110 protein-coding genes, 1 tRNA gene, 1 pseudogene and 1 riboswitch (1 of these 113 only partly in view) are annotated in these 113,946 nt (G+C 58.9%); of the genes and pseudogenes, 59 read left to right on the forward strand and 53 right to left on the reverse strand.

All coding sequences use genetic code 11. From position 1 onward, the window contains the following. Together G0Q00_RS13910 and G0Q00_RS13915 are read left to right on the forward strand one after the other, a co-directional pair. The coding region (locus tag G0Q00_RS13910) for a hypothetical protein (protein WP_163040414.1) at positions 1-188 on the forward strand (188 nt) is incomplete at its 5' end. A gap of 250 nt (positions 189-438) precedes the next feature. Beyond that, the gene (locus G0Q00_RS13915) at positions 439-666 is read left to right on the forward strand and encodes a hypothetical protein (protein WP_163040416.1); all 228 of its coding nucleotides are present in this window, start codon (positions 439-441) and stop codon (positions 664-666) included. A gap of 82 nt (positions 667-748) precedes the next feature. Here the strand turns inward: G0Q00_RS13915 and G0Q00_RS13920 are convergent, their stop codons facing one another. After that, positions 749-1,480, reverse strand: a complete 732-nt coding sequence (locus G0Q00_RS13920; RefSeq protein WP_163040418.1) for a YjbF family lipoprotein — start codon at positions 1,478-1,480, stop codon at positions 749-751. Positions 1,481-1,482: 2 nt separating this feature from the next. Beyond that, positions 1,483-3,606 carry a YjbH domain-containing protein gene (locus tag G0Q00_RS13925; RefSeq protein ID WP_163040420.1) on the reverse strand — a complete coding sequence of 708 codons (2,124 nt, stop codon included), beginning with the start codon at positions 3,604-3,606 and terminating at the stop codon, positions 1,483-1,485. A 213-nt stretch (positions 3,607-3,819) separates the two neighbouring features. Here G0Q00_RS13925 and G0Q00_RS13930 point away from each other — a divergent pair, with 213 nt between their 5' ends. The 4 genes from G0Q00_RS13930 to G0Q00_RS13945 all read left to right on the forward strand — a co-directional run bounded on the left by G0Q00_RS13930 (position 3,820) and on the right by G0Q00_RS13945 (position 7,833). Then, a complete protein-coding gene (locus G0Q00_RS13930) occupies positions 3,820-4,977 on the forward strand; it encodes an acyl-CoA dehydrogenase family protein (RefSeq protein ID WP_203565017.1) in 1,158 nt (385 codons plus the stop codon). A 142-nt stretch (positions 4,978-5,119) separates the two neighbouring features. Continuing rightward, complete coding sequence (locus G0Q00_RS13935) at positions 5,120-6,217, forward strand: CaiB/BaiF CoA-transferase family protein (protein WP_163040422.1); 1,098 nt, start codon at positions 5,120-5,122, stop codon at positions 6,215-6,217. Positions 6,218-6,319: 102 nt separating this feature from the next. Then, positions 6,320-6,396, forward strand: a tRNA-Arg gene (locus G0Q00_RS13940). A gap of 156 nt (positions 6,397-6,552) precedes the next feature. Further along, the gene (locus G0Q00_RS13945) at positions 6,553-7,833 is read left to right on the forward strand and encodes a glycerate kinase (protein WP_163040424.1); all 1,281 of its coding nucleotides are present in this window, start codon (positions 6,553-6,555) and stop codon (positions 7,831-7,833) included. Positions 7,834-7,848: 15 nt separating this feature from the next. Here G0Q00_RS13945 and G0Q00_RS13950 read toward each other — a convergent pair whose 3' ends face one another. The 3 genes from G0Q00_RS13950 to G0Q00_RS13960 all read right to left on the reverse strand — a co-directional run bounded on the left by G0Q00_RS13950 (position 7,849) and on the right by G0Q00_RS13960 (position 10,882). After that, positions 7,849-8,682, reverse strand: coding sequence for an alpha/beta fold hydrolase (locus G0Q00_RS13950; RefSeq protein ID WP_163040426.1), 834 nt, complete (start codon positions 8,680-8,682; stop codon positions 7,849-7,851). Beyond that, positions 8,682-10,307 (reverse strand): alpha/beta hydrolase, encoded by a 1,626-nt coding sequence (locus G0Q00_RS13955; protein WP_163040428.1) that lies wholly within the window; start codon positions 10,305-10,307, stop codon positions 8,682-8,684. The genes G0Q00_RS13950 and G0Q00_RS13955 overlap by 1 nt, the downstream gene beginning before the upstream one ends. A 65-nt stretch (positions 10,308-10,372) precedes the next feature. Next, positions 10,373-10,882 carry a MarR family winged helix-turn-helix transcriptional regulator gene (locus G0Q00_RS13960; RefSeq protein ID WP_163040430.1) on the reverse strand — a complete coding sequence of 170 codons (510 nt, stop codon included), beginning with the start codon at positions 10,880-10,882 and terminating at the stop codon, positions 10,373-10,375. 120 nt (positions 10,883-11,002) lie between these two features. On the opposite strand from G0Q00_RS13960, the gene G0Q00_RS13965 reads away from it, so the two are divergent. Both G0Q00_RS13965 and G0Q00_RS13970 read left to right on the forward strand, forming a co-directional pair. Further along, positions 11,003-11,602 (forward strand): YceI family protein, encoded by a 600-nt coding sequence (locus tag G0Q00_RS13965; RefSeq protein ID WP_163040432.1) that lies wholly within the window; start codon positions 11,003-11,005, stop codon positions 11,600-11,602. A gap of 3 nt (positions 11,603-11,605) precedes the next feature. Continuing rightward, a complete protein-coding gene (locus G0Q00_RS13970; RefSeq protein WP_163040434.1) occupies positions 11,606-12,178 on the forward strand; it encodes a cytochrome b in 573 nt (190 codons plus the stop codon). A 63-nt stretch (positions 12,179-12,241) separates the two neighbouring features. On the opposite strand, the gene G0Q00_RS13975 is transcribed toward G0Q00_RS13970, so the two are convergent. From G0Q00_RS13975 to G0Q00_RS14030, 12 genes are all read right to left on the reverse strand, one after another. Beyond that, positions 12,242-13,513 carry an ABC transporter permease gene (locus G0Q00_RS13975; protein WP_163040436.1) on the reverse strand — a complete coding sequence of 424 codons (1,272 nt, stop codon included), beginning with the start codon at positions 13,511-13,513 and terminating at the stop codon, positions 12,242-12,244. Continuing rightward, positions 13,510-14,430 (reverse strand): ABC transporter permease, encoded by a 921-nt coding sequence (locus G0Q00_RS13980; RefSeq protein ID WP_163040438.1) that lies wholly within the window; start codon positions 14,428-14,430, stop codon positions 13,510-13,512. The genes G0Q00_RS13975 and G0Q00_RS13980 overlap by 4 nt, the downstream gene beginning before the upstream one ends. A gap of 11 nt (positions 14,431-14,441) precedes the next feature. Continuing rightward, complete coding sequence (locus G0Q00_RS13985) at positions 14,442-15,554, reverse strand: ABC transporter ATP-binding protein (protein WP_163040441.1); 1,113 nt, start codon at positions 15,552-15,554, stop codon at positions 14,442-14,444. A 127-nt stretch (positions 15,555-15,681) separates the two neighbouring features. After that, positions 15,682-16,815 carry an extracellular solute-binding protein gene (locus tag G0Q00_RS13990; RefSeq protein WP_163040443.1) on the reverse strand — a complete coding sequence of 378 codons (1,134 nt, stop codon included), beginning with the start codon at positions 16,813-16,815 and terminating at the stop codon, positions 15,682-15,684. A 333-nt stretch (positions 16,816-17,148) separates the two neighbouring features. Further along, the gene (locus G0Q00_RS13995; protein WP_163040445.1) at positions 17,149-17,988 is read right to left on the reverse strand and encodes an EamA family transporter; all 840 of its coding nucleotides are present in this window, start codon (positions 17,986-17,988) and stop codon (positions 17,149-17,151) included. Positions 17,989-17,992: 4 nt separating this feature from the next. After that, positions 17,993-19,138, reverse strand: a complete 1,146-nt coding sequence (locus tag G0Q00_RS14000; protein ID WP_163040447.1) for an iron-containing alcohol dehydrogenase — start codon at positions 19,136-19,138, stop codon at positions 17,993-17,995. Further along, positions 19,135-20,517, reverse strand: a complete 1,383-nt coding sequence (locus G0Q00_RS14005; RefSeq protein ID WP_163040449.1) for an aldehyde dehydrogenase family protein — start codon at positions 20,515-20,517, stop codon at positions 19,135-19,137. The genes G0Q00_RS14000 and G0Q00_RS14005 overlap by 4 nt, the downstream gene beginning before the upstream one ends. An 84-nt stretch (positions 20,518-20,601) precedes the next feature. After that, the gene (locus tag G0Q00_RS14010; protein WP_163040451.1) at positions 20,602-21,951 is read right to left on the reverse strand and encodes a glutamine synthetase family protein; all 1,350 of its coding nucleotides are present in this window, start codon (positions 21,949-21,951) and stop codon (positions 20,602-20,604) included. A 55-nt stretch (positions 21,952-22,006) separates the two neighbouring features. Continuing rightward, positions 22,007-23,041, reverse strand: a complete 1,035-nt coding sequence (locus G0Q00_RS14015) for a TRAP transporter substrate-binding protein (protein WP_163040453.1) — start codon at positions 23,039-23,041, stop codon at positions 22,007-22,009. 33 nt (positions 23,042-23,074) lie between these two features. Continuing rightward, positions 23,075-24,394: a TRAP transporter large permease subunit gene (locus G0Q00_RS14020; protein WP_163040455.1), complete on the reverse strand. Its 1,320-nt coding sequence runs from the start codon at positions 24,392-24,394 to the stop codon at positions 23,075-23,077. After that, positions 24,391-24,963 carry a TRAP transporter small permease subunit gene (locus G0Q00_RS14025; RefSeq protein ID WP_163040694.1) on the reverse strand — a complete coding sequence of 191 codons (573 nt, stop codon included), beginning with the start codon at positions 24,961-24,963 and terminating at the stop codon, positions 24,391-24,393. The genes G0Q00_RS14020 and G0Q00_RS14025 overlap by 4 nt, the downstream gene beginning before the upstream one ends. 8 nt (positions 24,964-24,971) lie before the next feature. Continuing rightward, entirely contained in the window at positions 24,972-25,748 is a 777-nt protein-coding gene (locus G0Q00_RS14030; protein ID WP_163040457.1) for an N-formylglutamate amidohydrolase, read from the reverse strand. A 124-nt stretch (positions 25,749-25,872) separates the two neighbouring features. On the opposite strand from G0Q00_RS14030, the gene G0Q00_RS14035 reads away from it, so the two are divergent. The 13 genes and pseudogenes from G0Q00_RS14035 to G0Q00_RS16025 all read left to right on the forward strand — a co-directional run bounded on the left by G0Q00_RS14035 (position 25,873) and on the right by G0Q00_RS16025 (position 39,962). Then, positions 25,873-26,745: a MurR/RpiR family transcriptional regulator gene (locus tag G0Q00_RS14035; protein WP_370458582.1), complete on the forward strand. Its 873-nt coding sequence runs from the start codon at positions 25,873-25,875 to the stop codon at positions 26,743-26,745. A gap of 182 nt (positions 26,746-26,927) precedes the next feature. After that, complete coding sequence (locus G0Q00_RS14040) at positions 26,928-29,117, forward strand: C1 family peptidase (protein ID WP_163040461.1); 2,190 nt, start codon at positions 26,928-26,930, stop codon at positions 29,115-29,117. Positions 29,118-29,132: 15 nt separating this feature from the next. Continuing rightward, positions 29,133-32,528: a D-Ala-D-Ala carboxypeptidase family metallohydrolase gene (locus G0Q00_RS14045; protein ID WP_163040463.1), complete on the forward strand. Its 3,396-nt coding sequence runs from the start codon at positions 29,133-29,135 to the stop codon at positions 32,526-32,528. 12 nt (positions 32,529-32,540) lie between these two features. Further along, entirely contained in the window at positions 32,541-33,596 is a 1,056-nt protein-coding gene (locus G0Q00_RS14050) for a hypothetical protein (RefSeq protein ID WP_163040465.1), read from the forward strand. 137 nt (positions 33,597-33,733) lie between these two features. Continuing rightward, the gene (locus G0Q00_RS14055) at positions 33,734-34,096 is read left to right on the forward strand and encodes a hypothetical protein (protein ID WP_163040467.1); all 363 of its coding nucleotides are present in this window, start codon (positions 33,734-33,736) and stop codon (positions 34,094-34,096) included. Positions 34,097-34,102: 6 nt separating this feature from the next. After that, on the forward strand, positions 34,103-35,035 hold the full coding sequence (locus G0Q00_RS14060; RefSeq protein WP_163040469.1) for a proline racemase family protein: 933 nt from the start codon (positions 34,103-34,105) through the stop codon (positions 35,033-35,035). Positions 35,036-35,059: 24 nt separating this feature from the next. Beyond that, a complete protein-coding gene (locus G0Q00_RS14065; RefSeq protein WP_163040471.1) occupies positions 35,060-36,298 on the forward strand; it encodes an FAD-binding oxidoreductase in 1,239 nt (412 codons plus the stop codon). 101 nt (positions 36,299-36,399) lie between these two features. Then, the gene (msrB, locus tag G0Q00_RS14070; protein ID WP_163040473.1) at positions 36,400-36,846 is read left to right on the forward strand and encodes a peptide-methionine (R)-S-oxide reductase MsrB; all 447 of its coding nucleotides are present in this window, start codon (positions 36,400-36,402) and stop codon (positions 36,844-36,846) included. Then, positions 36,843-37,346, forward strand: a complete 504-nt coding sequence (gene msrA, locus G0Q00_RS14075) for a peptide-methionine (S)-S-oxide reductase MsrA (RefSeq protein ID WP_163040475.1) — start codon at positions 36,843-36,845, stop codon at positions 37,344-37,346. Before msrB ends, msrA begins: the two co-directional genes overlap by 4 nt. 8 nt (positions 37,347-37,354) lie before the next feature. Next, entirely contained in the window at positions 37,355-38,821 is a 1,467-nt protein-coding gene (locus G0Q00_RS14080) for a YdiU family protein (protein WP_163040477.1), read from the forward strand. Between the two features lie 404 nt (positions 38,822-39,225). Further along, entirely contained in the window at positions 39,226-39,576 is a 351-nt protein-coding gene (locus G0Q00_RS14085; protein ID WP_163040479.1) for an ABC transporter ATP-binding protein, read from the forward strand. 45 nt (positions 39,577-39,621) lie between these two features. After that, a pseudogene (locus G0Q00_RS16020) lies at positions 39,622-39,819 on the forward strand (substrate-binding domain-containing protein); the annotation flags it as partial. Between the two features lie 14 nt (positions 39,820-39,833). Continuing rightward, the gene (locus G0Q00_RS16025; RefSeq protein ID WP_370458583.1) at positions 39,834-39,962 is read left to right on the forward strand and encodes a hypothetical protein; all 129 of its coding nucleotides are present in this window, start codon (positions 39,834-39,836) and stop codon (positions 39,960-39,962) included. A 5-nt stretch (positions 39,963-39,967) separates the two neighbouring features. On the opposite strand, the gene G0Q00_RS14095 is transcribed toward G0Q00_RS16025, so the two are convergent. Then, positions 39,968-40,957, reverse strand: a complete 990-nt coding sequence (locus tag G0Q00_RS14095; protein ID WP_163040481.1) for a type I glyceraldehyde-3-phosphate dehydrogenase — start codon at positions 40,955-40,957, stop codon at positions 39,968-39,970. Between the two features lie 255 nt (positions 40,958-41,212). On the opposite strand from G0Q00_RS14095, the gene G0Q00_RS14100 reads away from it, so the two are divergent. Genes G0Q00_RS14100 through G0Q00_RS14115 form a run of 4 tightly spaced genes read left to right on the forward strand, consistent with a single transcriptional unit; the run spans position 41,213 to position 45,418 of the window. After that, a complete protein-coding gene (locus G0Q00_RS14100) occupies positions 41,213-41,848 on the forward strand; it encodes a CDP-alcohol phosphatidyltransferase family protein (protein WP_163040483.1) in 636 nt (211 codons plus the stop codon). Further along, positions 41,845-43,053 carry an ABC transporter substrate-binding protein gene (locus tag G0Q00_RS14105; RefSeq protein ID WP_163040485.1) on the forward strand — a complete coding sequence of 403 codons (1,209 nt, stop codon included), beginning with the start codon at positions 41,845-41,847 and terminating at the stop codon, positions 43,051-43,053. The genes G0Q00_RS14100 and G0Q00_RS14105 overlap by 4 nt, the downstream gene beginning before the upstream one ends. A 45-nt stretch (positions 43,054-43,098) precedes the next feature. After that, positions 43,099-44,793: an ABC transporter permease gene (locus G0Q00_RS14110; protein ID WP_163040487.1), complete on the forward strand. Its 1,695-nt coding sequence runs from the start codon at positions 43,099-43,101 to the stop codon at positions 44,791-44,793. Next, entirely contained in the window at positions 44,786-45,418 is a 633-nt protein-coding gene (locus tag G0Q00_RS14115; protein ID WP_163040489.1) for an ATP-binding cassette domain-containing protein, read from the forward strand. The genes G0Q00_RS14110 and G0Q00_RS14115 overlap by 8 nt, the downstream gene beginning before the upstream one ends. On the opposite strand, the gene G0Q00_RS14120 is transcribed toward G0Q00_RS14115, so the two are convergent. From G0Q00_RS14120 to uraH, 6 genes are all read right to left on the reverse strand, one after another. Beyond that, positions 45,415-46,065 (reverse strand): energy-coupling factor ABC transporter ATP-binding protein, encoded by a 651-nt coding sequence (locus tag G0Q00_RS14120; RefSeq protein ID WP_163040491.1) that lies wholly within the window; start codon positions 46,063-46,065, stop codon positions 45,415-45,417. The genes G0Q00_RS14115 and G0Q00_RS14120 overlap by 4 nt on opposite strands. Further along, positions 46,052-46,840: a cobalt ECF transporter T component CbiQ gene (gene cbiQ / locus G0Q00_RS14125; protein WP_163040493.1), complete on the reverse strand. Its 789-nt coding sequence runs from the start codon at positions 46,838-46,840 to the stop codon at positions 46,052-46,054. Before cbiQ ends, G0Q00_RS14120 begins: the two co-directional genes overlap by 14 nt. After that, on the reverse strand, positions 46,837-47,418 hold the full coding sequence (locus tag G0Q00_RS14130) for a cobalt ABC transporter permease (RefSeq protein WP_163040495.1): 582 nt from the start codon (positions 47,416-47,418) through the stop codon (positions 46,837-46,839). The genes cbiQ and G0Q00_RS14130 overlap by 4 nt, the downstream gene beginning before the upstream one ends. Continuing rightward, the gene (cbiM, locus tag G0Q00_RS14135; protein WP_163040497.1) at positions 47,415-48,032 is read right to left on the reverse strand and encodes a cobalt transporter CbiM; all 618 of its coding nucleotides are present in this window, start codon (positions 48,030-48,032) and stop codon (positions 47,415-47,417) included. Before cbiM ends, G0Q00_RS14130 begins: the two co-directional genes overlap by 4 nt. A 12-nt stretch (positions 48,033-48,044) precedes the next feature. Continuing rightward, positions 48,045-48,830: a DUF4198 domain-containing protein gene (locus tag G0Q00_RS14140; protein WP_163040499.1), complete on the reverse strand. Its 786-nt coding sequence runs from the start codon at positions 48,828-48,830 to the stop codon at positions 48,045-48,047. A gap of 120 nt (positions 48,831-48,950) precedes the next feature. Next, positions 48,951-49,163, reverse strand: a riboswitch (cobalamin riboswitch). Between the two features lie 103 nt (positions 49,164-49,266). Continuing rightward, positions 49,267-49,620: a hydroxyisourate hydrolase gene (gene uraH, locus G0Q00_RS14145; protein ID WP_163040501.1), complete on the reverse strand. Its 354-nt coding sequence runs from the start codon at positions 49,618-49,620 to the stop codon at positions 49,267-49,269. A gap of 113 nt (positions 49,621-49,733) precedes the next feature. Here uraH and puuE point away from each other — a divergent pair, with 113 nt between their 5' ends. Continuing rightward, positions 49,734-51,155, forward strand: coding sequence for an allantoinase PuuE (gene puuE / locus G0Q00_RS14150; RefSeq protein WP_163040503.1), 1,422 nt, complete (start codon positions 49,734-49,736; stop codon positions 51,153-51,155). Continuing rightward, positions 51,152-51,640, forward strand: a complete 489-nt coding sequence (locus G0Q00_RS14155; RefSeq protein ID WP_163040505.1) for an ureidoglycolate lyase — start codon at positions 51,152-51,154, stop codon at positions 51,638-51,640. Before puuE ends, G0Q00_RS14155 begins: the two co-directional genes overlap by 4 nt. 12 nt (positions 51,641-51,652) lie before the next feature. On the opposite strand, the gene G0Q00_RS14160 is transcribed toward G0Q00_RS14155, so the two are convergent. Together G0Q00_RS14160 and G0Q00_RS14165 are read right to left on the reverse strand one after the other, a co-directional pair. After that, positions 51,653-52,249, reverse strand: coding sequence for an HD domain-containing protein (locus tag G0Q00_RS14160; protein WP_163040507.1), 597 nt, complete (start codon positions 52,247-52,249; stop codon positions 51,653-51,655). Beyond that, positions 52,246-53,391, reverse strand: a complete 1,146-nt coding sequence (locus tag G0Q00_RS14165; protein WP_163040509.1) for a TauD/TfdA family dioxygenase — start codon at positions 53,389-53,391, stop codon at positions 52,246-52,248. Before G0Q00_RS14165 ends, G0Q00_RS14160 begins: the two co-directional genes overlap by 4 nt. Before the next feature lie 99 nt (positions 53,392-53,490). Between G0Q00_RS14165 and G0Q00_RS14170 the strand changes: the two genes are divergently transcribed. The 5 genes from G0Q00_RS14170 to G0Q00_RS14190 all read left to right on the forward strand — a co-directional run bounded on the left by G0Q00_RS14170 (position 53,491) and on the right by G0Q00_RS14190 (position 58,060). Beyond that, positions 53,491-54,351, forward strand: coding sequence for a LysR family transcriptional regulator (locus G0Q00_RS14170; RefSeq protein WP_163040511.1), 861 nt, complete (start codon positions 53,491-53,493; stop codon positions 54,349-54,351). 133 nt (positions 54,352-54,484) lie between these two features. After that, positions 54,485-55,216 carry an energy-coupling factor ABC transporter ATP-binding protein gene (locus tag G0Q00_RS14175; protein ID WP_163040513.1) on the forward strand — a complete coding sequence of 244 codons (732 nt, stop codon included), beginning with the start codon at positions 54,485-54,487 and terminating at the stop codon, positions 55,214-55,216. Then, positions 55,191-55,802, forward strand: a complete 612-nt coding sequence (locus tag G0Q00_RS14180; RefSeq protein WP_163040515.1) for an energy-coupling factor transporter transmembrane protein EcfT — start codon at positions 55,191-55,193, stop codon at positions 55,800-55,802. Before G0Q00_RS14175 ends, G0Q00_RS14180 begins: the two co-directional genes overlap by 26 nt. A 6-nt stretch (positions 55,803-55,808) precedes the next feature. Continuing rightward, on the forward strand, positions 55,809-56,360 hold the full coding sequence (locus G0Q00_RS14185) for a biotin transporter BioY (RefSeq protein WP_163040517.1): 552 nt from the start codon (positions 55,809-55,811) through the stop codon (positions 56,358-56,360). Positions 56,361-56,524: 164 nt separating this feature from the next. Beyond that, positions 56,525-58,060, forward strand: a complete 1,536-nt coding sequence (locus G0Q00_RS14190; protein ID WP_163040519.1) for an alkaline phosphatase family protein — start codon at positions 56,525-56,527, stop codon at positions 58,058-58,060. Here G0Q00_RS14190 and G0Q00_RS14195 read toward each other — a convergent pair. Further along, complete coding sequence (locus tag G0Q00_RS14195) at positions 58,033-58,716, reverse strand: haloacid dehalogenase type II (protein WP_163040521.1); 684 nt, start codon at positions 58,714-58,716, stop codon at positions 58,033-58,035. The genes G0Q00_RS14190 and G0Q00_RS14195 overlap by 28 nt on opposite strands. Before the next feature lie 102 nt (positions 58,717-58,818). Then, the gene (gene ilvD / locus G0Q00_RS14200; protein ID WP_163040523.1) at positions 58,819-60,654 is read right to left on the reverse strand and encodes a dihydroxy-acid dehydratase; all 1,836 of its coding nucleotides are present in this window, start codon (positions 60,652-60,654) and stop codon (positions 58,819-58,821) included. A 187-nt stretch (positions 60,655-60,841) separates the two neighbouring features. Between ilvD and G0Q00_RS14205 the strand changes: the two genes are divergently transcribed. Beyond that, the gene (locus G0Q00_RS14205) at positions 60,842-61,861 is read left to right on the forward strand and encodes an NAD-dependent epimerase/dehydratase family protein (protein WP_163040525.1); all 1,020 of its coding nucleotides are present in this window, start codon (positions 60,842-60,844) and stop codon (positions 61,859-61,861) included. Between the two features lie 78 nt (positions 61,862-61,939). Here G0Q00_RS14205 and G0Q00_RS14210 read toward each other — a convergent pair whose 3' ends face one another. The 10 genes from G0Q00_RS14210 to mutM all read right to left on the reverse strand — a co-directional run bounded on the left by G0Q00_RS14210 (position 61,940) and on the right by mutM (position 72,451). Beyond that, a complete protein-coding gene (locus tag G0Q00_RS14210; RefSeq protein ID WP_163040527.1) occupies positions 61,940-62,206 on the reverse strand; it encodes a hypothetical protein in 267 nt (88 codons plus the stop codon). A 214-nt stretch (positions 62,207-62,420) separates the two neighbouring features. Further along, positions 62,421-64,838, reverse strand: a complete 2,418-nt coding sequence (gene gyrB, locus G0Q00_RS14215) for a DNA topoisomerase (ATP-hydrolyzing) subunit B (protein ID WP_163040529.1) — start codon at positions 64,836-64,838, stop codon at positions 62,421-62,423. A gap of 99 nt (positions 64,839-64,937) precedes the next feature. Continuing rightward, positions 64,938-65,558, reverse strand: a complete 621-nt coding sequence (locus G0Q00_RS14220; protein WP_163040531.1) for a LysE family translocator — start codon at positions 65,556-65,558, stop codon at positions 64,938-64,940. Then, a complete protein-coding gene (locus tag G0Q00_RS14225; protein WP_163040533.1) occupies positions 65,555-65,971 on the reverse strand; it encodes a VOC family protein in 417 nt (138 codons plus the stop codon). Before G0Q00_RS14225 ends, G0Q00_RS14220 begins: the two co-directional genes overlap by 4 nt. Next, positions 65,968-67,077: a DNA replication/repair protein RecF gene (gene recF / locus G0Q00_RS14230; protein WP_203565018.1), complete on the reverse strand. Its 1,110-nt coding sequence runs from the start codon at positions 67,075-67,077 to the stop codon at positions 65,968-65,970. Before recF ends, G0Q00_RS14225 begins: the two co-directional genes overlap by 4 nt. A 36-nt stretch (positions 67,078-67,113) precedes the next feature. Beyond that, positions 67,114-68,232 (reverse strand): DNA polymerase III subunit beta, encoded by a 1,119-nt coding sequence (dnaN, locus tag G0Q00_RS14235; protein ID WP_163040537.1) that lies wholly within the window; start codon positions 68,230-68,232, stop codon positions 67,114-67,116. Between the two features lie 136 nt (positions 68,233-68,368). Continuing rightward, the gene (gene dnaA / locus G0Q00_RS14240; RefSeq protein WP_163040539.1) at positions 68,369-69,733 is read right to left on the reverse strand and encodes a chromosomal replication initiator protein DnaA; all 1,365 of its coding nucleotides are present in this window, start codon (positions 69,731-69,733) and stop codon (positions 68,369-68,371) included. A 604-nt stretch (positions 69,734-70,337) separates the two neighbouring features. Beyond that, the gene (rpsT, locus tag G0Q00_RS14245) at positions 70,338-70,601 is read right to left on the reverse strand and encodes a 30S ribosomal protein S20 (RefSeq protein ID WP_163040541.1); all 264 of its coding nucleotides are present in this window, start codon (positions 70,599-70,601) and stop codon (positions 70,338-70,340) included. 156 nt (positions 70,602-70,757) lie between these two features. Further along, positions 70,758-71,534, reverse strand: coding sequence for an enoyl-CoA hydratase (locus G0Q00_RS14250; protein ID WP_163040543.1), 777 nt, complete (start codon positions 71,532-71,534; stop codon positions 70,758-70,760). A gap of 65 nt (positions 71,535-71,599) precedes the next feature. After that, positions 71,600-72,451, reverse strand: coding sequence for a bifunctional DNA-formamidopyrimidine glycosylase/DNA-(apurinic or apyrimidinic site) lyase (gene mutM, locus G0Q00_RS14255; RefSeq protein WP_163040545.1), 852 nt, complete (start codon positions 72,449-72,451; stop codon positions 71,600-71,602). 74 nt (positions 72,452-72,525) lie between these two features. Here mutM and ubiE point away from each other — a divergent pair, with 74 nt between their 5' ends. Together ubiE and ubiB are read left to right on the forward strand one after the other, a co-directional pair. Beyond that, complete coding sequence (gene ubiE, locus G0Q00_RS14260; protein WP_163040547.1) at positions 72,526-73,278, forward strand: bifunctional demethylmenaquinone methyltransferase/2-methoxy-6-polyprenyl-1,4-benzoquinol methylase UbiE; 753 nt, start codon at positions 72,526-72,528, stop codon at positions 73,276-73,278. A gap of 1 nt (position 73,279) precedes the next feature. Then, entirely contained in the window at positions 73,280-74,809 is a 1,530-nt protein-coding gene (gene ubiB, locus G0Q00_RS14265; protein ID WP_163040549.1) for a 2-polyprenylphenol 6-hydroxylase, read from the forward strand. Here the strand turns inward: ubiB and G0Q00_RS14270 are convergent. From G0Q00_RS14270 to G0Q00_RS14280, 3 genes are read right to left on the reverse strand one after another with little or no spacing between them, the layout of a single operon-like run. Then, positions 74,795-75,706: a phosphotransferase family protein gene (locus tag G0Q00_RS14270; RefSeq protein WP_163040551.1), complete on the reverse strand. Its 912-nt coding sequence runs from the start codon at positions 75,704-75,706 to the stop codon at positions 74,795-74,797. The two genes, ubiB and G0Q00_RS14270, sit on opposite strands and share 15 nt — an antisense overlap. A 36-nt stretch (positions 75,707-75,742) precedes the next feature. Then, the gene (locus G0Q00_RS14275; RefSeq protein WP_239058464.1) at positions 75,743-76,423 is read right to left on the reverse strand and encodes a flagellar hook capping FlgD N-terminal domain-containing protein; all 681 of its coding nucleotides are present in this window, start codon (positions 76,421-76,423) and stop codon (positions 75,743-75,745) included. Between the two features lie 10 nt (positions 76,424-76,433). Then, on the reverse strand, positions 76,434-77,933 hold the full coding sequence (locus tag G0Q00_RS14280) for a flagellar hook-length control protein FliK (RefSeq protein ID WP_163040553.1): 1,500 nt from the start codon (positions 77,931-77,933) through the stop codon (positions 76,434-76,436). Positions 77,934-78,195: 262 nt separating this feature from the next. Here G0Q00_RS14280 and G0Q00_RS14285 point away from each other — a divergent pair, with 262 nt between their 5' ends. The 6 genes from G0Q00_RS14285 to G0Q00_RS14310 all read left to right on the forward strand — a co-directional run bounded on the left by G0Q00_RS14285 (position 78,196) and on the right by G0Q00_RS14310 (position 82,007). After that, complete coding sequence (locus tag G0Q00_RS14285; protein WP_163040555.1) at positions 78,196-78,492, forward strand: rod-binding protein; 297 nt, start codon at positions 78,196-78,198, stop codon at positions 78,490-78,492. Next, positions 78,479-78,814 carry a hypothetical protein gene (locus G0Q00_RS14290; RefSeq protein WP_163040557.1) on the forward strand — a complete coding sequence of 112 codons (336 nt, stop codon included), beginning with the start codon at positions 78,479-78,481 and terminating at the stop codon, positions 78,812-78,814. Before G0Q00_RS14285 ends, G0Q00_RS14290 begins: the two co-directional genes overlap by 14 nt. 206 nt (positions 78,815-79,020) lie before the next feature. Continuing rightward, on the forward strand, positions 79,021-80,358 hold the full coding sequence (locus G0Q00_RS14295; protein WP_163040558.1) for a flagellin: 1,338 nt from the start codon (positions 79,021-79,023) through the stop codon (positions 80,356-80,358). 88 nt (positions 80,359-80,446) lie between these two features. Further along, the gene (flaF, locus tag G0Q00_RS14300; RefSeq protein WP_239058469.1) at positions 80,447-80,815 is read left to right on the forward strand and encodes a flagellar biosynthesis regulator FlaF; all 369 of its coding nucleotides are present in this window, start codon (positions 80,447-80,449) and stop codon (positions 80,813-80,815) included. After that, positions 80,812-81,216, forward strand: coding sequence for a flagellar biosynthesis repressor FlbT (gene flbT / locus G0Q00_RS14305; RefSeq protein ID WP_163040560.1), 405 nt, complete (start codon positions 80,812-80,814; stop codon positions 81,214-81,216). The genes flaF and flbT overlap by 4 nt, the downstream gene beginning before the upstream one ends. Next, complete coding sequence (locus G0Q00_RS14310) at positions 81,213-82,007, forward strand: DUF1217 domain-containing protein (protein WP_163040562.1); 795 nt, start codon at positions 81,213-81,215, stop codon at positions 82,005-82,007. Before flbT ends, G0Q00_RS14310 begins: the two co-directional genes overlap by 4 nt. A gap of 2 nt (positions 82,008-82,009) precedes the next feature. Here G0Q00_RS14310 and G0Q00_RS14315 read toward each other — a convergent pair whose 3' ends face one another. Then, positions 82,010-83,335: a FliI/YscN family ATPase gene (locus tag G0Q00_RS14315; RefSeq protein ID WP_163040564.1), complete on the reverse strand. Its 1,326-nt coding sequence runs from the start codon at positions 83,333-83,335 to the stop codon at positions 82,010-82,012. An 87-nt stretch (positions 83,336-83,422) separates the two neighbouring features. On the opposite strand from G0Q00_RS14315, the gene G0Q00_RS14320 reads away from it, so the two are divergent. The 10 genes from G0Q00_RS14320 (at position 83,423) to G0Q00_RS14365 (ending at position 88,730) form a co-directional block, all read left to right on the forward strand. Then, positions 83,423-83,815 carry a FlgB family protein gene (locus G0Q00_RS14320; protein WP_163040566.1) on the forward strand — a complete coding sequence of 131 codons (393 nt, stop codon included), beginning with the start codon at positions 83,423-83,425 and terminating at the stop codon, positions 83,813-83,815. Between the two features lie 6 nt (positions 83,816-83,821). Beyond that, the gene (gene flgC / locus G0Q00_RS14325; protein ID WP_163040568.1) at positions 83,822-84,214 is read left to right on the forward strand and encodes a flagellar basal body rod protein FlgC; all 393 of its coding nucleotides are present in this window, start codon (positions 83,822-83,824) and stop codon (positions 84,212-84,214) included. A gap of 11 nt (positions 84,215-84,225) precedes the next feature. Continuing rightward, a complete protein-coding gene (gene fliE / locus G0Q00_RS14330) occupies positions 84,226-84,516 on the forward strand; it encodes a flagellar hook-basal body complex protein FliE (protein WP_163040570.1) in 291 nt (96 codons plus the stop codon). Further along, positions 84,513-84,782 (forward strand): flagellar biosynthetic protein FliQ, encoded by a 270-nt coding sequence (locus G0Q00_RS14335; RefSeq protein ID WP_133487000.1) that lies wholly within the window; start codon positions 84,513-84,515, stop codon positions 84,780-84,782. The genes fliE and G0Q00_RS14335 overlap by 4 nt, the downstream gene beginning before the upstream one ends. 1 nt (position 84,783) lies before the next feature. Beyond that, positions 84,784-85,506, forward strand: a complete 723-nt coding sequence (locus G0Q00_RS14340) for a flagellar hook-basal body complex protein (RefSeq protein WP_163040572.1) — start codon at positions 84,784-84,786, stop codon at positions 85,504-85,506. Between the two features lie 9 nt (positions 85,507-85,515). Then, on the forward strand, positions 85,516-86,301 hold the full coding sequence (gene flgG / locus G0Q00_RS14345; RefSeq protein WP_163040574.1) for a flagellar basal-body rod protein FlgG: 786 nt from the start codon (positions 85,516-85,518) through the stop codon (positions 86,299-86,301). Continuing rightward, positions 86,301-86,735: a flagellar basal body P-ring formation chaperone FlgA gene (gene flgA / locus G0Q00_RS14350; RefSeq protein WP_163040577.1), complete on the forward strand. Its 435-nt coding sequence runs from the start codon at positions 86,301-86,303 to the stop codon at positions 86,733-86,735. The genes flgG and flgA overlap by 1 nt, the downstream gene beginning before the upstream one ends. 12 nt (positions 86,736-86,747) lie before the next feature. Beyond that, positions 86,748-87,476, forward strand: coding sequence for a flagellar basal body L-ring protein FlgH (flgH, locus tag G0Q00_RS14355; RefSeq protein WP_163040579.1), 729 nt, complete (start codon positions 86,748-86,750; stop codon positions 87,474-87,476). Positions 87,477-87,487: 11 nt separating this feature from the next. Further along, positions 87,488-87,979 carry a flagellar basal body-associated FliL family protein gene (locus G0Q00_RS14360; protein ID WP_163040581.1) on the forward strand — a complete coding sequence of 164 codons (492 nt, stop codon included), beginning with the start codon at positions 87,488-87,490 and terminating at the stop codon, positions 87,977-87,979. 97 nt (positions 87,980-88,076) lie between these two features. Beyond that, a complete protein-coding gene (locus tag G0Q00_RS14365) occupies positions 88,077-88,730 on the forward strand; it encodes a GntR family transcriptional regulator (protein WP_163040583.1) in 654 nt (217 codons plus the stop codon). 19 nt (positions 88,731-88,749) lie between these two features. Here G0Q00_RS14365 and G0Q00_RS14370 read toward each other — a convergent pair whose 3' ends face one another. From G0Q00_RS14370 to G0Q00_RS14410, 9 genes are all read right to left on the reverse strand, one after another. Beyond that, positions 88,750-89,436: a fumarylacetoacetate hydrolase family protein gene (locus tag G0Q00_RS14370; RefSeq protein WP_163040585.1), complete on the reverse strand. Its 687-nt coding sequence runs from the start codon at positions 89,434-89,436 to the stop codon at positions 88,750-88,752. Next, positions 89,433-90,269, reverse strand: a complete 837-nt coding sequence (locus G0Q00_RS14375; RefSeq protein WP_163040587.1) for an alkaline phosphatase family protein — start codon at positions 90,267-90,269, stop codon at positions 89,433-89,435. The genes G0Q00_RS14370 and G0Q00_RS14375 overlap by 4 nt, the downstream gene beginning before the upstream one ends. 159 nt (positions 90,270-90,428) lie before the next feature. Continuing rightward, a complete protein-coding gene (locus tag G0Q00_RS14380) occupies positions 90,429-92,066 on the reverse strand; it encodes an ABC transporter ATP-binding protein (RefSeq protein ID WP_163040589.1) in 1,638 nt (545 codons plus the stop codon). Continuing rightward, positions 92,063-92,878: an ABC transporter permease gene (locus G0Q00_RS14385; protein ID WP_163040591.1), complete on the reverse strand. Its 816-nt coding sequence runs from the start codon at positions 92,876-92,878 to the stop codon at positions 92,063-92,065. The genes G0Q00_RS14380 and G0Q00_RS14385 overlap by 4 nt, the downstream gene beginning before the upstream one ends. Further along, complete coding sequence (locus tag G0Q00_RS14390) at positions 92,875-93,831, reverse strand: ABC transporter permease (RefSeq protein ID WP_163040593.1); 957 nt, start codon at positions 93,829-93,831, stop codon at positions 92,875-92,877. The genes G0Q00_RS14385 and G0Q00_RS14390 overlap by 4 nt, the downstream gene beginning before the upstream one ends. 9 nt (positions 93,832-93,840) lie before the next feature. Continuing rightward, positions 93,841-95,427 (reverse strand): ABC transporter substrate-binding protein, encoded by a 1,587-nt coding sequence (locus tag G0Q00_RS14395; RefSeq protein ID WP_163040595.1) that lies wholly within the window; start codon positions 95,425-95,427, stop codon positions 93,841-93,843. A 251-nt stretch (positions 95,428-95,678) separates the two neighbouring features. Then, positions 95,679-98,333, reverse strand: coding sequence for a TRAP transporter large permease subunit (locus tag G0Q00_RS14400; RefSeq protein ID WP_163040597.1), 2,655 nt, complete (start codon positions 98,331-98,333; stop codon positions 95,679-95,681). A gap of 11 nt (positions 98,334-98,344) precedes the next feature. Beyond that, on the reverse strand, positions 98,345-99,337 hold the full coding sequence (locus G0Q00_RS14405; protein ID WP_163040599.1) for a TRAP transporter small permease subunit: 993 nt from the start codon (positions 99,335-99,337) through the stop codon (positions 98,345-98,347). A gap of 113 nt (positions 99,338-99,450) precedes the next feature. Continuing rightward, positions 99,451-100,539: a TRAP transporter substrate-binding protein gene (locus tag G0Q00_RS14410; RefSeq protein WP_163040601.1), complete on the reverse strand. Its 1,089-nt coding sequence runs from the start codon at positions 100,537-100,539 to the stop codon at positions 99,451-99,453. Between the two features lie 360 nt (positions 100,540-100,899). On the opposite strand from G0Q00_RS14410, the gene G0Q00_RS14415 reads away from it, so the two are divergent. The 3 genes from G0Q00_RS14415 to G0Q00_RS14425 are packed head-to-tail and all read left to right on the forward strand — an operon-like array spanning position 100,900 to position 105,491. After that, a complete protein-coding gene (locus tag G0Q00_RS14415) occupies positions 100,900-101,358 on the forward strand; it encodes a MarR family winged helix-turn-helix transcriptional regulator (protein ID WP_163040603.1) in 459 nt (152 codons plus the stop codon). 9 nt (positions 101,359-101,367) lie between these two features. Beyond that, the gene (locus G0Q00_RS14420; RefSeq protein WP_163040605.1) at positions 101,368-102,435 is read left to right on the forward strand and encodes an efflux RND transporter periplasmic adaptor subunit; all 1,068 of its coding nucleotides are present in this window, start codon (positions 101,368-101,370) and stop codon (positions 102,433-102,435) included. Between the two features lie 11 nt (positions 102,436-102,446). After that, complete coding sequence (locus tag G0Q00_RS14425; protein ID WP_163040700.1) at positions 102,447-105,491, forward strand: efflux RND transporter permease subunit; 3,045 nt, start codon at positions 102,447-102,449, stop codon at positions 105,489-105,491. Positions 105,492-105,654: 163 nt separating this feature from the next. On the opposite strand, the gene G0Q00_RS14430 is transcribed toward G0Q00_RS14425, so the two are convergent. Continuing rightward, positions 105,655-107,562: a CAP domain-containing protein gene (locus G0Q00_RS14430; RefSeq protein ID WP_163040607.1), complete on the reverse strand. Its 1,908-nt coding sequence runs from the start codon at positions 107,560-107,562 to the stop codon at positions 105,655-105,657. Between the two features lie 595 nt (positions 107,563-108,157). On the opposite strand from G0Q00_RS14430, the gene G0Q00_RS14435 reads away from it, so the two are divergent. Both G0Q00_RS14435 and G0Q00_RS14440 read left to right on the forward strand, forming a co-directional pair. Then, positions 108,158-109,144 carry a polysaccharide biosynthesis/export family protein gene (locus G0Q00_RS14435; protein WP_163040609.1) on the forward strand — a complete coding sequence of 329 codons (987 nt, stop codon included), beginning with the start codon at positions 108,158-108,160 and terminating at the stop codon, positions 109,142-109,144. 10 nt (positions 109,145-109,154) lie between these two features. Further along, entirely contained in the window at positions 109,155-110,390 is a 1,236-nt protein-coding gene (locus G0Q00_RS14440) for a glycosyltransferase family 1 protein (protein ID WP_163040611.1), read from the forward strand. On the opposite strand, the gene G0Q00_RS14445 is transcribed toward G0Q00_RS14440, so the two are convergent. Beyond that, positions 110,383-111,210: an ABC transporter permease gene (locus G0Q00_RS14445; RefSeq protein WP_163040612.1), complete on the reverse strand. Its 828-nt coding sequence runs from the start codon at positions 111,208-111,210 to the stop codon at positions 110,383-110,385. The genes G0Q00_RS14440 and G0Q00_RS14445 overlap by 8 nt on opposite strands. Positions 111,211-111,347: 137 nt before the next feature. Between G0Q00_RS14445 and G0Q00_RS14450 the strand changes: the two genes are divergently transcribed. The 3 genes in view from G0Q00_RS14450 to G0Q00_RS14460 are tightly spaced (at most 38 nt apart) and all read left to right on the forward strand, a layout consistent with a single transcriptional unit that may run on beyond the window. Further along, positions 111,348-112,619 (forward strand): hypothetical protein, encoded by a 1,272-nt coding sequence (locus G0Q00_RS14450; protein WP_163040615.1) that lies wholly within the window; start codon positions 111,348-111,350, stop codon positions 112,617-112,619. After that, positions 112,609-113,319 carry an ABC transporter ATP-binding protein gene (locus G0Q00_RS14455; RefSeq protein WP_203565019.1) on the forward strand — a complete coding sequence of 237 codons (711 nt, stop codon included), beginning with the start codon at positions 112,609-112,611 and terminating at the stop codon, positions 113,317-113,319. The genes G0Q00_RS14450 and G0Q00_RS14455 overlap by 11 nt, the downstream gene beginning before the upstream one ends. 38 nt (positions 113,320-113,357) lie before the next feature. Further along, a protein-coding gene (locus G0Q00_RS14460) for a hypothetical protein (RefSeq protein WP_163040617.1) crosses the window boundary here: on the forward strand, positions 113,358-113,946 show its 5' portion. 533 nt of this gene lie beyond the right edge of the window; 589 of the gene's 1,122 nt are visible here — the first part of the coding sequence; the start codon lies at positions 113,358-113,360; its stop codon lies off the right edge, out of view.

The following is a 113,946-nucleotide window of genomic DNA, read 5'->3' on the forward strand; positions in this document are numbered from 1 at the left end:
TGTCCGCCCCCGCTTTTGCTGGCGGCTACAGCGACCCGATCGTTGAAGACGTTGTTGTGGTTGAAGAAGCTGCAAGCTCGATCGGCAACACCGGTCTGGCACTGCTGGGCCTGGCCCTGATCGCCGGCATCATCATTGCGTCGGACTCGGGCGAAGAATCAGATCCGGTTCAAACAGCACCCCAATAAATTGTTTCCCACGAAGCATTCGAACGAAACGGCAAGCCTTCGGGCTTGCCGTTTTGCGTTTGGGGATGGCCCAACTGCTGACATGCTTAAGTCGAAGGTGAATTCGAATGGAAGACATATGGTATATATAAGCAACACTGCCCATATGCCGCCCAAACTTCATTCTTCCAAAACCACCTGTTCTGTGTAAAGTGCGAGGGGACGGCGCGCTAAAATAGCGACGCCCGTGCACTATTATGGAGTATGTAACATGAAAAAAGTCATGACCCTTGCCGCTGCTGGCATGATCGCTCTGTCCGCCCCCGCTTTTGCTGGCGGCTACAGCGACCCGATCGTTGAAGACGTTGTTGTGGTTGAAGAAGCTGCAAGCTCGATCGGCAACACCGGTCTGGCACTGCTGGGCCTGGCCCTGATCGCCGGCATCATCATTGCGTCGGACTCGGGTGAAGAATCGGAGCCGGTTCTTTCGCAACCCTAATAACTTGTTTCCCACGAAGCATTCGAACGAAACGGCAAGCCTTCGGGCTTGCCGTTTTGCATTCCAGAGGCCTGAATAAAGGTTACAAGCGCAGGTTTTGAATGGCCAAGCTGCCGATACGCTGCCCAATCCATTGGCTGGATTTCAGCACCCGGCCCGCATCATCAACCCAATAGACATTGCTGAACGCGATCTGGTCCCGACGGCAGGTTTCCTTCAGGATGACGGCACCCTCATCGATCTCACCCAAGGTGACCTTTTCAGTTCCCCCGCGACGCAGCGTACAGTTCAGCCGCAGCTCAGTCGTCTGGCCCAGATCCCCTAGATAATAGTGAAACCGTGTGTACTCGGCATCGCTGCGCGAGGTGATCGCTGCCACGGCGGCATCAATGCGTGACGACATCAGGTCATCGCCCAAACCACGCGTGTTGGTCACGACACCACGGTTATAGGTGATCCCCTGCCCCGGCGCACTTCCCCAAGTGACGTAATCGCCATTGGTGCCCACCGGGTTCATCGCCAGCACCGCCTTGGTGTCCAGACGAACGACGATGGCAATCGGGCCATCTGTGGCAGCCAAGGCCCTAGTGATCAGCGCACCGGGATCCGCGGCGGCTGCCGGAGCAGCGCCCGCGTTGGACTTACCCCCACCAAACTTCGAGGTCAGCTTACTGGTTGTCTGTTTCAGAACATCCAGCGCAACATTGGACATTTCGGTTTCCTGCGTATTCGACCCGCAGGCCACCAGACCAGCAACCGCGCACAGCGCAAGACCTGCCGCACGCAGCGGCTTTGTCAGATGAAATCCCAGCACGGTTACCTCCAGAATCTGCCCCAGCGACCAGCATAGGCACCACCGTGACCCTGATCGACCCAATCAAACAAGCGACCTTCGACGCTCAGACGCGCGCCATCATCGCGACTAAGCGATCGCAGCTGGGCAACGGATGCGCTTTTTGTCGGACTACCAAGCGCCCACTCCAGCGGAATCGAGATGCGGATCCCTTTGTCAAATGAGCCATTCCCGGAACCGTTTTCCGATGCATTGGTCTTGGTGAAATACCCACCAATCTTCCAGCCATTGTCAAAGCTTCGATCCACCGAGACCGTCGCGCCATAGTCCCCTGCCAGATAACGGCCTGCGTCGATGCGAGTCGAGAAACCGTTGCCGAAATCGTAATAGGCCGAGACGTGGCCAGTCACGACATCATAATCCTGAAAGCCGAAAAGCTGGTCATAGTCGCGCTGTTTGACCCATGCGACCTCGGCCCCGAGGGCAAGCCGGCTGTCCACGGGTTTCCACAGAAGCTCTGCCGACACACCGCCAAACATCTGTTCCAGATAACCAACGGTGACGCGGCTATACAGGTTTTTGCCGGGTCGCTCGTACCAGGATGCGGTCAGATGCGCGATCGCAGGGTCGCCTTGTTGCGCATAGAGTGCGCTATCTGTGCGAACATGGGGCAGTGTCGAGGTATTCGGACCTGAATCATCGCCGAGATTCCCCCAGATGCTTTTCTGAAGCGCGCCCGACAGGACGAAATTCGGAGCGACCTGGTAACTCGCGCTCAAACGCAGCCCGGAATCCCCTTGGATCGGCTTGGTCGGATCAAAGAAACTGAGTTTCAGATACGGTGCCAATGCCCAGGTGAAGCGCGTGTCATGGTTCGCCAGCTCAGAGTTCTTCACTGCAACGGGTGTGGCTTCGTCAATGGTGACGCGTGCGTACATGTCGTTGGCGGGCGCGTGCTCCAATCGCTCGACATCGCTGCGGCGCATAGACACCGTCGACAACGGGATGCCATTCGCGACTACGGTCACGTCAAATGTCTCGACCGAGGGCGGCGTGGCATGGGTCAGAATGCGTACGGTGCGACCTACGGCCTGCGCCAGCGAGTTATAGCGATTGTTCTCAATCTTCACTTCGGCCCGCGTGGCCGTCAGCGCCAAGGCCTTCAGTTGAATGCCTTCTTTCCCAAGCGCGTCCGAGGCAACCCTCTTGATGCCAGCATGATCTTCCGGATTGCTCACCCACTCCGTACTCCACGCAACCGAGTCAGCACGCGACGGGCGCGGTTTCACCGGCAGCGGGGCCTTTTCGCTTCCCGAATATACCGGGGGCTTGCGGGGGTTCATGGTGAACGTCAGACCCGCACCGAACATGCTACCTGCGACATAGGCAGCGTTCAGATGCGCAGAGGGCGAAATCTGATAGTCGATGCCAAAGTTGAAAGGAGAGTTATACTCGACCAATCCGCGCTGGGTTTCCTCTACAAACGCGTCTGATGAGTATTCCGCCTTAAATGTTAGCCTGTCATTAACCTTGTAACTCAGCCCACCAAAGGGGGCGAAATCACCACGGAACCATTGATCTGCGTTCAGAGAGCTACCTTGGTTCGGATCCCACGGCGCACGAGTTCCTCCGGTCGAGCCGATTGGGTTGTGTGACCCCAAACGCCCCCAACCCAAGCCGCCGTGTACGCGCAACCGGTCACCGAAGCTTTTCGTCGCAACAATGTATTCTCCAGCGTTGGCACCCTTACTGACAAAATCCCGCAAACCAACCGAGACGGCCGGCAGGTAATCAGATTCATTCAGGATACGATATTGCAGGTCGAAACTGCCGTCATTGAAACTTTGACCGGCCTGAGGGCCACTGGTCCAAAAGCTATCAATGCTCGTGTAACGGAAGGTGCCCGACAAACGGGGAAGGATTTGAAAGGTCAGTACGCCATTGGTATTTGGACCAAAATGCGAATACGTAATCGCCAGCTCACTGTCTGCCGCGACCTCGGCTGTGGGCATCAGGATCAGACCCGGCGTCCCGAACATCGTATAGCTTGAGGTCTCGGTCCCGACTTGCGCCTGTACAGGCGTTGCCGCCGTGGCCAGCAAGCCAAACGCTGCGTACTTGATGAAATCCACCCGTGCAGTAGTCACCGCAGTCTCCGTCTAATATCTTTTCAATCTCATTACGTGATCCGTGCGTTCAACGCACGCAAAACATCCCTGCTGGGGCGGTTTGCGGTGGATTGTCGCGCAATTGCACAAGTTCCCTTGCGTCGGCCTAGCGCGTGTAACGTCACGTTACCAGTCCGATTGCAAATCACGCGGCCTATAGTTTGAAAAACAACGTCAAATCGGAGCCCACCCATGAGCCTGTTTTCGCCCTCGGCCAGCTGGATCAGCGACGAACATCGCATGTTCGCGGACATGACCAACCGCTTCTTTGCGGACGAACTTTCCCCCAATATCGAACGCTGGGTCGATCAGGGCATTGTCGACCGTGAGTTCTGGCACACGGCTGGGCAGGCGGGGATCATGGGCGGCGCAATCCCCGAGGAACATGGCGGCGCGGGCGGCGACATGGGGTTTGAAAGCGTCGTGATCTACGAACAGACCCGCACCGGCGATTGTGGCTGGGGATACGGTATTCAGTCGATCGTCACCCACTACATCACCGCCTATGGCACCGACGAGCAAAAGGCACGTTGGCTGCCCGGCCTTGCCTCGGGCGAGATCGTGGGCGCGATTGCCATGACCGAGCCGGGCACCGGATCCGATCTTCAGGCCGTGAAAACGCGAGCCGAGAGGGATGGAAACCAATACAAGATCAATGGCTCGAAGATCTTCATCACCAACGGTCAGGCCGCTGATCTGATCATTACCGTGTGCAAGACGGATCCAAGCGCGGGCGGAAAAGGTGTGTCGCTGATCGTGGTCGAGCCCGGCCAGTGCGAGGGCTTCCAGCGTGGCAAGAACCTGAAGAAGCTGGGCATGAAAGCCAATGATACGTCCGAGCTGTTCTATGAAGACGTGAAGGTACCGCTGACCAACCTGCTGGGCTCGGAAGAGGGTCAGGGCTTTTACCAGCTGATGCGCCAGCTTCCGTGGGAGCGTCTGCTGATCGCGATCCAAGCGCTTGGAGCGATTGATTTCGCGTTGGAGCAGACCGTTGCCTATACGCAGGAACGCAAAGCTTTTGGGCAGCGCGTGATGGACTTCCAGAACACCCGCTTCAAACTGGCCGAATGCAAAACCAAGGCCGAGGTGCTGCGCAGTTTCGTCAATGACTGCATCGCGCAGTTGATCGCGGGGACGCTGGATGCGCCCACCGCCTCGATGGCGAAATACTGGGGCACCGAAGTACAGAACGAAATCATGCATGAATGCCTGCAGCTGTTCGGCGGTTATGGCTACATGATGGAGTACCCCATCGCGCGGCTTTATGCGGATGCGCGGGTGCAGATGATCTATGGCGGAACGAACGAGATCATGAAGGAATTGATCGCACGGTCGATTGACGTGTAAGCACAGGGCGCCCGCCGCGTTGCGCTGGGCGCGCTTTTGGTGGCTCACGGTGTGAGCCTGAAGGGGCTCTGCCCCTCGCCCATGCCGGGCTCACCCCGGGATATTTACAGCAAGGAAATGCAGTCATGCGAAGGAGCAGGGCATGAGCACAGGGAAACCACTTTCAGGGCTAAAGGTTGTTGAAATCCAAGGACTTGGTCCGACGCCTTTCGCCGCCATGTGGCTTGCAGATATGGGGGCAGATGTTGTGCGCATTCAGCGTCCGAATCTGAAGCCATTGATCCCGCAGAAGGTGGATGTACTGAACCGTGGACGCGGCTTTGTCGAGCTGGATCTGAAGTCCGACACTGACCGGACCACTGCGCGCGAGATGATCAATCACGCTGACATGTTGATTGAAGGGATGCGCCCCGGAGTGATGGAGCGTTTGGATCTTGGCCCGGATGATTTCCCGGACAATCCAGCGCTGGTTTATGGCCGCATGACGGGCTGGGGCCAAAGCGGTCCGCTGGCCCATGCGGCGGGGCATGACATCAACTATATCGCCATCTCGGGCGCGCTGCATGCGATTGGCGGCGCGCATCCCGTGCCGCCTTTGAACCTATTAGGAGATTTCGGCGGCGGCGGTATGTATCTGGTGGCCGGGATGCTGGCTGCCCTGCATGCCGCAAAGACCACTGGCCGTGGGCAGGTGGTGGATGCGGCGATCACCGACGGCACAGCGCACCTGATGGCGATGATCTATTCGCTCTACGGGTCTGGCATCTGGGCCGATCAGCGCGAGGCCAATCTGCTGGACGGCGGCGCGCCGTTCTATGCGGTCTATGAATGCGCCTGTGGCGGGCACATGACAGTGGGCGCGCTGGAAGCCAAATTCTATGCCGAGTTTCTAGAGCGGATGGGGCTTGCCGACGCAGGCCTGCCCGCCCAGCACGACGTCGAGGGATGGCCCCAACAGCGCGTAGCCTTTGCCAAGCGCTTCAAGGAAAAGACCCGCGACGCGTGGGCCGAACTGCTGGAAGGCACCGACGCCTGCTGCGCCCCGGTCCTGTCTCTGGCCGAGGCCCCCAACCATCCCCACAACACCGCCCGCGGCAGCTTTGCCACGATCGACGGGGTGGCGCAGCCAAGCCCGGCGCCGCAGATGTCTGGCAGCACACTGAAAGCCGAAGCCGGAGAGGAACAGCGCCCGCAAGACGTCGCCGCGGTTCTGTCCCGCTGGGCAGGGTTAGCAAAATAAGGGGCGGTGCAGAAGTTGGGCGCGCTTCTGCGAAAAAGTCGAAAAAACTTCGACTTTCGCCCTTGCAAACCCCCAGCGGTCCAGTTAATTCCCCCCTACCGCGCTCTGGTAGCTCAGCTGGATAGAGTACCTGACTACGAATCAGGGGGTCGGGGGTTCGAATCCTCCCCAGAGCGCCATTTTCTACTCCCAGCCAAGACTAAAGTCCGTTCCGATAGGTCGGTTGCTCTGTTCGTAGCCTTTGATCGCCCGCCAAGCTGCGCTATAGCTAACGCTATGAACGTACAACCTCCTCGGCACAGCATATCTTTGAGCGGCTCTGACGCGAGCGGCACATGACACCCCTTTGCATCGACACAATCCGCAACGCGACTCGTCAGATCTTCCAGAAAGCAGTCGAGGCTGCAGATCCCGCGCTTGCGGTGCGAAAGTCGCTTGACCAGTCGCCGTTTCCGACACCCGGACCAAACGGTCAAAGCTATTTGGTCAGCATTGGCAAAGCGGCCCCTGCGATGATGCGCGAGGCGTTGCGGCACATTGACGGTGCGCACCACGCGCTGTGCATCACCCACCCCGAGAATGCGGAACAAGTCGAAGGTGCCAGCCTTTTGCACGGCGCGCATCCAGTACCGAACGAAGACAGTCTTGCGGCGGGGCAGGCCGTGAAGGACCTGCTGGCGCAAGCTGGCGAAAATGACCAAGTGATCACCCTGATTTCGGGCGGAGGGTCCGCACTGATGGCGCTGCCTGCAGACGGCATCTCGATTGAGGACAAAGGGAAGGTCAGCGCGCTTTTGCTTGGGGCGGGCATCGACATCACCCAAATGAACCTTGTGCGCCAACAACTTAGCCAGCTGAAAGGCGGCGGCCTGTTGCGGGTCGCAGCCCCTGCGCCGGTGACCTCCTATATCCTGTCCGACGTGATCGGAGACGATCTGCGCGCCATTGCCAGCGGCCCCACCGTGGCCCCGATCGGCACGCGGGAAGATGCCCGTGCGATCTGCGAAGCTGCCGGCATTTGGGCGGATCTGCCCGCGTCGGTCCAAGAGCACCTGTCGCAGCCCGGCGCAGCTGGCGACGTGCTGCAAACCGCCCAGAACCACCTGATCGGATCGAACCACCACAGCCTACGCGCGGCCGAGACCAAGGCCAGGAGCATTGGCGCGGTTCAGATCGTCTCGGACATGTTGACCGGAGATGTGAGGGACGCAGCCTCCACCCTGTTGGATGCGGCCGAGGCTGCGCCCGCTGGCACCTTGACCGTGCTTTTAGCGGGCGGAGAAACCACCGTCCAACTGACCGGCACAGGTCGGGGTGGCCGCAATCAGGAACTGGCGCTTCATGTGGCAATGGGCGCTGCCGAGCGCGGGTTGGGCGGTGACTGGGTGTTCCTAAGCGGCGGCACCGACGGGCGTGACGGACCGACCGATGCGGCAGGTGGCATCGTAGATGTGGAAAGCCTAAAGCGGATGCGCGCCGCAGGGGTAGACCCCGCTGCGCTTTTGAACAACAACGACAGCTACGCCGCGCTTGCAGCCTCGGGTGATCTGTTGATGACTGGCGCGACGGGCACCAATGTGGCCGACATCCAGTGCTTCCTGATCGCCAAGCCCTAAACAGGCAATGCTAGGTCAGTCCTTGCCCAAGAAACTCGTGATCTCTGCCCCGACTTCCTGACGCTGGGTGTACATCAGCAGGTGGCCTGCGGGGTACACGTGCAAACTGGCGTTCGGCAGCATGTTGGACAGCAGGATCTGATTGGTGATTGGAATGAGCCCGTCAAACTTGCCTGCAATCACCAACGTCGGCTGGGTCAGCGTGCGCAGCCACGGCAGGCTGGTCCAGCCGCACATCGCCCGCACCTGCTGGAAGTACCCTTCCGGGCTGGGGCGGATGGCGTGTTTCGAGTACTCGCGGAATTCAGCAGGCGCAAAGATCGCCTCGCCGCCATACATCCACGGGCCGATAAAATTGCCATAGGCCTTACTGGTGAAACGCAGCGGGAACATAATTTCGGACAGCGCGACGGGGGTACCCCACCAACTACCGATACCACCTGCCGAACAGATGGCCAGCACAAGTTTCGCCACACGATCCGGCACCATATGGGCGATCTGTTGTGCCAGGGCGCCGCCCCACGAGATGCCGAGAATGTCGAAATTCTCGATCCCGACCTTTTCCAAAACCTGAAGCGTAAACTCGGCATAGTCCGGAATGGTCGAGACCCCATCGATCATATGCGACCGCCCCGTTCCGGGCATGTCGATCGCAATCAGGCAGCGGTCGCTGATTTCGTCCAGCAGGGGCAGAAGCACCTCGATGGACTGGGCAAGACCGTTGCACACCAGCAGCGGCGGCAGGTCCGAGTTCACGACGCGGTGGAGGTAACGGATCTTCGCGCCGTCCACCTCGATCATATGGAACTCGGACTGGTCGATGGTCTCGATCACCTCTTGAACGCCCATTACCCCTCGCCCTCAAGCACGTAGGTGCCGGGCGCGTCGGCCAGACGCTTGTATTTGCGGTTGCCCAACGTCTTGGCCGCCGCACCACGTTCTGCCGGGTTGTTCTGGTCCAGCCATTCCAACCAATGGGGCCACCAGCTGCCTTCGGTCAGCGCGGCACTTTCCTGCCAGCCTTCGGCGCTGGACTGGTCCGAACCGTCCGTCCAGAACTTGCGACGGGTTTTGGCCGGGTGGTTGATCACCGTGCCCGAGACATGGCCGCCGGTGGTCAGCACGAACTCGGTCGGGCCGGACACCAGATCGGTCGCCGTAAACGAGGCTTTCCAAGGCACAATATGGTCGCCATCGGCTGCAAGGAAATAGCACGGCACATCAATGTTGCGCGTATCCACGGGCGTCCCACACAAGGTCAGCGCGCCCGGCTCTTTCAGCTTGTTGGCCATGTACATCTCTTCAACGAAGAAGCTGTACCACTTGGCCGGAAGGTTCTGCGTGTCAGCATTCCAATACAGTACATCGAACGGCGCAGGCGATTTTCCCATCAGATAATTCGAGACCACAAAGCCCCAGATGCTTTCGTTCACGTGCAGCATCGCCATCGCGTTGGCAATATCACGACCCGGCGCCACCCCTTCGGCCTGCAGGCGTTGGTTATAGGCTTCGACCTGCGGCTCGTCGATGAACACCTTCAACTGACCCGGATCCGCGAAATCGATCAGCGACGACAGGAATGTTGCGGTGCCCAGCTTGGACTTCAGATCGTCGGGCATAACGGCCAAAGCGGCGATCAACATCGTGCCGCCATTGCACCAGCCCATGATGTCCACAGCGTCCGATTTCGACACCTCGGACGTCACGCGCAGCGCTTCGAAAATCCCGTCCGAGACATACTCATCCCAACCCAGATCGCCCAGTTCGGCGCTTGGGTTGCGCCACGCCATCATGTAAACGCTCTGCCCTTGTTCAAGCAGATAGCGGATCATGGATTTCTTTTCGTTCAGGTCGAAGATGTAGAACTTGTTCACGCAGGGCGGCACGACCAGGATCGGTGCCTTGCGGGTCTTCGCAGCCATCGGTTTGTACTGGATCAGCTCGATCAGCTCATTGCGATAGATGACCGATCCCGGCGTGGTGCCAATGTTCTTGCCAACCTCGAACGCATCTTCGTCGGTGGTGCTGATATAGCCCTTCTCCAGATCTTCCATCACGTTCTGGAAGCCGTCGATCAGGCTTTGCCCACCGGTTTCCTGTGCCAGCTTCTGCGCTTCAGGGTTGGTGGCAAGGAAGTTCGAGGGCGACATATTGTCGGCAGCAACGCGGGCGTAGAAGCTCAGCTTGTCCTGTTCCTGCTCCGACAGACCGGCCTTGTCAGCCATATCCACCATCGCCTTCGCGGTCAGCTCGTACGAATGGCGCAGCAGCGGGAAGACACCTTCGTTCCATGCATCGCCCCGGAAACGATGATCCTTGGACGGCTCAATCCCTTCGCCAGCTTTCAGCGCGGTGGTCATCCAAAGCTTGGCCATATCTTTCTGATAGGACATCCACGTTTCAGCCCAAGCGCCAAAGGGATTATCCCCGGACTTGTTCATGTCTTCCAGCAGTTTGAAGAATTCTTTGTTCATGTCGCGCGCCTTCTGATTCCGGTGTCTCGCGCCGCAGTATTCCAACGAAATGCTTCACGAGTTTTTCAATACGATCCTTTAGGAGGGTTTATGGCTGTTTCTCGGGCTGTTTTCAGCTTCCCCTCAAGCTTTTCGTCTTTTTCGGGTACCAGAGACGCCAGCCCATCGATCAACCCCGAAAGATGCTCTGCGGGGATTTTGTCTTCGATTTCGGACAGCATCAGACCGCCATAGACCTTCCACATCTGAGAGCGTAGGGCTTTGCCCTCTTCCGTGATCCGCAACTCGCGCCCGCGCCGGTCGTTTGGTGCAGGGCATTGGGTGACCAACCCCTCATCCACCATGCGCTTGAGGGTGCGCGACAGATTGGGTTGATCGAATAGGGATTGGCGCTCCAGCTCGTTCTGGCGCATCCCCTCTTCGGCGCGCTCCAACGCCCACAGGATGTCGTACCACGCGGCTGACGGTAGGCGCGCGCGTTTCAGTTCGGCCTCGAAAGTTTGCGTGACCCGTTTATGAGCAATGTTCAGAAGCACCCAGATCGCAGTGGTCTGGTTATTCGGTTTTCTATCCATCTCACATTCCCGTTACCGGCATATTTGCCGTCTTCCCCTACGCGCCCATAATAGATACATGCACATGCATCTATTATTTTTTCCCACGTTGTCCTGCAACATGACAAAGGAGCCGACACAATGAAACCTCTTCTGACTGCTGCCGCCCTCGGACTGGGCCTTGCTGCCGCCGGAACTGCCACTGCCGAGATCTATAAATTCGATCCCGGCCACACCGAAATCCGCTTCTATTATAATCACGCCGGTCTGTCGGAACAGTCGGGTCAGTGGAAAGTGATCGGTGGCGAAGTTGACTTCGACCCCGCGAATGTCGCGGCCACCAAAGTCACCGTGACGGTGGACCCGGCCAGCGTCGACACCGGCGTCGGCCCGCTGGACGATCACCTGAAAAGCGCTGACTTCTTTGACGTCGAGAACTTCCCCGAGATCACGTTCACCTCGACCGGGGTCGAACAGACCTCGGACAACACCATCACGCTGGTGGGCGACCTGACCATCAAGGACAACACCAAGCCGATCACCATGAACTTCACGCTGAACCACAACGGCCCGCACCCGTTGGGCGAGTTCTTCGACTATTACCAAGGTGAATGGATCGGCGTTCAGGGTACGGCTGACATGCTGCGCTCGGACTATGGCGTGGGTATGTTTGCGCCTGTGACGTCCGACGAAGTACGTCTGGAAATCTCGGCCGAGATGCGCGCAGGCGGCTGGGAATAACCCATGCGTCTGACGAACACGACCCAAAGCTGGGGGGCGCTGACGCGCCTCCTGCACTGGGCGATTGCAGGGATCATCCTGTATCAGTTGGGGCTAGGTGTCTGGATGACCCAGTTCGTGACGGATGCTTTGGCACAATTCCCGCTGGTGCAGACCCACAAAAGCTGGGGCTTTGTGGTGTTCGTTCTGGCCGTCATTCGGGTCGTCTGGCGCCTGCTGAATCGCAACGCACCAGAGCTGCCCGACCACATGCCCCCGCTGGAAAAGCTGGCGGCAAAGCTGGGGCATTTGGGCCTTTATGCCCTGATGTTCATCATGCCGCTGTCTGGCTGGCTGATGTCTTCGGCCTCGCCCTTGCAGGATCGGTTCGGTGTGAAGAACAAAGTCTTCAATTGGTTCGAGATGTACGACCCTTTCGTGCCCGGAAGCCAAGCCCTGACGGACTTCTTCGCGCAGGTGCATTTCCTGTCGGCCATCGCCCTTGGCCTTCTGCTGCTGGGCCACGCCGGGGCAGCCATCTGGCACCATGTCCATCATAAGGACGATGTGCTGAAACGTATGACTTGGGGTAAGTGATCCCCAGAATGTAAAAAGGCCCGGCGCAGTGCCGGGCCTTTTCGTTTTCAAGCAACAAAACGATCAGTTGTCGTCATTCCCGATCGCGTTGGGATCGAACACGTTTCCGAAACCAGAGTTGTTCGACGATCCCGCGGCACCCTCATCCGAAGCGCCCTCATCTTCGTTCTGCAGCGTGTTCGGAGCGAACACCCCGCCGAAGCCCGAGTTGTTAGACGGCTTAGGCGCCGACTGGATTGCCCCACCTTCCGCACCTTCGGCGGCAGCTTTGTCAGCCGCTTCCTTGGCACGACGGTCGCGCAGTTCCTGAATGCGCTTCTCGGTCTCAAGGCGCTTCTGTTCCTGCACATCGGCGATGCACTGATCCGGGCTATAGGTCATGGCAGACGCCGTCACCGTCGCCACGCCGATCACCAACACGATCACGGCAATCGCGGCCGGGTTACGACTTACCAAACCAGGCACTTCGATCTTACCCGCCAGCTCACCGACAGTGGCGTCCTTACGGGCCTCGGCAATCATCTTCTTACGCTTGATGTTCGCTTCGTTGATCAGTGCGAAGAAGACCGTCAGGGCCACGATCATGAAGGCCAAGGCCGAGATCGCCGGAGTGATCCCGTAACGCACCTTCTGCGCCAGTTCGATCGTCAGGGTCGGGTATTCGCCAAAGGTGAAGGTCGTGGTGTTGTAGTTCTCGAACGAGGCGAGGAACGCCAGCACCGACGCCGACAGGATCGCGGGCATCATGAAGGGCATCAGCACCTTCCGGAACGCCTGTGCGTGGGTTGCACCCAAGTCCAAAGCGGCTTCGGTCAGCGCCATATCATAGCGCTGAAGGCGGGCCACCAGCACCAGCATGCAGTAGCTGGCGATAAAGGTGGACTGACCGATGATGGTCAGGAACAACCCGTTTGACAGGAAGCTATCTGCACCCAGACCCAACATCCGGTTGATCCGGTCCCAGAACACCAGCGTCGAGATACCAATCACAACGCCCGGAATTAGGATCGGGGCAATGATGATCGTGTAATAGGTTGCCCGAAGTTTCGGCCAGATCTGCGTCAGCATCAAAGCCCCCGCCAACCCCATCGAAACGGACATGATCACCGTACCGAACCCAACAAGGATCGAGTTCCAGATCCCGTTCAGGATACGTTCGTCCCTAAACAGCTCGCCGAACCAGTTGAAGGTCAGACACTCCCACGGCGTCATGCGGGGGAAGCTGGGCGAGTTGAACGCCGTTACCGACATGATGATCAGCGGGCCAAGCAGGTAGGCAAAGAAGATGCCCAGATAGACCCAGATGGATACGCGAATGATTTTATCAGTCGTCATTTGCCAATATCCCCCATGTTCACTTTGAACACACGCATCAGAGCAAGCACCAGCAGGATACAGGTGACAAGCAGAACGATCGCGTAGGCTGCACCTTGCGGCCAGTCAGAGTTGTCGTTGAACTGCTGATAGATCAGCTGCGTGAACCACAGGCTGGACGGTCCCCCAAGGATTTGGGGTGCAGCCAGAGCACCGGCAGACAGCATGAACACCATTGTACAGCCCGAGCTGATACCCGGTTTGGCATAGGGAATGACCACCCGCTTGTGGATCCGCCACCACGGCGCACCAAGGTCACGCGCGGCCTCGATCTGGTTGTGATCAAGGCTTTCGATCACGTTGTAGATCGGGAAGATCATCAGAAGGATGTACGCATAGCCCAGACCCGCGTAGAGCGCGATGTCGTTGCGGATGAAGTCAAAGGGCGTATCGAAAATCCCCGAGCCGACAAGCAGCGTGTTGATGACCCCACTTTCGCCAAAGATGATCCGAAGCGCAAAGGCGCGCAGGATCTCGTTGATCCAGTAGGGGATGATCAGCATCAGCGCGAAGACGCGGATGTGGTTGCCCTTGTTTTGACCCAGATAATAGGCAATCGGATAGCACAGGATCAGATTGAAGATGGTCACACAGACAGCGGCCACCAGCGTACGGAAGAACACCCGAAGGTCCACCGCGTTATAATCCTGTGATCCGCCCTCGGGGCCAAAGATCAGGTATTTGTAGTTCTCAAGCGTATAAATATCCTTCGGCCCACCGATTTCGGGCGGGGGAAGGTTCGGACGGAACGAGAAGTCGAGCATCGACAGCTGCGGAAGAATGATCAGGCCAACGGTCCAGAAAAGGACCAGACCCAACATCAGGGATCCCATCAGCGTGCCGTTCCGGTTGAAGAATTCCTTCAGGAAACTTGGCATCGCTAAACTCCTTATTCCGCGGCCAGTTCGCCGGCGGGGACAGCAACGGCGTTGTTGACCTCGTATTCCAGCGTCATGTCTTGGCCCGAGTGATCCTCGAACGACTGACCATGGTTGGGGATTGCGACCTTCAGCTCTTTACCGCCGTCACCTTCCATAAAGATGTTGAAGGTGTTGCCTTCGAATTCTTCGTGGTTGACCTTTGCGGTGACGAAGTGATCGCCCTGCGTTCCGGTCGGGGCCAGTGAAAGAGCTTCGGGACGGATGAACATCATCGCATCGTCGCCCACATTCATCTTGCCCTTATTGGCTGTCGAAATGCGGGACAGAAGATCACCCGAACGGTTGGTGCGGATCAGAGCTTGGTCACCGCGAACCTCCAGCACCTTCCCGCGGAAGACGTTGTTTTCGCCCACGAAGCTGGCCGCAAAGGCGGTCGCCGGATCGTTATAGATGGTTTTGCCATCCGCGATCTGGTCAATCACACCGGCACGCATCACGGCGATGTCGTCCGACATGGTCAGCGCTTCGCCTTGGTCGTGCGTGATGTAGATGAAGGTAATGCCAACGCGCTTCTGAATTTCGCGAAGCTCGGTCCGCATGTGCTGACGCAGCTTCAAGTCCAGCGCCGACAGCGGTTCGTCCAGCAGCAGCACATCAGGTTCGGCACACAGCGCGCGGGCAATTGCCACACGCTGACGCTGACCGCCCGACAATTCGCTGGGCAGCTTGTCACCCTGACCGGGCAGCGCGATCATGTCCAACAACTCATCCGCACGTTTGCGACGATCACGTGCAGATGCACCCGCGATTTCCATCGAGAAGGTGATGTTTTCCCAGACCTTCATCAAGGGGAACAACGCAAGGTTCTGGAAAATCAGCGCCGTGGGGCGTTTGTTCGGCCCGATGCCCTGCATGTTGTTTCCACCGATCAGCACATTGCCTTCGCTGGGCTCAAGAAAGCCCGAAACGGCGCGCAGGATCGTGGTTTTGCCACAGCCCGACGGTCCAAGGAACGAGAAGAAGTCGCCCCCTTTGATGTGCACATTCGCGTCGCGCACCGCGACGAAATCTCCAAAGCGGATCCAGAGGTTCTCAAGATCGACGCCTACTCCGGCACTCATATGGTCTCTCCCCATAAACGGGTCGCTCACGCGCTGATCTCAGGCGTGCGACCGTGTTTCCAGACGTTTCAGTCAGTTTGGTGTGGCGCCCCCATCCGGTGACGGGGGCGCGCAGATTTCAAGTCGCTTAGGCGCTCTTGAACTTGTTCACGAACTCGGTACGCACATCTGCATACCAGGGCGCTTCAGCAGGCCAGGGGTTCAGGTTGGCAAGGCTGTCACCCGGATACGCTTCCGAGAAGTTCTTCTTGTAGGTGTCACCCGAATATGTGTCGGCACCCAGAACTGGCGAGTTATAGCCGTGGCTGTCAATCGCAACGCCAGCAGGCTGCTGACGGTAGGCGTATTCGATGAAGGCATAGACCTGCTCTTCATTTGCGGCACCTACCGGCATCGACATGCCGTCGACCCAAGCCATCGCACCTTCGACCGGCGCCTGATAGTGCACCGGCTCGCCTGCCGATTTCAGGGCCAGCGGAGGGCCATCCCAAGTCTGACCGACCACGACGCCTTCGTTCAGAAGACCGTTCTTCTGGGTGTCGGCGTCGTTCCAGATCAGCTTGATGCGTGATTTGCGTGCGATACACCAATCAGCAACCTGACCCCATACTTTGCGCATGGTGTCTTCGTCGTTATAAGCCGCCCAGATCGAGCCCGGCTCCATCTCGCCCGAGGCTTCCATGTACAGACCAGCGCCCAGCATCATCGAGTGTGCACGGCCCATGGTCTTGCCAGCGTTTTCTTCCGACCAGACGTCGCCATAGCTGGGTGCATCACCCGCCGGCAGCCATTTGTCGGTGCGGTACGCGATGCCTTCGGTACCCCAGATATGCGGCAGCCAGTGTGCACCGCCACCTGCGAAGTTCCATGCATCAGTGCCGATCTTGGCCATCGCCGGGTTCACGGCGTCGATGTTCACTTTCGCCAGATCGAACGGCTTCAGAAGCTCAAGCGGCTCCCACTGCAGCGAACGGTTGTTGGTTGGCGACACGATGTCAAAGCCCTGACCTTTGGTCGCTTTCATCTTGTTGATGATTTCTTCGTTCGACCCGATGCCGGTGTAGTTCACCTTGATGCCGGTCTCGCCTTCGAAGCCCGCGATGAACTCGGGCGGCAGATAGTCCGACCACATCAGGATGTTGATCTCACCCGAGGACGCCAGCGCGTTCTTCACGTAAAGCGGTGTCGCCAGTGCGGCTGCACCCATCGTGGTCGCGCCTTTCAGCACGGAACGACGGCTGAACTTGTTCTCTGTTGTCATTGTATTCTCCCGTTGGTTTTTTAATTTTTGTATTGCGATAGTTTTTTTCATTATCCAGCACACCAATAGCGCCAGCTTATATCGCATCGTCAGTCCAGTTTTGATGCGCAATGTAGGCTTCTGGACGTGTACTTAGTAGAAATCCCCGCCAATCAGGACCTAGACTTGCATTTCTCCCTTTTCTTTCAAGTCTTTATGCATCAAGCGCAAACTGGATACATTGGCGCGGCATTTTTCGATTTCACTGGACCGACTCCTCGGCCACTTTAAGAAGTGAACGACCTGAAAGGGGTTGGAGTCAACATTTTAAGCATTCCGCGTTTGGATTAGGCATCAGATAGATAGCCCAATAAGCGCGACACCCCCTGCCATCAGAACCGCCGCCAACAGGCGGCGCTGCCAGTTCCCTTCACCCAAAAAGACAAAGCCAATTAGGGCCGCAAAAATGACCGAGGTTTCACGCAAAGCCGACACGGCCCCAAGTGGGGCGAAGTTCTTGGCGTATAAGACCAGGCCATAGGCGGTCATCGACACCATGCCGCCCAGAATGCCAATCATCCACGTCCGGCGTGGCAGGGCCATGATCGCGTTTCCGCGGCGCACAGCCACGAAGCCCGTGATGAAGATATGTAACACCGAATGCCACGCCCAATAGGACAGCGTGTCTCCAGACAAGCGCACGCCGACCCCATCCACAAGCGAGTAGCCCGAGATGCAGAATCCCGTTCCAAGCGCAAAGAACAGTGCCGCTCGACCAACCCCGTGCCGCAGCGCCGCCCAGCTTGAAATCTGGATCGCCACTGCGATCAGCGCGATGCCGAACCATGCCTGCGCGGGAAGGATCTCGCCCACGAACAGCATGGCCCACAGAGACACCAGCGCGGGTACGATACCACGCGCGATCGGGTAAACGACGCTAAGGTCTCCGTGCTTATAGGCCTGCCCCAGCATGTAGAAATAGCCGAAGTGGATCACCGTCGAGGCGATCAGGTAGGGCCAGCTCTCCACGGCTGGCAATGGCAGCACCGCCACCATTGCCAAGCCGGGAATTACATGACCCAGTGCCACCAAACCCAATGTGGCTGTCCGATCCCCCGCCGTTTTCACAATGGTGTTCCATGTGGCGTGCAGCATTGCCGCCGACAGGATGATCAGGACAATGCCCGTGGTCATGGGGTCAGATCACATCTTCAAAGAGCTGGCGCAGGTTTTCACGGGTCAGCTCGACCGGGTTGCCGCCGCAGCTGGGGTCTTTGATCGCGCCTTCGACCAGAGCGTCCATCTGGTCGACGCTCACGCCCATATCGGACAGTTTACGCGGGATCTGGAAGCTGTCGTTGAAGTCTTGCACGAAGTTTTGGAAGCCTTTGAAGCCACCTTCGATGCCCAGATAACCTGCGGCGCGGTCGAAACGATCGGCGATCTCGGCCGCGTTGAATTCGAGCACAGCAGGCATACAGACCGCATTCGTGGTCCCGTGGTGGGTGTTGAAGATCGCACCAACTGGGTGGGACAGCGCGTGAATTGCGCCAAGTCCCTTCTGGAACGCTGTCGCGCCCATCGCGGCGGCAGACATCATATTGGCGCGCGCCTCAAGGTCGGTGCCATCCGCATAGGCGCGCGGCAGATAGTCGATGACCAGACGCATGCCTTCCAGCGCGATACCTTGGCTCATTGGATGGTAGTGCGGGCTCGAGAACGCCTCGACGCAATGTGCAAACGCATCCAAACCGGTGCCTGCGGTGATGAACTTGGGCATGCCCATGGTCAGCTCGGGGTCCGCAATCACAACCGTCGGCAGCACCTTCGGGTGGAAGATGATCTTCTTCTCATGCGTCACCGAGTTCGTGATGATCGAGGCACGGCCGACCTCGGATCCCGTCCCCGCAGTCGTCGGTACCGCGATGATCGGAGCAATCGCATCCGCATCCGCACGGGTCCACCAATCGCCGATATCTTCGAAATCCCAGATCGGGCGGTTCTGACCTGCGAAGAACGCAACCATCTTGCCCAGATCCAGACCCGAGCCGCCACCGAACGCGATCACACCGTCATGACCGCCCGCCTTGTAGGCCTCGACGCCGGCGTGCAGGTTGATCTCGGACGGGTTGGGATCGACCTCGCTGAACATGCCACGGCCCAGACCGGCAGCTTCCATGATGTCCAGCGTCGCCTGCGTGATCGGCAGATCGGCCAGACCTTTGTCGGTCACCAGAAGCGGGCGCTTCATACCTGCCTGAGCACAGGCCTCGGGCAGTTCCTTGATGCGGCCTGCGCCGAATTTCATTGCGGTCGGATAGGACCAGTTTCCAACAAGGCTCATGATGTCACCTTCTTCAGATGGTAGGATTTCGGGCGTGTCAGGTTGTGGAAGCCGATCACGGACAAACCACCCCCACGCCCAGTGTTTTTGCAACCGGTCCAGCACAGGCCGGGATCAAGATAGTCGGCGCGGTTCATGAAAACTGTCCCGGTTTCGACCTGATCGCCCACACGCGCGGCACGATCCACGTCGCTTGTCCATAGGCTGGCGGTCAGACCGAACTCGCTGTCATTCATCAGCGCGATGGCTTCGTCGTCAGAAGACACCTTCATGATCCCCACAACTGGACCAAAGCTTTCATCCCGCATCACGCGCATATCATGCGTAACATTCGTCAGGATCTGCGGCGTCAGATAGGCGCCGCCATCATCCTCGGCAAAGGTGTCGATATGGGCGACGGCCCCATCGGCTAGCGCCTCGGAAATCTGCGCGCGCACCTCGTCCGCAAAACGCACATTCGCCATCGGCCCCAACGTGGTTTCCGGGTCCAGCGGGTTGCCAAGCTTATAGCCCTTCACGATCTCAACCGCCTTGGCGACGAAGTCGTCATAGAGGCTCTCATGCACGTAAATCCGTTCAATCCCGCAGCAACACTGGCCCGCGTTGAACATGGCGCCGTCGATCAACGTATCAACCGCCGCGTCCAGATCCGCGTCTTCCATGACATAGCCGGGGTCTTTCCCGCCCAGCTCGGTGCCCACGCCCGTAAACGTGCCCGCCGCCGCGCGCTCCATCGCCTGACCACCACCGACCGAGCCAGTGAAGTTCACGAAGTCGAACGCATTGTCCGCGATCAGATCATTGGTCACGTCATGCGACAGGAATACATTCTGGAACACATCCGCAGGCACACCGGCCGAGGCAAAGGCCGCAGCCATACGTTCGCCCACCAACAGGGTCTGCGTCGCGTGTTTCAACACCACCGCATTGCCCGCAATCAGCGCAGGTGCAACGGTGTTGATCGCTGTCATGTAAGGGTAGTTCCACGGGGCGACGACAAAAACTACACCGTGCGGCACGCGCTTGATATAGCGCTTGAACGTCTCATCCTCGCCCACTTCGATATCTGCAAGGCTGTCCGCCGCGATCGAGGCCATGTGGCTGGCGCGCTCATTGAACCCACCGAACTCGCCGCCATAACGCACTGGGCGTCCCATCATCTGGGCAAGCTCCGGCACAATCTCGTCATTCATCGCGCCAACGGCTGCGACCCCAGCCATCACCAAATCGACCCGCTCGGCCAACGGACGCGCTGCCCAAGCCGCCTGCGCTGCCCGCCCGCGCGCCACCGCATCCTTGGCGGCCTCCAGCGACAACACCTCGCGTTCAGCATAAACCGATCCATCAATCGGCGAGATACACTTCAATACCTGACCCATGTCAGCTCTCCATTTCCAGAACCGTTCCCCCGCATTTTCTTGCCAAAAATATCCTGGGGGAGCCGTAGGCGGGGGCAAAGCCCCCTATGCCCGCTCAAATCCGCGCGCGACTTCCCAATCGGTCACCACGCGCTCAAATTCCTCGATCTCGACTTCGGCAGCGCGAGTATAGTGGTCGACCACGTCGTCCCCCATCGCAGCCCGCAACATCTTTGACCCATGCAGCGCATCACGCGCGGCAGACAGATTGCCCGGAATCATACCGGTTTCCCCCTGATAGACATCGCCAGTGGTCGGGGCCTGAAGCTCCAACCCTTCTTCAATGCCAGCAATACCCGCCGCTAGCATTCCAGCTATGGCCAGATAGGGGTTCATGTCCGATCCAGGGATGCGGCACTCGACGCGCACCGCTTTGGTGCCATCACCGCACAGGCGGAAGCCTGCCGTGCGGTTGTCCACCGACCAGATGATCCGCGTTGGCGCAAAGGTGCCCTTCATGAACCGTTTGTACGAGTTGATATAGGGCGCCATGAAATAGGTGTAGTCCGGCGCGTATTTCAAAAGCCCCGCCATGTAGGATTTCATCAGATCCGACATGCCCAGCGCGTCGCTCGGATCGAAGAACGCATTCGCGCCATCCTTCCACAGCGACTGGTGCACGTGGCTGGACGAGCCCACCTTGTCGTGATGCCATTTCGGCAGGAATGTCGCCGCATGGCCTTGTTGCCACGCGATTTCCTTCACCGCGTGTTTGGCGATCGAGTGATACTCGGCATTGTCCATGGCGGGGGCGTATTTGATGTTCAGTTCTTCCTGACCGGTCTCGGCCTCGCCCTTTGAGTTCTCAATTGGCAGACCGGCGTTCCACAGGTGATTGCGGATCGGCCGCATCACGTGTTCTTCTTTGGTGGTCTGCAGAATGTGATAATCTTCGTTATAGCCCGAGATCGGGGCCAGATCGCGGAAGCCCTCTTTGCGGATGTCGTCAAAGCTTTTCTCGAACAGGAAGAATTCCAGTTCGGTCGCGGTCATGGCGTCAAAGCCCAACTCGGCCAGTCGCGCCACCTGACGCTTCAGGATCGCGCGCGGGGAATGGGGTACATCCGCATGCGTATGGTGATCCAGCACATCGCACATCACCATCACCGTACCCTCAAGCCACGGCACCGGACGCAGGGTCGACAGGTCGGGCTTCATGACATAGTCGCCATAGCCCCCTTCCCACGAGGTCGAGGCATAGCCATCTGGCGTGCCCATCTCCAGATCCGTTGCCAGCAGATAGTTACAGCAATGGGTTTCTTCATACGCCCCATGTACAAAATGGCCCGCATGGAACCGCTTGCCCATCAGGCGCCCCTGCATATCGACCAGACATACCAGAACCGTATCGATGCTGCCCTCAGCAAATTGTGCTTTCAGATCGTCGAGTGTCATAACTGCCTCTTTCAAGAAAAGCGGGGGCGGCAGGTGGCCGCCCCACGCGGTATCATTAACCGTAGCGGTAAGGCCGTCCAGCCTTCTGCATGTCGTCGTTATACTTGCGGAAGATCTCGACCACTTTGGCTTTGGTCGGGCTTTCGGCCGCGATCTCGTCCCAGAACTTGACGGCCGCCGCTTCTACCTGTGCCCATTCCTCGTCCGGGATGGTGGTCAAGCTCATCTTGTCACCGTTGACGCGCAGGTTGGCTTCGCCGCCCCAATACCACCACTGGCGATAATAGTGCGACTGGTCACAGCAGACGCGGAACAGCGTTTGCAGGTCTTCCGGCAGCTCGTTCCAACGGTCCATATTGGCGAAGAACGACCCGGCCCATGCGCCCGAGATGTTGTTGGTCAGGAAATAGTTGGTCACGTCGGCCCAGCCCACGGTGTAGTCTTCCGTGATGCCCGACCATGCGATCCCGTCCAGCTCGCCGGTTTGCACAGCGACCTCGATGTCTTCCCACGGCAGGGTCACTGGGACCACGCCGAACTGCGACAGGAAGCGGCCTGCAGTTGGGAAGGTGAAGACGCGCTTGCCCTTCAGGTCGGCAAGCGAGTGGATCGGATCCTTGGTGGCAAAGTGGCACGGGTCCCACGACCCGGCGCTGACGTGTTTGATACCAACAGCCGAGTATTCCTCGTCCCAGATCTCATTCAGGCCGTACTGGTTGAACAGCACTGGTACGTCGAGCGAATAGCGCGAGGCAAACGGGAAGTAGCCGCCGAACACGGTCACATCCGTAGGTGACGCCATCGAGTCATCATCCGACTGCACCGCATCAATCGTGCCCTTCTGCATGGCACGGAACAGCTCTCCGGTCGGGACCAGTTGGTCGGCATAGAACAGCTCGATCTGCATGCGGTCGCCTGCGATCTTGTTGAACATCTCGATCGCCGGGTCGATCACGTGGGCGGCCAATGCGGGGCCGGCATAGGTCTGCATGCGCCACTTGATCGTGCCTTGCGCAATCGCGGGCGTCGCCAGCGGAGCCGCGGCCAGACCGGCCCCAGCGGTGGTTAAAAACTTACGTCTTGTCGTCATCTTCTCTCTCCTAGTTGGTTGTTTTTATTATCGTTATCTTCCGTAAACGTAATTGGGCAGCCAAAGAGCGATTTGGGGGAAGGTCATGATGATTGCCAAAGCCATCACCATGATAAGGACGAATGGCACGATCGAACGGTAAATGTCCCCCAGCCCAATTTCTGGCGGTGCCATGGCCCTCATTAGAAACAAGTTGTAGCCAAAGGGCGGCGTCATATACGCGATCTGTGTGGTGATGGTGTAAAGCACCCCATACCAGATCAGGTCGAAGCCCAGCACTTTGACCAAGGGCACGTAAAGCGGCGCCACGATGACCAGCATCGCGGTATCGTCCAGAAATGTGCCCATAATGATGAAGCTTAGCTGCATCAGGATCAAAATGACCCATGGGTTCAGCCCAAGCTGTTCAGTAAACAGGTTGTCGATCGCCTTGACCGCGCCCAGCCCGTCGAAGACCGCGCCAAAGCCAAGTGCTGCCAGAATGATCCACATGAACATACAGGAAATCAGCAGCGTCTGCTTGGTGCAGGTCTCGAAGATGTGCCATGTCATGCGGCGCTTGGCGACCGACGCGAACAGGGCGGTCAGTGCCCCGATCGCCGAGCTTTCGACAAGCGAGGTCCAACCGTTCACGAAGGGCACCATCATCGCGGCAAAGATGGCCAGCGGCAGGATACCGGCACCCAGCAAGCGGATCTTCTCGGCGCGCGAAACCTGATGTGCGTCTTCCATCGCCGGGCCAAGATGCGGTTGGATTTTGCAGCGCAGCCAGATGTAGATGATGAACAGAGCGGCCATCATCAGGCCCGGCAGCACGCCCGCAAGCCACAGCTGTCCCACGGGTTGGCGTGCGATCATCGCATAAAGCACCAAGACGACCGAGGGCGGAACGAGGATGCCCAAACTGGATCCGGCCTGAATAACCCCTGTGACCATGATCTTGTCATAACCTCGGCGCAACAATTCCGGCAGCGCGATGGTGGCCCCGATGGCCATCCCGGCGACGCTGAGGCCATTCATGGCGGACACCAGAACCATCAGGCCGATTGTGCCAATCGCAAGACCTCCGTTCACCGGGCCCATCCAGACATGGAACATGCGGTACAGGTCATCGGCCAGACGGCTTTCGCTCAGGACATAGCCCATAAAGATGAACATCGGCAGGGTCAGAAGCGGATACCATTTCATCAGCTTCATCGCGGCGGAAAACGGAATGTCCTGCCCGCCCACGCCCCACAGAAGCAGGGCCGCAATTGCGCCCACGGCACCGATCGCGCCGAACACGCGCTGGCCGGTGAACAGCATCAGCATCATCGATGCGAACATGAAAATGGCGATATATTCTTGGCTCATGTGCGTGTCACACCAATCTCGTTGCCGCGGATGCGGGCGATGTCTTTGAACAGTTCGGAAATGGCCTGAAGCAGCATCAGGAAGAAACCGATGACCATGATGGATTTGATGGGCCAGGCATAGGGGCGCCATGCGGTGGACGAGCGTTCAAGCCGCCCAACCTCTTCCGCGCCGGTGATCAGCCCCCAGAAATAGGAAAACGGCGCGTCGCCCCAATAGCCCAGTGAATAGGCAGTCGATCCCACGCCACCCCAGATCAGCACGCCCAGATAGATCAGCAGGAAAAACACCGTGAAGGCGTCGAACCACGCTTTCTTGCGGTTGTTCCAGTTGTGGTAAAACAGGTCCATCCGCACGTTCGACCCCATCTGGAGAGAATACGGCCCGCCCATGATGTAATAGGTCACCATCGCAAACTGGGCCATTTCCAAGGTCCAGAGCGACGGCAGGAAAAACGTCTTCGAGATCGAGGACCACAGAAGGATCCCCATCATCACAAAGAGCCCCCACATCATTACCCGACCGATGCGATAGTTCACGGCGTCCACGACGCGTACATATCCAGTCATGAACACAGTCACGCGGTGTTCCTTTCAGTCATGGCCGCCTTGGCCTTGGCGATCCAGTCTGCCAGCGTTTCAGCAATGCGCGCATGCTGCTCGGCCGTCTCGATCAGGTCGTTGCGAATCTCGATCATCACATTCGGCAAGCCATACGGCACCGCATGGCGGTTTAACGTATGCGCCACGCCATCAACGGCCGCATAGGGTTCGTTCAACTGCACCTCCATGCCCAGATCTGCCGGGATGGTCTGCATCATTGAGTGGGCCAGCCGATCATCATCGCCATGCAGAATGCCGATCTGCACATCCCGCATCTGGCCGCGATAGACAGGCGTGAAACTGTGCACCGTCACCATCATCTGAAGATGCGCCCGGTGCACTCCGATCTGCTCGGTCAACATTCGTGAAAACGGGCGGTAGACCTGCGTGACCCGCTCGCTGCGCGCAAGGTCGGACAGCTCAGCATTTCCGGGGATATCAAAGACTTCGCTACGCGACGGGATCGCGTCCGGTGCTTCGGGCGGGCGATTGCAATCATAGACCAGCCGCGAGATCCCACCATGCACAAGCACGGCGCGCATCTGCTGCGCCAGTCTCTTGGCAACGGGCAGCGCACCGGGATCCCACGCGATGTGGCGGGTCAGAATGTCGTCATCCAATCCAAGCCCCCCCAGATGCGCAGGCACCCGGTTCGAGGCGTGTTCACACACCACGATCACCGAGGGCGCCTCGCCCATCATGTCCACATGCACTGCCGGACCAAAAGTAGATTTCAAAGACTGCGATTCCATTGGGAAAAAGTTCCACAGCTTCATTCACTGTGTCAATATTTTTCCGCAACGATTTTCCCGCCCTTGATTTTCCTGTCGGTTTTTTGACAGAATGACTAAATTCACAGCGAAAGGGTGTTGCCACGTGCGCGTAACTGATCAGCTTTTACAACATCGCGAAGAGATGACCCCGTCCGAGCGACAGCTTCTGAACGCAATTCTGGACGACTACCCCCTATCCGGGCTTGGCAGCATCACTGAACTGGCCGCGAACGCGTCGGTGTCCACAACGACGGTCGCGCGACTTTTGCAAAAAACCGGGTTCAACGGTTATCCGCAGTTTCAGGCCGCCCTGCGGCGCGAGTTGAAAGAGATGATCTCGGACCCGGTGGCCAAGCGCGACGTGTGGAAGACCGATCTGCCGGAAGAGCACATGCTGAACCGGTATTCGCGACAGGCGCTTGAAAACCAAAGACGCAGCCTGGACGAGGTCGACCCGGACGAATTCGACGGGCTGTGCAAGCTGCTCTCCGATCCAAATCGCCGCATCTTCATCACCGGGGGCCGGATCACCGGTACGTTGGCGCAGTATTTCTATCTTCACCTCCAGATGATCCGCCCTGACGTGCGCATTCTGCCCTTTTCCGCCTCGTGGACACACGAGCTTTTGGACATTCGCAAAGGGGACGTCCTGATCGCGCTGGATGTGCGCCGGTACGAGAACACCACGCTGGTAATCGGGCAGCTGTGTCACGAACGCGAGGCCGAGATCGTGCTCTTCACCGATCAATGGCGCTCGCCCATTCACCGTTTGGCACGTCATACGTTCAGTGCGCGCATCGCGGTGCCGTCCGCCTGGGATTCGATGGCTGCGATTCTGGTCTTGCTGGAATGCGCCGTGGCCGAGGTGCAAGAGCGTCTTTGGGACGATGTTAAGGCCCGCACGGATGCGCTGGAAGAGGCGTTCGACCGCACCAAACTGTTTCGTAAATTCGGACAAAGCAGCAGCTCAAACTAGAACCTTACACTTTGTAGAAACAGTATAATTTCGATTTTCCCCTGCATTTGTTGGGCCAAGCGCCACCCAGCGCCACCTGCCCCATTTTTCCCGCAGTTTTGAGAAACCCCCACTTTGTGATAGAATGAGGGGGTAAACCTTCTAAATTTAATTGCAAATTCTGATTTGGGCCGCGTGAGCGCATGTCCGAAATTGATACCAAAATCGTGCAGAAAAACGGGGTCCGGGCAGATTGGGTTGATCTGAGGGATCAGACCTATGTGCCGAATTTAGCCATCCTGAAACACGCACTGGCGATGGACCCCAAACTGCTAAACCCTGCCGACGACGCGGGGCTGCGACATCCGATCTTCACAGTGCGCGATCAGGGGGTATCTGGCCGCTGTGTTGGCTTTGCGCTGGCCAATCTGATCGACATTCAGCGCCACCTGCAACATACTGAACGCGGCGGCCCGCATGGCAGCGCGGGTCACGCGAAAGACATCACCAGCGCAGACATGCTGTATCGCATGGCGTATTTCCACGACCGCTATCCGTCGCTTGAGGCTATGAAAACGGACACGCACGAGGGCGTCCTGACCCTGCGCTCGGCCATCAAGGGGTTCTATCACCACGGGGCCTGCTTGGACTGGCCCTTCGCCAGTGCTCCGCCAGACGACACGCGGTGGCAAAGCGACTGTTATCTGGCGGGCGGACCGGATGCCGAGCGCCGCTTCACCAGCGTGGCGCAGGCGCGGCATGCGCGCGACATCGGGCTGGGGGCGTATTTCCGGCTGGCCTCGGTCCTGAACCATTTTCACGCGGCGCTGAATGACGCGCAGGCCGTGTTGGTCAGCGCGAATATCCATGACGGATGGTTGCAGGCCACGCCGCAGAACAGCGGGGCGATTGGCTGGCCGCCCGCGCAAGGCAAGCTTGGCACCCATGCTTTTGTGCTGACGGGATATGATCAGCACGGCTTTCACGTGCTGAATTCGTGGGGGCCGGGCTGGGGTGGTTATCTGGGACAGGCCGGAATTGGGTTGTGGAGCTATGACGACTGGGCGCGCAACGTCATCGACGGCTGGGTGCTGCGACTGGGCGTTCCCGCGCCGGCGGCGTTCGGTGCTTCGGTCGGCGAGAAGGGCACCAAGGGCGTAATTGGCAAGATCCGGTCCGGCTCGACCCCGTGTTTTGAACTGGTCGGGCATTACATGCATCTGGATGACGGCTATCACGTCTCGACCGGGTCCTACCCATCGTTCAAAGACGGGTGGTCCCGCACGCAGGCCCACCTTGCCCCTAAGTTAGACCCTACGGTCGCCCCAGACGATCCCAACAAATATCGCGGCGTGCTCTTGTGGATCCCCGGCAGTCTGGAGGGCATCAAACCCGCTTTTTCCGCCGCCGTCGCACGCAAGAACGCGATCAAGGCGATGGGGCTGTACCCGTACTCGATCTTCTGGTGCAACAGCTTCGTCGAGAAATCGCTAGAGGTGCTGGCAAGCCTTTTTGACAGCTGCACCAAGCAAGCGGGCGACACGGCCGAACATCTGGACGAACTGATTGAAAACCGCGTGCGCGGTGTCGGGCGGGCTTTTTGGCGCGACATTGAAATGAGCGCCATGCGCGCGCTGAAAGGCACGGGCGAGCTGCCGTTTGAACAGCACCATGACCGCAGCCATTCGAAAACCGGGATCGTCGGGGATTTTCTGCACAGCCTTTTGGACCTGAAAGACCAGACCGGCTGCGAACTGCACATCGTCGCGGAAGGCGCCGGCATCTTGATCGTGCACGAGATGCTGTCCCTGCTTAAGCCCGACATGCCACCACCCTTCTCGCGTCCCGGCGTGGATTTCCGCGAGACATGGTTCGACACGATGCATTTGGTGCATCCGGCCATCGGGTTGCCCCGCGCGCAGAACGTGCTGCTGCCCCGGATCACGCAAATGAACGGCGCGCTGGATCCCGCACGCCACAGCAAAAGCCGTGCCCGCGGACCCGTGGTGCAGCCGCTATTGCGCGCCGCCGAGGATGTGCCCGCCCGGATCTATGTCCCGACCGAGGAGCTGGAGGATCGCGTCTGTTTCGGCGCCTATGGCAAGTCGGTTTTGCATCTGGTCTCGAACGCATTCGAAGACCGCTATCCCCTGCCGCGCGGCACCGACACGCCGGACGCAGGCGCCTATCTGAAAGCACGCCCTTTTCTGGGCATGGCCAGCCTTGTCGACAACGACGCGGCGGTCGCCAGCGGCGCGATCTTTCGCCTGAACCGCATCCACGACCAGAAACACGATCTTGAGCGCATTCAGCAGACCGACCTGAATGCCGACCCGACCATCACCACCAGTATTTTCGAGTGCATCAGAGGATTTCAGAAACACGTGACCTGATAAAGGAGAAGACCGATGGCCAAAATCTCAGTCGAACAGCTTATGTCCCAAATGGCGGATCCCAACGTCGAAGAGACGGACCTGGCCAAGTATTTCATTCTAGACGAGGCGAACTCGGGCGCATTCAACCCGATGTTCAAGCTGAACCCAGAGACGGTCGAGTTGCCTGAAGGGCCAGATGCGCGGGCGCGCACGGCGGCGGCGATGAATTTTTTCAACTGGCTGTCACGCGCACGGCGGCAGGGCATGTTCCGCGACAAGCTGAAGGAAGGCTATACCGGTCCGATCATCGTGTCGGAAGGCGACAGCTGGTTCCAGTACCCGGTGCGTCTGCGCGACACGATTGATTACCTGATGAAGCCCTATGCGGTGTTTTCGCTTGGGGCGGCGGGTGACCTTCTGAAAAAGATGGCGGACAAGCAGGAATACCTGAATGCGTTGGACGACGAGAAGGGCGAGATCCTGCTTCTGTCCGGCGGCGGCAATGATCTGGTTGCAGGTGGGGCGCTGGCCTCGCATCTGGAAAAATACGACCCGGCGCTGAAGCCTGCGGATTATCTGCTGCCCTCGTTCCACATGCTTCTGGACGATGCGATCCACAATTACGGGCGCATGTTCCGGGACGTCCAACAACACTTCCCGCATGTCAGCGTGCTGTGCCACGGCTATGACTATCCGATCCCTAATGAGGGCCGCTGGCTGGGCGCCCCGATGGAAGAGCAAGAGATCCTCGACAAGGCCCTACAGCGCGACATCGCCATCGAGATGATGGATGCCTTTAACCGCCGTCTACGGCGGCTGGCGCAATCCGTGCCGAACGCCACCTATATCGACTGCCGCAACACGGTCGCGGACGAGAACTGGTTTGACGAATTGCACCCGGACGACACCGGCTATGGCAAGGTCGCGCAGAAATTCGAGGTTGAGATCAAGAAGATCGAGGCCGAGCGCATCGAAACGCCCCCTGTCATCAGCGGCCCGTTCGGTCTGGCCAGCGATCTTCAGGCCGACCTTCACCCCACCCCCGTCATTGCAGGCGGCGCGCCCAAGGGGATGTCTCTGCATGTGGGTCTGAACTTGGTGGACCCGGCCCATTACGACGGCTGGGACGGCAAGTTGAACGCCTGCGAAGCCGACGCGCTGGACATGGAAGCCTTGGCTTTGGCCGAGGGCTTCACCCCCACGCGGCTTCTGACCGCCGACGCCACGCGGCAAAACGTGGTCGCTGAAATCGAACGCGCGGCAGAGGAACTGAACGCAGGCGATATGTTCCTGTTCACCGTCTCGGGTCACGGCGGGCGGGTGCCGGACTTTAATCAGGACGAAGACCATGACGGCGACGAGAAGATGGACGAGACGTTGTGCCTCTATGATTTCCAAATCGCCGATGACGAGCTTTACATGCTCTGGACCAAGTTCCGCGCGGGGGTGCGGGTTTTGATGGTGCCGGACACCTGCCATTCGGGCTCGATGATCCGGTTTGGCCCCGGTGCGCCGACAACCCTGTTTGGCCGTCCGATGTCTCCAAGCCCCAACGTGCGGGCGATGCCCTTACATATCGAAGACCGCGTCTGGCGCGCCAATGAAGCGGCCTATCGCGAGGCGTCGAAGTCCTATAGCGCGCTGAAGGAAAGCGTGATGACCTCGCCGCTGTCCAGCCCGATCCAAGCCTCGGTCCTGAACCTTGGGGCCTGTAAAGACGAACAGTTCGCGATGGACGGCCCGCAAAACGGAGCCTTCACCGGCGCGCTTTTGACCGTCTGGTCGGATGGCGCATTCAAGGGCGATTATCGGTCCTTCTGCACCGCCATCGACGCCGAGATCAACAGCGACAGCCAGACCCCGCAATTGTTCGAAGCGCTGCTAAAAGAGCCGAACTTCGTCACCGACCGGCCCTTCACATTGCTCCCCGCCCGGGGGCAACAGGTCGCGGTCGCCAGCCCACCCCGCACCAGCCCCGAGGACGAAGAGGGCGACGAGCACGACCAGATCCCCGACAGCCAAGTGCGTGCGATCTTGGATGCCAAGGCGCGGGGCGCGGGGTTCCGCGACTCGACTGCTGCGTTGAACTGGCCGGATTATGCCGCATTTGACTCCTTTATCCGGTCGCTGGGGCTGCGCAATTTCTCGACCGACGAGTTTCTGGTTCTGGGTGGCGGGCACAACACCCCTGGCGGGGCCTGTCAGGGCAAAAACCTGTTTCCGTCGCGCAACCTTTGGGGGAACATCGCCAAGACCGCGCAGGTGCTCGACCATCTGCGGGATCGTCTGGGCAAGCCGATTGCGATCACCAACGCCTATCGCGGTCCGGCCTATAACCAGTGTATTGGCGGGGCGAAATCCAGCCAGCATATGGCGTTCCGGGCGCTGGACTTCCAAGTCGCGGGGATGGACGCGCCGCAGGTCGCTATGGCCCTGCGCTGGCTGCGCGACAAGGAAGGGTTCTTTACCGGCGGGATCGGGCGCTACAACAGCTTCACCCATATCGACACGCGGGGCACCAACGCCACGTGGCCACCCGCGTTCCGGGACGCGGCACTGCCCGCAAAGACCCCGCTTCTGCCAGTCGACCCCGGCGCGGCCCCTGTGGTGCACAGCCCAAGCGGCAAGCTGGATCTGGCGGACCGCATTGCGACGCTGTTCGCGACCGCTCTGGCCAAGCCCCGATCGGCTCCGGGCGACGTCCACTCAGCCTTTGCCGAACCCACGTCGCGCTCTGCCGACGCGTTCGATCCAAGCACCACCAACGCCACTGCGCAGCAAGCGCTGCAATCGGCGGTGAATGCCTCCAGCGTGATTTCCTTCGTCGACAACCTGACCCCGCTGCAAAAAGAGGACGTGCTGCTGTCGACCCTCTTCGCCCAGCGCGCTGCGGATGCCGTCTTTGACCCGGTGAAAGACCGCGCCGCATGGTTCGTGAAGTACATGGATCTGATGAGCCTCATGGGTTGGAGCCGCGAAGCCGCTCCGTTCGAGGCCAGCCAGCGGATGAAAGGCAATGGCAGCTTTGATCAGGTCATTCTGGCCACACTGGCGCAGGTGGCGACGGGCAACCAGTTCCGCATCGTCGAAAGCGCCATCGAAGCGCTGCGCGGGCTGACGCAGGACGATGGCAAGATCAAGCTCTTTGACTTCGAGACCTCGTCGTCCACTGGCGGCAACTTCCAGATCGGCAGCGCCGAGGCTTCGGGCGATGTAATCAGCATGGCCTTGGGCGCGTTCAACTTCACCTACAAGGACCGCAAGCAGAACCTGCTGTTCGTCACGTGGGGCAAGAACGAGCTGCAGTATTGGCTGTCTGCCCAGAAACTCGCACTCAGCCCGGTGATCTACGCCGATGTGCGCGAGATCATTCGCGACAAGCTGTCAGACACGCGTAAGACCTTGATTGCAGACATTGATCTGGGCTGATCGGGGGCTATGATGGTGCGCGCAAAGGACAAGACCAAGCTGCAGATTGATCCGCGCTATCTGCTGATCATGCTTCTGCCCGTCGTTGTTCTGATCGTGGCCGAGTATCTGCTGGGCACATTTGGGGACACCTCGGTGCATCTTGAAGGATTGGAGCTGAAAGACCAGTCCCGCCTGATCGAACTGAGCGCGCGCTATCGCTTTCTGGCCGCCCTGTTTTTCTTTGGCGGGGCGACGGTCTCGGTCACTGCGATCTTTGTGTTCGAGCTCTATTCCCGCCACACGCGGCGCTCGATCCTGACCACGATTGTGGGGATCTTGGGGATCATTTCTGTCTCGCTCAGCTTCTCGACTTTCGAACCCGATTGGATGCCCGCGAGTTTTGAAAGCGAAACCCTTCTAGGGCTAAACCTGTTTCACGCCTTGATGGTCCCGGCCAGCTTGGCGGGTTGCGATGCTGGAGGGAGCCTGCCCAATGGCTGTGACCAATTAGGGGCGTATTTCGCGATGGATTACTTGCTGGACCACGCGAACATTCTGACCTCGTTGTCCGCGGGTGCCGTGATCGCCGGGATGGTCTTGGCCCTGTCCCGCCCCGCAAATGTCGGGAGGTCGGCCCACCCGGACCTCGATACCGAGGCGCGCATCCTGAAAACCGCACAGGCGACCACGCAGCGGTATCTCTATTGCTCGGGCATCTTGCTGACGACCGGGATGGTCTTGATGCTGTCGTGGATGTCGTGGCCCGGTGACGCGATCTTGAATGACGACATGCGCAAAGCCCATGCCGAGCTGGTCAGTTCCCTGTCGATCTATCGGGGCGTCACCTATTCGGTCCTGATCCTGTCCTATTATCTGCCTGTCAGCCTGATCCTGAAGGTCCGCATCGACACCTTTCACGATGCTGTCGATGCGGCCGGGGAACCCGAATTGGCGAAGGACGTTGCGGGCTTTGACATTCAGCGTATCGCGACACTGGACGCGCTGAAGGCGATCATTGCCATCGTGTCCCCGATCCTGACCGGCGCGATTGGATCTTTCGGAGGTCTGGCAGGGTTCGGGGGATAACCGCCCATACTCGCACTTTGCAACCTTGACGCAAAACTGAGATCTTTTGCCACAATTTTGCTAGATTCTTGGATCCAAGATACATTAGGGTGAATGTACCACTTGCGGGCAACTGGCCCTCTATCGAATCGTCGTCAATGAAACAGGTTATTTCAAACTATGGAACGCTCTTCCCTTTGGCCCGGCATCACATGGTGCCCCAAGGGATCGCTGGCGCATGTGCCAGCGCAGGCAATACATCATTCTATCACGACAAATGCGCCGTGCCCTCCACCCTACGGACACGGCAAAACGGTTTCAAAGACGACCCGTACATGGAAAGCGCCATGCGCAAATTGACTGCACGTCTGCACATCAAAGGAAACTTTGATGTTTTTGGCCCAGATCCAGCCGTCGCCTATGCGTATTTCGCAGATAAACTGGGCGAAGCTGGGCTGGCGGGCTTCATGCACACAGCAGAAACCCTACGCTCACGTATGTCCCCTGAAATTTCGGTTTGAACACTCATGGATATTGTCGATAGCCACACAGGTGGCGAACCCACGCGCGTCATCCTGAACGGAGGCCCTGATCTGGGCACCGGCCCCTTGTCCCAGCGCGCCCGAATGTTGGCCGAAGAACACGAGGATTTCTATCTGTCCGTCATGCTGGAACCGCGCGGTCAGCCCGCCATGGTCGGCGCGCTGCTGGTTGAACCGGTGGACCCGACCTGCGTCACCGGCGTGATCTATTTCGACGCGGGCGCGGTGATTGGCATGTGCGGACATGGCACGATCGGGTTGGCCGTGACGCTCTATCACCTTGGGCGAATCGGGCTGGGCACCCACCGGATCGAGACCCCCGTCGGCGTGGTCGAGGTTCTGCTGTCCGACCCCAACACTGTCACGGTGACGAACATCGAAAGCCGCCGCGTACTTGCGGGCGTCTCGGTCGATGTGCCTGGTCTTGGGCAAGTAACCGGAGACGTCGCCTATGGCGGCAACTGGTTCTTCATCCTTGATCCGTCTCCCCTGCCCGTCGATCCCGGCAGCATCCGCGCCCTGACCGATGCAGCCATCGCCATCCGCGACACCGCCAACGCTCAAGGCATCGGCGGCGAAAAGGGCGAGCCGATTGATCATGTGATCTTCCAAGACACCTCGCCCAATCCGGACATGCACAGCCGCAACTTCGTGCTCTGCCCCGACGACGCCTATGACCGTTCGCCCTGCGGCACCGGAAGCTCGGCCCGCTTGGCGTGTCTGATCGCTGACGGCAAGCTGCAATTCGGGGAAGAGATCACGCAGGAAAGCGTTATCGGTAGCCCCTATCGCCTGTCCTGCACGCCGGGGCCGAAGGGGGGTGTGATCCCGTCCATCACCGGCCAAGCTTCTATCATGGCAGAGGGTCGATTGATCTTTGACGCCGCCGATCCTTTCAGGAATGGTATCCGCACCTGACCCACGCTTTCCACAAGGTCCAAGATGTCTAACGAAATCACAATCATCGGTGCCGGTATCATCGGCGTCAGCATCGGGCTGGAACTGGCCCGCCGTGGCCAGAAGGTCCGCGTTCTGGACCGTAAGGGCGTCGCGGGCGAGACCTCGGCCGGGAATGCAGGGGCGTTTGCCTTTCAGGAGGTCGAGCCGCTGGCTAAACCCGGCATTATGAAGCAAGCGCCCAAATGGCTACTGGACCCACTCGGGCCACTGTCGGTTCCGCCCGCCTATGCGGTGCAGATCGCGCCTTGGATGCTCCGGCTGTGGCGCGCCAGCTGGCGCGACCGGTACGAAGGGTCCATGAAGGCACAGTCCGAGTTGATGCATGTGGCCAAGGCAGCCTTTGAACGGCAGGTCGCGCATATCAACCGCGAAGACCTGATCCAGCGCAAAGGCCAGATGGCGCTTTATGAAGGCGAGAAAGCCTATCGCAGCACCCTGCCCGCGTGGGAGCTGAAGAAACAGCACGGCTTTGACGCCATCCACCTAACCAGCCCCGAGGCGATTGCCGAATATCAACCGGGCCTCCACCCGCGTTTCACCCACGGCGCGTTCACGCCCAACTGGTTCAACACCGTGGACCCGAAACTGTGGACCGAAACCGTGGCGCAGGCGTTGCGTGAAGCGGGGGGCGAGATCCAGATCACCTCGGTCCGAAACATCCTGCCCACGGAAACCGGGGTGCGGATCGACACGGATGATGGCGTGATTGAGACCCAGAAACTGATCATCGCCGCCGGGGCTTGGTCCCACCATCTAGCGCACCATCTAGGTGACAAGATCCCGCTGGAAACCGAGCGTGGCTATAACACCACCCTGCCCCCCGGCGCGTTTGACCTGCGCACGCACCTGACCTTCAGCCAGCACGGTTTCGTTGCCTCGGTGATCAATGGCGGCGTACGGATTGGTGGCGCGGTGGAACTGGGCGGGCTGAAACTGCCTCCGAACTATAAGCGCGCGGATGCCCTGTTGAAGAAAGCCAAAGCGTTCATGCCGGGCTTGAATACGGAGGGCGGCACGCAGTGGATGGGATACCGCCCGTCGCTGCCCGACACTCTGCCCGTTATCGGAGCCTCTCCCAAAGATCCGCGGGTGCTTTATGCCTTTGGTCATGGCCACTTGGGCCTGACGCAATCGGCAGGCACGGCGGAACTGGTCGCGGACTTGGCCCTTGGTGAAACGCCAGGGCTGGAACTTGCCCCCTTCGCGCCGACACGGTTCTGAGGCCAAATCGTTACAGAGCGCTCACGTCAACGTGCGCCGCATAGCGCTTCCATTTAGCGTCCAACACCCCATATCCTTGCCTTACCCATAAGGAGGACCGCATGAGCTATCAAAAAACCCAAGACGCCATTGAACGCCTGACCCCGGAAGAATACCGGGTGACCCAAGAAAACGGGACCGAGCGGGCGTTCACGGGCAAGTATGACAAGCACTACGAACCGGGAATCTATGTGGATGTCGTGTCCGGCGAGCCGCTGTTCGCCTCGTCCGCCAAGTTCAATTCGGGCTGCGGCTGGCCTGCCTTTTCGACCCCAATTGAAACCGCGCATGTGACCGAGCACCGTGACAGCACGTTCGGGATGGAACGCGTCGAAGTCCGCTCGAAACACGGTGACAGCCATCTGGGGCACGTGTTCCCCGACGGCCCGCGCGAAACCGGCGGGCTGCGCTATTGCATCAACTCGGCCTCGCTGCGCTTTGTACCGAAAGACCAGATGGAAGCCGAGGGCTATGGCGACTATCTTGACCTTGTGGAGGGAAACCAATGACTGAACGCGCAATTCTGGCTGGTGGCTGTTTCTGGGGCATGCAGGACCTGATCCGCAAGATGCCCGGCGTGACGAAAACCCGCGTGGGATATACTGGCGGGGACGTTCCCAACGCCACCTATCGCAACCACGGCACCCACGCTGAAGGGATCGAGATCTGGTTTGATCCGGCCAAGACCAGCTATCGCACGCTGTTGGAGTTCTTCTTCCAGATCCACGATCCAACCACGGTGAACCGTCAGGGCAACGACCTTGGCACCAGCTATCGCTCGGGCATTTACTATTTGTCGGACGAGCAGAAGGCGACCGCGCTGGACACCATTGCGGACGTGGACGCCAGTGGGCTCTGGCCCGGCAAGGTCGTGACCGAGGTGAAAGCCGCAGGCGATTTCTGGGACGCTGAACCTGAGCATCAGGATTATCTGGAGCGTCTGCCCAACGGCTATACGTGCCACTTTGCCCGCCCCGATTGGGTTCTGCCCAAGCGCGCTGCGGAATAAGACCCCGCATGACCCAACCAGATTTTGACAACAGCTTTGTTCGCGAGCTTTCCGGATTCTACGTCGACTGGAAAGGCGCGCAGGTGCCGGACCCGAAGGTCCTGCGCCTGAACCGCGCTTTGGCGGACGAACTTGGGCTGGACGCCGATCACCTTGAAACCCGCGAGGGCGCCGAGGAACTGGTGGGCATGCGCATTCCTGACGGGGGCACATCAATCGCGATGGCCTATGCGGGCCATCAATTCGGAGGCTTCTCGCCGCAACTGGGCGATGGCCGCGCGCTGTTGATTGGCGAGTTGATCGACACTGACGGAAAGCGCCGTGACCTGCATCTGAAAGGCTCGGGCAAGACGCCATTTTCACGCGGCGGCGACGGCAAAGCCGTGCTTGGCCCCGTCCTGCGTGAATACCTGATGGGCGAGGCGATGCATGCCCTTGGTATCCCCACAACACGCGCACTTGCGGCCACGACCACGGGCGAAACCATACTGCGCCAGAACGGCCCCGAACAGGGCGCAGTGCTGGCACGGGTCGCCGCCTCGCACCTGCGGGTTGGGACCTTCCAATTCTTCGCCGCACGCGGAGATCACGCGCGGGTCAAGCAGTTGGCGGATTACGCCATTGCGCGGCATTATCCCGAAATCGCAGACACTGACTCACCGTATCTGGAACTGTTCCGTCAGGTGCAAGCCCGTCAGGCGGCGCTGATCGCCAAATGGGTCCATGTGGGCTTTGTCCACGGGGTGATGAACACCGACAACATGACCATCTCAGGCGAGACAATCGACTATGGCCCCTGCGCCTTTATTGACGCCTACAGCTCCGACGCGGTCTTTTCTTCCATCGACCGGCAGGGGCGCTATGCGTTTGGAAACCAACCCAATCTGGCACAATGGAACCTTGCCCGGTTCGCCGAAACACTGGTGTTGCTGATCAATCCCGAGGATCAAGATGCCGCCATCGCACAGCTGATGCAGGTGCTCGAGGAGTTCCCCGCGCTTTATCAGCAGCATTGGCTAGACGGCATGCGCAAGAAGCTGGGGCTGAGCACCGCGCGGGACGAGGATTTGGATCTGGCCAACGACCTGCACAGCCTGATGCAAGAGGCGGGCAGCGACTACACCCGCACCTTCCGCGCGTTGTCGCGTGTGGCGGATGGCGATGCGACCGCGTTGGACGGGTTCATGACTGCCGACGGCACCAAGGGTTGGATCGCCCGTTATCAGCACCGACTAACCCATGACGGGGGCAACAACGCGCGCACCGACGCCATGAACGCTGTGAACCCCATCTACATCCCGCGCAATCACAAGGTGGAAGAGGCTTTGACTGCGGCCTCCGACGGCGACATGGAAGTCTTTGATCGGCTTCTGGAAATCCTCTCATCCCCCTTCGATGAACAGCCGGGGGCCGAAGCCTTTGCTCTGCCCGCCCCGGACGGATTTGGCCCTTACACAACCTATTGCGGGACATAAGCATCCGACCTTTAACCTGATCACACTGCGGCAGGAATGTCGGTTTCCCCCCCTCAATAGACCATTTCCAAACGCTTCACTGTGCTAACTTTGTGGCACAACGGGCCTGTATCAGGGATGCCCGAGGTAAAGCGTTTCGGGATAAACTTGAGGTGCAAGTTTGTTTCGAAACACCCAGAACACTGGCATCTCGCGCAGCGTTTCGGTTTTCCCTGTGTCAGGTTAAAATCGAAACGCTTTAGGCTAAGGGCGGCGTATGCCGGATCTGTGGGAAGGAATAAGCCAGGCGCTCTGGCTCTTGGTGACGCTGGACGCAGATCTGCGTCGGGACCACGATCCGGCGCAAAGGCAAGCGGCTGGTCGGGCCGATCGACCTAACGCTGCGGGATCGGGGCATCACCATCGTGATCGGGCCGAACGGCGCCGGGAAAACATCGCCTATCCGTTATGCCTGCGCGGTGCTGCAAAAGCCGACGCGCGCGCAGGCCGAAACAGCAGGCACGCAAGTCGGACTGGGCCCAATGCTCGCCCATCCAGCCACTTTCCTACCCGGCGGTGAACGGCAGAAACTGGCCATCGCCCGCGCCATAATCACCGCCCCCGCACTGCTTTTTCTGGGCGAACCCTGTGCCTCGCTTGATGGGCGCGCCACCCGCGAGATTGAAGAGATTCTGCAACACGCTGCCGCCCCGGGCACGTGTCTGATCATGTCTACACATGACATGGGCAAGCGCGCCGGTTGGCCGATGACGTGATGTTCCTTCTGAACGGAGACATCGTCGAATGAAATGCCTGTGACCGGGCTTGAGGCGCAGCTTCTGGTCGTGGGCACCGGTCAGGCGATCCGTCTGGGCGAGGCAGGCGATGTCGATGCCGTTCTGGGACACTCCCGCGCGGCGGAAAAGGCGTTCGTCACCGCAGGCCACGGCACCCATCGGCGCGAGATCATGTGTAACGACTTTGCCCTGATCGGCCCTGCCGAAGATCCGGCCAAAATCAAGGCCACCCCCATGTGAATGCTAAAGAGGCAAAGACGTTGGAAGATTGGCTGACGTCAAACCGCGCGCAGGAACTGATCGACGGCTACCAGATCAACGGCGAAACGCTGTTTACCTTCAACGCGACGCCCGCGGGCCAGTAACGCAGTTAGCTGCGCGCCATCAAACGGGCGACATCCAGCATCCGGTGCGAGAACCCCCATTCGTTGTCGTACCAGCCGAACACGCGCAGCAATCCGCCCTCGCAGACCGAGGTTTCGGGGCCCGAGATCACGATGCTTTCGGGGCGCATCCGCAGGTCGGACGAGACCAAAGGCTCTTCGGTCCAGCCCAGCACTTTGCCGGTCGCGCCCTCTTGCAAGATCGCGCGGGCCTCAGCCTCGGTGACGTCTTTGCGAACGCGAACGGTCAGGTCGATGCAGGACACGGACGCAGTGGGCACGCGGATCGCCCGCGCCTCGACCTTGCCGGCCAGTTCGGGCAGCACGTCGCCCACCAGCTTGTGGGCGCTGGTGGTGGTCGGCACCATCGACAGTGCTGCTGCCCGAGATCGTGCCGCATTGGCACGAGGTTTGTCCACGGTGGGTTGGCTGCCGGTATAGCAGTGCACGGTGGTCATATGCCCGCCAATCACACCCAACTGATCATCCAGCAGTTTCAACAGCGGGGCCAGCGCGTTGGTGGTGCAGGATGCGTTCGAGACAATCCGATGCCCAGCCAACTGATCCTCATTCGCGCCCAGCACCACGGTCACATCCGCCTCGGACGACGGGCCCGAGATCAGGACATTGCGCGCACCTGCCGCCAGACCACGTTCCGCCACCGCGCGTTTACCTGCCATGCCGGTGCATTCCAGCACCACATCCACATCGGACAGGTCCATCGTGCTAATGTCGGGCTTGGCATAGAACGGAATGCTCTGCCCGTTCAGGACAAGCGCCTGATCACCGGTCGAGACCTCGCCCGGGAATGGGCCAAACACGCTGTCATATTTGAACAGGTAGGCGCAGGTGTCCAAGCTTTCGATATCGTTGATAAAGGCCACCTCGAACGGGCCGGGGTCCTGCGCCAAGATACGCAGAATGGATCGGCCAATGCGGCCAAATCCGTTCAATCCGATGCGAATCTTCTGTGACATCGTTGATCCCTCGCGCGTGTTTCGGTGCCACAGAAGGGGAAATGCGCGGAAGGTTCAACCCTTATGATCAAAACGCGTTCAGGGGCATATGGGCTTTCACCCCCTAGCCGGGATAATCATCCGTTTCTAATGCCGCCAGCGCGATCAAGATATGACGAATGCTCACGTTTTCGTTTGTCGCATGGACGCGAGGGGCGAATTTGGTCCAGATATCCATAAACGCCGGAAAAGACAGGCGATGGGAAAGGGCGCGCCATGCTGGACGCTTATGCACGTAAACTGATTGATCCCCCGCTGGATCGGGCCGGTGGCCTGTTGGCACGCACGGGTGTCAGCGCCAATACGGTAACGTTGGTGGGGCTGGGCTTGGGGCTGTTGGCCGCGGCAAGCGTTGCGTTTGGGCAGTTCACGCTGGCCCTGTGGCTGGTCTTGGCCTCGCGCCTTGCGGATGGTCTGGACGGCGCAGTCGCCCGCGCCAGCACGCGTACTGACTTTGGCGGCTATCTGGATATCACCGCAGACTTTGCCTTTTACGGCGCCATCCCGCTGGCCTTCATCCTGCATGACCCAGCCACGAACGGCCTCGCCGGGGCGGTCCTGCTGCTAAGCTTCTACGTGAACGGCGCAAGCTTTCTTGGCTATGCGATCCTTGCCGCAAAAAGGGGCATGGACACCCACGCGCAGGGGATCAAGTCGCTCTACTATTCCAACGGCATTCTGGAAGGTACGGAAACCATCCTGTTCTTCGTCCTTCTCTGCCTTGTCCCCCGTTTCTTCATGCCTCTGGCATGGCTGTTCGCCATCGCCTGTTTCGCCACCGCCATTCTGCGTGTCTGGGGTGCGTATCAGGCCTTTGGCCCCACCATTTCCGATCAACAGGAGTCCAAATGAAACACCTTGCTCTTGCCGCCAGCCTGCTGGCGTCGACCCTTCTGCCCACGGCCAGCTTCGCCGATCCCGATCCTGCGAACTGGGACGCTGTGCTGGACGAGGCGAAAGGCCAGACCGTGTACTGGAACGCGTGGGGCGGCTCGCCCACCACGAACGCGTTCATCGAATGGGCCGGCGACCAGATCCAAGCGCGCTATGGCGTGACGTTGGAGCATGTGAAGCTGACCGACACTGCCGACGCCGTGACCCGCGTTTTGTCGGAAAAGCAGGCCGGTCAGGATGATGACGGCGCGATCGACATGATCTGGATTAATGGGGCCAACTTTGCCTCGATGAAGGACAACGGATTGCTGTTCGGCCCCTTCGCCGAGGACCTGCCGAACTGGCAATTTGTGGATGCCGAGGGCAAGACCGTCCGCACCGACTTCACCGTCCCGGTCGAAGGGTACGAGGCCCCGTGGGCGATGGCACAGGTGGTGTTCATGTATGACACGGCGGATATCGCCGAGCCGCTGCCCTCGGCCGCTGCGATCCTTGAGTGGGCCAAAGCCCATCCCGGCCGCTTCACCTATCCGCAGCCGCCCGATTTCCTTGGCACGACCTTCCTGAAGCAAATGCTGGTCGAGCTGCTGGAAGACCCGTCGGTTCTGGCCGCACCTGTATCCGACGAGACCTATGCCGACGTCACCGCACCACTCTGGGCCTATCTGGAAGAACTCACGCCCGCCCTGTGGCGCGAGGGCCGCACCTATCCGCCCAACGGCACCCGACAGATCCAGCTGATCAATGACGGAGAGCTGGACATGGCCGTGTCCTTCAGCCCCAGCGCCGCCTCGACCGCCATCGCCAACTACGAACTGCCCGACACCGTGCGCACCTTCGTGCTGGACAAGGGCACGATCGGCAACGCCTCCTTCGTGGCGATCCCCTATAACTCGGGATCGAAAGCAGGCGCGATGGTGCTGGCGGACTTCCTGATGTCGCCCGAGGCACAGGCGAACGCCCAGGACCCCAACGTTCTGGGATATGGCACGGTTCTGAACATGGCCGCCTTGTCGGACGAAGACCGCGCCCGCTTTGACGCGCTGGATTTGGGCATCGCAACCCTGACGCCCGCCCAGCTTGGCCGCGTGCAGGACGAGCCGCATCCCAGCTGGATGACCCGCATCGCCGATGACTGGCAGTCGCGCTACGGCGTTCAGTAGAACATCTCATTGCCCCGCGTCCTGTGCGCGGGGCAGTATCCAACCATGATCCGCTTCCCCCACCTTCCCCTGTTTCCACTGCTGACGGTCCTATTTCTGCTGGGTCCGCTGGTCGCAGGGCTGTGGGGAACGCTTTTGCCTGCCTTCGGGCACTTCCCGGCGGGTGGACATACCGGCCCGTCTCTTGATCCTTTCCGCGCGCTTTTGGACTGGCCCGGTCTGTCAGATGCATCCCGACTGTCGCTTGTCACGGGCGTTGTCTCGGCTGTCCTGTCGCTGGCCATCACCGCTTTGATCCTCGCAGGCTGGACCGGCACACGCGGATTTCGCGTGCTGGAACGTCTGCTCTCGCCTTTCCTATCTGTCCCTCATGCCGCCGCTGCCTTCGGACTGGCCTTTCTGATCGCCCCCTCGGGCTGGATCGCACGGCTGTTTTCCCCATGGCTGACGGGATGGGAGCGTCCGCCTGACCTGCTGATCCTGAACGATCCGTGGGGGCTATCGCTCATCGCGGGCATGGTGGTGAAAGAGGTGCCGTTCCTGCTGCTCATGTCCATCGCCGCCTTGGGCCAGATCGACGGACGCCGCCGCATGGCGTTAAGCCAGAGCATGGGGTATGGCCGCATCAAGGCGTGGATGATCGCCATCTTCCCCGCCCTCTACGCCCGCATCCGCCTTCCCGTCCTTGTAGTGCTCACATGGGCAATGTCGGTGGTGGATGTGGCGGTGATCCTTGGACCATCGACTCCACCCACCCTATCGGTGCAGATCGTGCGCTGGATGTCGGACCCGGACATTGGATTCCGTCTTCTCGCCGCCGCCGCTGCACTGTGGCAGCTTGTGTTGGTGATCGCAGGCGTCGGCCTTTGGTTTCTGGGCGAGAACCTGATCGCCCGCCTTGCCTGCCGCCTTATTCAGACCGGACGGCGTGGACGCAGCGATGCCCCCCTACGCGTGGCAGGCTTCGCGCTTGGCATCACCGTATCCTTGACACTTCTCTTGGGTTTCCTTGGCCTGATCATCTGGTCCTTCGCCGGGTTCTGGAGCTTCCCGGACCTACTGCCCGACCAATTCACCCTGCGCAGCTGGATGCGCCACCGCACGGGCAGCCTAGACGCACTTGCGGAAACCTCGTTGATCGCGGGCGTCTCGGTCATCATCGGAATGATCCTGACCATCGGCTGTCTGGAGACCGAGGAACGGTACGGATTGCGCCTGACCCAGCGCGGCATGTGGCTAATCTATCTGCCGCTGATCCTACCGCAAACCGCATTCCTGCCGGGGCTGCAGACCCTGCTTCTGAACCTTGGGCTGGGTATGGGACGGCTGCCGGTCATTTTGGCGCATCTGGTCTTTGTCTTACCCTATCTGCGTCTGTCACTAGAGGGGCCGTGGAGGGCATGGGACACCCGTCAAGCCACCGTCGCCAAAGCGCTGGGCGCCACGCCGAACCAGATCCTCTGGCGTGTGCGCCTGCCGATGCTGCTGGCCCCGCTTCTGACCGCAACCGCCGTCGGCGTCGCCGTGTCCGTCGGGCAATACCTGCCCACGTTGCTGGCGGGTGGAGGCCGGGTTGAAACCCTGACCACCGAGGCCGTCGCGCTGGCATCTGGTGGAGACCGCCGTGCCATTGGCGTCTTCGGCTTGATGCAAACCGCCGCCGCGATGCTGCCCTTTGCGCTGGCCTTGGCGCTGCCGGCTTTGGTATGGCGCAACCGAAAGGGGCTTTTGAATGGTTAACGGATTGCATCTGGGCCAAGTCCGCATCCTGAAAGACGCAGCACCGCTGATCGAGGTCGACACCCATGTCGCGCCCGGATCGGTGCTGACCATCATGGGGCCCAGCGGCGTGGGGAAATCCACGCTGCTGTCGGCGATCATCGGTACCCTGCCCCCGGCATTCACGCTGCACGGCCATGTCCGTCTAGAGGGCCGCGACCTGCTGCCCCTGCCGCCCGAGGATCGTTGCGTCGGGATCCTTTTCCAAGACGCGCTGTTGTTTCCACACCTGAGCGTCGGGGCCAATCTGGCCTTCGGGCTGGCCCAAGGCGGTACACGGGCTGAACGCCGCGCACAAATCGAGAACGCATTAGCCGAGGTGGGGCTTGCGGGATTCGCCGACCGTGACCCCGAGACCCTATCAGGTGGACAGCGGGCACGGGTGGCCTTGATGCGAATGCTACTGTCCAAGCCCAAGGCGCTGTTGCTGGACGAGCCGTTCTCGGGCCTTGATGCATCCCGGCGGGAACAGGTGCGCAAGCTTGTTTTTGATCACGCCCGCGCCCGCGCGCTGCCGGTTCTAATGGTGACGCATGATCAGGAAGACGCAGATGCGGCGGGCGGCGAGGTCGTACGGTTGGGTTAGATCCGCACCAGTTTCCGATGCTCCAACCGATAACCTTCCGGCGCAATCTCGGCCCTAAAATCAGGAGCATGGCTGACCAGCAGGATCGCCTGATCCAGCCCTTTCAGGATCTCGGTCAAGCGGGCGTAGTTGTCCGGGTCCAGCGCGTTGGTAGGCTCGTCCAAAATCAGCACTTCAGGCTCCATTGCTAGAACGGTCGCCAGTGTCACCAGACGCTTTTCGCCGCCCGACAGCTTGTGCGTAATTCGGTCGCGCAGATGCATTAGGCTAAGACGGGTCAGTACCTGATCAACAATCGCCAAGGCCTCGTCTTTCGATTTGCCAAGGTTCAGGGGACCGAAGGCCACGTCCTCAGCCACGGTGGGGCAGAACAGCTGGTCGTCAGCATCCTGAAAGACAAAGCCGATACGGCGGCGCACTTCGTGGAAATCGGCTTCCTCGGCGCGGGGTTTGCTGAAGGCTGTGATGGTGCCCGCATCCGGCTGCAACAGCCCCATGATGAGCTTCAACAGCGTCGACTTGCCTGCGCCGTTCGGCCCGACAATCGACAGCCGCTCGCCCGGTTCCATCCGCATGGATGCCCCGTCCAGCACCGGCTCAAGCCCCGGATAGGCAAAGTGGATGTCACTAAGTTCAAGCAGCGGCATAGGCGACCTCGGCCCAGATCAGGGCAGCCAGCGCAAGCACCATCGCGCCTGCAAACATTACATCGGTACGGGTCAGGCGGAACTCTTCCAACAGAACGATCCGGCCCGAAAAGCCACGGCATTTCATCGCGGCCAGAATGCGTTCGGACCGTTCAATCGCACGCACCAGCATCATGCCCACCAGATAGCCATAGCTGCGATAGGTGTGCCAGTTCGTGCCGGGGCGAAACCCACGCAGTTTCATCGAGGTGCGCAGACGCAGATATTCCTCGCGCAGCACGTCGATATAGCGGATCGTGAACATCATAAGATGTACCAGTCGCTCGGGCGTTTTCAGGGCAAAAAGCGCGTGACCCATGGTAACCGGCTCCATCGAGCCGACCAACGTCATCACCGCCAGAATGACGGCGTTGGCGGTCAGCGCGATTTCGGTCGCGCGCCACAGGCCCTCCCATGTGGCGTCAAACCCGAACACCGAAAACATCGGCGTGCCGGGCATGGTGAAGGGCAGAAGGATCAGCGTGAAAATGATGAACCCGTCCATCATCGCCATACGTTTCAGCGTCTTCTGGAACGGCAGACCCGAGATTGCCAGAAGCCACATCGACAGGATCAACGCGCCCGACAGAACCCGCAGATCGTCAAGCGCAACCACGGTGATGGCATAAATCACGGTCATCACGATCCGCATGCGCGGATCAAGCGAGGACACGGCCGCCCGAAGCGCGCCAAAGCCGGTAAGCGGCTTGTCTTCGCCGGTCAGGACATAGGTCATTTGCCGCCCTCCATCTTGCGACGCGCCGCGATGTAGAATCCCAGACCAAAGAGGCCGGCGATATAGCCCAGCCCCCCCAAAACGGTTTGCAGATCGTTCTTGTTCTTATACGCGCTGATTTCCTGCCGCAGGGGGCGCAGTTCAGTGCGGATCATGGTGGCAAGCTCGGCGCGTGCCTGATCGGACAGACCGGACAGACCAGCCGTCGATGCAGGTACAGCAACAGAGGCGGCAGAAGTCGAGACAGCAGCGTCTTGCCCCATCAGGGCCGCGACTTCGGCGGCGGGCATGATGACCTCTGCCACGTGGCCGGCGCCCAGATCACCGCGGAAGACATGGGTCACGGGTTGCGTTGGGGTGTAGATGAAGAACCCGTCGGCATCCGTCACCGTCTCGCCCATCTTTTTGCCGGCCTCGTCAAAGACTTCGATCACCAAGTCGGTGGCCATCTCTCCGTTGGAAAAACCCACCTCGCCTTCGATGTCCGACCCGGACGGGAAGACCGACGAGATCACATTATGGGCCAGTGCAGGCACAGGCGCCGCCAAGGCGACGATCAGGATAAGGGATCGGATCATGTCCAACCTCCTTTCGAGCCTGCGAAAAGCTCGGGCTTCACGCGACGAGCCAGGAAGATGGCGGCCCCGGACAGAAGCGCTTCGATCACGATAACGGGGATATGCGCCACAAAGACCAGCTTCGCGGCGGGGATGAATTCGTCCCCCGACAAGGCCAGCGAGAACGCCACGGCCAGCGTTGTGGCCGCAATGGCAAAGCCACCACCAAGCCCGCCCCAGATCGCGCCCTGCATGGGGCTGCCACGGGCGACGAGACGCCCGAAGATCAATCCAGCCAGAACGGCAGGCCCCGCAATATTCACGGCATTCACGCCCAGCACGGTCAATCCGCCGAAGCCGAAGAACACTGCTTGCAACAATAGGCCTACGAACAACGCCGGAAACGCCGCCCAGCCCAGAACCAGCCCCGCCAATCCGTTCAGGATCAGATGGACCGAGCTTGGGCCAATGGGCACATGGATCAGCGAGGCCACGAAGAAGCTGGCAGACAGTACGCCCGCTGCCGGAATGCGTTCCAGTGGCAGTTTCTTCAGGCCCATCGCGATACCGCCCACAGCCAAAGCCGCGCCGCCAAGCAGCACGGGATTTGACAGGGCTCCATCTACAATGTGCATCGCGCGCGTTCCTTACTTCAGCTCTGTGGCGTGGACCCACAGAACCGCGTCTTGGCTCAGCTCTTTGCCGTTATGTTCGGTTGCCGGACCCGACCCCAAGGCCGCAAAGCCCCAGTTGCCCGCTTTCGGAATGCCGAAGGTGAAGACGCCGTTTGCGTCGGTCAGGGCGACGATGGTGCCGCCGGACATCGGGTTAACCGTGCTGTCGGTGGCTGCGAACGCGGTAAGGTCAGGCTCGGAGGCCATGTACTCGATCTCGATCTCGGCGCCGGGGACTGGCTTGCCGTCCGACAGAACCACGCCCGAGAAAGTCGAGCCAACGACGACGTTATAGGGCTTGTTCAGCGGCAGGATCTCGGTCGGCAGGCCAACGGGCTGGTCCCAGTCGGTGGGCAGCGTATTGCGGTTCAGAACCGACTTGGTGATCTGCTGGATGTAAATGTCTTCGCTTTCTTCATAGTACGGCGCAGGCACGGTCACGACCACATAGTCGCCCGAGCGTTTGACCGGCACGGAGGCGGTGAAGGCCGCGGATTCATTGTGCGCACCCTTGAAGGTGGCCGGCGCCACGCGATCCATCAGGTCGGTCTTTTCACCATTGTGGATCATGAAGAACTCTTGCGGAGCATCCATATCCATGGCGTGCCCGTTCTCCATCGGGTGCCAGAAGATCAGGCCCATCGGCACATCGCCGGGCCTGTCGATCAGCACCTCATCGGTGTGTTGCAGCAGGAAATGTGCCTGCGCGGCAACGGGTACAAAAGCGGCCAGTGTAGCGGCCAGAAGTTTCTTTTTCATGTCGTCCTCATTCGACGTCGCAGGGATGACCTGCAATCAAGAATGAACGAACGGGGTTTTGGCACGGGAGGGTCTTTGGACCGCCGGGCCAGACGCTCACCCCGGCGTCCGGTGGAAATGGGCAAATGCCCAGCGTCCGGCAGGTCTCCTGACTTGCGGGTCTTCGCTTGGCTGGCCTTCCCGGGGCGGACCCAGTGGCATGTTCAGCTTCGCTCGCCGCTCACAGTTGCGGGGGCAGTCTCGGTTTTGGCGCCTGTTGGCTACACCTCACCGGGTTCCCTATTACTTCCGCGGTGCTTCTGCACACGCGGAACCGATCGCTGGCCTTGAATGTCAGAACTGGCAGGGACGAGTCAAGCGAAAGCGCGGTTGGGAACGGGTCGCAGATGCGGCGGGAAAAGTCGCAAAAATTATAACAGGTTGTTTTCGAACAGGATTAACTTCCGCGATAAGTCGAGTAGCCGTAGGGCGATAGCAGAAGCGGCACGTGATAATGCGCTTGCTCGGACATGCCAAAACGGATTGGGACGACATCCAGGAAAAGTGGGTTCTCACTGTTCTGTCCGCTCGCACGCAGATAGTCGCCCGCGTGGAAGACCAGCTCATAGACCCCAATTTCGAACTCGTCCGCGGGCAGGATCTGTTCGTCCGTCCGCCCGTCGTCATTGGTCACAAGGGTTTTCACCAGCGCTCGCACGTCACCCTCGATCCGGTAGAGGTCAATGCGGAGGCCTTCCGCCGGGCAGCCGCGTGCCGTGTCCAAAACGTGGGTGGTCAGATATCCGGTCATGGCGTGTCCTTTCCTTGGCTCCACTATTGGGGGATCGGCGCCCCCGCGCAATCCCATTTGACCTGACCTTCGTTCCTTGGAAGGGTGGACAGGAACCAAGCACGAGGGAACCCATGCCCGACAGATACGCACGTGACATGCGCGGCCACGGCCCGACGCCGCCCAACCCAAACTGGCCCAATGACGCCAAGATCGCGGTTCAGTTTGTCCTGAACTATGAGGAAGGTGGCGAGAATTGCGTGCTGCACGGCGATGCCGCGTCCGAGGCCTTCCTGTCCGACATTCCCGGTGCCGCCCAGTGGCCCGGCCAGCGGCATTGGAACATGGAAAGCATCTATGAATACGGCGCGCGGGCGGGGTTTTGGCGGCTGCACCGTCTGTTCACCGGTGCGGGCATTCCGGTGACGATCTATGGCGTCGCGACGGCGTTGGCGCGCAGCCCCGAGCAGGTCGCCGCCATGCAGGACGCCGGGTGGGAGATCGCGAGCCACGGTCTGAAATGGGTCGAGCACAAGGACATGCCCGAGGAGGATGAACGCGCCGCGATTGCCGAGGCCGTTCGTCTACATACCGAAGTCGTCGGCACGCCTCCACGCGGCTGGTACACCGGGCGCTGTTCGGAAAGCACCGTGCGACTGGTCGCCGAACATGGTGGGTTCGACTATATCTCGGACACGTATGACGATGATCTGCCCTATTGGGCCGAGATCGGAGATCGCGATCAGCTGATCATCCCCTACACGTTGGAAGCCAATGACATGCGCTTTGCCACCGCACCGGGCTGGGTGACGGGCGATGATTTCGGGGACTACCTGATCGACGCCTTCGACACGCTCCATGCCGAAGGGCAGGCCGGGGATCGTCCCGCAATGATGTCGGTCGGGCTGCATTGTCGCCTGATCGGGCGCCCCGGCAAAATCGCGGGCCTGCGCCGGTTCATCGACCATATCCAACGTCACGACGATGTCTGGTGCCCACGCCGGATCGAGATCGCCGAGCACTGGGCCACACACCACCCCCACACCCGCATCGAACGCCCCAGCCAGATGACGCGCGACCGTTTTGTAGAGCTCTATGGTGGGATCTTCGAGCACTCCGCTTGGGTCGCCGAGCGTGCCTTCGAGTTGGAGCTTGGCCCCGCCCATGACAGCGCGGCTGGCCTGCACAACGCGCTGTGCCGCGCTTTCCGATCCGCCAGCGATGACGAACGATTCGGCGTTTTGACTGCGCACCCGGATCTGGCGGGCAAGCTGGCGGCGGCTGGGCGGCTAACCGCAGAAAGCACCTCGGAACAGGCCAGCGCCGGGTTGGATATGCTGACGGACCAGCAGCGGCTGACCTTCACGCAGCTCAACGCGGATTACGTGGCCAAACACGGCTTCCCCTTCATCATCGCGGTACGGGATCACGACAAAGCATCTATTCTCGCGGCCTTCAAGCGGCGCATCCACAATGACCGCGCCACCGAATTTGCCGAGGCCTGCTGCCAAGTCGAACGCATCGCCGCCTTCCGCCTGATGGATCTTCTGCCATGACCGAAATCACCGCGCGGCCCCTGACAGCCGAGGCCTTCGCCCCGTTCGGAGATGTGTTGGAACTGACCGACCGCAACAGCCTGACCATCAACGCAGGCCAGTGCCAGCGCCACCACGATCTGGCGCAGCTGGACTTTGGTGAGGGGCGCGCCGGGATCAGCCTGTTTGACGGCAAGGCACGGCACTTTCCCTATGCGCTGGATCTGGTCGAGCGCCACCCGTTGGGATCGCAGGCCTTCATCCCCATGAACGGAGTGCCCCTGCTGGTCATGGTCTGCCCGGACGAAAACGGCATCCCCGGCACACCGGGCGCCTTCGTGATGCGCCCGGATCAGGCGGTCAACCTGCACAAGGGCATATGGCACGGCGTCCTCGCCCCGATCGGAGCGCAGGGGCTTTATGCGGTGGTAGATAGGATTGGCCTTGAAGCAAATCTCGAGGAGTTCTGCTTCAAGGCCCCCTATCTAATCCTTCCACCTGCGTAACGCTGAGGACACTTAATCCACCGCCCGCCCGAGGTGGCGATCCACCATGCGCTGAACCATCGGGGCAAAGTGCCAATAGTCTGGCGTTTCCATCCCGGCGCGCTTGCCTGCTTCGTCCAGATAGCGGACGGCGATGATCTCTTTCAGGTTGGGGTTCGCCTCAAACGCGGCCACCTCATCCGTGTTCATCGGTCCACCCTGCAATTCCAACGTATGCACGGACGCAGCACTCAGCCGGTCGAAATAGGATGGCTTCGTGGCGCACAGGTAGCGTTTCGCCGCAACGTGAAAGCGCACGCAATCGGTGATCACGCTGGGGAAGAATTGCTCCAACACCTCGGCGCCCGCATCTTCGTGATGACGATCTTCAGTGTCATCGGGGTGATAGGTGCCGAACTCGGACGTGAAGTGGCCAATATCATGCAAAAGGGCACCCACGATGATCTCTTCGCTTTGGCCGTTCTGCTCGGCGATCGTGGCACCTTGCAGCATGTGTTCGGCCATGGTGACGTCTTCACCCAGATACTCTTCGTCGCCTCGGCGATCGAAGATGCCGCCGATGAACTCGACGATGTTGTCAGGCGTCAGGGTTTCGATATCCGGCTTCATTCCGCAGCCTCCTGCGTGCGCGTCCGCAACAGGGCGGCAGCGGTCGAGCGCAGCCCGTCCTTGTCCGAATAGCACCCCTGAAGCCAGCGCGTGCCTTCACCGGAATATCCTTTGCGCGCGTGCAACACGCGGGTGTTGTCGACCACGAAGCCCTCGCCGGGATCAAGACGGAAGGTGACCTCCATCGCGGGGTCGTCAATGATCTCGCCCAGTCGACGATAGGCCGCATAATAGGCCTGCATCTGGTCAAACGGCACGTCTGTCACTGCGGCCAGCGAACGGTTATTGAAGCGCACGCCGATGATCTCGCCATCCGGGGCAAGTTCGATCATGGGGCGGCGGGATTGCAGGCAGACACCTTCTTCGCCTGCATATTCAAACCGGGCGCAGTGGTTGGCCAGAACATCGAAGGCGGCTGGGTCTTCTTCGCGCAGACGTCGGGCGGCAGCAAAGCCGTCCACCACCATGTTCTCGCCGCCAGCGGCCGAGCTTTCCAGACAATACAGCACCTGAACCGAGGGCACCGGATCGCGGTACGGATTGTCCGTATGCGCCTGAAGCCCCAGCCCGGTGAAGGCCAGGTTGGTCGGATTCACCTCGGTCCGCACCTCGAAATGACGGCCATAGTTGGTTTCACGCACATAGCCGAACAGATCGACCACTTTGAACAGCGCACCGTCTTCGACCGGACCGTTCACGACCTTGCCGAAGCCATAGCGCGTAACCTGTTCCAGCCACGCAGCCAGCGCGTCAGGGTCCGAAGAGAGCTGCGCAAAGTCACCGATGGGCACGGCGCCCATTAGGCCCGAATCCCATGTCTCGATCCCATCGCCCAGCCAGCCACGATCATCCGGTGCAGGGCGGTCATAGGCGTTTTCGATCAGCCAGCTTGCGTCATAGGTGACGGTCTTGCCCTCGGGCGCGAAGCTGATGGTGATCTGGTCACCGCTGACCGAAGCGTCGGTCATATGCGTGTCGGCGGGCAATTCGCCAAGCGACAAAAGGCGCTGGCCATTGCCAGCCGCACGGGTTTCAGGGTCCCAGGAATTGTCACGCAGCCACATGGCGTGAAAACGAAGGGGGCCGTTGGGGGTTGTCAGGGTCAGAACCTGGCCCGATGGGTCGAGCTGGGTGGTAAACATGCGCGTGTCTCCTGTGACGCTTTGATCCTGTGGTGATTGTCCGCGCAAAGCGTGATAAGGACAACCAAGCGAAATCACACCTGAGACCCCGATATGCTTATGGATAACCCCCTTTCAAACCTGCCACTCGATTGGGTTCACGCATTCGAGGCCGCCGGGCGGTTGGGCAGTTTCACCGCCGCCGCGCAGGAAACCGGGCTAACGCAGGCCGCGATCAGTCAGCGCATCGGACATCTGGAAACCCGGCTGGGTGTGGCGCTGTTCATTCGTAAACCGCGCGGCGTTGTCCTGTCGGTCGAGGGCGAGGCATGGCTTCCCTACGTCACCCACGCGCTGGGAACGCTGCGCCAAAGCTCGGAAGAGCTGTTCGGCATTCAACGTAAGCGCCTGACGGTCTGGAGCAGCGCCTCGGTCCTTGAACATTGGATTGCACCGCGGCTGGCGGGACTGTCGCTGGGCACGGATGTGCAGCTGTCATTCAAGACGCTGATGCTGGCCTCCGAGGACAATCCGCAGCTGCGCGGGGTGCGGTTGCGTTACGGTAGCGGCGATTGGAGCATCCCCCACCGCGCCCGCCTGTTTGACGAGGTACTGGCCCCCGTCGCCGCGCCCACCTTGATGCAAGGCATGGACCCGGAGCACTGGCAGGATCTACCCCGGATCGGGCTGTCCGGCCCGCGCATGGGCTGGCATGAATGGGCGGCCCATACGGGCGACGCCCCCACCCCGATCCCATATCTGCGCTTTGACACCTTCACCGCCGCGCTCGCTGCAGCGCGGGCCGGGGCGGGTGTATTGCTGGCATCGGTCCCGCTGGTCGAGGGCGCATTGGCGTCCGGCACGCTAATCCGTTTGTCCGATGAAACGCTCCCGTCCGAGAACTCATATTGGATGGTCGCCGAACGCGGCGAGTTGACCCAACGTCAATGGAATAGACTCACGACGGTATTCTGCACCTGAGATGATCAAATTCGAAGCCAGAAATGTGACGTAGTGAAACTACGGTTTCTGCGATTTTCTAAGGAATTTCCTATTGCGTCCGGTTAAAAGGCCCGTCAAACACCTGCAAACTTCGCGGCCTTGGAAAGGGCACATGGACAGTCAGTTGAAACCCGCGCGGATCGAATTCCAAGCTGCCAGCTTTGCGGTGGCCGAGCGCCGGATTCTCGCGGACATGTCAGTAGACCTGACCGCCAAACGCATCGGCATCATCGGGCGCAACGGATCGGGCAAAACCACCTTTGCGCGGTTGCTATCAGGACTGGTCGAGCCCAGCGCGGGCACCGTCCGCGTCGATGGGATCGACCCGGCCAAAGACCGCCGCGCTGCGCTGTCGCTGGTGGGCATCCTGTTTCAGAACCCAGATCACCAGATCATCTTCCCCACCGTGGTCGAGGAACTGGCCTTTGGTCTGCGCCAGCTTGGACTGGACGATCCCGAGGCAGCTGCCCGGGCGCAGCTGGACCGTTTTGGCAAAAACCACTGGGCTGACAGCCATGTGCACGGGCTGTCTCAGGGGCAAAAGCAACTGGTCTGCCTGATGGCAGTGCTGGCAATGGCCCCGCGCATTCTGGTGCTGGACGAGCCCTTCGCCGGATTGGACATTCCCACACGGATGCAGCTGGGCCGCTATCTGGATCGCTACGAAGGCACTCTGGTCCATGTCACCCATGACCCCGACGAACTTTCGGCCTATGATCATGTCATCTGGATCGAAGCCGGGGCACTGGCGCAGCAAGGTCTGCCCGCCGATGTGCTGCCCGCCTTCACAGCCCAGATGAAACAGAAGGGGGAAAGCGATGATATCTCTGACCTCTCCGATTGAGACCCGCGCCCACGGCTGGCCTGCCGGTCTGAAGCTGGCGGCGCTCTGCGTCGTGACGATCGTGCTGTTCCAGATGCAAAGCCTGTGGTTCCACACGGCCGCGTTCGCAACCACGCTGACGCTTTATGCCCTGCCCGGCCAAAGCTTCCTGCGCGCAGGCCTGCGTGCACTGAAAGTGCTGTGGCCCTTCGTTCTGCTGGTCGGGATCTATCACATCATCATCCGCAGCCCCGTGGACGGGCTGGTGATCATCCTGCGCATGCTGACCGCCGTGGGGCTGGCCAATCTGGTCACCATGACCACGCGCCTGTCTGATATGATCGCCGTCGTGCGCTGTCTGGCCACTCCCCTGCGTGCACTAGGTCTGCGTACCGAATATCTTGAGACCGCGATTGCGCTGGTCATCCGCTTTACGCCTGTGCTTCTCGCAAAAGGCACCCACCTGACCGAGGCCTGGCGCGCCCGGTCTGCCCACCGTCCCGGCTGGCGCATTATCCTGCCATTCACGGTTCTTGCGTTGGACGACGCAGACCACATTGCCGACGCGCTGCGCGCGCGCGGCGGTTTCGACGCTATGAAGGAGTGAGAAATCATGGAAAAGAACGTAACCCTTATTGCGCTGTTCGCAGCGCTAATCGCGGCCTTGGGTCTGATCCCGAAGATCGACCTGTTCTTCGGCGTCCCGATCACCGCCCAAAGCCTTGGCATCATGTTGTGCGGCACCATCTTGGGCGCCAAGCGCGGCGCGCTGGCTGTGCTCTTGTTCCTGCTGCTGGTCGCCATCGGCCTGCCGCTTCTGGCTGGCGGACGCGGAGGCCTTGGCGTCTTTGCAAGCCCGACCGTCGGCTTCCTGATCGGCTTCCCGATCGCGGCCTTCGTCACCGGCCTGATCACTGAAAAATGGCGTACTGGCCCCGTCTGGCTGAGCGCCGGTGTGGCCTCCGTCGTGGGCGGCATCATCGTGCTCTATGCCTTCGGCATTCCGGGCATGGCTTTCATGTTGGACAAGTCGCTTGTGGAAGCGACCGCGTTGATCACCGCCTTCATTCCCGGCGACGTGATCAAAGCGGCCCTTGCAGGCATGTTGACCGCAGCACTGGTTAAAGTGCGCCCGGCCAGCGTTCTGTCGCGCGCCGAGGCCTGATTTAAACACACCCTTTCGGGTCGAAGCCGCAGCGCCCCCAAGCGCTGCGGCTTTTCTTTTGCCCTACGTACCAGTTTGCTGATTTCGACGGGTCCAGTGAAACTTCCGCTGGACCGATTGAAAATCCATGCCCTATCAATTTCATAACAGGGGAGGGATCCGCGATGACCGCCAAGAAGAACGTTCTGTTTATCATCATCGACCAGCTGCGGGCGGACTGCCTGCATAGCGCGCTGGCCGATCATGTGGACCTGCCCAACCTGCGCGCTTTGATGGATGACAGCGTCACGTTCAAACGTCACTTCTCGGTCGTGAACCCGTGCGGACCGTCGCGTGCCTCGATCCTGACGGGGCAGTATGCGATGAACCACCGCTCGGTTCGCAACGGCACGCCGCTGCGTCACGACACACCCACCATCGCCAGCGAGATGCGCAAGGCGGGCTATTTGCCGATGCTGTTTGGCTATACGGACACCTCGCAGGATCCCCGTGCATTCGCGCCGAACGATCCGGCGGTGCAGACCTATGAGCAAGCCATGTCCGGTTTTGTCGAGCAGGTCGAGATGCGGCTTGAGATGTCCTACCCGTGGCGGTCCTACCTGATGGGCAAGGGGCATCACTGGGATAATTACTGGCAGCTTTATATTCCGGGCGGCGATGGCTCTGCGCTGAACGCCCCGGCTGTCTATAAGGCCGAGGACAGCGACACCGCCTTCCTGACCGATCAGTTCCTTGACCGGATGCCCGCCTATGCCGATCAAAGCTGGTTCGCGCATCTGACCTATATCCGCCCGCACCCGCCGCTGGTAGCCCCTGCGCCCTATAACGACATGTACGACCCCACCTCCCTGCCCGCGCCCACCCGCATTGGTTCGCGTGCGGACGAAGCCGCCGTGCACCCGTTCTTCGGCCCAGCTTTGGCCAAGGAAAAAGCCGCGAACTTTGTGCTGGGTGCCAAGGCTGATGACAGCGACGAGACCCTGCAAGCCCTGCGTGCCGTCTATCTGGGTCTGGCGACCGAGGTGGATCACCACATCGGACGTGTGGTGTCGTTCCTGAAAGACAGCGGCCAGTGGGACGACACGCTGCTGATCGTCACCGCCGACCATGGCGAAATGCTGGGCGATCACCACGCGTGGGGCAAACACTCGGTCTATGACGCGGCCTATCACACGCCGCTGATCATCCACGCGCCGGGCTGCAAAACGGGGCATGAGGTGGACGTGCCGACCGAGAGCATCGACCTGACGCCAACGATCCTGTCATGGGTTGGACAAGAGGTGCCGAACGCGATGGACGGGCGGTCTCTGCTGCCGTTTCTATCAGGTGACACGCCCGAGGGCTGGCGCGGCTATTCCTTCTCGGAGCTGGACTTCGGCGATCCGATCACACCGACGCTTTGGCAAAAAGAGCTAGGCACGGATGCCAGCAATTCCTGCGTCGGCATCCTGCGCGACCAACGGTTTACCCTGATCGAGTTCGCCGCAGATCTGCCGCCGCTGCTGTTTGATCACGATGGTCAGGGCGAGTTGGAAAATGTTGCAAACAAACCGGAACATGCTGGGGATTTGTTGCGACTGACACGGCAAATGCTTCGGCACCGGATGCGGAATATGGACCATACGCTATCGTATGACATGATCACCGATCAGGGACCGAAACGCACCCAGCGTCACCCGGCGAACGACGCCAGCGCGTAATCCGCCACGTCCTTCAGGCTGGTCCCGCGCGCCATCGGCTCGACCCCCAATCGCTCCATCGGCAGGCCGTAGCGGTTCAGCCAGATCGTGTGATAGCCGAACCACGTGGCGCCGCAGATGTCCCAGCAATTGGACGACACGAACAGTATGTCTGACGCGTCGAGGCCGAACGCATCCGGCCCCATCTGATACGCTTCGGGCGCGGTTTTGAACTTGCCGACGGTGTCGACCGACAGAACATGATCGAGAAGACCGTCCAACCCGGCGGCCTGAAGCGCGCTGTCGATCATCGCGGGCGTTCCATTCGACAGGATTGCCATCGGCACCCCGTCAGCCTTCAGGCGGGTCAGCTGGGCGTGATTTTCCTCGAACGCGGTCAGCTTTTCATAAGCACTCATCAACGCGGCGCGTTGCGCGGCGCTTGGCGTGATCCCATGCAGCTCGCAGGCATAATCCAGCCCGTCCCCGGTCACCTGCCAGAAATCTGCATAGCGGTCACACATCGTCCGCAGACGGGTGTATTCGATCTGCTTGTCGCGCCATGTGACGGCAATATCCGCACCCTTGCCGGGAAAGAACTCTTCCGCCAAGGCGCCGACCGAATAGACATCCAATAGGGTGCCGTAGGCGTCGAAGGCAATCGCTTTGATGGGCATGGGGGATCCTTTCCGTTCGTCGCCTTAGCCTATGGGCAGAAGGGGCGGTCGGAAAAGGGAAAACGGGCGCGTTGGTATTCCTACCTACGCGCCCGAATGTGTTTAGTCGATGACGCGAACCGCGCCTTTTGCAGCCGACGATGCCAGCATCGCATAGGCTTTCAGCGCCTTGGACACCTTGCGCTTGCGCGGCTCGGCAGGCTGCCAGCCTTTTTCATCCTGCGCCTTGCGGCGTGTGGCCATTTCCTCGTCCGAGATGGCAAGGTTGATGGAGCGGTTCGGGATGTCGATCTCGATCTTGTCGCCGTCCTGCACCAGACCGATGGCACCGCCTTCAGCCGCTTCCGGCGAAGCGTGACCGATCGACAGACCCGAGGTACCGCCCGAGAAACGGCCATCCGTCAGAAGCGCACAGGATTTACCCAGACCCTTCGATTTCAGATAGCTGGTCGGGTACAGCATCTCCTGCATCCCCGGACCGCCGCGCGGACCTTCGTAACGGATGACAACCACGTCGCCTTCCTTGACCTTGCCGGTCAGGATGTTGTTCACGGCAGCGTCCTGGCTTTCGCAGACATGGGCCGTCCCGGTGAAGGTCAGGTTCGACGCATCCACGCCAGCGGTTTTCACGATGCAGCCATCTTCAGCGATGTTGCCGAACAGAACCGCCAGACCGCCGTCTTGGCTAAACGCGTGTTCCTTGGACCGGATCACGCCGCCTTCGCGGTCGGTGTCCAGTTCCTTGTAACGGTTCTCGGTCGAGAACGCCTGCGTGGTGCGCACCCCGCCGGGGGCTGCCTTGAACAGGCTTTCCGCTTCGGGGTTGTTGGCAACCTTGATGTCCCACTTGGCAATCGCCTCGCCCATGGTGCTGGAATGCACTGTCGAACAATCGTTGTGCAGAAGACCCGCGCGCGACAGCTCGCCAAGGATCGAGAAGATGCCACCCGCACGGTGCACGTCTTCCATGTGCACGTTGTGGATGTTCGGCGCGACCTTACACAGGCACGGCACTTTACGGCTTAGCTGATCCATGTGGGTCATGTTGAAATCAACTTCGCCTTCGTTGGCGATGGCCAGCAGGTGCAGAACCGTGTTGGTGGATCCGCCCATGGCGATGTCCAGCGACATGGCGTTCTCGAACGCTTCGAAGGTCGCAATCTCGCGCGGCAGCAGACCTTTTTCTTCGTCCTGATAGTGACGCTTGGTGATCTCGACGATCTTGCGGCCAGCTTCCAAGAACAGGCCTTTACGGTCGGCATGGGTCGCCAAAGTCGAGCCGTTGCCCGGCAGCGCCAAGCCCAGCGCCTCAGCCAGACAGTTCATCGAGTTCGCGGTGAACATGCCTGAACACGACCCGCAGGTCGGGCAGGCGTTTTCTTCGATATGCTGGACCTGCTCGTCAGTGAACTTGTCATCCGCAGCGGCGACCATTGCATCCACAAGGTCGATCTTAGTCATGTCCAGATCGGCAATGTCGATCTTACCCGCTTCCATCGGACCACCGGACACGAAAATCACCGGGATGTTCAGGCGCATTGCGGCCATCAACATGCCGGGGGTGATCTTGTCACAGTTCGAGATACAGACCATCGCGTCGGCGCAGTGCGCATTCACCATGTACTCGACGCTATCCGCAATCACTTCGCGCGACGGCAGCGAATAGAGCATCCCGTCATGGCCCATCGCAATGCCATCATCGACGGCGATGGTGTTGAATTCCTTGGCGACGCCGCCTGCGGCCTCGACCTCGCGGGCGACCATCTGGCCCAGATCCTTCAGGTGGACGTGACCCGGCACGAACTGCGTGAAGCTGTTCACAATGGCGATAATCGGCTTGCCGAAATCGCTGTCGGTCATGCCGGTCGCGCGCCAAAGGCCACGGGCACCAGCCATGTTGCGGCCATGAGTAGAAGTTCTGGATCTGTAAGCAGGCATGCGGTTCCCACCCTTATCTTGATGTTCCTGTCTGGCAGCGATTATCACCTCGCGCACCTTGAAACCAGAGCAGATTGACATCCGCACAGGGTTTGCACGGTGAACGCGGCGTCTTGCCAAGGCGCTTGGCGTCGGGGTACCCGGCGTTTAGGGTTGAAACAGACGATTTCAGAAAAGGTCATTTTCAATGGGTAAACGTAAGGTTCTGGTGACGGGCTCGGCCGGATTTATTGGCTATCACCTGTCAAAACTTCTTCTGGAAGACGGCTTTCGCGTCCACGGCTTCGACGGGATGACGGATTATTACGACGTCACCTTGAAGCAGCGCCGCCACCAGATGCTTCTGCAGAACGAAGGCTTCTCGGCCACCGAAGGAATGCTGGAAGATCTGGAGCTGTTCGACAAGATGGCAGACGCGTTCGAACCCGATGTCATCGTGCATTTGGCCGCACAGGCCGGGGTGCGCTACAGCCTTGAAAACCCGCGCGCTTATATCGACTCGAACGTCGTCGGCACCTTCAACGTGATGGAGGCCGCCCGCCGCCACGAGGTCGACCACTTGCTGATGGCCTCGACCAGCTCGGTCTATGGCGCCAATGACGAGATGCCCTTCACCGAAATGGAAAAGGCCGACAACCAGCTGACCATCTATGCGGCCACCAAGAAGGCGAATGAAAGCATGGCGCACAGCTATGCGCATCTGTGGAACATCCCCTCGACCATGTTCCGGTTCTTCACCGTGTATGGCCCGTGGGGTCGCCCTGATATGGCTCTGTTCAAGTTCACCAAGGGGATCATCGAGGGCACACCCATCGACATTTACAACAACGGCGACATGTTCCGCGACTTCACCTATGTCGAGGATCTGGTGCGTGGCATCCGCCTTCTGATCGATAGCCCTCCGGTGCGGCCAGACAGCAAGGACGATATTGAAGAAGGCGACAGTCTGTCCCCTGCAGCGCCCTATCGCGTGGTGAATGTCGGCAACTCGGACAAGGTGCGCCTGTTGGACTTTGTGGAAGCAATCGAAGACGCCTTGGGCAAGAAAGCCGTGCGCAATTACATGGAGATGCAGAAGGGCGATGTGCCGGCAACTTGGGCGGACGCGACGTTGCTTCAGCGTCTGACTGGATACCGCCCGGCCACGGATTTCCGCGACGGGGTGAACAGCTTCGTGGCGTGGTACCGGGACTACTACAAAGTCTGATCTCTGCAGTCGCCCAAAACAAAACCCGCCCTCTGCAGGCGGGTTTTGAGCGTTTGGAAATGCAGGGCAGACCCTAGATCAGGTCAGCACAAGCGCGTGGATGCCGGTCGCAGTGGTACCCAGCGACATGACTTTCAGCACGCCCACGGGAAGAATGGAATGGTTTGCAACCGTGACATTGCGGATGCCCCCGGCCACGCTGACAAACGAAATGGCGCCACCGGTTTCCACATATAGGGACACCGCCACTTCGGGCAGATTGCTCAGATCAGACGGCACGACGGGGACCAGATCGGTAGCCGGTCCACGCAGGGACGGCGAGCGGTTTTCAAAGGGATTGGACATTGCAAGCTCCTGACAAGTTCACACGCTGACAGGCAGCCAGAATCTGGGCACCTTTGCGCGTTGGTGTGCCGAGCTTTCTAAGCAGCGGGATTGAAGAAGCCTTAACCGGGCCGCACGCCCCCGTTGCGTTGCGGCGCGATCGAGCCCCCACAAAACAAAATGCCCCGCACAATTCGGCGGGGCATTTTGATGCTCTCAACAGTCAGATTGGCAATCAGAAATCCAGATTCTCGACCGACAGCGCGTTTTGCTGGATGAACTCGCGACGCGGTTCGACCACGTCACCCATCAGCTTGGTGAAGATGTCGTCGGCCTCGGCCAGATCGTCCACTTTCACCTGCAACAGTGTACGCGCCTCGTGGTCCAACGTGGTTTCCCACAGCTGATCGGGGTTCATCTCGCCCAGGCCTTTATAACGCTGCAGTGTCAGACCCTTTTCGCCCTCAGCCAGAATGGCGCTCAACAGGTCAATCGGGCCCTGCACAAGGATCTCGCGATCCTTCCGCGACAGGTGCGAGTGCTCGCGATAGATATCGCGGGTGTCTTGCGAGACTTCCGACAACCGTCGCGCCTCGCCCGAGCGCAGGACAGCGCCGTCCAGCGTGCGGATTTCTTCGACGCCACGCAGGACGCGGGCCAAGCGGATGCCGTGATCCTGTGTGATACGACCCTGCCAACCGCGCTCGTATTCCACGGCGACCTTGTCGAGACGCGCGGCCACATCGTCTGCCACAAGCTGCAGATCCGCATCCGCACGGCCCGGATCAAAAGCGCCGGCAAGGGCAGCTTGTTCCAGAATGTTGCGCGGATAATGGGTCGGGAACGCGTCCAGAATACGTTTGAAGTTCCGGGCACCTTCAACCACGCGGGCCAAATCGGCGCCGGCGATTTCCTCGCCATTGGCAAGACGCAGAACGGTTCCGTCGATGCCCTGATCGATCAGGTAGTCCTCAAGCGCGATCTGGTCCTTTACATAGACCTCGGACTTGCCACGGCTGACCTTATACAGCGGCGGTTGCGCGATATAGAGGTACCCGCCCTCGATCAATTCCGGCATCTGACGGAAGAAGAAGGTCAGAAGCAGCGTCCGGATGTGTGCGCCATCCACGTCCGCATCAGTCATGATGATGACTTTGTGATAGCGCAGCTTTTCGATGTTGAACTCGTCGCGGCCAATTCCGGTGCCCAGCGCGGTGATCAGCGTGCCGATTTCCTGACTGGACAGCATCCGGTCAAACCGCGCACGTTCCACGTTCAGGATCTTACCGCGCAGGGGCAGAACCGCCTGATCGTGCCGCGAGCGACCTTGTTTGGCCGACCCACCAGCCGAGTCACCCTCGACCAGGAACAATTCGCGTTTGGCCGGATCTTTTTCCTGACAGTCGGCCAGCTTCCCAGGTAGCGATGCGACGTCCAACGACGACTTCTTGCGCGTCATTTCACGCGCTTTACGGGCGGCTTCGCGGGCCAATGCAGCCTCGACGATTTTGCCAACGATCATGCGCGCGATCTGCGGGTTTTCGTCGAACCATTCCTGCAGCTTTTCGTTCATCAGGCCTTCGACCGCCGGGCGCACTTCGGACGACACCAGCTTGTCTTTGGTTTGCGAGCTGAACTTCGGATCCGGCACTTTCACCGACAACACGCAGGTCAAACCCTCACGCGCATCGTCGCCTGTGAAGTTCACCTTTTCCTTCTTCGCCAACCCCGAGGAGTTCGCATAAAGGTTCAGCGTCCGCGTCAGCGCACCCCGGAAGCCCGCAAGGTGCGTCCCGCCATCACGCTGCGGGATGTTGTTGGTGAAGGGCAGCACGTTCTCGTGGTAGCCATCGTTCCACCACATCGCGACCTCAACCCCGATGCCATCCTTTTCGCCGGTGACAAAAATCGGTTCCTCCATCAGAGGGGTCTTCGAGCGGTCGAGATACTTCACGAACTCTTTCACGCCGCCGTCGTAGTGCAGTTCCGAATGCAGCTTCTCGGCCGGGCGTTCGTCTTCAATGATGATCCGCACGCCCGAGTTCAGGAAAGACAGCTCGCGCAGGCGATTTTCCAGCGTCTTGAACTGATAATCGAGGTTCGAGAACGTGTCGGTCGAGGCCAGGAACCGAACCTCGGTCCCGGTGCGGTCACCGCATTCGCCAACCACTTCCAGATGCTTCGCCGTCTCACCGCGCTCAAAACGGGCAACGTGCTCTTTCCCGTCACGCCAGATGCGTAGCTCCAGCCAATCGGACAGCGCGTTCACAACCGACACGCCCACACCGTGCAGACCACCCGATACTTTGTACGAGTTCGAGTCGAACTTACCGCCGGCGTGCAGCTGGGTCATGATAACCTCGGCCGCAGACACGCCTTCCTCGGGGTGCGTATCCACCGGAATTCCGCGCCCGTTGTCATACACGGACACCGAGTTATCAGCATGAATCGTGACAGTTACAGCGTCGGCGTGACCGGCCAACGCCTCGTCAATGCCGTTATCCACGACCTCGTACACCATGTGATGCAGACCCGAGCCATCGTCGGTGTCACCAATATACATACCGGGGCGCTTGCGCACCGCCTCCAAACCTTTGAGAACTTTGATGGATTCGGCGCCGTATTCGGTGCCACTCTGCGCGTCATCAGCCATGAGGGCCTTCCTGTTATTCGTTCCCGAAAATATAGAGATGTGGGGCGGGAATGTCACGCAAGTGACACTAGTTTTCCGCCCTAGATTGCGATGTTTTTCCTACGTGAACGGAATGATCAATCCAACGAGGATCAACAGGCCTCCGGCAAACTGATTCATCCGCTGAACCGAACGCTCGGACGACAGCAATGCGCGCGCTCGCCCAACAAAAAAAGCGATCGTCAGGTTGCCCACCATAGGCACAACAAAGGACGCGGTCGCGATCAACAGGATGTCCTGCCGGGTCATCGCAGACAGGTCAAAAAAGCCGGGCAGGACACCCATGTAGAACAGAATGGCCTTGGGGTTCGCGAGTATGACGATCAGCCCAGCAATAAACCCCGCCAAGACGCCCGGCCGGGTCAGCTGACCATCCGTCCGGATCTTGCCCCGTGCGGACCGCAGGATCGTCACCCCCATCCATAGAAAGAACAACGCCGCGACGATCTTCAGCGCAAACATCGCCCCGTCGAAACTGGACGCAATCCAGCCCATGCCAAGCGCAGCCGCAATCGCCCAGAAGAAATCGCCAATGGCGACGCCCATCGTCAGGGGCCACGCTTGCGCAAACCCGCCCGCCATCGTCCGCGCCACCAACGCAACCCAGACCGGGCCCGGCGTCAGGAACAGGATGAACAGGCCTAGGATATAAAACCCCAGCTCTGTGAACGTGATTGTCATGTCAGGTGGCCATCCTCGTCCATCTCCCAAAACGGGTTCATGGCATATTCCCAAAGATGCCCGTCCGGATCGGCGATATAGCCCGAATACCCGCCCCAAAAGACCTTTTCCGGGCGCGCAATTTCGGTCGCACCAGCGGCCAGCGCCTTATCAAAGGCCGCATCGACATCCGCCTCAGACGGGAAACACTGCGCAAGGGTCATGGCGCCGGTTTTCAGGTCTTCGATCGGCTTGCGCGTGTCCTTGGCCAGTCCTTCCAACGTGTAGAAGCCGAACTTCATCCCGTTCATGTCATAGAACGCAACATCATCCAGCACGTTCGAGGGTTCCCACCCGATCGCCTCATAAAACGCGCGGGCGCGGTTCAGGTCTTTGACGCCCAGAGTGATCAGGGTCACGCGATTGGTTTTCATGGTGTCACCTCTTGTACATCCGACACGCCGTCGGTCTCGGTCACTTCGAAATGCGCCGCGCGGTCGCCGAGTTCCTCGAACAGTTCCGACCCAGTCCCGGTCATAAAGGCCTGCGCGCCCAACGCGCAGATCTCATCATACAGCGCCGCACGCCGCCCTGCATCCAGATGCGCGGCGACCTCGTCCAAGAGCAGGATCGGAGGCGCCCCGAAATCTCGCGCCAGTGCACGCCCGTTGGCGAGGATCAGCGACACCAAAAGCGCCTTCTGCTCGCCGGTCGAACAATCCCGCGCCGCGACGCCCTTGGCCGCATAGACCGCCGCCATATCCGTGCGATGCGGTCCAACTAAAGACCGGCCCGCCAACAAATCCCGCGACCGGCTTTCCGCAAATGCGACCGCCAAATCGCCCTCGCTCTTTGGCAGGGCGCTGTCATCCGCCTGCACCAGCGATAGATCCGCAACCGGAAAAGCGGTTTCGGCCATGCCCTGCGCCTCTTGCAACTGCTCCAGACAATAAGCGCGGTTTGCGATGATCCGCGCGCCGGCTTGCGCCATCTGAGCCTCAAGCGCGTCATACCAATGCGCATCCCGCTGCCCGTCTTTCAGCAGCCGGTTGCGTTCGCGCATCGCCTTTTCATAGGTCAGAACCGCGTCCGCATGACCGGGCTCGAAGCTCATCGTCATCCGATCCAGAAACCGCCGCCGCCCTTCCGCGCCTTCGACCCACAGCCGATCCATCACCGGGACCAGCCAGACGATCCGCGCGATCCTGCCCAGCGCCACCTGCGCCGCCGCCTTCCCGTCGATCTTCACCTGCCGCGATGCCCCAGCCTCGCACCAAGTCTCGACCTCGTGCATCTGGTGCAGGCTTTGCAGCACGGCCGAGACTTTCCACCCCACCGCTTCAGGTTTTCGGATCATCTCGTCCAGCGCGGCCCGGCGCAGCCCCCTTCCCGGAGACAGCATGGACACAGCTTCCAGAATGTTGGTTTTACCTGCCCCGTTGCGTCCATGAATCGCAACAGGCCGCCCATCCAAGGACAGGCGGGCCAGTTTGTGACTTCTGAAATGGCTGAGTGTCAGCTCGCGAAGGGCGAGTGTCATCACGCCCTCCTTTTCAACGCTTCAAAGACCCGCAGGTCACACGCGCATCGGCATGACGACGTAAACGGCGCTGGTATCATTGCCTTCACGCATCAGGGTCGGATCGCCCGACGAGTTGAACATGAAGACGGCGTTTTCGCGATCTACCTGGCTGGCAATCTCCAGCAGGTACTTGGCGTTGAAGCCGATTTCCAGCCGCTCGTCATTGTAAGCGACGGCCAGCTCTTCTTCAGCCGCACCCGCATCCGGGGCGTTAACCGACAGAACCAGACGATCTTCATCCAACTGCAGCTTCACCGCACGCGAACGCTCGCTGGACACGGTGGCCACACGGTCTACGGCCTGCGCGAACGCGGTGGCGTCCACTTCCAACTTGCGCGTATTGCCCGAAGGGATCACGCGGGTGTAGTCGGGGAAGGTGCCATCGATGACTTTCGAGGTCAGCGTGATAACCGGGGTGGCAAAGCGCACCTTGGTTTCACTGACCGACACGGCGATTGTCGCATCATCGTCATCCAGCAGCTTGCGCAGTTCGCCCACGGTTTTGCGGGGAACGATCACGCCAGGCATCTCTTCGGCACCCGGGGGCAGATCAGCGTCAATGCGCGCCAGACGGTGACCATCGGTGGCCACAGCGCGCAGCACTTTGCCGCCGTCAGCGTCCGAGACGTGAAGATACACACCGTTCAGGTAATAGCGGGTTTCTTCGGTCGAAATCGCAAATTTCGACTTGTCGAACAGGCGGCGCAGAACCGGCGCGGGGGCCGAGAAGTTTGCCGAGTATTCCGACGAGGCCATGACCGGGAAGTCTTCCTTGGGCAGGGTTGCCAGCGAGAAGCTCGACCGGCCAGCCTCGACGCTCAGACGCCCGGTGGCGCCGTCATCGGTCAGCTGGACCAGCGCCCCGTCGGGCAGCTTGCGCACGATCTCGTGCAGGGTCACGGCGGATACGGTCGTCGCACCTGCGCGTTCGACCATCGCGTCGGTCTTATCGACGACCTCGATATCCAGATCGGTGGCGCGGAAGGACACGCTGTCGCCCTCGGCCTCGATCAAGACGTTTGCTAGGATTGGAATGGTATTCCGACGCTCTACAACCGATTGCGCCTGTGCCACGGCCTTCAGAAGCGCGCCGCGTTCGATACTGATCTTCATGTCCCACTCCTGACAGATACCGGGGCGCAGACCATATCAGGATCCCCGCCCGGCTCAATTCTTTATTCGGAATGTCCGATTCTTTCGCGGTCGGGTCAAGGGTTTAAGGCCCAAAACCCACCGTTTTACAGCTGCTTTACGCTTCCAGCGCGCGGCGCAGCAATTCCAGATCTTCCGCGATCTGATCATCCACGCCCTTCAGCTCGTCGATGCGCTTGACGCCATGCATGACCGTGGTGTGATCCCGGCCACCAAAACGACGCCCGATCTCCGGCAGCGACCGCGAGGTCATGTGCTTGGCCAGATACATCGCCACCTGACGTGGGCGCGCAATGGTGCGCACGCGACGCGGACCGATCAGATCCGACAGGCGGATGTTGTAATGCTCGGACACTTTGCGCTGGATTTCTTCGACGGTGACCTTGCGGTCCGACGCACGAAGAATGTCGCCCAGACAGTCCTGCGCCAGCTCCAGCGTGATCTCGCGCCCCACCAGCGAGGCGAACGCGAAGAGACGCATCAAGGCGCCTTCCAGCACGCGCACGTTGGTCGAGATGCGGTGCGCCAGATATTCCAGCACACCATCGGCAATCACGAGGCCCTTATACTGCTCGCGATAGGCGTTCACCTTGGTTTGCAGCACGCCCAGACGCAGTTCGTAGTCGGTCGGGTGCAGGTCCACGACCAGACCACATTGCAGACGGCTTTTGATGCGATCCTCAAGATCTTTGATTTCGCCCGGTGCGCGGTCGGCCGAGATGATGATCTGCTTGTTCTGATCCACCAGCGCGTTGAACGTGTGGAAGAACTCTTCCTGAGTACTGTCTTTGCCGGCGATGAACTGAACATCGTCCACCATCAGCACGTCGACCGAACGGAACAGCTGTTTGAAGTCGATCATCTGCTTTTCGCGGATCGCCTGAACGAAGCGGTACATGAATTGCTCGGCAGACAGGTACACCACGCGCAGGTCAGGCTGGCGGGTCTTCATCTCGTGCGCGATGGCGTGCATTAGGTGAGTTTTACCCAGACCAACGCCACCATAGAGGAACAGCGGGTTAAACGTGACAGGGCCACCCTCGGCCACGCGACGGGCCGCAGCGTGGGCCAGTTCGTTCGGCTTGCCGACAACGAAGCTGTCAAAGGTGAAACGCGCGTCAATCGGTGCGCCCGGCAGATCGCTCTGATCGGGTTTGGTTGCGGCAGGTGCTGGGGCCGATGCCGCATCAGCAGATTGCGCAACCGGACGGGGCTGTACCTTTTCGGGCACCTTGAACTCGAGACGCGCGACGTTGACGCCCTCGCCGTTCAGGTGGCTCAGAATCTGGTCCCCAAAATTCTGGCTGACCCAGTTACCCAGAAAGTTTGTCGGCACCAGAAAACGGGCGACGCCGCCGTCCAACTCGGCAAATTCCAAGGGTTCGATCCAGCTGGTATAATTGTTTTGTCCCACTGCTTTTTGCAGCTTGTTGCGGACTTTGCCCCATTGTTCGTTCGTCATTTTACCTCGACCCAGCGTTTAGTTAGACAGCCCAAGACCGTCTCTGACAGGTACTAATATCCCATTCATATGGCGCACTTTCAGCGCACCCCCTTCATAGCGACACACGAAATCCACAGCGCAGCCCAAGGCGCATGCTTTAAACGCCGCGCCCAATAGTGAACCGCACCACATGGTTACCCATTCTGGCGACATGCCCAATTGGACGTCCGGAACATTACAGTCTGCTCATCCGCCCTCGCAGAAAGGGAGGCAACATGCCTTCAGGCGCACCCCCTGAATGCAGGCGCACAATAGGCATTGGGATCTGACTTCAAAGAATCAAATCCAGATGTGGCAAAAAAGGGTATTCCCCTTAAAGTTCGTGGGTTTAGCCCACTTATGTCTGATAGTCCCAAGTCGGCGAAGTGAATCGCTGTATGCAAGCTAGCAATCCCGCTGGGACTGGCGCAATAGAACTTCACGCTTGACTCTGTGATTGCCGAAACGAATCCCGAAGGCCGATTGCAAAATCAAATTTCTTGGCAGGTTTAGCAAAAAGAGCGTGCCCATTTGGACACGCTCTTTTTTTGTTTTCGAGATGCTGTTCAGCGGTGAAACTGATTCAGCCCAGTGCTTTTACACGTGCGCTCAGACGCGAGATTTTACGCGAAGCGGTGTTCTTGTGGTAAACGCCTTTGGTCACGCCGCGCATCAGCTCAGGCTGAGCAGCTTTCAGAGCAGCAGCAGCTGCATCCTTGTCGCCCGACTCGATGGCTTCTTCGACGGCACGCAGGTAGGTGCGGATGCGCGAACGGCGGGCTTTGTTTACGGCGAAACGACGCTCGTTCTGACGGGCGCGTTTTTTAGCTTGGGGCGAATTTGCCATGTGTCTGATCCCTCTTTCGGGTGTGTTACGTTGTCAAAGCTGCGCGCACAGCACCCGACCGGGTTCAGAACCGGTGATTCTGGCCTAAGCGGGCCTCACGCGCATGGATGGGCTGCCCTTTAAGCCATTTCGGCCACAAAGGGAAGCCCTATTGCTTTACTTATCGCGGAACTGCGGTTCGCGCTTTTCGGCGAAGGCGGCCATGCCCTCTTTCTGGTCTTCGGTCGCGAAGAGTGAATGAAAGACGCGGCGTTCGAACAGAAGGCCTTCGGTCAGCGGCAGTTGCTCGGCACGGTTCACGGTCTCTTTGATCGCCATAACAGTGATCATCGACTTCTCTGCAATCTTCGCAGCCGCCGACATGGCTTCGTCCATCAACTTCTTGGCAGGCACAACGCGGCTGACCAGCCCCGAACGCTCGGCTTCTTCTGCGTCCATGAAACGACCCGTCAGGTTCATATCCATCGACTTTGCACGACCGACCAGTTTGGTCAGGCGCTGCGTCCCACCTATCCCGGCCATCACGCCCAGGTTCACCTCGGGTTGGCCGAATTTGGCGGTGTCAGCCGCAATAATGAAATCGCACATCATGGCCAGCTCGCACCCGCCACCCAACGCATAGCCGGATACGGCTGCGATGATCGGCTTACGGATGCGCATAATGGCTTGCTCTTCTTTGGTGAACAGGTCGCCAGCGAAGACATCTACAAAGCTTTTCTCGGCCATCATCTTGATGTCGGCACCAGCAGCGAACGCTTTTTCCGAGCCGGTGATGACGATGCAGCGCACCTTGTCATTGGCCTGCGCGTCGGCCAGCGCGTCGCCCAGCTCGCCCAAAAGTTCCAGGTTCAGAGCGTTCAGCGCGTCAGGCCGGTGCAGCTTGACCAGCGTTACATGATCTTCGGTTTCAACGATGATGTTCTTATAGGCCATGGTTCCCCTGCCTTTGTCACGAGTGGTTGGAGCGGAGTCCTAGCACGCCACCCCAATGGATCAAGCTATCTTTGGCATTGCGGACAATAGAATGTCGAGCGCCCAGATTGAGTTATGCGTGCAATTACCCCTGTGCAGCCAGATGTGACGCAACGTTCACCCTCGCGGCCATAGGTGCGGAAGTTGTGTTGAAAATAACCCAAATCACCATCCGCCTGCCGGTAATCCTTCAGGGATGACCCGCCGCTTTCGATGGCTTCCGACAGCACCTCGCGGATGATCGGAACCAAACTGGTAACACGCTGTTTCGAGATCTTGGCCGCCTTGCGTGCGGGGTGGATGCCGGCGCGAAACAGCACCTCGCAGACATAGATATTGCCCAGCCCCGCGATGATTCCCTGATCCAGCAGCGCCGTTTTGATGGGGGAGTTCTTGATCCGTAGCGCCTCGACCAGATAGGATTCGTCGAACTGGTTGCCCAAGGGTTCGGGCCCCAACACGCGGATCAGCTTGTGATCGTCCAGTCCCTCTGTGGGGCACAGATCCATCGCCCCGAACCGACGCGGGTCGTTGAACGTCACCCGCGCGCCGTTCTCCATGTCAAAAACCACATGGTCATGCTTTTCAGGCACGGGGTGTTCATGATGAAACTTCCCCAGCTTATGACCCGAGATCAGCATCCGCCCCGACATACCCAAATGCACGATCAGCGTCTCGGCCGTATCCAGATCCACCAGCAGGTATTTCGACCGCCGCCCAAGCCGCTGCACCGTCGCCCCAGTCAGACGCTCGGCCATGCGATCGGGAAACGGCCAGCGCAGCCCCTCGCGGCGCGTCTCAGCCCGCCCAATCCGCACGCCCTCCATCACAGGCAGCAATCCGCGACGTACTGTCTCGACTTCGGGTAATTCGGGCATGTTGAAAGCCTCTCCATTGTGCGTCCCTTACTGTCACGATATGAGGGATCAACCGCAAGAAGCGAGTATGCCCAATGAGCACGTCAGACAACCGCACCACGCATTTCGGGTTCAAAACCGTGAACGAGGACGACAAGGCCGGGATGGTCCATGGCGTCTTTACCAATGTGGCCTCGAAATACGACATCATGAACGATGTGATGTCCGTCGGTATTCACCGCGTCTGGAAGGATGCGATGATGGATTGGCTGACTCCGCGCGATGGGCAGCGCCTTCTGGATGTGGCAGGTGGCACCGGCGATATCTCATTCCGCTTTCTGGGCCGCGCCCCGGGGGCCGAGGCTGTCGTTCTGGACATGACCGAAAGCATGCTGGTCGAAGGCCGCCAACGCGCAGAAGCCTCGCATTTGGCCAATCATCTGGACTGGGTCGTCGGTGACGCTATGGCCCTGCCCTTCGAGGACAACAGCTTTGATCGCTACACGATCAGCTTCGGCATTCGCAACGTGACCCGCATCCCGGACGCGCTGAAGGAAGCATACCGCGTGCTGAAACCCGGCGGCCGTCTGATGGTGTTGGAGTTCAGCCAGCTGCCGGATGAAGGCATGCAGAAGCTCTATGATCTCTATTCCTTCAACGTGATCCCGCGCATGGGCAAACTGATTGCCGACGATTACGACAGCTATCAGTATCTGGTGGAATCGATCCGCAAGTTCCCCGACCAAGACACCTTCGCCCGCATGATCCGCGAAGCAGGGTTCGAGAATGTGAAATATCGCAACCTGTCATTGGGCATTGCCGCCCTGCATTCGGGGTGGAAAATCTAAGATGCGCGGTCCTCACAACATCTGGCGCCTGATCCGTACCGGCGCGACCTTCCAGCGTACCGGCGCGATGGGCGTCGTACTGGACGCGATGAAGGCACCTCCGGCGATCCGCATTGCGGCCCATGTCGTTGGCTGGCCGTTTGCTTGGCTTGGCAAAAAAGGGAACCCCGATCTGCCGCCTGTCACACGCGCCATCACGGCACTAGGTCCGGCCTATATCAAGTTCGGCCAAATCCTGTCGACGCGCCCCGATGTGGTCGGTCCGGAACTGGCCGACCAGCTGCAGTACCTGCAGGACAAGCTGCCGCCGTTTGATCAGGCCATTGCCCGCCGCATGGTCGAGAAAGAGCTTGGGATCGACATCGACACGGTGTTCTCTGAGTTCTCGGAACCCGTCGCGGCGGCCTCGATCGCGCAGGTACATAAGGCGCGGCTGGCCGACACTGGTGCATCTGTTGCCGTCAAAGTTCTGCGCCCCGGCATCGAGCGCGCCTTCCGCACAGATATCGACGCCTTCCACTTCTCGGCTCGTGTGATCGAGATGCTGTTGCCGTCGACCCGCCGACTGCGCCCCACCGATGTGGTCGAGCATTTCGAGACCACCGTGATGGGAGAGCTGGACCTGCGCCTTGAAAGCGCATCGGCCAGCGAGTTTGCCGAGAATACCGCGCAGGACGACGGCTTTGTCGTGCCCGAGGTGAACTGGGGGCTGACCGGCCGCACGGTCATGACCCTTGGCTGGGGTGAAGGCATTCCGGCCAATGATCTGGACGCCATCCGTGCGTCCGGTTTGGATATGCACGGGCTGGGCGAACGCGTGTTGCAACTGTTCCTGTCCCACGCGCTGCGTGATGGGCTGTTTCACGGCGACATGCATCAGGGCAACCTGAAATTTGCCGCCAATGGCGACATCATTGCCGTGGATTTTGGCATCATGGGGCGGATCGACGAATACACCCGTCGCGTCTATGCTGAGATCCTGTATGGTTTCATCACCCGCAACTATCGCCGCGTCGCCGAGGTGCATTTCGAAGCTGGGTACGTCCCCGCCGACCGCGATGTCGAGGAATTTGCCCGCGCCCTACGTGCTGTAGGCGAGCCGATTTTCGGCATGAACGCCACCCAGATTTCTATGGGCCGCTTGCTGGCCTACCTCTTTGAGGTGACCGAGAAGTTCGGAATGGAAACCCGCACCGAACTTATCCTTTTGCAACGAACCATGGTCGTGGTCGAAGGCGTGGCCCGGTCGCTGTCACCGGACATCAACATCTGGAAAGTCGCAAAGCCCGTGGTGGAAAGCTATATCTCAAACTCGATCGGGCCGAAGGCTTTGCTGCAGGATTTGGTGCTTACCGCCCGTGTTCTGGCCCGCTTTGGTCCGCGCTTGCCTGAATTGGCAGAAGCCGCGCTGATCCGCCAATCCGAACCCCATCCCGAAAACGACCGTGCCCGCCCTTTGCGCGCAATGAGCTATGTGACTTTAGGTGGCGGTTTGGCCTTGGCAGCAGTCTGGGTCTCAACCCTGCTCTGACGCGCGGCGTTCCAGTTCAGCAACATCGCGATAAGCCGCGTCTCCGTGCGCGGCTTTCCAATGGCAATAACACGCCATGCGCCAGTGAAAGAGGGGTGCGAGCGCTGTGTAGCGCGCGACGCCCACGGCATCTCCACCGGCGGCCAGATAGGCTGACAAAAAGGCCGCCTGATCTTCGGGTGACAAAGGCTGGTTGCCGTAAAGTATCTGCATTGCCGGGGACAAGAAGATCGCAAGGTCTGCCGCGGGGTCCCCGATGCTGGGGCACTGCCAGTCGATCAGACGCAATCCATCCGCCATCACCACGACATTGCCGGGCACAACATCACCATGCAGAAACCGTCTGGTAGGTTGCGGCAGATCGGTTGAGATGGTGGGCGGAGGCGGCAAATCCACCCCAATCGCGCGCGCCATCGTCTGCGTTTCGGCAATCAAGGACACGGGCGACGTGATCGTCTCAGGCAGTTCATCGGGCGGGGTGATCTGGTGCAGGCGAGCCATCAACCGGGCAACCCCCTCGACCGCGCCACTCCATGGCACGCCATCGACATGCCGGTAAAGCACGCTCGCGCCCAGCGCGCTGTCCAGAAAGCCCACGAAATCGGGCGCAATCCCCTTGCCCGCCAGATACTTCAACACCAACGCCTCGCGTGTTCCGTCATTGGCGAACAGGGGCGTGGCCGCGGCGGCATCATACAGCTTGCACACAAGGTCATGCGGCATGTCATCGGAGGTAACTTGCCAAATCGGATTGCTCCGCCCGCCGATCAGACGGGACCAGTTTGCTACTCCTGACACATGCCCTTCTTCCTGCCAAATCAGGGCAAGCGCCTGTTGCAGAGCATCAAGATCTTGCCGGCGCGGCAGATCGTTCAACATGGTGTCGCGAAGTGTCATACAGGCTGTATAGCCAACACGCTGCGCGACGAAAACTTATTCAGCGGCTTCGCGCAGGGCGGAAACGGCATCTGCGGTCACCCGCTCGCCACTTTCCAGCACAAGCCACAGCTGCCCACCGTTGTTTTGCGTCTCTACAATGCGGCCATAGCTTTCCATTGGGTCGGTCGACAGATGCCGCCCGTTGCTTCGGCTGGTCAGTTCGAAGGAATAGACGCCGTGGGGCAAAGCATTCCTGTATTGATCCAGCCCATCCCATTCGACCGGGTCGGTCGAAACCGGCAGCGGTTCGCTGTCAACGATAATGCCTTCAGCATTCTTCACCACCAGAATGACCTCATCCGCAGCTGCAGCGGGATTCGGAGACAGGGTGATCGGGTCGCCATCAAACAGAACCGGGGCCGACACGCGCGCCTCTTTCCCGACCCAGTCCGCGATGTCAGACATGCCCATCAACCCAAGCTGCGTTCCCATGGCCTTCAACAGATCATTGGTGCGCACCTGCTGTTCAACGCCCGAAAACGTTGCCAACTGCACCGCATAGTCCGTCGATTCGATCGGGTTCAGCGGATCCTGGTTTTCCATCTGGGCGGTTAGCATCACCAGAAAGGTCTCGAAATCGGACGACACCATCGGTCCATCCGTGGCCGATGCCTGCGCATAATCGGCCGGGGCCGCAGTCAACGCAGAGGGCATGGCTGTGGGGGTAACGTTCATGCTGCGCTCCTTACACTCGAATATCTACACCCGCGCGGCCGGCGATGTTCAGCGCGTGCCGTCCGGCATCCTCCGACGGGCTTTCCTGGTCGGACTGCGGGATTTGGGAGGCGGGGGCTGAACCGTCATCGGAATGCGTCCCGTTGCCCCCTTCTGATGGTTGTTGCTGAAACGTGAAGCTCACGTCCGACATGCCAAGTTCGCGCATGTCTTGCGCCAACTGGTCGATATGCCGCCGCATCAAATCCAGCGTGTCGGGTCGTTCAAAACTGAGAACGACATGCATGGCCGACCCCTCGGACTGAAAGGACATGCGCAACCGCCCAAGCTCCTCGGGGCTTAGAGTCAGCTCAACCGGGCGATCCGGCTGCTGCCGGACGATCTCGGCAATTTGCGCCATGACCATGCGCGGAACTTCCGTCCCACGCGTATGTGCAGCTGATTTCAGATCACCTGCCGACGACGACACATGCTCGACCACACGAAGTCCCATGTCGTCGGGGACCGGACCGTCAGCCTCTTGCTCGACCAAGTAGGTCAAGGGCGCGACTGCCCAAGACAGCGGGGCCTGCTTCGCCGTTTCCAGAGCAGGCATGATCTTTGCACTCAGTTCCGATGCAGATCTGGGAGCGGACGCATCAGGCGCAAGCTCCTCGGCATGCAATTCCGGGCTAGTTTTCTGCTGAACCTGTCCAACGACAGACGTGGGCGCAGAAGTCCCCGCGTTCTGCGGTTCACTTGGCCGCGAAGGCACAGCGGTCTTGCCTTGGGAAAGTCCCCCGAATTCCTCTGGGCGTTCAGAAACCTGTCCGGACTCGATGGCAGCTGGCCCGCTGTTCGTGACCTGCGCAGCCGATGCGGCGCCCCCCGCGTTCTGTGCAAGTTCATGTTGGAGATTGGAAGTCGCTAGAGCATTGCTTCGCGAAGGCAACGCTTCATGAGCCATACGCGCTTCCATCTGGGGTGTGAAACGAAGCGGCTCAGCAGATAGCGGCGGCACCTTGACCGGGTCATAAGGCACTGGGAAAGTCTTGCCCCCCTGATCAACTGGCACCAAACGCTCGTTATCCGGTTCGTCCTGCGCCGTATCAGAGATCGCATTAGGTGCCTCTGTCTCGGCGTTATCCCAAGGCCGCACCTCAGCTGCATCGGGCATTTCGATGGAAGGCATGCGCGGCGTAAATATTGCGCCCTCCCTCCCCTCCAACCGCGCGGGATCAGGTTCAGATCTCGTCCGCGCCGTATCAGGTAAGGCGGAGTTCAGGGGCCGCACAGGTTCATCTAGCTTGATACCTTCCTGCGCCGAGGGCACGGTCATTCGCTGCGCCGGGATTGCAGCCTCTGGCAACGTCTTCCGCAACTCTTTCGCATGATTAGGCGTGCTTTGGGACAGCTCCGCCAATTCCAATAAAGGCATCAGCTCGGGATCTGTCTGCCCCTTGGCCACCTGCACCTCTTCCCCCGGCTCTGCCGTTGGTTTGACCACCAGTTCGATAGGCAGTTCCACCATCCCAGATGGATGCTTCTGACCCAGAAAAACCATATCGAAGGGCGTCGGTAGCAGCCCCATCGACTCACCTACATCCGCAGCCGGGATTTGAAAATCCCGTTCTGTTTGCCCCGCATGCGCGAATTGAAGTTGTGCAATATGCATATGTTCCGTCCGGGTTTTCTGCCTCGGTTCAACGCAGATTTACAGATGGGAATTACCAAATCTTTACCGCTAGCAGCGAGACTTGGAAAAACTGTGATCAATTTGAAAGGTCGACATTATGGATTCCATTTCAGGTGTATCGCACCCGGTCGCGACACATAAACCCATCGCAGCAGACCAGGACAAAGCGCTTTGGGATGCCGCCAAGGAACTTGAGGCAAGCTTTCTTTCCGAAATGCTGAAATCAGCGGGGATCGGCAAAACGCCCGACAGTTTTGGCGGCGGGATTGGCGAGGATCAATTCGCCTCGTTCCTGCGTCAGGAACAGGCCCGCAGCATGGTTGATAGCGGGGGAATCGGCCTCGCCCAGTCGCTCTTTGAAGCATTGAAGGAGCGCTCTGATGCACAAGGTTAACGCACTTCTCACCCTGCTCGAGGATGAACGTCAGATGATTCTTAAAGGTGATCTTCGCGATCTGCCAAGTCTAACCGAGGCAAAGGCCGAGGCATTGTCCCAGCTCGGGCAGTCGGCGGTTACCCAACCGCAGTTGGCGCGCCTGCAAGCACTGGCTGCGCGCAATCAAAGCCTGCTCAGCGCGGCTGCAAATGGCATTCGCTCGGCGCGGCAACGACTCGACGCCATTCGCAATCGGGATCAGGGAGTCAAAACCTACACCCGGACGGGTGCCGCGCAGGTTTTATCGCGCGAGGCCTCGAACTTCGAGAAGCGCGCGTGATCCGCTCAGATTATTTCAACTTGTATGAAAACTAGCCTGCGAGATTCAGTATTCGTTCAGAATTTCCACTGCAGTTTCGCTTTGCATCCAAACGGATGGCGCAGCCGATCAAGTTGGCTTGCAGATGTCAGAAGGCAAAGACGCCCCGCGTGAAACCGGGGCGAGGGAAACAGGCGCAAAGCGCCGTAGATTGAAGGGAATACAAAATGTCCAGCATTCTGACCAACAACAGCGCGATGGTCGCGCTTCAAACGCTGAAATCAATCAACTCGAACCTTGCCAGCACACAGGCTGAGATCTCGACCGGTAAATCGATCAGCACGGCCAAAGATAACGCCGCTGTTTGGGCCATTTCGAAAGTAATGGAATCCGACGTGAAGGGCTTCAAAGGCATTTCGGAAAGCCTTTCTCTGGGGGAATCGACCGTCGCGGTTGCACAGAAAGCCTCGGAAACGGTGACCGATCTTCTGACGCAGATGAAAGGCAAGATCGTTGCCGCCCAGGAAGAGAACGTGGATCGCACGAAACTGCAGACCGACATTGCCGCACTGCGGGATCAGATCGGCTCGGTTGTGAACGCAGCTCAGTTCAACGGTCTGAACCTGATCGACGGCTCAAGCACCGATACGATGGACGTTCTGGCCTCGCTGGATCGTGATTCGTCTGGTAACGTGACGGCCCGTCACATCGAGGTTGACCGCCAGAACCTGTCGGTAACCACGCCGGTGACCTCGGCCGCGTTCGGGACAACCGACCCGACAGACCAAGCCGCAGCCAACGCGCTGATCCAAGCGGGTGCAAACAACACCCAAATTAACGATGCGGCTTTTGACCCGGCGTTGCCAACCGCAACAATTGCTGATGGCGGTAGCCTGACCTTTACCATCGGTTCGGTCAGCGAAGGCGACAGCTATCAGGTCATCCTAGATGACGTGAATGTCAACGTGGCTGGTGGCGGAACATCACTGGGTCAGCGTACCTTCGAATATGTCGCCGGGGCCAATGACGGTACGGCTGACGTCGCACAACAACTGGTCTCGCAGATCAATTCGTTCTTCGCGGCGGCAACCGGATCGGCTGAAGGCTACTCGATTACTCAGGGAACCGGCAGCAACACCAACCAGTTCACCATCACCAATGCAGTTGGTGGTGCCACCGGCGACATCAACGTGGGTGTGCGCGCACAGACCGGCGGCACCCCGGGCACTACGACGGCTTCGGGTGGTCTGGGCAGCCTGCAAACCATCGACGTCACCACAGACTCAGGTGCAACTGGCGCGCTGACCGCAATCGAGGGGTTGATCGACAAGTCGATCGATGCCGCCGCAGCCTTTGGCTCGGCTCAAGGCCGGATCGAGACACAGACGAACTTTATCTCGTCTCTGTCCGACTCGCTGACCTCGGGGATCGGTGCACTTGTGGACGCGGATATGGAAGCTGCCTCGGCACGACTGCAGGCACTACAGGTTCAGCAGCAGTTGGGCACGCAGGCGCTGTCGATTGCCAACCAAGCACCGCAGAACATCCTGTCGCTGTTCCGCTAAAGGGCGTGACCGTGGGGCGCCAAAATGGCGTCCCACACCCCCTTTTACATGACCACTATTGTTTCCGGAAGGACATCCTGTGACCGCTATGAACATGACCAAAACGGCTTATGCGGCAACTCAACACACCGTTCGTACACCGCGCGGCATCGAATACGAGGCGTTTGCCCGTATCACACACCGCCTGAAATCCTCGGCAGATAAAGGCCGCAGCGAATTCGGGCAACTGGCGCAAGCCATTCACGAAAATCGACAGCTCTGGACTTTGCTGGCCGCCGACGTGGTCGCCGACGACAACGGCCTGCCCGCCGATCTGCGCGCCCGCATTTTCTATCTCTATGAATTCACCAACCAGCATTCGCGCAAAGTCTTGAAAGACCCTGATGAGGTCGGCGCGCTTGTCGAAATCAACACGGCAATCATGCGCGGTCTGCGTCAGACAGGAGTGGCAGCATGAGCGGATTGGTCCTGAAACTCAGCCCGAAAGAACGTGTCTTGATCAACGGCGCCGTCATCGAAAATGGCGACCGGAGGTCGCGACTTTCCGTCGTCACACCGAACGCCAATATCCTGCGCCTGAAAGACGCCATCCACCCAGAGGAAGTGAACACGCCAGTTCGACGCATCTGCTATATTGCACAATTGGTCCTGTCCGGTGACGCGAAACAGGAAGACGGGCAGCTTCAACTGCTGCGCGGAATTGAGCAACTCAGCCAGGTACTCACTGACCCGGATAGCCGGAAGTTTCTGGATGCGGCCTCTGGCGCGGTCCTGGACAACCAGTACTATCAGGCGCTCAAGCAACTCCGGGCTTTGTTGCCGCGTGAAGAACGCCTTCTGTCGGCACGTTTCGCATGAGTTTTCAACCGGTCATACCGTTCAGCGGCGCGGCCGGTTGGGCCTTTTTGCAGCGTACTAAAGATGTGCAGCAATCAGCGTTCGAGAGCGGGGCGGTGCTTCATCGCGACGTGCAGTATTTCAAAGACAACATCGGTGACATCACAACGGCCGAACAATTGGTAGGTGATCGTCGACTGCTTACCGTCGCGCTTGGGGCCTATGGGCTGAGCGACGATATCAACAATACCTACTTTATCCGTAAGGTTTTAGAAGATGGCACGCTGAGCTCCGATGCGTTGGCCAACAAACTTTCGGACACACGCTATTTCGAGTTGGCCAAGGACTTTGGGTTTGGGGACTACAACATTCCCCGCACTCAGATCTCGGATTTCGGCACGAAGACCGTCGCGGCATATAAAGAACGGCAATTCGAAGTTGCTGTTGGCAATCAGGATCATGATATGCGCCTTGCGATGAGCCTTGAGCGCGATCTTGGAAACATTATTGGGAAATCCACCTCCGATGCAGGCAAATGGTACTCGGTCATGGGGAACCCGCCTTTGCGTCAGGTGTTTGAAACCGCGTTAGGGCTTCCGTCGTCCTTCGGAACCATCGACATCGACAAGCAGCTGGAGGTCTTTCAGGAAAAATCCGAACGCTACTTCGGATCACCTGCGGTTGATCAGTTTTCGGATCCTGACCGGCTGGAAGAACTTACCCGCCTGTTTCTCGCGCGTTCTCAGATTGCGCAGGGGACAGCTGCGCTCAGTTCAAACTCCATCGCTTTGACATTGCTGCAAAACGTTTGACGTTAGCCCGTGTTCGTAGACAAGCAATCCGCCAAACGTTCAAAGCTGGCGCGCGTGCCCACCACCTCAGGTTCTGCCAAGAACCCATCAATCTTCGACCAGGACTCAATCGCATGATCCAGCATCGCATCTGATCCTGCGGAATAAAGCCCGGCTTGGATCATCATTTCGGACCGATCATAAAGACCCAACAATTGGCGACCTTCCATGATCAGGGCGTTTTCCGCGTCCGCGGCGGCTTCCGGAAGGGCGCGCGATACCGACCGCAACACATCGATTGCTGGGAACCGCCCGCGCTCCGCGATCTTGCGATCCAGCACGACATGCCCATCCAGAACGCCGCGCAGGATATCCGCGACGGGTTCCTCCATATCTGACCCAGCTACAAGGACAGAGAGCACAGCCGTGATGTCACCGGTCTGACCGACGCCCGGGCCAGCACGTTCACAAAGCAACGTAATCTGCTGCGTTGTGGACGGGGGATACCCGCGTAGAGTTCCGTTCTCACCCGAGGCAAGCGCAATCTCGCGATGGGCCTCGGCAAATCGTGTAATGCTGTCAGCCAGAAACAACACCTGCCGCCCCAGATCGCGGAAATGTTCAGCGACCGACATGGCCATCCACGCGCACCGGCGTCGCATCATCGGTGATTGGTCCGATGTCGCGGCGACGACAACGGCGCGTTTCATCCCTTGCTCGCCCAACACACGTTCAACAAACTCGCGCACCTCACGCCCACGCTCGCCGATAAGTGCGATCACGACCACATCTGCATGCACACCGCGTGCCAGTTTGGCCAGCAACGTTGATTTCCCAACCCCGGATCCTGCAAAAAGCCCAATCCGCTGCCCGGAAACAATTGGAAGAAAGGTGTTGAAAACAGTCATTCCGGTCTCAAGCCGGGCGCCCAGCGGGCGGCGCGTGGTTGGGTTTGGCACCTCGCCCTTCAATGCGCGCATCTGTGTCCCCTGGAGGATAGGCTGACCGTCAAGACTTTGCCCCAGCGGATCCACAACACGCCCGATCCAACTGTCATCCGGGGCGATACTGGTTCCTCCCAACAACACAACCTCGTCCCCAATCTGAAGCCCTGCGCAATCTCCATCCGGCAGGACAGAAATATCTCCGCCCGACAGGCCCAGAACCTCGCCCATCCGGGGTGCCCCCGCGCGCGGATGGATTTGCACCAGATCCGCCTGAGCCGCGGACTTCGTAAGCCCGGACACCTCGACCATTCCTTGCCGAATGTGGGTCACGCGCCCGATCTGTCGAACGATCTGCAGTGATGCAAGCGCTGCGGACACCTGCTCGAACCCAACATTGTGCATCGGCATTCTCCTAAAATTTTCACTGAAACTGTTTATAAAGGAATCAGGGTTAAGCCTTGGTTGAAGCCAATCGAGGGAGAAGCCCCGATGTTTGAAAAATTGACCATTTTTGCCAAGGCAAACGACCTTGCGCTCCATGCTGCAGCACGGCAGTCCGTTATCGCGCAAAACGTGGCGAATGCGGACACGCCGGGGTATCGCGCCCGCGACGTCGCCTCGTTTGCCGAGACGTATAAACCCGACCGCCCCGACCAGATGCGCGCGACGCGCAGTGGGCATTTCGGGGCAGATATATCCGCGCGCCCCGCTACAGAAAGCAAAGTCGTCTATCGCGCTGGTGCGACGTCGCCCAACGGGAACTCGGTGTCGCTTGAGACCGAGATGATGATGGCCGCTGAAACCAAGCGGGATCACGATATGGCGCTGGCTGTCTACAAGTCCACGCTGGGCATTGTGCGCAGTTCACTGGGGCGGAGGTAACAGGCCATGAGTGATCTTCGCAATTCGGTCGCCGCCGCCGCATCCGGCATGAAAAGTCAGGCCAATCGCTTGCGCCACGTATCTGAGAACATCGCCAATGTGGACACACCTGGTTATCGCAGGAAAATGGTCAGCTTCCAGACGGCCCTTGAAGGTGGGCGCGCCACCGGGCTGGTGGAGACAGGTCGCGTCCAATTGGACAAAACCACCCTGCCCAGCATCTATGATCCCTCGCATCCGCTCGCCGATGAGAGTGGTCATTATCAAGGCTCGAACGTGGATCTTGTGATCGAGATCGCGGACGCCCGAGAAGCGCAGCGTAGCTATGAGGCCAACCTGAAAATGTTCGACCAGTCGCGCCAGATGTCGCGCGGGCTGTTGGATTTGCTGCGCCGGTAAAAGGATAGATTATGGATATTCGTGCAACCCTTGCCTCGCAACAATACGCGGCCTCGCGTCAGGCGGCTCAGCCGACAGCAAACAATGAACAAAAAGTGAACGAATTTGCGGGTGTCGCGCAGGACTTCGCGCAGACCCTGCAAAACGGCGAGCGCACCGCGATGGCCGCACTGTCTGGTGATGCCGATCCGCATGCTTTGGTGCAGGCGCTGGCCCAAACCGAGCTGGCCGTTGAAACCGCGGTAACGGTCCGCGACAAGGTGGTCGAAGCCTATCAGGAAATCCTAAGGATGCCGGTCTGATGGACGAGATTATCTTCTACGACACGCTGCGCGCGGGGCTATGGGACGCGGTTCTGATTTCGCTACCCATTCTGTCAGTCGCTCTGATCGCCGGCCTAATCGTTGGCCTGTTCCAGGCGCTAACCTCGATCCAAGAGATGACCCTGACATTCGTGCCCAAGCTTGTGGCCATTCTGGTCGTCTTCTGGGGCAGCATGGGCTTCATGACCGAAACGCTGGTCAGCTTTTTCCAGCTGCGCGTCGTTCCCTTGATTGCAGGAGGATGAGATGGACAATATCGGCTATACGTCCCTGACACGGCAATCCGGCTTAATGCGCGAGATGCAAAGCATCGCCAACAATATTGCCAATGCCTCGACCACTGGATTTCGGCGCGAAGGCGTGATTTTTTCCGAGTATATTCATGCACTTGAGCGGGATGACCCCTCACTTTCCATGGCGACAGCCAACACACGGGCGCTGAACTTGGAACAAGGTGCTTTGACCCAAACTGGCGGTACTTTCGACTTCGCCATCGAAGGCGATGGCTTCTTTCTGTTGGACGGACCAACCGGCCAATTCTTAACCCGCGCAGGTGTCTTTACGCCATCCGCCGAGGGCGAGCTTGTAACCCCTGACGGCTATCGCTTGCTGGATGGTGGCGGGGCGCCGGTGTTCATTCCACCTGATGCGAAAACCGTGTCGATGGCAGCGGACGGAACGCTGTCTGCAGATGGGCGGGCGCTGGCCTTGATTGGGCTGTTCTCCCCCGTGGATCAAACGGATCTTCAGCACCGCGACGGCGTGCGATTTGAAGCCCCCGGCGGGGTCGAACCAGCCCTAACTGAGGCTTCAATCCTGCAAGGATTTGTCGAGGGGTCCAATGTCGATCCCATCGCAGAAATCGCCCGCATGATCGAAGTCCAGCGCAGCTATGAGCTGGGTCAGAAATTCATGGAAAAAGAGGATGAACGCATCCGCTCGGTCACCAAAACGGTCATCGGACAATAGGAGGCTTAAATGCGCGCACTGAACATTGCAGCAACCGGGATGTTGGCCCAGCAAATGCGGGTCGAGACGATCTCGAACAACCTCGCGAACATGTCGACGACCGGCTACAACACCCGGCGGGCCGAGTTCGCGGACCTGCACTATCAGCAGGCCACGCGGGCGGGCACAATCAACGCTGCGGATGGGACGGTCTTGCCAACCGGCGTCCAGCTTGGGCTTGGGGTGCGTCCGACTTCGGTCACGATGATGGTACAGCAGGGGACGCTGGCGCAAACCAACGGCGACCTGGATCTGGCGATCGAGGGGCGCGGCTATTTGGAAGTTACCCTGCCTTCGGGCGCGTCGGGGTATACGCGGGACGGTGGGCTGAAACTGTCTGGCGACGGGCTGATCGTGACCTCGGACGGCTATCCTGTTGCGCCTGAAATCACCATTCCCAACGACGCGCGCCAGATCTCGATCAACGCAGATGGCGAGGTCTACGCCTATTTCGACAACACCATCGAACCCGAGCTTATGGGCGCCTTCACCCTTGCCAGTTTCACCAATGACAAGGGACTTGAAGCGATCGGCTCGAACCTGTTTCGCGAAACGCCTGCCTCGGGTCCTGCTTTTGTTGGCACCCCCGGCACGGACGGGCGCGGGACATTGCGGCAGGGCTATCTGGAGAACAGCTCGGTCGACGCGGTGCGCGAAATCACCGAGCTGATCGCGGCCCAGCGCGGCTATGAGCTGAACTCGAAAGTCATCACTGCGGCCGATCAGATGCTTGCGGCAACCACACAGGTGCGCTGATGAGACGGTTTCTAACACTTGTTCTGATGTGGATCACACTGCCGGCCGCAGCCGACACCGTCGTCGCAGCCAAAAACCTGCGGCCCGGCATGATTATCTCGGCGACAGACGTAAAACTGGTCGCGTCCGAGATCCCGGGCGGTTTTCAGTTGCTCGAGGACATTATCGGGCAAGAAGCGCGCGTGGTGCTGTATGCCGGGCGGCCCGTTCTACCAAACGACATCGGCCCGCCTGCTTTGATCGACCGGAACCAAATCGTCACCTTGGTCTATACCGCCGGGCCGATGACCATTCTGGCCGAAGGGCGCAGCCTTGGGCGCGGCGCGGTCGGTGACCGTGTGCGGGTAATGAACCTGTCATCGCGCACAACGATCACTGGCTCGGTCTCGTCCAATGGCGATGTCATTGTCTCGAACTCTCACACCCATTTTTGACAAGGAAACCCCATGCGTTTGACCCTGCCCATCCTGATCCTGACCATGGCGGTGACTGCCTGTTCCCGCATGGAAAATGTCGGCAAAGCCCCCGCGCTGAACCCCGTTGAAATGAGCGCAGAACATCAGGCGATGCATGCCTCGGCACTGCCGCAGGATCTTCCGCGGTCGGGTGTGGTGTACCGATCATCCTTATGGAGCGGCGGGCGACAATCTTTGCTTGGCGATCGACGCGCCCAGAAAGCAGGCGACATTCTGACCGTGGTGATCGAGATTAACGATCGTGCCGAGTTCTCGAACAGCTCATCCCGCGCGCGTGGCGGTTCCGAGGACATGGGCGTTCCCCACCTGTTTGGGATCCCGCAGGCAATCGACGGCGCGCTACCCGAGGGCGCCTCGATGGCGAATGCCGTTGGAGTATCGTCAAGCAGTGCGTTCAATGGCAATGGATCTGTCAAACGAAACGAGAAGTTGGAACTGCGCGTGGCGGCGACCGTCTTGGGCACGCTGCCGAATGGCGTATTGAAGATTCAGGGCACGCAAGAGGTCCGGGTCAATTTCGAACTGCGCGAGCTTTTGGTGACCGGGTTCGTGCGGCCCGAGGACATCTCGCGCCAGAACGAGATTCCGTACGACAAGATCGCCTCGGCCCGCATTTCGTATGGCGGTCGCGGTCAGATCACCGATGTCCAACAACCCCGCTACGGTCAGCAGATCGTTGACATCATTCTTCCGTATTAAAGGGGGTCAAGATGGGTAAAATCATTCCACTCATACTGGCCCTGACCGGGCTTGGGGTCGGCGCGGGGGCAGGCATGATGCTGCAGCCTGAACCCGAACCTGTCGCGATGAATCCTTGCGGTGACACAGATCTTGCCGCAAAGGACGACCACGAAGACACGGCCGAAGACGCGCCCACGGATACCGAGTTCGTGAAGGTCAACAACCAGTTCGTGGTGCCTGTCGTCGCCGATGGCAACATCTCGTCTCTTGTGGTGATGTCGCTGAACATCGAGGTCGAACTGGGCGGGCGCGAGACGGTTTACCAACGCGAACCCAAACTACGCGACGAATTCCTGCAGGTGATGTTCAACCACGCCAACACGGGCGGATTTGACGGCGCGTTCACGCAACCAAGCCGCTTGGGCCCTCTTCGCAAGGCTCTGCTTGAGGTGGCACAATCCATTCTGGGGCCGACTGTGAAAGACGTGCTGGTAACAAATATCGTGCGACAGGACACCTAAGTTCTCGACGACTTTGATGGTCGAACGCTCTGTACTGTTTGAAACACTTCAACCTGCCAAGCGATGTTGTTAGTCTGCCCGCAAGGGAGACCGTTGAATGCAGCTAAAATCCGTGGACGTGTCGAAGACCGCATCAGCCACCACCATCATTTTCGAGGCGCTGAAACAGGCCATCGTCGAAGGTGAGTTGGAGGACGGCACCCCGTTACGACAGGATGAAATTGCCAAGATGTTCAACACTTCGCGCATCCCAGTTCGTGAAGCGATCCTGAAGCTGGAAGAACACGGGTTGGTGACATCACAGCGATACAAAGGGGCGGTTGTCTCGTCCCTGTCGCAGGATGAAGTGCGCGAGATCTTCGACTTCCGTGCCTTGTTGGAACCGCATGTCATCGCGCAAGCTGTTCCAAAGATGGATGCCGAGACGCTGCGCACCGCCCGCGGGCATTATGAAGCGCTGGCCTCGTCGAACGATTCTTCGGAATGGGGCGATCTGAACCGGAAGTTTCATGCGACACATTATTCAGCCAGTGGCCTTACTTATCATCTGGCTGCCATCGACAACGCCCTGAATCGGATCGACCGCTATCTGCGGGCGCGCATCATGATGGATGATGGCATGATCCGCGCCAACCATGATCACCTGATGATACAAGAAGCATGCGAGGCTGGGGACGCGCAAAGGGCGGCCGAGCTAACTCTGACACATATCCAAGAGGCACGCGACAAGCTGTTGGCCTATTTGAAGTAAGTTTCGGAAGAACCGGTCCTTACGCGATATGCGTGGTGACGCTGCCCAGCCCATTGATCTGCGCAACGCAGGTGTCACCGGACTCAAGCGGCCCCACATTTTCTGGCGTTCCGGTGAAAATCAGGTCACCCGCGCTCAGCTCGACCAGCGTCGACAGATAGGCAATCACATCCGCAACCGGCCAGATCAGGTCAGAGATGTCCGAGTTCTGGCGCGTCTCGCCATTCACGCTTAACGAGATGGCGCCTTTGGAGAAGTGCCCCACCCCGGCCACGGGGTGCAGTGCGCCGCAGGGGGCTGACCGGTCAAACCCCTTGGCCATATCCCACGGACGCCCGTTCGATTTTGCGTCCGCTTGGACATCGCGCCGGGTCAGGTCGTTACCGACTGCATAGCCCCAGACATGATCCAACGCGGCGTCGGCGGCAATATTCGCACCGTCTTTACCAATTGCCACAACCAGCTCAACCTCGTGATGCAAGTTCGACGTGCCCGGCGGGTACGGGATGCTCGCCCCATCCGCGACCAGCGCATCCGCGGGCTTGGAAAAGAAGAAAGGCAGTTCCCGATCCGGGTTTGACCCCATCTCGCGCGCGTGGGCGGCGTAGTTCTGCCCAACACAGAAAATCCGACGCACGGGAAATTTCTGGTCCGAGCCAGCGATGGGAAGAAACGGTTGTGCGGGAGCGGGAATGGCCCAAGTCATTTCAGGAACACCTTGCCTTTCATCGTATCTGCAATCGGTGCGCCCATCAGGGACAGAACGGTGGGCGCAAGCTGAGTTTGGCACAGAGTATCGCTGTCATCGACCACTTCCGCATCCCCAAAATAGTAAAGCGCGACGTCTTGTTGCACGTCTTCATGCCCGCCATGATGGCCGCGATCCGTCTGGCCGTGATCGGCAGTGACGATCACCTCGTATCCTTGTTCCCGCCAGCGTTTGATAAACGGGGCCATCTGTTCGTCCATCTTGAAGCATGCGTCATCCATTTCTCGGCACTCGTGTCCAAAACGGTGGCCCATGCTGTCCAGCGTGCAGGTATGCAGAATGCCGTAGTCAATGCCCTTGCGTTCGCACAGCATAGTCAGCGTGCCGAACAGGTCGACATCGGCCGGGGTGCATTGGTTGATCAACCCGTATCCGGTCATAGAATGAAAGCGTCCGTGGTTGATGGTGTCGCTGTCGGGCTCGTCATATTCGACGTCCCGCACCACATCAAACGGCGCGCGGTTGAAGAACTCGGACCAGAAGGAATGCGTCACTGCGCCGGTAACACCTCCGGCCTTGCGGACTTGGCTGAAGATATCATCTTGCGACAGGCGGAAGACATCGTGGTTGCCGGTACAGCCATGTTCCTGCGGGGTGACGCCCGTATGGATCGACGCATAGCAGCTGGCCGAGGTCGACGGCAGTACAGCCCGCATTTTCAACAGCTTCGCATCCCCCGATTGCACCCAGCCTTCGAGGTTCCCGAAAAGCCGACGCCAGTTGCGATGCGGCACCCCGTCAATGATGAGAAGCAGGAGTTTTCTGTCCATGTCAGCGCCCTTCCAGATTGCGCGTTGATTTGCCTCAGACTAGGCGGGGGCCATCACGGATTTATGCAACGGACGCGTCAGAAAAGGGTCGCTTTTGGCCCGGAGAAAAGAAAACGGGGGCGCAACTACGGCGCCCCCGGTGTGGTCGAAATCCAGCGATCAGTTGCCGGCGCTTTCCATCTTACGGCTCTGCACGACTTCTTCCAGCCAGCCCAGCCGCATCTCGGGGACGGAACTGAGCAGCAGGTCGGTGTAGTCGTCAAACGGAGGTGCCAGAACCTCAGCTTTCGGGCCATAACGCACGACGCGCCCCTGATACATCACGGCGATACTGTCTGCGATGGCCTTCACCGTCGCAAGATCGTGGGTGATGAATAGATAGGCCACGTTCTCGATCTTCTGAAGGTTCTCCAGAAGCTTCAGAATGCCGTCCGCGACCAGCGGATCCAGCGCCGAGGTGACCTCGTCACAAATGATGACCTTGGGCTTGGCGGCCAGCGCACGGGCAATACAGACACGCTGTTTCTGCCCACCGGAAAGCTCGGCCGGATAGCGATCCATGAACTCCGGACCCATCTCGATTTCTTCAAGAAGCTCCAAGATCCGTTTTTTCTTTTCAGCACCGCGCATGCCGAAATAGAACTCAAGCGGACGGCCAATGATCGTGCCCACGGTCTGGCGCGGGTTCATGGCCACATCGGCCATTTGATAGATCATCTGAAGCTCGCGCAGGTCATCGCGCGAGCGGCCTTCCAGATCCGACGACAGATCGCGCCCATCGAAATGGATCTTGCCCTCGCGCGGCGGCAACAAGCCGGTGATCACGCGAGCCGTGGTCGACTTACCCGAACCGGATTCGCCCACAACGGCCAAGGTCTGGCCAGGATGAAGCTCCATCGTGACATTGTGCAACACGTCAAAGTTCGTGCCCTTATAGCGGGCCGTGACGTTTTCTACGGTCAGGACAGGATTGTCCGTGGGCGGCTTGCCGTCATGCTGCGTGGATCGGACCGAGACCAGATCGCGGGTATATTCCTCGACCGGGTTGTTGATGATCTGATCCGTGGTGCCATGTTCGACCATGTCACCCATGCGCAGCACCATGATCTCGTCCGAGACCTGTGCCACCACCGCAAGGTCATGCGTGATGTAAAGCGCGGCAACACCGGTGTCCCGAATGGCGTCCTTGATCGCCATCAGAACGTCGATCTGCGTGGTCACGTCCAGCGCCGTGGTGGGTTCGTCGAACACCACCAGATCGGGCTCGGGGCACAGGGCCAACGCCGTCATGCAACGCTGCAACTGGCCACCCGACACCTGGTGCGGATAGCGATCACCGATATTCTCGGGATCAGGCAGACCCAGCTTGGTGAACAACTCCACCGCGCGTGCCTCGGCCTCTTTCTTCGAGAACTTGCCTTGATGCAGCGAGGCTTCAATCACCTGCTCCATGATCTTCTTGGCAGGGTTAAAGCTAGCCGCAGCCGACTGGCTGACATAGGTCACTTCGGTCCCGCGCAGTTTACGCAGGTCCTTCAGGTTGGTGCCAAGGATCTCGCGACCATTGACCCAGACTTTGCCGCCAGTGATCTCGACCCCACCCCGGCCATAGGCCATCGAGGCCAGACCGATGGTGGATTTACCGGCACCCGATTCACCGATCAGACCAAGCACTTTGCCCTTCTCCAGCTCGAAGGATACGCCGTGCACGATGTCGATATTTCGGGGCTTTTCGCCGGGCGGATAAATCCGCGCGCCGATTTTCAGGTTTTCGACCTTCAGAAGTTTATCGCTCATCCGCGGCCTCCTTTCAGGCTGGTGGTGCGGTTCAGCACCCAGTCGGCAACAAGGTTCACGGAAATTGCCAGCGTCGCGATGGCCACGGCGGGCACAAGCGCTGCCGGGATGCCATAGACGATGCCGTCTTTGTTTTCCTTCACGATGCCGCCCCAGTCAGCGTTCGGCGGTTGCACGCCAAGGCCAAGGAACGAAAGCGTCGACACGAACAGCACTGCAAAGATGAAGCGCAGGCCCATTTCGGCCACCAGAGGCGACAGCGCGTTGGGCAGGATTTCGCGGAAAATGATCCAGCGACGGCCCTCGCCGCGCAGTTTGGCAGCTTCAACGAAGTCCATGACGTTGATGTCCACGGCGACCGCGCGGGCCAGTCGATAGACACGGGTCGAATCCAGCAGGCCCATCACCATGATCAGCATGAACAGCGTGACCGGCATGACCGACAAGACGACCAGGGCAAAAATCAGCGTCGGGATAGACATGATCAGGTCGACGAAACGGCTCATTGCTTGATCAACCCAACCGCCAACCACGGCAGCAGTGAAGCCAAGGATCGAGCCCAGCGAGAAGCTGAGGATCGTGGCCGCGGTGGCGATGAAGATCGTCGTGCGACCGCCATAGATCATACGGGTCAACAGATCGCGCCCGATATTGTCGGTGCCGAGCCAATGTTCGGACGAGGACGGCTCCCAGACGTCACCGACGATTTCCGTCATCGAATAGGGTGCAATCAACGGGGCAAAGATCGCCACGAAGAAATACAGCCCGGTGAAGAACAGGCCGATCAAGGCCGCAGGAGGTATTCTTATCATTTCGGATGCCTCAGCCTTGGGTTCGCCAGGATCGACACGATGTCAGCCACCATGTTCAATCCGATATAGACCGCCGCGAAGATCAGACCGCAGGCCTGCACAACGGGCACGTCACGTTTGGCCACGTGGTCGACCAGATATTGGCCCATGCCGGGATAGACGAAGACCACCTCGACAACCACAACGCCCACGACAAGATACGCAAGGTTCAGCATAACCACGTTCACAACCGGCGCGATGGCGTTCGGGAAAGCGTGGCGTGCGATGACCTGAAAGCTCGTCAGGCCCTTCAGCTCAGCCGTTTCGATATAGGCCGACTGCATCACGTTCAGAATGGCGGCACGCGTCATACGCATCATGTGGGCCAGCACAACCATGGTCAGAACAGTCACAGGCAGCGCGATGGCACCGAGTTTTTCGCCAAGGGACATGCTGTCATAGATTGTGGACACCGTAGGTGCCCAGCCCAGCTGCACGCCGATGTAGTACATCAGCACGTAACCGATCAGGAATTCCGGAACCGAGATCGACGCCAATGTCACTGCCGAAATCAGCTTGTCCGGCCAACGTTCACGATAACGCACGGCAAGCAGGCCAAGAAAAATAGCCAGCGGCACGGCAACCACAGCAGCCCAGAAGGCCAAGAACAGCGTGTTTTTCAATCGTCCACCGAGGCTATCGACAATGTCACGCCCGTTTGTCAGGGCCGTGCCAAGATCGCCCTGCAGAGCACCAAACAGCCAGTTGAAATAGCGTGTGGTGGCGGGTTGATCCATGCCCAGCTCTTTGCGCAGGTTGGCAAGGCTTTCAGGTGTGGCGGATTGTCCAAGAATGTTTTGTGCGACATCCCCCGGAAGGATGGTGGTGCCCGCAAAGATCAACACCGACGCTGCGAGAAGCAGAAGGGTGCTCAGCGCAAGGCGCTGAGCTACCAGTTTAAGGACGGGATGCATGAGCTGGCCTTATTTCAACCAGCAACGCGAGGATGCCCGACCGGCCATCAGTTCAGCGTTGGGATCAGGCATGTAGCCACCAATGTCGTTGCTGACACCGTCGACGAAGTCGTTGAACATCGGTGCGATCAGGCCACCTTCTTCGTGCAGGATGCGGGCCATTTTGCCGTACATCTCTTTGCGCTTGGCCGCATCCAGCTCGGCTTTGGCGGCTTGCAGCAGGCTGTCGAACTCGGCGTTGTTGAAGCGCGTGTCGTTCCAGTCTGCAGTCGACAGATAGGCGGTCGAATACATCTGGTCCTGAACCGGGCGACCAGTCCAGTACGACGCACAGAACGGCTGCTTGTTCCAGACTTCCGACCAGTAACCGTCGTTCGGTTCACGCTTGATTTCCAGCGGAATGCCAGCGGCCGCCGCGCTTTGCTGGAACAGCTGTGCAGCATCCACGGCGCCCGGGAAGGCGGTTTCAGCGACACGCAGAATGATCGGCGTACCATCATGACCAGATTTCTTATAGAGCTCTGCCGCTTTGACCGGATCGTATTCGCGCTGCTCAAGGCTGTCATCGAACAGCGGGTAAGCTGCGTTGATCGGAACATCGTTGCCAACGCCACCATAGCCACGCAGGATCTTGTCCACCATTTCCTGACGGTTGATCGCGTATTTCAGCGCAAGGCGCAGCTCTTTGTTGTCGAAGGGCGGTGTGTCGGTGTGCATGATGAACACATAGTGACCACGGCCCGAAACGTTCTGCACGGTGATATTGGGCGCGCGATCCAGCAGGTTGGCGATTTTCGGATCAACCGAGTTCACCATGTGTACCTGACCCGACTGCAAAGCAGACATACGGGCAGTGTTGTCATTGATCACCAGAATCTCGACCGAATCCGCGTGACCTACGCTGTCATCCCAATGGTTGGCGAACTTGGTGAAAGTGTGACGAACACCGGGCTCATTGCTCTCGATCTGATAGGGGCCAGTGCCGATCCCGGCGGTGGGATCATCCATGCCGCCATTTGGCTGAACCGCCAGGTGATAGTCGGCCATCAGATAGGGAAGGTCAGCATTCGGCGTGTCAAGGTTCAACGTCAGCGTGTTGCCGCTGACCGACATGCTCTCGATGCCTTTCACGATCCCCAATGCACCGGACTTGGATTCTTCGTTCGAGTGACGCTCGATGGTTTTCATCGCATCTTCGGCGGTCAGGGTTTTACCATTGTGGAATTCGACGCCCTGACGAATGTTGAAGTGCCAGGTTTTCGCGTCGGCCGAGCTGTCGATGCTTTCAGCAAGCCGCATATCGATCTCACCAGCCGGCGAGACGTTTACAAGCGTATCAGCCCAGTTACCCAGAGCGGCCCGCGGGGTCTGCGAAGCAACCAGACCCGGGTCCAGCGAATCCGTACCAGCGCCGCCATTCATACCCAGCTTGATGGTGCCACCCTTGTTGGGTCCAGCAGCCATGGCAGCGGTGGACAGCATGGTGCTTGCCGCAGCAGTCGACACGCCCAAGGCGCTTGCGCGACCCATAAAGTCACGACGCGACAGTTTGCTTTCTGCAACACGCTTGGACAGATATTCGAGTTCTTTTTTCATTGATGGCTCCCTGAGTTTTTCAGCACTGCGAGTGGCGCACTGTATTTTATTGGTTCGGCCAATAGAGTTGCCCAGAACCTGAAATACCGCAAGGGTGGATACCGACTCTCGATTACATGTTTGCGACATCACATGACGCATAACGACAATTTGTGTGCGAAAACCGGTTTCTGCAGCTTGCGCTAACACTGAAAAAGGGCCGGATAAAATCCAGCCCTTTCAATAATTTATATATGTATCTGACCTGCAGGTCAGAAGTTAAGCGAGATGTCGCGATGGTAGGCCGTACAGGATGCCATCTCGAGCGCCTGATCTCGCGTAAAGCGTGCCTGCTGGCGGATACCCAGAGTGTCCCTGATTCCATCCAGATAGGCGTTCAGCCCGCTGCGCAGCTTTGCATCTGCCTCGGCGCGCCATGCCAGCTGCGCCTCATAAGCGGCTACAGCATCATCATAAGCGGCAAGCGCTTTCTCACGATCCGGGGTCTTGGATTTCAGCGCCTTACGCGCCTTACCAAGAGCCTTCTTTACGTCGCCCGCACCTTCAACCTTGCCGAACACTTTGGACAATTCGTTCACAAGCTCTTGCGCCTCGCCTTCCGGCGTCGACATGATGGTTGCCTTCATATTCCGCAGATCTTGCTCCAACGCAGCAAAGGCGTCGTTTGCGTCAAGCACAGCCAGCACCGAAAGCGGAGCTTCCCAAGCCTCATCCGCAGCACGACGATACTTGGAGCGTGCGTTGTTTTCGGCTTTGGTCAGGGTCAGGAACTCTTTGTTTACCCCTGCCCAGCTTTCCGGAATCTCGGTCCGCAGATGTTCGATCTCGGCTTTCAAAGCAGCGGCCTTAGTCTCAAGCTTGGCACGCTCAGCCGCCTGACTTTCGTCACGCATCCGGCTGGCAAGTTTCTCAAGCTCATCCACCTCGCGCTGAATGTTGCGGATCTGCTTTTCGATCCCGCGCACCACGCGCAACTGCGGACGATACTCGCCCGAGGCCGCCTGCACATTGTCGGCCGCCGTAAAGGCACCTTCCAGCTGTGCAATGGCGTTATCAGCGGCATCCAGACCATCGGTCAGATCGCCTGCCAGATCCTTCGGCAGCACCAACAGATCCAGTCCGCGCGCAGCCGCAATCGCATCCCGCGTGGCCGAGTTTTGCGCCAACTGCTGACCCACGTAGTCCTCGACACACAGTTGTAGTTTCGGGTTACGCGGCGGCGGGCTGCTTTCCGACAGGAAGCTGACGCGGTTGGGAAGATAGTTCACCAGCGGCGGGTACAGACCCACGATCACCAGCGCCGCAATCTGCAACGAGATGAAGGCAATCACGCCCTTGTACATCTGCACCGTCTTCACGATCGCAGGGGCCACGCCGCGCAGATAGAACAGCGCAAACCCGAACGGAGGCGTCAAGAAGCTGGTCTGAATGTTCAGACCAATCATCACACCCAGCCACACAGCGGTGATGTTTGCCTCGGGATCGGCCAGCAGGATCGGGGCCACGATCGGCACCACGACCACGGCGATCTCGATGAAGTCCAGGAAGAAGCCCAGAACGAAGATCACCAGCATGACGATGAAGAACTGCGTCCAGAACCCGCCCGGTAGGCTAAGCAGGAATTCTTTCACCAGATCCTCGCCCCCAAACGCACGGAAGGCGGCGGTCAACATGGCGGCGCCCAGAAGGATGATGAACACCAGCGAGGTCGTCTTGGCCGTTTCCAGCATGACGCCTGCCAGCGTGTTCTCTATCTTCAGCACCCGCCAGCACGACCAGATCAGCGCAACCAACAGCATGATCGAGCCGACCGCGCCAAGAATGATGCCAAACTGATCCGAGCCATCGTCAATCGCTTTCACGTTCATGTCGAAATTGGCCAACGCGAAACCGATCACGGCAAGCGATGCAATCGCCAGAAGCGCTGGATAGTAGAGCGTCTTGTTGGCTTCGGGCAGGCGATAGCCCGCCATGATCATCGCGCCCGCAGCACCAATGGCACCTGCTTGGTTCACGGTGGCAACACCGGCGATGATCGAGCCCAGAACTAGGAAGATCAGGGCCAGAGGCGGCACCAAGGTGATCAGCATGTTCTTCAAGAAGGCGTTGTCATACTTGCCCTCATAGGGCACAGCAGGCGCCTGCTTGGGCTTCAGGATCGCGTAGACAAGAATGTACAACATGTACAAACCCACCAGCAAAAGACCCGGGATAAACGCCCCCAAAAACATCTCGCCCGCCGAGGTCGAGCCCACATCGAACACCGACGGCATCGACAGCTCGCCCGTGGCGTCTTTGTGCAGCGCCTTACGCGCGGTCGACGCTTGGTCGGTGGCCGAGGCCAACTGGTCGGCCAAAATGATCAGAACGATCGAGGGCGGGATGATCTGCCCCAACGTCCCCGAGGCCGCAATCGTCCCGGTCGCCAGCGACGGCGAATAGTTGTTGCGCAGCATTGCAGGCAACGAGATCAGGCCCATCGCCACAACGGTCGCACCAACGATCCCGGTGGTGGCGGCCAGCAGCGCCCCCACGAACACAACCGAGATGCCCAGACCACCCGGCACCGGGCCAAACAGCTGTGCCATGGTGACCAGAAGGTCCTCGGCGATCTTGGATCGCTGCAGCATGATACCCATGAAGATGAAGAGCGGGATGGCGATCAGGGTATCCCTCTCGACCTCCCAATAGACGCCCCTAAGGTTCGTCACCCCCGCAGACAGCCATTGGTTTGGACCACCCGAGTGGAAATAGGCATCTGTCGAGCCTGCAAAGATGTAACCGGCACCAGCCGCAAGGCCGATGGTGATGATGGCCGCGCCAGGAAGCGCAAAGGCCACGGGATAGCCGGACCCAAGGGCTGCGGCCATAATCAGGATAAGAAGGGCTAGGAAGTAGAATTCCATCTGTCGTGTCCTTAATGGGCCGCCGGGGCGACTTCACGGTGTCCGGGCTCGTCACGTTTGTCGGCGACGGCCTCGAGGAAGTAGCTTACGAACTGGATCAGCATGGTGATGGCGAACACGCCAAGGAAGGCGGCCATCTGATACTTGATGAACATGCCCACGCCACCAGCCTGCGAAATCTCGAAGTTGACGATGGGGCTGTTGATGATCGCGGTCTTGCCGTTGAAGCCCACGGACAGGATCACCCAGACGGTGCTCATCCCCAACGCGATCGAGCCAAAGGCGTTCACAAACCCACGTGTGGTGCGCCCAAAGCCTGCGTACAGAACGTCCACGCGAACGTGGCCTTCTTCAAACAGAGTATAAGCCGAGGCAAACAGGAACAGCGCCGCGTACCAATAGCGCACAAGGTCACCCATCAGTGCTTGCTCATAACTGAACACAAAACGCGAGATCACGATCAGCAGCTCGGCGGCAACAATCATCAGGGCAAGCCATGTGAACCCCAAGGTGCGGGTGAACAGGGCGATAACAAATCCGGCCACGATCAGCGGCATATGGATATAGGGGCCAACCCAGCGTGATTTGTTGAACAGTTTCGTAGTGTCTTCGCTGAACATGCCGGCCAAGATGCCCTCGACCCGCATGAAGGCGATGGCACTGTCAGCGATGCCGACCAGTAGGACGGACCAGAACATAGCGCGGATCAGATAGACGTTGAACTTGTGGATCTTCATCGCGTCCCAGCGCAGCGCGTTGGCTTTGGTGCTAAGGACATAGAACGCCGCGACAGCGATGCTGACGACATAGACCGCCAGATTTGCCCAGCTGCCACCCGTCGCGCCGCCTTGGAAGATCGGCTTTGCACCGGGCATGCCGAAGCCTACGACCAGTGCATTGTTAACCAAAAACGCAAATAGGAAGCCAAGCATGCCCCATGCAAACAGCCGTGGGCCAATAGCCGGGTTGCCTTCGCGTGTGATGTCGGAAAAATCGGTTGCCATCAGCTCCCCCGAGGTCGGTTTACGTAAGGTGTCCGGGCAGTGGTCGCCCCTGTGCCTTACAAAAGAGCGGGACCATTTCGGCCCCGCTCAGATTGTTTTTGGCGATCAGCGAATTACTCGGTCAGACCCAGCACACGGTTACGCTGGTTGACGTACTCGACTTCGAACTGAGCCATCGTGCCACCCATCTCGCGCAGGCTCGACTGGAAGCTGTCGTTGATGCGTGCAGCCAGTTCCGAGTGGTCGCGGGTTTCTTCGAAGACTTCTTCCGCGGCTTCGCCGAAGCTGTCCCAAACATCGTCGTTGAACGAACGAACCTGTACGCCCTGCTCGTCAACAAGCTTGGCCAGGTACTCACCGTTCTTCGCGATCAATTCGTCGTGCGCATAGGCGTGCTCTTCCGCACAAGCGGCTTCGATCACAGCGCGTTCGTAGTCCGACAGACCGTCATAGAAAGCACGGTTCATGCCGAAGGCCAGACCGCCGCCCGGCTCGTGCATGCCAGCGGTGTAGTAGTACTTGGCAGCTTCGTAGAACTTCATGAAGTAGTCGTTGTACGGACCAACCCATTCAGTTGCGTCGATCGAACCCGAAACCAGGTTTTCATAGATCTGCGAACCCGGCAGCGACACGGTCGATGCGCCCAGTTTCGACAGAACCTGACCACCCAGGCCCGGCATGCGCATTTTCAGACCCTTCAGGTCGTCTGCGCTTTCAATCTCTTTGTTGAACCAGCCGCCAGCCTGCGTACCGGTCGAACCACAAGCAAGAGCCTTCAGGCCAAACTCGCCCGAAACTTCGTCCCACAGTTCCTGACCGCCACCGAAGCGGACCCATGCGTTCCATTCAGGCGTCGACATGCCGAACGGTACCGAGGTGAAGTATGCAAAGCCCGGGTGCTTACCGGTCCAGTAATAGTCGGCCGCGATATAGGCCTGCGCGTTGCCCGAGGCAACTTCGTCAAACGAGTCGAATGCACCAACACGTTCGCCGGACGCAAAGTACTCAACATTCAGCGCGCCATCCGACAGTTGGGCAATACGAGCAGCCAGACGCTGCGCCGAGGTCCCCAGACCCGGGAAGTCCCGCGGCCAGGTCGATACGATGGTCAGGGTTTTGCCACTTTGGGCAAGTGCGGGCGTTGCAAGAGCGGTTGCACCAGCGCCCAGCGCTGCACCTTTTAGAAACTTACGGCGTTCCATATTGGATTTTCTCCTCCGAGTTCTCAATTTTGTTCTTCTGAGACGCACAGGATAAGCAATGGCTCGCCTGCGCTGCCACGCCAATTACTACGCAGCTAGATTTAGATTTCAATTGGAATCTACTTAACTGGTAAAATTATCTTACCAAGAAAACGCCAAACGCTTGCTGGCCCAAAAGAACAAACAACACCGCACGATCGCTTATCCAGAACTGAAGCGCAACACGCTGGAAATTGACACAGTTTTCTTTACCACGCGCTGCTTGACGTGACGTCCACCACCCACTCGACATTAATTAACAATCTGGACATTTCATTTTCTGAACTATATGTGAGCGCTCACCAAAGAGGGAATCCGTCTATGAGCACACATACAGGTTTCAACACTGATGGGCTTGAACCCGAACTGCGCGCCCTGATGGGGGTCTTCTCGCTCTACACCTATATCGACACGAATATGCGTCAGCAGGGCGATGACTGCAGCGGTCCCAACCTGGAACGCAAGGTGTTGGTCAAACTGGATCGCCCCAAACGGATCGGCAACTTGGCCCGCGATTTGGATGCACTGCCATCGACCATGACAACCGTGGCCGACCAGATGGAAGAGCGCGGCCTAATTGAACGTATGCGTGACCCGGAAGATCGCCGCGCATGGCTGTTGTGCCTGACGGATAAGGGCCAGCAACAGCGTAAGGAAACGGTCGGCCTCGCCCATGAGCTTCTGCACGAAACGCTGGGCCTGACCGACGACGAGGTCGAGGCATTCGCCCAGATCTCTTTAAAAATTCACCTGAAAATCCAAGAATTGAATAACGGCTGAGTAATGCACATGACCCATTCTACCCGTCCCCTAGTTGCCGCCGTATTGGCAACCGCATTGTCCCTTGGCTCGGCCACCGCGCAAGACAGCGCTGCCCAGCCAGAAATCGTAAAACCCGTCAAACTGATGACCATCTCGGAAAGCCAGCAGACGTTTTCGCGTACATTCTATGGCAAGGTCGTTGCCCGCCAAACCATTGATCTGGCCTTTCAGGTTGGCGGTCAGATTGTCGACCTCCCGATCATCGAGGGCGAGCTTCTGCCCGCGGGCAGCCTGATTGCGCAACTGGATCAGGAGCCGTTTTCGTTGGCGCTTGAGCAGTCCATCGTTCAGAAGGATCAGGCCGACCGCACAGTGGAGCGCCTGACCAAGCTGAGCGGCAACACCGTCAGCCAAGTCACGATCGACGACGCGACAACACAGGCCAACCTTGCTGATATCGCCTTCCGTCAGGCCGAGAAGAACTTGGACAACGCCACGCTTTACGCTCCGTTCGACGCGCTTGTTGCCTCGCGCAATGTCGGCAATTTCAACACCATCGGTGCTGGCACCCCCATCGCGCGCCTGCATGACATGAGCGAGATCCGCATCGAGATCGACGTGCCCGAGATCCTGTTCCAGTCCGCGGGCAATGAAGAGAAAATCGCGATCATGGGGCATTTTGCAGGCCACCCCGACGCCTATCCCCTTGGCATCCGCGAGTTCAACGCCGAAGCCGCCGCCGCTGGTCAGACCTATCGCCTGACCCTTGGGATGGCGCCAGTTGAAGGGCTGCAACTGCTGCCGGGATCGTCGGTCGACGTCCGCATCAGCGCGACCACGAACGTGCAGGAAATCAAACTGCCCGCCACCGCCATTTCCGTTGACCCGCAGGGCAACACGCTCGCCATGCGCTTTGTTGAAGGTGGTGAGGGTACCGGCACTATTGCAGCGACTCCAATTGAAGTGGCCACTGCCTCGGACGGCAACTTCATTGTGACCTCTGGTCTGTCGGATGGAGATGTCATTGTCGCCGCAGGTGCCTCGTCGGTGCAGGATGGTGAATCCGTGCGTCCGTTTAACGGCTTTGCGAACTGAGGCCCGACATGTTGAACATCGCCCGCGCCTCGATCGAGAAGCCACTGTATACTTGGCTGATCATCCTCACCATGCTGTTTGGGGGAACCTATGGGTTCTTCAATCTGGGTCGTCTTGAGGACCCAGCCTTCACCATCAAACAGGCCGTTGTGGTCACCCAATACCCCGGCGCCAGCGCCGAACAGGTCGCGACAGAAGTGTCCGAACCACTGGAAAGCGCTCTTCAGAAGATGGAAGAGGTCGACAGAATTACCTCGACCAACCGTCCGGGGGAAAGCCGGATTGATATCGAGATCAAGTCGACCTACCCGGCCGATGCCTTGCCGGACATCTGGACAAGGCTGCGCGCAAAGGTGCGTGACACCGCGCGCAACCTGCCATCGGGGGCCATGACTCCCTTCGTGAATGACAGCTTCGGGGATGTGTTTGGCCTCTACTATGCTGTCACCAGCCCCGGCTTCACCGACGCCGAACGGCACGAACTGGCCACCTTCCTTCGACGCGAGCTGTTGGTCGTGGACGGCGTGGCAGACGTGGATCTCGCGGGCCTTCCAGACGAGGTGATATATATCGAGCCCAACATGACGCTGGCCGTCAATCAGGGCATCCCGCCGAATGCGATTGCGGGGGCCCTGTCGACCTCGAACTCCGTCGCCTCTGCTGGCGGTTTGGACAACGACGCCGGGCGCACCATGTTCCGTGCGCCGGAAGGGTCGGAAACCATCGGCGACATCGCATCGCTCAACGTGGGTGTGAACGGCGTTCTGGTGAACGTCGCTGACATTGCACAAGTGTCGCGCGAACGGATCGCAAACCCGGATCAGTTTATCCGTTTCAACGGGCAAGAGGCCTTCACCATCGCCATCGCTGGCCTTGAAAGCGAAGATATTGTTCAGGTCGGCCACCGCGTCGATGCGCGACTGGCCCAACTTGGCGAAGACATCCCGCACGGGATCGACCTGCACCCGATCTATCAACAACATTTGGTAGTCGAGCAAAGCTCGAACGACTTCCTTGTAAACCTCGCCATGTCCGTAGGGATCGTGATTGTCGTGCTGGGCGCCTTTATGGGCTGGCGCGCAGCCATCGTCATCGGCTCGACGCTTCTGTTGACCGTCGTTGGCACCATCCTGTTCATGTGGCTCTTTTCCATCGAGATGGAGCGGATTTCGCTGGGCGCCCTGATTATCGCGATGGGGATGCTGGTGGACAACGCCATCGTTGTGGCGGAAGGGATGCAGATCTCGATGCTGCGCGGGCGCAACTCGCGTCAGGCCGCAGATGATGCAGCCAAGAAAACCCAGATTCCGCTTCTGGGCGCGACCGTAATCGGCATCATGGCCTTTGCGGGCATTGGCCTGTCGCCAGATTCCACAGGTGAATTCCTGTTCTCGCTCTTCGCGGTAATCGGCATTTCGCTGCTGCTGTCCTGGGTGCTGGCGCTGACCGTGACCCCTCTGCTGGGCCACTATCTGTTCAAGCATGACAATCAGAATCCCGAGGACGCCTATAACGGGCCATTCTTCCGCCTGTACAAACGGACGCTCGATCTGGCGCTATCCGCACGTTGGATGGTGATTGCCGCGCTGATCGCCATCACCGCAGTCTGCTTCATGGGCTTCGCACAAGTGAAACAGCAGTTCTTCCCGAACTCGAACACACCGCTTTTCTTTGTGTACTACAAGCTTCCGCAAGGCAGCTCGATCCATCAGGTATCGGACGATCTGGCGCAGATGGAGGCATGGCTGCTTGAGCAGGAAAAGGTGGTGTCGGTTGCGTCCTACGCTGGACGAGGCGCGTCGCGCTTCATGCTGACCTATGACGGCGGCAAGGACAATCAAAGCTACGGCCACCTGATCATCCGAACTGAGGTTCTGGACGACATTCCCGAACTTCACGCCCGCCTTGAAAGCTTCGGCAATGAAACCTTCCCGCAAGCCGAATTCCGCGTGCAGCGTCTGGTCTTCGGCCCGGGCGGCGGGGATCCCATTCAGGCACGTTTCTCGGGCAATGATCCGAAAGTTCTTCGTGAGCTGGCAGATCAGGCCGCAACGATCATGCGTGAAAACTCGGAAAACCTGTTGAACCTGCGCACCGATTGGCGCGAGCAGGAACTGGTGATCAAACCGATCTACGCCACCGAACGCGCGCAGACGGCAGGCGTGACTCGCGAAGACATCGCAGGGACCCTTCAGTTTGCCACGGACGGGCAGCGCGTGGGCGTATACCGCGAACGCGAGCGTCAGATCCCGATCATCATGCGCAGACCGCAGGAAGAGCCGTTCAACATCTATGATCAGCTGGTTTATTCCCCGGTTGCGGGCAGCCATCTGCCGATTGAACAGGTGACGGACGGGTTTGAAGTGCGTACCGAAAACACCCTTGTGCACCGCCGTAACCGCGTTCCCACGATCGCAGTTGGCGCAGATGTCGTGCCGGACGTGACCGCCGCACAGGCCCATTCCGAAATCCGCGCCGCGATCGAGGCGATGCCGCTTCCCCCCGGCTACAAGCTGGAGTGGGGTGGCGAGTTCGAGAACGCGAGCCAAGCACAGGCCAGCCTTGGGGCACAGCTGCCGATCAGCCTTCTGATCATGGTCATGATCTCGATCCTGCTGTTCAACGCGATCCGCCAGCCGATCATCATCTGGCTTCTGGTGCCGATGTCGGTGAACGGCGTTGTGGTCGGCCTGCTTGGCACAGGGCTGCCCTTCAGCTTCACCGCACTTCTGGGTCTGCTCAGCCTGTCAGGCATGTTGATCAAGAACGGCATCGTACTGGTCGAAGAAATCGACCTTGTCCGCGCCGAAGGCAAAGCCCTGCGCCCCGCGATCATCGAGGCCTCGGCATCCAGGGTGCGCCCGGTGGTGCTGGCCGCTGTGACCACCATTCTTGGCATGGCACCGCTTCTGGGTGACGCGTTCTTCGTGTCGATGTCGGTTACAATCATGGGCGGTCTGGCCTTCGCGTCGATCCTGACGTTGGTTGCCGCCCCGGTGTTCTACTATGTGTTTTTCAAGCGCGACGAAAAACGCGAAGCCATTTCTGCGACCTGACCCACCCCCACTCACGGAAGCAGAACCGGAAGGGCGGCCCATTGGGTCGCCCTTTTTCATCGACAGTGACCGCATAGAGCATGCTGAAATACCGCTGCGGGGCTTATATCTGTCCCGACAGCGCCGGCGATCTACACGTTGGGCGCCCCGCCGCTCGGCTGGCCTAGACCAATATGGCGTCCAGAACGTCCTGACCATATCCAAGACCCGTCAAATAATCCTCAACTTGCTGGGCACTCTGGTAGTTGGCATACTGGATATTTCCGTCAGCATGCATCAGCGCCCGCAAGTAAGCCGTGCCGTCCACAGTCCTAAAATAAATCTCCTGAAAACCATCACCATCGAAATCGAACGCATCCACAACGCGCAGGTTGTCGATGTTCAGGTCATTTTGAAAGCGGTGTTGACTGTCATGGTCCGAAAACCGGGCCACAGTGCCCGCCTCGACAAGCGGATCAATGTAGACACCTACAACTCGTGTATCGCCCCCCGAGCCATGATTGTTGAAATCAATAGCACCTTGCGCGTCTGGGCCAACCGTCGCCCAGCGCCCAATGTCGTGGTTGATAAAGATAAACTCTCCGTCCCCGTCGAACTGAATATCTGCTTCACCAATCAACTGCCAACTGCCACCCGCGCCCAAGTCGTTCCCGTCGAAATCTCGGATCTGTGACATATCAGTGGGGGCAGTGCCGCTAGTGGTCTGTGCGCGACCGGCGAATTTATCATCTGGGGTCAGCGGCACAACGAACCTTAATGAGGTGTCAGCGTCATTGAACGCCGTTTGGAAATCGACATGAGAAAAGTCGCCCTCCAGCGTGATCTCACCATCTGAAAGGCCATCGCCATTCTCGTCCAGCTGCAACGTCGTTTTCCCTTCCACGGCATCGTACACAACGCTGATTTCATCCGTGTCAATCTGGCTGGATTTAAACACGATGACATCTTCTGTGGTGAAATCGAGTATCGTGTCACCATGCAGCTCCGATAGCGTTCCAACGACCGTGTCAGCACCACCACCCAGCGAGATCCGATCGGCCCCTGCGCCACCAGAAACAGTGTCACCGCCCCCCCCGCCATAGATTTCATCGGCTCCGCCTTGGCCTTCCAACAGGTCATCGCCATCATGCCCATACAATATATCGGCACCCGCTCCGCCAATGATGTTGTTATTGCCCCGGTTGCCGCTCAGCGTGCTACCCGCATCACTTCCGATCAGGTTGATATCAGCGACGCCAAGCAACGTAGCCTGAGTTATCCCTGATACGATCGTCAGGTTCGCCGAAGCGAGCAAGTGACTCCCATCGACCACGTCAAGTTTGACATTTCCAGCTGTCAAATCAACATCAACAACCGCAGACAGGGCATTGTGCACAATCGACACCTGAGCAGAGGATGCGGCAGCGAGCGCCAGCGCATATCCCCCCGAGGCTGCGCTTGTTACAGAAGTCCCGCCAACGGTGAAAGTCGCGCCAGCCACACCTTCACCCGGTGCATAGAACAAATCGTCATCCGTATCATTGAATACAACACCGGTCACGAAGACCGAACTGCCAGATGTGGCGAAGTTCTCTGTAATCATCGAGGCATTGAAGGTAACGCCATTTGTATGGGTGAACTGACCTTCGATCTGCGCCAGACCAATCTCTCGGAAATATCCGTTCAGTGTGTTTTCCCGATGCCCTGCACTGAGAAATAGACCTTCATGCTGACGCTCGATAGCCGCTCTTAAGTCCAACGTCCCGGTTGTGCCACACCAGGAAATGTTCTCTCCCCAAGCCCATGCCCCTGTGAACGCATACCCAGCTGCTACCATGCGGTCGCCTGGCGTGCTTCCGCCTGCCCCGGTGTGACTGAACGTATCCGTTAGAAGCATCCAGTTGGAGTGGCCTTCCGCCGCCAGATCAAGAAGCTCATTTGCGGCCAGAACCTGCTTCTGGGTGCCATCAAGCGTCCCGGGAGAGAGACCTTCATTCAGATCGATACCATACCGCCCTGCCTCAGCAAGTGGGTCAAGGCGGGCTCTGTTGATCAATTCCAGAAGATACTGTTCATAGTTATTCAGGGCCAACTCAGTCTCCAGAGTGATTATCCGCTAGCGGGGCATCATGCGTAATCCAAAGCGCACCTTTCGCTCTTTGAAAGGTTGGCAGCACGGCGTTAATTTTGCCCTAAGATCTTGCCTGAGCTGATCGCTTACAGTGCGATTTATCGCGACGCCCTTTAAGTGCCGCACATTCGCTGCGCATGTTTTCGCGAAATTCGCGTATGGCTGAGACCTCGCAACCAAAACGTGTGAAATGAGATAGCCTGAAGAACGCGTCATGAGCGCGACTCACCCCAACAGCGCTAGCGGCATGTAGAAAATAGCCCCCAAACGCCCAAACATGACGGGTTGAATAAGTGGAAATTTATGTCGCAGAAATCTACTTTGTGGTGTAGACGTGCTATTGAGTGCCGTGATCCAATGATCAAACACATGGCGACCCACAAACTGGTACCGTTAATCTATGTTCCCATCCCAAAAACGTTTAGTTTTATGCGTTTCCCTTCTTCTATGCGGGTGTGCAGACCTGCCGCGACAGGGCCCAACTGCGGATGAGCTTCTTGCTCCGTCGCGTTCAAGCGCGGACAGTGCCGCCGTCAAAGGCTACGAGGTTGTTCGGGTGACTGAAACGATACTTGAGATCGAAGAGAACCATGCAAGCCCGTCCTTGCGCGCGGCATTCGGGCCAGATCGCAAAAACGCGTCGATGGGTATCGGCATCGGTGACACCGTTTCCTTAACCATCTGGGAAGCCGGGCCGGGCGGATTGTTTGCCACGTCAACGACCGCAGCCGATGGCGGAACCACAAGTGGCGGGCGAACCATGATTCCCGGGCAAGTGGTCGGGCAGGATGGGAAAATCACGGTTCCGTTTGCCGGGCGCATCCGGGCAAACGGGTTCACACCGGCACAACTTGAAGATCAGATCGTCCAGCAACTGACAGGCCGGGCGATCAATCCGCAGGTCGTGGTAAGTGTCAGCAATCGCGTTTCAGGATCGATCAACATCATCGGCAACAACGTGGCTTTGCCTAGGCTTCCATTGTCGCCAGCCGGTGACCGGATATTAGATGTCATCGCGCGCGCCAGAGCAGCAACATCGTCAGTAGAGAACACTGAAGTTCGCCTGACTCGTGGCGGTCGATCCTCGGCCATTCCGTTCACAAGGCTACTACAGGATCCCTCAGAAAATATTTACGTACAGGCAGGAGACAATGTCTTTCTGACTGAGAACCCAAACGAGCTGACAGTTTTGGGTGCAGCGGGTCGCAATACTGCAGTGAAATTTGGGGCCGAGGTGTTCTCTCTCGGGCAAGCAATCGCCAATGCTGGCGGCCTCTTGGATCACCAAGCAGACCCGTCTGGGATTTTTGTTTTTCGCATGGAACCCCATGATGGGCGCAGAGATTCAAATCAGCGCGGGGGGCGCCCAACAATCTACCATGTGGACCTAACTACCGGCATGTCTATTTTTCAGGCCAACCGCTTTCAAATGCGAGACGGCGACGTCATATACGTGGCTACGGCGCAGGCCAACGCCTTGCAGAAGTTCATTGCTGTCCTAAGCGCCGCCAGGGGTGAAGTGTCAGCCATTGGCTCTCTTTAGGGATCGTAGTTTGAAGATTAAGTTCGATGTTACGCAGTTTCTGCTGCAGAATGGGTTTCAAACGCCCACCGGGATCAGTCGGGTTGAACTGGCCTATGTCAAACACCTCTTGGAACAAAAGGATTATGATGTCAGCTTTGTGACGTCATACCCCCCATTTCTAAACCGAATAGATCGGTCGAAGATTGAAGACTACGTCCATGCTACTGAGTTGTGTTGGGGGACCGAAGGCGACGCGAAGCAGAATGTGGCCCAAAGACGCCGCACCGCACTTTCAGCAATACGTAACGCAACCAGAAACGGGATTCTCCTCAAGGAACGTCTGTCGCAAATCTCGTCCGGTAGCACAGAGATTTACCTTTCTGTATCGGGTTGGCGCCTACCGACACCGTGGGTAGCCAGTTGGCTCCTCAAGCGGCCCGAAACCAAACCCGTATTTCTGCTGCACGACATCATTCCCTTGTCGCACCCCGAATATGTTCGGAAAAAGTCGCGGCAAAAGTACAAGGTCTATTTGGAGCGCATTCTACGTAGCGGTGCGCTGATACTGGCGAATTCGGAGGATACAAAACAAGAGCTTCTAAAGCATTGTGTTTCAAAAGGCATCCTTGCTCCGCAGATTGAAACGCTTCCTTTGGGGGTCAGCCCAAGCGTAAGAAATAGACCTGTTTCCCCAGAGCCGACGGCGCCGTACTTCATGGTTATCGGGACAGTTGAACCTCGGAAGAACCATCATTTGCTGATAGAGGCCTGGAAACGGATGCTGAAAGAGGCTGAAGGGAAGCAGGTCCCCAAGCTATTCATCGTTGGGAAACTTGGTTGGTCGGGATCAAAGATACTGAACGCTCTGGCCCAAGAAGATCTTCTGCAAGATCATGTCGTTCACATTACAGGCGCCAGCGACGAGACAATTGCGTTGATGCTTCAACGAGCCACCGGTGTTCTGTTCCCTTCTTTTGTTGAGGGGTACGGCCTGCCGCTGGTGGAGGCCTTGGGCAAACAGGTTCCTGTTATTTGCTCGGACTTGGCCGTTTTCCGCGAACTTGGAGGGGAGTATCCACGCTATGTCTCTCCTGATGACATAGAGGGATGGATATCCGCCATTCAGGACCTCACCAATCAATCGCCGTCAGACAGAATGGCTGAAATCGAGCGGCTGGAGGGATTTTCCGCCTATCAATGGAAAGACCATTTCGCGCAACTGGACCGCCTTCTTCGCGCGCTCCCGGATAAGGCTTCTATCTGAACGACAAGCTCTCGCGCGAAGAAAGCATGCTCCAGATGCCCAGAGTATTTACGACGATGCACCATATAATCACATAAGGTATCGAGTAGTGAGCGGTGATTTCCGATCCAAAGAATCCCTCTCGTATCATTTCATACATATGTGGGAGCGGGATAAGCAGCGCCAGATGACGCAACTCGACCGAGAGCCAAGATACGAGATAAAAGCAGCCGGAAATCGGTAAGAGCAAATACTGGAAGGGCTGGATGAGGCTTGATACCGCTTCCGAACGCTCCGAGAGTCCCGCCGCCAAACATCCGAAGCTGAAGCCAAACCACGCCATCAACAACCACCCCAACACAAGAGAAGCGGGGTTCGCAATTGGCGAGGCGAAGCCTGACGTAAGGACAAAGAAATACACGATCAAACTGGCTGCTGTAACACCCGCAAGCTCGGTCAAGGTGCGGGCGATGATGATGTCGAAAACTGATGTTTGTCGGTGGTAAAGAAGCCCAAAGTTATTGGACATTAAACGCGGATAGGAACTGACATGCCGCCAAAGCGTCAGAGGCATGTAGCCGCTAATGACGAACGTGATAATCGGCAAGCCATTCTTGCCGTCCGATTGCGACAGCCCCCAAATCAAGATCACTCCGGTTACCAGAGCGAGCGGCTCTAGGAGCAGCCAAAGAAAGCCAAGGTTCCCGCGCCCATAGCGGGAAACCACCTCGCGGATCATTAAGGCCGAGATAACAGCCTTCTGGATGCGCAAACGATCAAGCAAAAGCTCCCATGCTCGATGGCTATGGGTAGGAATGTTGTCAGAATTCCCTTTTTTCATAATCCCTTACCGATAGGTTTATGCCTGCAATCAGATCTCACGGGCAGTTTTGTTAGCACATTCTCAATTTGCGTGCATTGATACCGCAGAATAACTACTTTAAGTTTATAGCACGCTATACACCTAAGGAAAGCTACATGTACGCCGGCCACCCGCCTTTGAAGGAACAAACAAAGCTGCCGGGTGTTCACGAACCCAAAATCCTGTTGCTTGAGCCCCTTGAACCAACTGAGGATGGTGATGACGGATATCAGAACTATGGCGGGGTGAAACGCCTGCGCCGCTGGTCCGATTTGGACGGATGGCTAGGTTTCCTTCTGGTGGTGCTCGCACCCACGCTTTGTGCAGTATTCTATTTCTTTGCCATTGCCGCTGATCAGTACATTTCAAAAGCTGCGTTTGTAGTGAAGTATGCAGATCAGAAGTCATTCGGGAATATATCCTCGCTTTTAGACGGCCAAAGCTCGACATTGCCTGCGGCGACGGGCGCGGGGGGCGGATTTGGGAACAGCGATTCTCATATTGTGTCCGCCTATATCTCTTCCGTGTCAGGAATGGAGAAAGTGGACGAGGTGGTCGACCTCGAAGCAGTGTTCCGTCGGGAAGAAGCCGATTTCCTTGCCAAGCTTGATCCACTTGGAAATGCGAGCACAAGAATTGACCTTCACAAGTATTACCAAAGAATGACTGAAGTGGAGTTTGATCCGGCAACCACAATTACCACCCTGCAGGCAACAGCGTTTCGCCCTGAAGATGCGGCAAAAATTCTGGAGGTACAAATCCAAGTCGCTGAGGAGTTAATTAACGGCATCAACGACAGAATGACGCGCAGCGCAGTTGAGCTAAGTGAGCAGAGACTAAGCCAGGCCAAAGAGACTCTGACCGAGATCGAAGGACTGATGATCGCATTTCACGAGAGAGAGAACATGCTCAGCCCTGTGGAGGTCTCGACAGCGATCTCGGCAACGATTGCTGCTTTGATTGCAAAGCGCGCCAAAATTCGCGGCGAGTTAGAGTATCTTTTGCGCGTTACGCCAGAAAGCGAACACATTGAGTTGCTGCGATCACAACTGGCGACGATTGAGAGCCAGATTCAGCAAGAACGTGAAGAACTCGCGGGGCCGCAAGGTGAATTGACACCCGCAATCATGGAATTCGAAAGGCTAGCAGCGCGTCGTGAGATAGCTAACCAGATCTACATCGCCGCAGTCCAAAGCTTGGACGAAGCGAGGTTCACAGAGCTTGAGCAACGGGTGTTCATCGAACGGATCTACGATCCGGTTATGCCCGACTATGCCCAGAAACCACTCAGGGTTCTGTCGTCACTGGTGATAATCATAACATCCCTGTGCGTGTTCTCTCTTCTGCGTGTCTTCATTCGGGATTCGAGGATGCATCATGGCAGATGAGGCAAAAATGCAGTCACGGACCAAGCCCGCCCCTGAGCAAGCTGAGGCGCCCGAGATCCGCGTCCAAAACATTGTAAAGGAATTTCACACAGAGATAGGAACCCGGCGCGTATTGGACGACATATCCTTCACTGTTCAGAAAGGGGAAAGGATCGCCATTCTGGGCCGGAATGGTGCCGGGAAATCCACCCTGATCAGCATCCTGTGCGGGTTGCAAAAGCCCACCTCGGGCCAAATCACGCGTGGATTATCAATGTCCTGGCCGATAGCGATCGACGGTGCCGTCCAAGGCGAAATGACGGGGTATGACTACGCGCGGTTTATTCTTCGAATCTACGGCGCCCCATTCGACGAAACTTTCGAGTACGTGCGAGAGTTCGCAGATATCGGGCAACAGATTTTCACCCCAATGAGGTATTACTCCACCGGCATGAGAGCCAGGCTGGCGTTTGCACTTTCGTTTGCGATTAACTTCGATTGCATCCTGATTGACGAAGTATTGGCGGTCGGTGACCAGAGTTTCCAAAAGCGTTGCAACGATATGCTTTTTGAAAAAAGGCAAGAGAGCGCGATGATCATTGCAATACATGATCCCGGCTTTGTGCGCGAGCATTGCACCTCGGCATTGGTACTAAAAGGGGGACGAGGTCGTGTATTTCAAGACGTTGATCTTGCTGCCAGAATTTATGAAACGCTGTAACCATTGTCTTTGGGTGCTTAAGTCTTAAGGGGCTATAGATGGCAGTTACCTTTCCAGTCTTCCGGTTTGCCTACAGGAACTTGGGTGTTCTGATTGGGATCGTTTTCCCAGTCGCGATTTCGGCCATCTATTTCTTTGGGTTTTCAACCCCCCGGTATGTGTCCGAAGCTCAGTTTGTGGTTCGTCAATCCACCTCAAATCAACAGTTTAGTGGATTAAATTCCTTTCTCAGGTCGGCAGGGCTTAGCTCCAGTGCGGACAACTCCAGCATCGTTAAAGCTTATATAGCTTCCAGAGCTGCACTTGAGGATCTTGAGCAGCGCATCCCGGTCCGGGAACACTATCAGGAGTCTGGAGCGGACTTCCTTTCTATGTGGCCTTCCATTCTTTATGGCGAGTCCAACGAGGAGTTCTATCAGTACTTCCAGAACATGATCAGCATCACTGTGGACTCCTATACCGGGGTTCTGATCTTGCGAGTCGAGGCCTTCTCGCCAGAATTTGCGCAAGAACTTGCCACCAATCTTATTTCTCTGTCTGAAACGAAGATAAACGAGATCAATGAGCGCATTGTGGAAAGCGCACTGACGACCGCGCGCTCTGAACTCAAAAGAAGCGAAGAAGCGC

The sequence above is a fragment of the Aliiroseovarius sp. PrR006 genome, assembly GCF_010500215.1.
GTDB lineage: Bacteria > Pseudomonadota > Alphaproteobacteria > Rhodobacterales > Rhodobacteraceae > Aliiroseovarius.

Coding starts and splice junctions, on each gene's coding strand:
- G0Q00_RS13990 (WP_163040443.1), bottom strand. CDS start 16,815: ATGACAACAGAGAACAAGTTCAGCCGTCGTTCCGTGCTGAAAGGCGCG.
- rpsT (WP_163040541.1), bottom strand. CDS start 70,601: ATGGCAAATTCGCCCCAAGCTAAAAAACGCGCCCGTCAGAACGAGCGT.
- G0Q00_RS14390 (WP_163040593.1), bottom strand. CDS start 93,831: ATGCATCCCGTCCTTAAACTGGTAGCTCAGCGCCTTGCGCTGAGCACC.
- fliE (WP_163040570.1), top strand. CDS start 84,226: ATGGATATTCGTGCAACCCTTGCCTCGCAACAATACGCGGCCTCGCGT.
- G0Q00_RS14060 (WP_163040469.1), top strand. CDS start 34,103: ATGGATATTGTCGATAGCCACACAGGTGGCGAACCCACGCGCGTCATC.
- G0Q00_RS14055 (WP_163040467.1), top strand. CDS start 33,734: ATGAAACAGGTTATTTCAAACTATGGAACGCTCTTCCCTTTGGCCCGG.
- G0Q00_RS14310 (WP_163040562.1), top strand. CDS start 81,213: ATGAGTTTTCAACCGGTCATACCGTTCAGCGGCGCGGCCGGTTGGGCC.
- G0Q00_RS13915 (WP_163040416.1), top strand. CDS start 439: ATGAAAAAAGTCATGACCCTTGCCGCTGCTGGCATGATCGCTCTGTCC.
- G0Q00_RS14105 (WP_163040485.1), top strand. CDS start 41,845: ATGAAACACCTTGCTCTTGCCGCCAGCCTGCTGGCGTCGACCCTTCTG.
- G0Q00_RS14185 (WP_163040517.1), top strand. CDS start 55,809: ATGGAAAAGAACGTAACCCTTATTGCGCTGTTCGCAGCGCTAATCGCG.
- cbiQ (WP_163040493.1), bottom strand. CDS start 46,840: ATGACCTATGTCCTGACCGGCGAAGACAAGCCGCTTACCGGCTTTGGC.
- G0Q00_RS14115 (WP_163040489.1), top strand. CDS start 44,786: ATGGTTAACGGATTGCATCTGGGCCAAGTCCGCATCCTGAAAGACGCA.
- ubiE (WP_163040547.1), top strand. CDS start 72,526: ATGAGCACGTCAGACAACCGCACCACGCATTTCGGGTTCAAAACCGTG.
- ubiB (WP_163040549.1), top strand. CDS start 73,280: ATGCGCGGTCCTCACAACATCTGGCGCCTGATCCGTACCGGCGCGACC.
- G0Q00_RS14320 (WP_163040566.1), top strand. CDS start 83,423: ATGTTTGAAAAATTGACCATTTTTGCCAAGGCAAACGACCTTGCGCTC.
- G0Q00_RS14225 (WP_163040533.1), bottom strand. CDS start 65,971: ATGAAAACCAATCGCGTGACCCTGATCACTCTGGGCGTCAAAGACCTG.
- G0Q00_RS14020 (WP_163040455.1), bottom strand. CDS start 24,394: ATGAGCCAAGAATATATCGCCATTTTCATGTTCGCATCGATGATGCTG.
- cbiM (WP_163040497.1), bottom strand. CDS start 48,032: ATGCACATTGTAGATGGAGCCCTGTCAAATCCCGTGCTGCTTGGCGGC.
- G0Q00_RS14415 (WP_163040603.1), top strand. CDS start 100,900: ATGAGCACACATACAGGTTTCAACACTGATGGGCTTGAACCCGAACTG.
- G0Q00_RS14290 (WP_163040557.1), top strand. CDS start 78,479: ATGCACAAGGTTAACGCACTTCTCACCCTGCTCGAGGATGAACGTCAG.
- G0Q00_RS13965 (WP_163040432.1), top strand. CDS start 11,003: ATGAAACCTCTTCTGACTGCTGCCGCCCTCGGACTGGGCCTTGCTGCC.
- G0Q00_RS13975 (WP_163040436.1), bottom strand. CDS start 13,513: ATGACGACTGATAAAATCATTCGCGTATCCATCTGGGTCTATCTGGGC.
- G0Q00_RS14450 (WP_163040615.1), top strand. CDS start 111,348: ATGTACGCCGGCCACCCGCCTTTGAAGGAACAAACAAAGCTGCCGGGT.
- G0Q00_RS14165 (WP_163040509.1), bottom strand. CDS start 53,391: ATGTTTACCACCCAGCTCGACCCATCGGGCCAGGTTCTGACCCTGACA.
- msrA (WP_163040475.1), top strand. CDS start 36,843: ATGACTGAACGCGCAATTCTGGCTGGTGGCTGTTTCTGGGGCATGCAG.
- G0Q00_RS14180 (WP_163040515.1), top strand. CDS start 55,191: ATGATATCTCTGACCTCTCCGATTGAGACCCGCGCCCACGGCTGGCCT.
- flgG (WP_163040574.1), top strand. CDS start 85,516: ATGCGCGCACTGAACATTGCAGCAACCGGGATGTTGGCCCAGCAAATG.
- G0Q00_RS14195 (WP_163040521.1), bottom strand. CDS start 58,716: ATGCCCATCAAAGCGATTGCCTTCGACGCCTACGGCACCCTATTGGAT.
- G0Q00_RS14270 (WP_163040551.1), bottom strand. CDS start 75,706: ATGACACTTCGCGACACCATGTTGAACGATCTGCCGCGCCGGCAAGAT.
- recF (WP_203565018.1), bottom strand. CDS start 67,077: ATGACACTCGCCCTTCGCGAGCTGACACTCAGCCATTTCAGAAGTCAC.
- G0Q00_RS14375 (WP_163040587.1), bottom strand. CDS start 90,269: ATGGACAGAAAACTCCTGCTTCTCATCATTGACGGGGTGCCGCATCGC.
- flgC (WP_163040568.1), top strand. CDS start 83,822: ATGAGTGATCTTCGCAATTCGGTCGCCGCCGCCGCATCCGGCATGAAA.
- G0Q00_RS13980 (WP_163040438.1), bottom strand. CDS start 14,430: ATGCCAAGTTTCCTGAAGGAATTCTTCAACCGGAACGGCACGCTGATG.
- dnaA (WP_163040539.1), bottom strand. CDS start 69,733: ATGACGAACGAACAATGGGGCAAAGTCCGCAACAAGCTGCAAAAAGCA.
- dnaN (WP_163040537.1), bottom strand. CDS start 68,232: ATGAAGATCAGTATCGAACGCGGCGCGCTTCTGAAGGCCGTGGCACAG.
- G0Q00_RS14015 (WP_163040453.1), bottom strand. CDS start 23,041: ATGACGACAAGACGTAAGTTTTTAACCACCGCTGGGGCCGGTCTGGCC.
- G0Q00_RS14410 (WP_163040601.1), bottom strand. CDS start 100,539: ATGGAACGCCGTAAGTTTCTAAAAGGTGCAGCGCTGGGCGCTGGTGCA.
- G0Q00_RS14065 (WP_163040471.1), top strand. CDS start 35,060: ATGTCTAACGAAATCACAATCATCGGTGCCGGTATCATCGGCGTCAGC.
- G0Q00_RS14340 (WP_163040572.1), top strand. CDS start 84,784: ATGGACAATATCGGCTATACGTCCCTGACACGGCAATCCGGCTTAATG.
- G0Q00_RS13945 (WP_163040424.1), top strand. CDS start 6,553: ATGACACCCCTTTGCATCGACACAATCCGCAACGCGACTCGTCAGATC.
- G0Q00_RS13995 (WP_163040445.1), bottom strand. CDS start 17,988: ATGACCACGGGCATTGTCCTGATCATCCTGTCGGCGGCAATGCTGCAC.
- G0Q00_RS14120 (WP_163040491.1), bottom strand. CDS start 46,065: ATGCCGCTGCTTGAACTTAGTGACATCCACTTTGCCTATCCGGGGCTT.
- G0Q00_RS14130 (WP_163040495.1), bottom strand. CDS start 47,418: ATGATCCGATCCCTTATCCTGATCGTCGCCTTGGCGGCGCCTGTGCCT.
- G0Q00_RS14140 (WP_163040499.1), bottom strand. CDS start 48,830: ATGAAAAAGAAACTTCTGGCCGCTACACTGGCCGCTTTTGTACCCGTT.
- G0Q00_RS14010 (WP_163040451.1), bottom strand. CDS start 21,951: ATGACACTCGACGATCTGAAAGCACAATTTGCTGAGGGCAGCATCGAT.
- G0Q00_RS14295 (WP_163040558.1), top strand. CDS start 79,021: ATGTCCAGCATTCTGACCAACAACAGCGCGATGGTCGCGCTTCAAACG.
- G0Q00_RS13955 (WP_163040428.1), bottom strand. CDS start 10,307: ATGAACAAAGAATTCTTCAAACTGCTGGAAGACATGAACAAGTCCGGG.
- G0Q00_RS14205 (WP_163040525.1), top strand. CDS start 60,842: ATGGGTAAACGTAAGGTTCTGGTGACGGGCTCGGCCGGATTTATTGGC.
- G0Q00_RS13935 (WP_163040422.1), top strand. CDS start 5,120: ATGAGCACAGGGAAACCACTTTCAGGGCTAAAGGTTGTTGAAATCCAA.
- G0Q00_RS14100 (WP_163040483.1), top strand. CDS start 41,213: ATGCTGGACGCTTATGCACGTAAACTGATTGATCCCCCGCTGGATCGG.
- mutM (WP_163040545.1), bottom strand. CDS start 72,451: ATGCCCGAATTACCCGAAGTCGAGACAGTACGTCGCGGATTGCTGCCT.
- G0Q00_RS14250 (WP_163040543.1), bottom strand. CDS start 71,534: ATGGCCTATAAGAACATCATCGTTGAAACCGAAGATCATGTAACGCTG.
- G0Q00_RS13960 (WP_163040430.1), bottom strand. CDS start 10,882: ATGGATAGAAAACCGAATAACCAGACCACTGCGATCTGGGTGCTTCTG.
- G0Q00_RS13985 (WP_163040441.1), bottom strand. CDS start 15,554: ATGAGTGCCGGAGTAGGCGTCGATCTTGAGAACCTCTGGATCCGCTTT.
- gyrB (WP_163040529.1), bottom strand. CDS start 64,838: ATGGCTGATGACGCGCAGAGTGGCACCGAATACGGCGCCGAATCCATC.
- G0Q00_RS14275 (WP_239058464.1), bottom strand. CDS start 76,423: ATGAACGTTACCCCCACAGCCATGCCCTCTGCGTTGACTGCGGCCCCG.
- G0Q00_RS14040 (WP_163040461.1), top strand. CDS start 26,928: ATGTCCGAAATTGATACCAAAATCGTGCAGAAAAACGGGGTCCGGGCA.
- G0Q00_RS14030 (WP_163040457.1), bottom strand. CDS start 25,748: ATGGAATCGCAGTCTTTGAAATCTACTTTTGGTCCGGCAGTGCATGTG.
- flaF (WP_239058469.1), top strand. CDS start 80,447: ATGAACATGACCAAAACGGCTTATGCGGCAACTCAACACACCGTTCGT.
- G0Q00_RS14420 (WP_163040605.1), top strand. CDS start 101,368: ATGACCCATTCTACCCGTCCCCTAGTTGCCGCCGTATTGGCAACCGCA.
- G0Q00_RS14370 (WP_163040585.1), bottom strand. CDS start 89,436: ATGACTTGGGCCATTCCCGCTCCCGCACAACCGTTTCTTCCCATCGCT.
- G0Q00_RS14405 (WP_163040599.1), bottom strand. CDS start 99,337: ATGGCAACCGATTTTTCCGACATCACACGCGAAGGCAACCCGGCTATT.
- G0Q00_RS14220 (WP_163040531.1), bottom strand. CDS start 65,558: ATGACAATCACGTTCACAGAGCTGGGGTTTTATATCCTAGGCCTGTTC.
- G0Q00_RS14315 (WP_163040564.1), bottom strand. CDS start 83,335: ATGCACAATGTTGGGTTCGAGCAGGTGTCCGCAGCGCTTGCATCACTG.
- G0Q00_RS14395 (WP_163040595.1), bottom strand. CDS start 95,427: ATGAAAAAAGAACTCGAATATCTGTCCAAGCGTGTTGCAGAAAGCAAA.
- msrB (WP_163040473.1), top strand. CDS start 36,400: ATGAGCTATCAAAAAACCCAAGACGCCATTGAACGCCTGACCCCGGAA.
- G0Q00_RS14190 (WP_163040519.1), top strand. CDS start 56,525: ATGACCGCCAAGAAGAACGTTCTGTTTATCATCATCGACCAGCTGCGG.
- G0Q00_RS13950 (WP_163040426.1), bottom strand. CDS start 8,682: ATGGGCGTTCAAGAGGTGATCGAGACCATCGACCAGTCCGAGTTCCAT.
- G0Q00_RS13930 (WP_203565017.1), top strand. CDS start 3,820: ATGAGCCTGTTTTCGCCCTCGGCCAGCTGGATCAGCGACGAACATCGC.
- ilvD (WP_163040523.1), bottom strand. CDS start 60,654: ATGCCTGCTTACAGATCCAGAACTTCTACTCATGGCCGCAACATGGCT.
- G0Q00_RS14025 (WP_163040694.1), bottom strand. CDS start 24,963: ATGACTGGATATGTACGCGTCGTGGACGCCGTGAACTATCGCATCGGT.
- G0Q00_RS14005 (WP_163040449.1), bottom strand. CDS start 20,517: ATGGGTCAGGTATTGAAGTGTATCTCGCCGATTGATGGATCGGTTTAT.
- G0Q00_RS14360 (WP_163040581.1), top strand. CDS start 87,488: ATGGGTAAAATCATTCCACTCATACTGGCCCTGACCGGGCTTGGGGTC.
- G0Q00_RS13970 (WP_163040434.1), top strand. CDS start 11,606: ATGCGTCTGACGAACACGACCCAAAGCTGGGGGGCGCTGACGCGCCTC.
- G0Q00_RS14380 (WP_163040589.1), bottom strand. CDS start 92,066: ATGAGCGATAAACTTCTGAAGGTCGAAAACCTGAAAATCGGCGCGCGG.
- flgH (WP_163040579.1), top strand. CDS start 86,748: ATGCGTTTGACCCTGCCCATCCTGATCCTGACCATGGCGGTGACTGCC.
- G0Q00_RS14385 (WP_163040591.1), bottom strand. CDS start 92,878: ATGATAAGAATACCTCCTGCGGCCTTGATCGGCCTGTTCTTCACCGGG.
- uraH (WP_163040501.1), bottom strand. CDS start 49,620: ATGACCGGATATCTGACCACCCACGTTTTGGACACGGCACGCGGCTGC.
- G0Q00_RS14280 (WP_163040553.1), bottom strand. CDS start 77,933: ATGGTGGAACTGCCTATCGAACTGGTGGTCAAACCAACGGCAGAGCCG.
- G0Q00_RS14175 (WP_163040513.1), top strand. CDS start 54,485: ATGGACAGTCAGTTGAAACCCGCGCGGATCGAATTCCAAGCTGCCAGC.
- flgA (WP_163040577.1), top strand. CDS start 86,301: ATGAGACGGTTTCTAACACTTGTTCTGATGTGGATCACACTGCCGGCC.
- G0Q00_RS14445 (WP_163040612.1), bottom strand. CDS start 111,210: ATGAAAAAAGGGAATTCTGACAACATTCCTACCCATAGCCATCGAGCA.
- G0Q00_RS14155 (WP_163040505.1), top strand. CDS start 51,152: ATGACCGAAATCACCGCGCGGCCCCTGACAGCCGAGGCCTTCGCCCCG.
- flbT (WP_163040560.1), top strand. CDS start 80,812: ATGAGCGGATTGGTCCTGAAACTCAGCCCGAAAGAACGTGTCTTGATC.
- G0Q00_RS14160 (WP_163040507.1), bottom strand. CDS start 52,249: ATGAAGCCGGATATCGAAACCCTGACGCCTGACAACATCGTCGAGTTC.
- G0Q00_RS14210 (WP_163040527.1), bottom strand. CDS start 62,206: ATGTCCAATCCCTTTGAAAACCGCTCGCCGTCCCTGCGTGGACCGGCT.
- G0Q00_RS14080 (WP_163040477.1), top strand. CDS start 37,355: ATGACCCAACCAGATTTTGACAACAGCTTTGTTCGCGAGCTTTCCGGA.
- G0Q00_RS14095 (WP_163040481.1), bottom strand. CDS start 40,957: ATGTCACAGAAGATTCGCATCGGATTGAACGGATTTGGCCGCATTGGC.
- G0Q00_RS14000 (WP_163040447.1), bottom strand. CDS start 19,138: ATGAGCCTTGTTGGAAACTGGTCCTATCCGACCGCAATGAAATTCGGC.
- G0Q00_RS14365 (WP_163040583.1), top strand. CDS start 88,077: ATGCAGCTAAAATCCGTGGACGTGTCGAAGACCGCATCAGCCACCACC.
- G0Q00_RS14050 (WP_163040465.1), top strand. CDS start 32,541: ATGGTGCGCGCAAAGGACAAGACCAAGCTGCAGATTGATCCGCGCTAT.
- G0Q00_RS14285 (WP_163040555.1), top strand. CDS start 78,196: ATGGATTCCATTTCAGGTGTATCGCACCCGGTCGCGACACATAAACCC.
- puuE (WP_163040503.1), top strand. CDS start 49,734: ATGCCCGACAGATACGCACGTGACATGCGCGGCCACGGCCCGACGCCG.
- G0Q00_RS14110 (WP_163040487.1), top strand. CDS start 43,099: ATGATCCGCTTCCCCCACCTTCCCCTGTTTCCACTGCTGACGGTCCTA.
- G0Q00_RS14045 (WP_163040463.1), top strand. CDS start 29,133: ATGGCCAAAATCTCAGTCGAACAGCTTATGTCCCAAATGGCGGATCCC.
- G0Q00_RS14170 (WP_163040511.1), top strand. CDS start 53,491: ATGGATAACCCCCTTTCAAACCTGCCACTCGATTGGGTTCACGCATTC.
- G0Q00_RS14455 (WP_203565019.1), top strand. CDS start 112,609: ATGGCAGATGAGGCAAAAATGCAGTCACGGACCAAGCCCGCCCCTGAG.
- G0Q00_RS14400 (WP_163040597.1), bottom strand. CDS start 98,333: ATGGAATTCTACTTCCTAGCCCTTCTTATCCTGATTATGGCCGCAGCC.